This is a genomic window from Hydrogenophaga palleronii NBRC 102513 (assembly GCF_001571225.1).
Taxonomy (GTDB): Bacteria; Pseudomonadota; Gammaproteobacteria; order Burkholderiales; family Burkholderiaceae_C; genus Hydrogenophaga; species Hydrogenophaga palleronii.
In genome coordinates, this window is record NZ_BCTJ01000007.1 from 1 (window position 1) to 110,623 (window position 110,623).

Genomic DNA, 110,623 nt, shown 5'->3' on the forward strand with positions numbered 1-110,623 from the left:
CAGGGGGGTGTTCCATCAATACCTGTGGCCGGTCACGAACAAGGTGGCGCGCATGATGCCGAACGCGATGCGGTCCAGCAGGCGCTGCCGCCACGGGCGCTGGCTCAGGGTCTGGGCGTTGAGCACCTGGCCAGCGTGCTGCAGCAAGCCGTCGAGGTAGGTGTGCAACAGTCCGGAGAAACGCCGGTCGTTGGTCATCACATTGGCCTCGCGCGCCAGCAGCATGGACAGCGGGTCGAGGTTGGTCGAGCCCACGGTGCTCCAGCGCCGGTCGATCACCGCCACCTTGGCGTGCAACGCGCTCGGTGCGTACTCGTGGATCTCGATGCCGGCGTCCACCAGCTGCTGGTACACCGGCCGCGCCGCGCGGTACTGCATGAAGCGTTCGTACTTGCCCTGCAACAGCAGGCGCACGCGCACGCCACGTGCGGCGGCCACGGTGAGCGCGCGCCGCAGCTTGCGCCCGGGAATGAAGTAGGCGTTGCAGATCACGATCTCGTGCCGCGCCGCGCCAATGGCCTTCAGGTAAGCGCGCTCGATGTCGTGCCGGTGGCTCACGTTGTCGCGCAGCAGCAGCGTGGCGCGCGCACTGTCCACACCCAGCGGAAAGGGCGAGGTCTCGGGGAACGGTCCCTCCAGCAGGGCCGGCTCGCTCAGCGCCACGTCGGTTTCGATCTTCTGCAGCAGGCGCGTGAAATCGCCCACCGGGCGCGAGGCGCGCAAGGCGTCCCAGGCGGCCTTGAACTCGCGCTGGCGCACCCGGCGTGCCGCCAGCATGCGCCACCAGAGCTGCTCCATGGCCTCGACCATGTCGTCCACCAGCGGGCCCGCCACGCGCAGGGCGAAGTCCAGCCGCGGTGCATTGAGCCGCCCGAGCACGACGTCGTCCTGGTCGTCGATGATGTTGATGCCGCCGCAGAAGCCCACCACCCCATCCACCACGCAGAGCTTGCGGTGCAGGCGGCGCCAGCGGCTCGGCAGCAACAGGCCCAGGCGGCCCAGCGGCGCATAGGTGCGCAGGGTCACGCCGGCGGCGGCAAAACGCTGCACCCACTCGGCGGGCACCTGCGGCGTGCCCACGCCATCGACCAGCAGGCGCACCACCACGCCGCGTTGCGCCGCGCGCTCCAGCGCTTCGGCCACGCTCAGCGCGCTGCCGGCGAATTCGAAGATGTAGGTTTCCAGGTGCACCACGGTGCGCGCCGCGTCCATGGCCTGAACCAGCGAGGGGAAAAACGCCTCCCCACCCTGCAGCAGCAGCAACTGGTGACCACCGCGCATGGGCGCGTGCCGGGCGGCACGCGCCACAGGGGCGGGTGGAGTGGCGCTCACAACAACTCGAGCTCGGCGATCAGGGGCAGGTGGTCCGACATGCGCGACCACACGCGGCCGTGCGGCACATGGGCCGAGACCGGCCGCAGGCCGCGCACGAAGACGCGGTCCAGGTGCAGCAGCGGCAGGCGCGATGGGTAGGTGGCGAGGCGGATGCCTTCGAAGGTGTGCAGGTCGAGCGCCGCCATCGGCCGCAGCAGCTGGGCACCCCAGTCGTTGAAGTCCCCCGCGACGATCAGCGGCGCATCGGGCGCCACGGTGGTCCTGATGTGTTCGCCCAGGCGCTGCACCTGGCGTTCACGGCCGGCGTGCATCAGGCCGAAGTGCACCACGATCACATGCACCTGCACCTGCTCCACCAGCAGCTGCACGTGCAGCAGGCCACGTTGTTCGAAGCGGTGGTCGGACACGTCGGAGTGTTGGGTGTCCAGCACCGGCCAGCGCGACAGCAACGCGTTGCCGTGTTCGCCGTGGCGCGTGATGGCGTTGGTGCGGTAGATCGATTCGTAACCCTCGGGCGAGAGGTACCCGGCCTGGTCCAGGTCGGGCCAGCGGCTGAAGCTCTTCTCGAACTTGCGGTGGTGTCGGCGCACCTCCTGCAGGCAGACGATGTCGGCATCGAACTGCTCGACCGCATGTGCGAGGTTGTGGATCTCCAGCCGGCGGCCCGGGCCCAGGCCCTGCACTCCCTTGTGGATGTTGTAAGTGGCGACGCGCACGATGCTCATGTGCAAATCATGCCATCAAGGCTCAGGCGTGGGAGTGGAGCCCGCCCAGCAGCGGCAACCAGGTCAGGGCTTCTGCATTGGAGGGCGAAAAACAGCGCTCGGCCGCTTCGGGCCAGGGCAACCAGAGCTGGTCGCGGTGTTCGCGCGCGCTCAGCCGCACCGGCAGCGGCGCCGGAATGCACAGGCCGAACAGGTGCTCGGTGTTGTGCGTGATGCCGTCGGCATAACGGTGGCGCCATTGGGGATAAATCTCGTAGACGTTTTCCAGCCCCCAGTCGCGCAGGCTGTGGCCGGCGGCCAGCGCATCGAGCCCGGTTTCTTCCCGGACCTCACGCGCGGCGGTGGCCGCGAAGCTTTCGTCGACATGGTCCTTGGAGCCGGTGACGGATTGCCAGAAGCCGGGCGCATCGGCACGCTCTATCAGCAACACCTGCAGTGCAGGCGTGTGGATCACCACCAGCACCGACTGCGGAATCTTCACGGCGAACCGTTCAAGGTGTGGCGCTCAGCGCACGCGGCGCCGTGGGTTGCTGCTGGTGGTGGCGGCGCGCACGCGCTTGAAGGTCTGCCACATGGACCAGGCGCGCATGCCCAGCCCCAGCCAGCGTTGCGGGCGCGACACCGCCAGGCCCAGGCCACCGGCCAAGGCCACCAACGGGTTGTTGCGCAACCACATCACGCCATCGTGCACGCGGTCCATCCAGACCAGTGCCGGCTGCAATGCCATGGCGTCGTGCCGCATGCGCCGGCGCAGCAGGGTCGAGCGCCGCAGCAGCGCTTCGCGCCGACGGGCCAGGACGATGCCACGAGGGTTCACAGCTCGTCCTTGCTGGCGCGCAGGGCGGCGCTGTCCTGCCGCAGCTCTTCGACGCTGGCCGAGAACAGGCGGGTGCCCGAGCGAACGCGTTCGCGCGCGAGCCAGAGCGAACCACCACCGATCAACAAAAACAGGCCGGTGAAAATGCCCAGCGCCAGCAGGCGGTGTTGGTCCCACAGGGCCACCGTGATGAGCAGCGCGAGCAGCACGACGCCGAGACTGAGGAAGGCCACCGCCACCGCACCGTAGACCAGCAAGGCGCCGACACGCAGCACCTCTTCCTGGGCTTCGATGCTGAACAGCTCCAGCCGCAGCTGGACCAGTTCGATCGCGGTGGCAGCCAGGCCCTTGACGGACGAGGACAGGCGCTGCGGGCTGGCCATGTGGCGTTACCGGATCAGCGGCGGCCGACCAGCAGGCCGATCACCAGACCGACACCGGCTGCGGCGCCAATGGCGGGCCACGGGTTCTCGTGCACGTATTCGTCGGTGACACGTGCCACTTCACGCGTGCGTTCCTTGATGGCGGCCTCGGCATCGAGCAGACGGCTGCGTGCTTCGCGCAGGTTGTCGCCGATGCGTTCGCGCAGCTCAACCACCTTGCCTTCGGTCTGGTGGGCGGTGACCTGCATCAGCTCTTCGGCGTCGGCGATGACGCGTTGCAGTTCGGCAACCAGTTCGTCTTTGGCGGCGAGGGCGTCTTGTTTCTTGGCCATGTTGGACTCCTTGAGGTGTTGGTGAGATTGAAAAGTCATGGTACCAAACACCTTCGTAGGACAACGCTGATTCTGGTCAAGCCTTGGCTTCGCGCAGCACCCTCGCATGACACACAACAAAAAAGGGCGCCCCTCGGGCGCCCTTTTGCATGGCCATCGCGGAACGTTCAGCCGGCCTTGGCCAGGTCCACGTTGCGCAGTCGGATGTGCAGTTCGCGCAGCTGCTTCTCGTCCACCGGGCTGGGGGCCTGGGTCAGCAGGTCTTGCGCGCGCTGGGTCTTGGGGAAAGCGATCACGTCGCGGATCGACTCGGCGCCAGTCATCAGCGTGATCAGGCGATCCAGGCCGAAGGCCAGGCCACCGTGCGGGGGCGCGCCATACTGCAGCGCGTCGAGCAGGTAACCGAACTTCAGCTGCGCCGCCTCGGGCGTGATCTTCAGCGCGTCAAAGGCCTTCTGCTGCACGTCGGCGCGGTGGATACGCACCGAACCGCCGCCCAGCTCCCAGCCGTTGAGCACCATGTCGTAGGCCTTGGCCAGGCAGGCGCCCGGGTTGGTGTCCATCAGGTCTTCGTGGCCGTCCTTGGGGGCGGTGAAGGGATGGTGCACGGCGTTCCAGCGCTGCTCGTCCTCGTCGAATTCGAACATCGGGAAGTCCACCACCCACAGCGGCGCCCAGCGGTTTTCGAACAGGCCGATCTTCTTGCCAAACTCGCTGTGGCCCACCTTCAGGCGCAGCGCGCCGATGGCGTCGTTGACGATCTTGAGCTTGTCGGCACCGAAGAACAGCAGATCGCCGTCCTGCGCGCCGGTGCGCTTGAGAATTTCGGTCAGGGCTTCGTCGTGCAGGTTCTTCACGATCGGCGACTGCAGGCCATCGCGGCCCTTGGCCACGTCGTTGACCTTGATCCAGGCCAGGCCCTTGGCGCCGTAGATCTTGACGAATTCGGTATAGCCGTCGATCTCGCCACGGCTCATCTCGCTGCCACCGGGCACGCGCAGGGCCACCACGCGGCCGCCTTCGGCATTGGCCGGGCCCGAGAAGACCTTGAAGTCCACAGTCTTCATGACTTCGGTCAGCTCGGTGAATTCGAGCTTCACGCGCAGGTCCGGCTTGTCGGAGCCGAAGCGGAAGGCGGCTTCCTGGTAGCTCATGATCGGGAACTCGCCCAGATCCACGTTCAGCTGGGTCTTGAAGACCTCGATGACCATGCGCTGGAACAGCGCACGGATGTCCTCTTCACCCAGGAAGGAGGTCTCGCAGTCGATCTGCGTGAACTCGGGCTGGCGGTCGGCGCGCAGGTCTTCGTCGCGGAAGCACTTGGTTATCTGGTAGTAGCGGTCGTAGCCGGCCACCATCAGCATCTGCTTGTACAGCTGGGGCGACTGCGGCAGCGCGAAGAAGTGGCCGTCGTGCACGCGGCTGGGCACGAGGTAGTCGCGCGCGCCTTCGGGCGTGCTCTTGCCCAGCATGGGCGTCTCGATGTCCACGAAGCCTTCGGCATCGAGGAAGTTGCGCACCTGCATCGCCACCTTGTAGCGCAACATCAGGTTCTTCTGCATGTAGGGGCGGCGCAGGTCGAGCACACGGTGCGTGAGGCGCGTGGTCTCCGACAGGTTCTCGTCGTCGATCTGGAACGGCGGCGTGACGGACGCGTTGAGCACCTTGAGTTCGTGGCACAGCACCTCGATCTGGCCGCTCTTGAGCTTGTCGTTGGTGGTGCCGGCGGGACGCGCGCGCACCAGGCCGGTGACCTGCACGCAGAACTCGTTGCGCACGTCTTCGGCGGTGTTGAACATCTCGGCGCGGTCGGGGTCGCACACCACCTGCACGTAGCCTTCGCGGTCGCGCAGGTCGATGAAGATCACACCACCGTGGTCGCGGCGGCGGTTCACCCAGCCGCAGAGCTGCACGGTTTGGCCCAACTGGGCTTCGGTCACCAGACCGCAATAGTGGGTACGCATCGCCATTTCGCTTCTTCTTTCAACAGGTTCGCAGGCCAGGCCCGCGGGGACACATCAGGACAGGGGAGTGATGGCGCCGTCGGCCGCCACCTTGATCTGGGGATTCTTCGGTCCACCGGGCACGATCACACCCATGGAGACGATGTAGGTCAGCGCTTCGTCCACGCTCATCTGCAGCTCGATGCAGGCGCTCTTGCGCAGCATCACGAAATAACCGCCGGTGGGGTTGGGCGTGGTCGGCACGTAGACGCTCAAGAACTCGTCGTGCTCGGCGCCACCGGGCATGGACTGCAGGTGGCCCAGCACGTCGCCCGCCGGGGAACCGGTGAGAAAGGCGATGGTCCACATGCCCTCGTGCGGCCATTGCACCAGCAAGGCCTTGCGAAAGGCATTGCCCTTCTCGGAGAACAGCGTGTCCGACACCTGCTTGACGCCGGAGTAGATGGAGCGCACCACCGGAATGCGGTGCAGCAATGCATGCCACCAGCCCACCAGCTTGTTGCCGATGATGTTGGAGGCCAGGGCGCCGATGGTGAGCACCACCACCAGCGCGAACAACACGCCCAGCCCCGGAATGTGCATGCCGAAGAGCTGGTCGGGCTGCCAGCTGGTGGGCAGGATGCGCAGGGTCAGGTCGAGCGTGCTCACCACCCAGTCCAGCACCCACAGGGTGATGATCAGGGGCACCAGGACCAGCAGGCCGGCAAACAGCCATTTGCGCACGGAGGGCATGTAAAGGCTCAGTTGCTGCTGCTCGAGGATGGGGTGGTGCTGGCCGGTGCCGGCGCGGGCGACGCAGCAGGGGCGGCGGCCGGGGCCGGCGCAGCGGCGGCAGCGCCATCACCCGCCGGTTTGGCGGCCGGTGCGGACGCGCCGCCATCGGTGGCCGGGGCGGTGGTGGCTGGCTTGTTGCCTTCGCGGAAATCGGTCACGTACCAGCCGGACCCCTTGAGCTGGAAGCCGGCGGCGGTCAGTTGTTTCTTGAAGCTGGCCTGCCCGCAGGCCGGACACACGCTGAGCGGGTCATCCGACATTTTTTGCAGCACGTCCTTGGCATGGCCGCAGGACTCGCACTTGTAGGCATAAATAGGCATGGCGTGGACTTGGGTGGTGGGCAGTGGCGCCCCGGTGGAGCCGGACACCGCACGGTGCCGGATGCTCCCCGTGCGGGACGTGGAACAAAACCGGCCATTATAAATTGAGGGTGTGTCAACCGCCCGCGCCCGGTAAGCGCCCCTGCCAGCCGGCAGCGGGGGCTCTACCAGAGGCTCACGCGCATCAGCACCTGGACCACCACCAGGCCGATCAGAAAGCCGAAACCGCAGTAGATGATGGCCTGCAGCAGGCGGTTGGTGCGGCGCTGCTCGGCCACCAGAGTGTCGAGTTCGCGCCGCAGTTCGTGCGGCTTGTGCTGCAGGTAATCGTGCAGCAGGCGTGGCAGGGCGGGCAGCAGCTTGGCGTATTGCGGCGCCTCGGCCTTGAGCTGCTGCAGCAGCTTCTGCGGGCCGACCTGCTCCACCATCCACTTTTCCAGGAAGGGCTTGGCGGTGCTCCAGAGATCGAGTTCGGGGTCGAGATCGCGCCCCAGGCCTTCGATGTTGAGCAGGGTTTTCTGCAGCAGCACCAGCTGCGGCTGGATCTCGACGTGGAAGCGGCGCGAGGTCTGGAACAGCCGCATCAGCACCATCCCGAGCGAAATTTCCTTCAGCGGCCGGTCAAAGTACGGTTCGCAGACCGCGCGGATCGAAGACTCCAGCTCGTCGATCCGGGTGTCGGCCGGCACCCAGCCGGACTCGACGTGCAACTCGGCCACCCGTTTGTAGTCGCGCCGGAGGAAGGCGGTGAAGTTCTGCGCCAGGTATTCCTTGTCGAACTCGGTCAGCGTGCCGACGATGCCGAAGTCGAGCGAGATGTAGCGCCCGAAGGTGCCGGGCGCGGTGCTGACCTGGATGTTGCCCGGGTGCATGTCGGCATGGAAGAAGCCGTCGCGGAACACCTGGGTGAAGAAGATGGTGACGCCGTCGCGCGCCAGCTTCGGGATGTCCACGCCGGCAGCGCGCAAGGCGTCGACGCGGTTGATCTGGATGCCGTGCATGCGCTCCATCACCATCACTTCGGTGTGGCAGTAGTCCCAGAGCATCTCCGGGATCAGCACCAGATCGAGGCCCTGCATGTTGCGGCGCAGCTGGGCCGCGTTGGAGGCTTCGCGCAGCAAGTCGAGCTCGTCGTGCAGGTACTTGTCGAACTCGGCCACCACCTCGCGCGGCTTCAGGCGCTTGCCGTCGGCAGACAGGCGCTCGACCCAGCCGGCCATCATGCGCATCAGGCTCAGGTCTTTGTCGATCACCGGCCGCATGTTGGGCCGCAGCACCTTCACCGCCACCTCGCGCCCGCCGTGGCGGCCGTCGAGCAAGGTGGCGAAGTGCACCTGGGCGACGGACGCACTGGCCACCGGCACCTGCTCGAAGTGCGAGAACACGGCCGACAGCGGTTTTCCGAAGGCGCGCTCGATGGTGGCCACCGCGACCTCGCTGGGGAACGGCGGCACCCGGTCTTGCAGGTGCGCGAGCTCGTCGGCGATGTCGGGCGGCAGCAGGTCGCGTCGGGTCGAGAGCACCTGGCCGAACTTGACGAAGATCGGGCCCAGCCGCTCCAGCGCCTCACGCAGGCGCGCGCCGCGCGGGGCGTCGAGTTTGCGTCCGGTGGAGACGATGCGCGTCAGCAGGCGGATCCACGGCCGCTCGAAGCTGGAGAGCACCAGCTCGTCAAGGCCGTAACGCAGCACCACCCAGACGATGAAGGCGCCCCGGAACAAACGACTCATGCCGCGGGTCCGTCCGCGCGCGGTGGCACTGGTGTCTCGGTGGCAGCGGCCGCACTGGCGGCGGGCGCACGCGCCGCGAAACCCTCAGGCAGGCGCTGCACGAAGGCCTTCACCGCTTCGGCGGCCGAACGTGCAAAACGCGACAAGGTGTGGGCGGTGGCGTCGCCGACGATGCGCGACAGGTCTTCCTCGACGTCCCAGCGCACGTTGTCGACCAGCCAGGCAACTTCGGCGGCCAGCTGCACGTCACCCTGGATGTCGACCCCGGGCTTCTGCCCGGCCAGCACGCTCTGCGCCAGCGACAGCGGCGAGGTCTGGGTCAGCGTGACGCTGAGTTCGGGCTTGGCATCGGGTGCGCAACGCTCCAGCAGGCCGGCCGCGGTGGGCGCGAGCGTGAGGTGGAAATCACCCCACTGCACCCGCACCGGCTTGCCCTTCTGGCGGCGCAGGCGCTCCTGCGCGATCTTCTCCTGCATCAGCACGTGGTTGAGGAACAGCACGACGCGGTTCTGCAGCTCGTCGACCACCCATTCAGGCGGCCGGATCGCGCCCAGCAGGGATTGCAGGAAGTTCAGCGGTGCCGCGGCGGCCTGGGCGGCGGCGGACGAAAAAACGGGTGGTTCATTTTTCATGACCACCCGATTTTGACGGATAAAGCGCCGCTGCCGGCGCGATCAGCCCGCGAGGCTTATTGCAGGGCCTGCACACCGGCCACCAGCCAGCCGCCGGAGCCGGCTTTGGGGCGGGTGATGTTCCAGACTTCGCGGAACGGATTCGGGCCAGCCGAGGCTTCTTCGCGGATCAGGCCGGAGAACTCCACGCTGGCCATGTACTCACCGTGCAGTTCCTCGATGCCCAGCAACTGGGCTTCGAGCATCACCACCTCGGTCTTGTTCACGCGGCCACCGGCCGATTCCTCGCGCTCGGCAAGCTGGCTGCGGATCTGCTCCAGCATGTCGTCGGTCATCATGGCGCGCAGGGCCGGGATGTCGGAACGGTCCCAGGCGTCCTGCAGGCTCACGAAGTTAGCCTTGGAGGCCTTGAGGAAACCTTCGGCGTCGAAACCGGCGGGCACACCCCAGTTCTGGCTGCCCTGCAGCGCGGAACCGATCTGCGAACCCCCGTTGGCCGCGGTCAGGCCGGCCGGGCCGCTGCGCTCCCAGGGACGCGCCGACGCATCGTTGCCGACGTTCTGCGGCTGGTAGCTGCGTGGCGTGACGGGCTCGAACTGCGAGCGACCAGCGCCCTGGTAAGCCATGGAAGGCGAAGAGGCTTGTGTGCCGGTGGCACCCGCGCGGCGGCGCATCACCATGCCGATGACCGCCATGACCACCATGGCCAGCAGGCCGAACAGCAGGATCTGGCCGAAGGCTTCACCCAGGCCCAGGCTGGAGGCCAGCCAGGCCAGGCCGAGGCCGGCGGCCAGGCCACCCAGCATGGCGCCCCAGGGGCGCTTGGGCGCGGCAGCGGCGGCACCCGCGGGGGTGGCCGGGCGCGCGGCGGCGTTCTGCGACGGGGCTTGCTGTGGCGCCGCCTGTTGCGACGGGGGCGCGCTGTTGCGCTGCGTCACGTTGCCGGACTGCTTGCCGAACGACATCCCGCCGCCCATGCGCTTGGCCCACACATCGTGCGAGCCCAGCGCCATCACGCAGACCAACAACACCGACCACAACTTGTTCATACGCTTGTCTCCATCAAAAAACCAAGGGAAAAACCAACTCTATCCAACTGTCTAACTGCCGACAGGATCAGCACTTGATGCCCACGTGCAGCGCCACCACTCCGGCGCTCAGGTTGTGCACGTCGACATGGCCAAAACCCGCGCCGCGCATCATCTGCCGCAGCTCTTCCTGCCCGGGGTGCATGCGGATGGACTCGGCGAGGTAGCGGTAGCTGTCCTCGTCGTTGGCCACCAGCTTGCCCAGTTTGGGCAGCACGTTGAACGAATACCAGTCGTAGGCTTTCTCGAGCGGTTTGGCCACCCGGGAAAATTCCAGCACCAGCAATTTGCCGCCCGGCTTGAGGGTCCGATGCATTTCGGCCAGTGCAAGTTCCTTGTGCGTCATGTTGCGCAGGCCGAAGGCCACCGACACGAAGTCGAACGAGGCATCGGCAAACGGCAGCTTTTCGGCGTCGCACACCATCGTGGGCAGCACCACACCAAGGTCGAGCAGGCGCGTGCGGCCCTCGCGCAGCATGGCTTCGTTGATGTCGGTGTGCACCACGCGGCCACTGGCGCCAACCTTGCGCGCGAAGGCCAGCGACAGGTCGCCGGTACCACCCGCGATGTCCAGCACCTGGTCGCCCGGCTGCGGGTTGGCCACCGTCATGGTGTAGCGCTTCCAGAGGCGGTGCAGCCCGGCCGACATGAGGTCGTTCATCACGTCGTACTTGGGCGCGACGGAGTCGAACACGCTGCGCACCTTCTGCGCCTTGTCCTGCTCGTCGACGGTCTTGAATCCGAAATGGGTGGAAGCCATGGGCTGGATTGTCCTCGTCTTCAGTGGCTGCCGCAGGCGTGGCCGCCTTTTTCGGGCATGGGATCGTCGCGCTGTACGCCGGCGGCCAGCAGGCGCGCTTCGTACTCGGCCCACAGCTGGTCTTGCTGGGACCCCAGGAAATGCAGGTAGTCCCAGGAAAAGATGCCGGACTGGTGGCCGTCGGAGAAGGTGGGCTGCACGGCGTAGTTGCCGACCGCCGCCAGGTCCACGATGGCCACTTCGCGCTTGCCGTGCTGCAGCACTTCCTGGCCCTTGCCGTGGCCCTGCACCTCGGCCGAGGGCGAGTAGACCCGCATCAGCTCGAACGGAATGCGGTACTCGCTGCCGTCGGAAAAACCGACTTCCAGCACGCGCGACTGCTGGTGCAGGGTGATGGACTGCGGTGTCGGGGTGTTCTTGCTCAATCCGGCCATGGCGTTCTCCGTCAATATCAGGTCAGACCAGCACGCGTTCGATGCCGCCTTCGTTGGCCTTGGCCACGTACTCGGGCAGCCATTCTTCGCCGAGGATCTGGCGCGCCATCTCCACCACGATGTAATCGGCTTCGAGCAGGCCCGACTTGAGGTCGTCGCCATAGCGGCTCAGACCCTGCAGGCAGCTCGGGCACGAGGTGAGGATCTTCACGTTGTCCTTCTCGCCCACGGTACCGGCGGCGCGCAGGGCGGCTTCGCCCTTCTGGATTTCCTCTTCCTTGCGGAAGCGGATCTGGGTCGAGATGTCGGGCCGGGTCACGCCCAGCGTGCCCGATTCACCGCAGCAACGCTTGCTCTCCAGCACGTTGTCACCAACCAGCGCCTTCACGGTCTTCATCGGGTCCTGCAGCTTCATCGGCGTGTGGCAGGGGTCGTGGTACAGGTAACCGCCCTGTCCGGCCGGCAGCGTGATGCCCTTTTCCAGCAGGTACTCGTGGATGTCGATGATGCGGCAGCCAGGGAAGATCTTGTCGAACTCATACCCCTGGAGCTGGTCGTAGCAGGTGCCGCAGCTCACCACCACGGTCTTGATGTCCAGGTAGTTGAGCGTGTTGGCCACGCGGTGGAAGAGCACCCGGTTGTCGGTGATCATCTTCTCGGCCTTGTCGAACTGGCCACTGCCGCGCTGCGGATAACCGCAGCACAGGTAACCCGGCGGCAGCACGGTCTGCACGCCGGCGTGCCACAGCATCGCCTGGGTGGCCAGGCCGACCTGCGAGAACAGGCGCTCCGAACCGCAACCCGGGAAATAGAACACCGCCTCCGTTTCCGCGGTGGTGGCCACCGGGTTGCGGATGATGGGCACGTAGTCCTTGTCTTCGATGTCCAGCAAGGCGCGCGCGGTTTTCTTGGGCAGGCCACCGGGCATCTTCTTGTTGATGAAGTGGATCACCTGCTCTTTTATCGGTGCCGTGCCCAGCGTGGCTGGCGGCGCGCTGGTCTGCTTGCGCGCCACGCGCTGCAGCACCTCGTTGGCCAGGCGCTGGGCCTTGAAGCCCACGCCCACCATGGCGCCACGCACGAACTTGATGGTCTCGGGGTTGGTCGCGTTGAGGAAGAACATGGCCGCGGCATTGCCGGGCCGGAAGCTCTTCTGTCCCATCTTGCGCAACAGGTTGCGCATGTTCATGGTGACATCGCCGAAGTCGATCTTCACAGGGCAGGGGCTCAGGCACTTGTGGCAGACCGTGCAGTGGTCGGCCACGTCCTCGAACTCTTCCCAGTGCTTGATGCTGATGCCGCGCCGGGTCTGCTCTTCGTACAGGAAGGCTTCCACCAGCAGCGAGGTGGCCAGAATCTTGTTGCGCGGCGAGTACAGCAGGTTGGCGCGCGGCACGTGCGTGGCGCAGACCGGCTTGCACTTGCCGCAGCGCAGGCAGTCCTTGACGCTGTCGGCGATGGCGCCGATCTCGCTGCGCTGCATGATGATCGACTCGTGCCCCATCAGCCCGAAGCTGGGGGTGTAAGCGTTGGACAGGTCGGCGCTGCGCAGGCTGGCATCGCCCACCGGCCCCTGGCGCAGCAGCTTGCCCTTGTTGAAGCGGCCTTCGGGGTCGACGCGCTGCTTGTAGTCGGCAAAGGGCTGCAGCTCCTCGTCGGTGAGGAACTCCAGCTTGGTGATGCCGATGCCGTGTTCGCCCGAGATCACGCCGTCCAGCCGGCGCGCCAGCACCATGATGCGCGCCACCGCTTCGTGTGCGGTCTGCAGCATCTCGTAGTCGTCGCTGTTGACCGGGATGTTGGTGTGCACGTTGCCGTCGCCGGCGTGCATGTGCAGCGCCACCCAGACCCGGCCCTTGAGCACGCGCTTGTGGATCGCATTGCATTCGGCCAGCAGCGGGCCGAAGGCGGCGCCGGTGAAGATGCCTTGCAGCGGCGCGCGGATCTGGGTTTTCCAGCTCGCGCGCAGGCGGTGGTCTTGCAATTGCGGGAACAGCTCGTCGATGTCGCGCAGCCAGCCGCTCCAGAGCGCACGCACCTCGCGCACCAGGGCCAGGGCCTGCTGCACGCGGTCTTCCAGCAGCTCGGCGCTGGGGATGTCGCTGGCGTCGTCGGTCTTGCCCAGCGGCAGGTTGCCCTTGGAGAAGAGGGCTTCCAGCGCGTCGGCCAGCTTGATCTTGTTGCGCAGCGACAGCTCGATGTTGATGCGCTCGATGCCTTCGGTGTACTCGCCCATGCGCGGCAGCGGGATCACCACGTCTTCGTTGATCTTGAAGGCGTTGGTGTGCTTGCTGATGGCCGCGGTGCGCTTGCGGTCGAGCCAGAATTTCTTGCGCGCTTCGGCGCTGATGGCGACGAAGCCTTCACCGCTGCGCGAGTTGGCCAGGCGGATCACCTCGCTGGAGGCGCGCGCCACGGCGTCGGCGTCGTCACCGACGATGTCGCCGATCAGCACCATCTTGGGCAGGGTGCCGCGCTTGCTCTTGGTCGCGTAGCCCACGGCCTTCAGGTAACGGTCGTCGAGGTGCTCCAGGCCGGCCAGGATGGCGCCACCGGGGCGCTTCATCTCGCCGAACATGAAGTCCTTGATGTCCACGATGGACGGCACGCAGTCCTTGGGGTTGCCGAAGAATTCCAGACAGACCGTGCGCACGTGCTCGGGCATGCGATGCACCAGCCAGCGCGCGCTGGTGATCAGGCCATCGCAGCCCTCCTTCTGGATGCCCGGCAGGCCGCTGAGGAATTTGTCGGTGACGTCCTTGCCCAGGCCTTCCTTGCGGAAGGTGCGGCCAGGAATCACCAGTTTCTCGGTGCGCACCGGCGTCTTGCCGTCGGCCTCGAAGTACTGCAACTCGAAGGTGGCGACCTCGGCGTCGTGGATCTTGCCCAGGTTGTGGTCCAGGCGGGTCACTTCGAGCCATTGCGCCTGCGGCGTGACCATGCGCCACGACACCAGGTTGTCCAGCGCCGTGCCCCAGAGCACGGCCTTTTTGCCACCCGCGTTCATGGCGACGTTGCCGCCCACGCAGGAAGCCTCGGCCGAGGTCGGGTCCACCGCGAACACATGGCCGGCGCGCTCGGCCGCATCGGCCACGCGCTGGGTGACCACACCGGCCTCGGTCCAGACCGTGGGCAAGGGTTTGTCGTGGCCGGGCACCTTCACCCATTCCACCTCGGTCATGGCCTCAAGCTTCTCGGTGTTGATCACCACGCTCTTCCAGGTCAGCGGGATCGCGCCGCCGGTGTAGCCGGTGCCGCCGCCGCGCGGGATGATGGTCAGGCCGAGCTCGATGCAACCCTTGACCAGGCGCGCCATCTCGGCCTCGGTGTCGGGGCACAGCACCACGAAGGGGTACTCCACGCGCCAGTCGGTCGCGTCGGTCACGTGCGACACGCGCGACAGGCCGTCGAACTTGATGTTGTCCTTGGCGGTCAGCTTGCGCAGCGCCTTGGTGGCGCGCTGGCGCAGCGCGGCCATGTCTTCGAAGGAGCGGGCAAAACGGTCCACCGCCGCGCGCGCGTCGGTCAGCATCTCGACCACCAGGGCGTCACGCCCGGCGTCGTCGGCCGGGGTGCGGCGCTTCTGCACCTCGCCCAGGCGGTGGTGCAAGGCGTCGACCAGTTGCTGGCGGCGCTTCGGCGTGTCGAGCAGGTCGTCCTGAAGGTAGGGGTTGCGCTGCACCACCCAGATGTCGCCCAGCACTTCATAGAGCATGCGGGCCGAACGCCCGGTGCGGCGCTCGCCGCGCAGGCTGTCCAACAGGGACCATGCGCGCTCACCGAGCAGGCGCAGGACGATCTCTCGATCCGAGAAAGAGGTGTAGTTGTAGGGGATCTCGCGCAGGCGCGGCGCATCGTCGGTGGCGGTCGCGAGCAGCGAGAGCGGTGTGGGAGCGTTCATGTGTGTGGCTTTAGTCGCCAGCATGACAGTAGTGGGTCCAAGATGGTACCGCAGCGCAACATACACCCTGGGCCCCTGTGGAAACCCCTGTTGTCACCTTCGGGAAACGCATGTGCAATGGTTTTGATATAAAACAGCCTTAGGCTACGCCTTCCCGTTCATCTCCCGAGGAGCATTCCATGCAAAAGCGTTTCTTCCCACTGGCCGGCGCCCTCGCGCTTGCCGCCACCCTCAGCGGCCCTGCGCACGCGCAGCAGGTCACCGAAATCCAGTGGTGGCACTCCATGAGCGCGGCGCTCGGTGAATGGGTGAACGATCTGGCCAAGCAGTACAACGCCAGCCAGTCCACCTACAAGGTCGTGCCGACCTACAAGGGCACCTACGACGAGTCCATGGCTGGCGCCATCGCCGCCTTCCGTGCCGGCAACGCGCCGCACATCCTCCAGGTGTTCGAAGTCGGCACCGCCACCATGATGGCCAGCAAGGGCGCCGTCGTGCCCGTGACGAAGGTGCTCAACGACGCTGGGTTCAAATTTGACCCGACGCAGTACGTCTCCGCCGTGTCCGGCTACTACACCGCACCCAACGGCCAGATGCTGAGCTACCCGCTCAACAGCTCCACCACCATCTTCTATTACAACAAGGACGCCTTCAAGAAGGCCGGTCTGGACCCCGAAAAGGCGCCCAAGACCTGGCCCGAGGTGTTCGACGCCGCCAGCAAGCTCAAGGCCAGCGGCCACGCCTGCCCGTTCACCACCAGCTGGATCAGCTGGACCCAACTGGAGAGCTTCTCGCTCTGGCACAACACGCTGTTCGCGTCCAAGAACAACGGTTTCGACGGCAACGACGCGCGTCTGCAGATCAACACGCCGCTGCATCTGCGCCACTTCGAGAACCTCGCGAAGGCGTCCAAGGAAGGCAGCTTTGTTTACAAGGGCCGCGGCAACGCGCCCGACGCTTCCTTCCCCTCGGGCGAGTGCGCCATGATCACCGGCACCTCCGGCCTGTACGCCCGCGTGAGCAAGGACGCCAAGTTCGCCTATGGCATCTCCACCCTGCCCTACTACCCGGATGTGAAGGGCGCGCCCCAGAACACCGCCATCGGCGGCGCCAGCCTGTGGGTGATGTCGGGCAAGAAGGCCGCCGAATACAAGGGCGTGGCCGACTTCCTGAACTTCCTCAACGACACCAAGGTGCAGGCCGCGAGCCACCAGCGCACCGGTTACCTGCCGGTGACCACCGCTGCCTACAAGCTGACCGAGGCTTCCGGCTTCTATGAAAAGCACCCCGGCACCGACGTGGCCGTGACGCAGATGATCCGCAAGGCCACCGAGAAATCCCGTGGCATCCGCCTGGGCAACTTCCTTCAGGTCCGTGCCATCATCGACGAGGAAACCGAACAGATCTGGGCCGGCAAAAAGACGCCCAAGGAAGCACTGGATGCGGCCGTGGCCCGTGGCAACGAGCAACTGGTCCGTTTCGAGCGCGCCAACAAGTAAGTTCTTGCCGAACGCCCGATGATGCCCGCCAGACCCCTGGTGAGGCATCGATAGCCCGCCACGCTGCAAACCCAACCGGTTTGCGTCGGGGCGGGTTGTCTTCTTGAAAGACCGAATAATGGAAAAGCGCGTTCTCTTTCGCTCCGCATGGCTGCCCTGGGTGCTGCTGGCGCCCCAGCTGGCGGTGATCAGCATCTTCTTTTTCTGGCCGGCGGGCCAGGCCTTGGTGCAGTCGTTCCAGGTGCAGGATTCCTTCGGTTTCTCGAAGGAATGGGTGGGTTTCGAGAATTTCCGGACTCTGTTCCAGGACCCCAGTTACCTGGCCTCGTTCAAGACCACGGCGTTCTTCTCCATCGTGGTCGCGGTGAGCGGCATTGCCCTCTCGCTGGTACTGGCGATCTTTGCCGACCGCATCATCAAAGGCGCGCTGGTCTACAAGACCGCGCTGCTGCTGCCCTATGCCGTCGCCCCTGCGGTGGCCGGCGTGTTGTGGATGTTCATGTTCTCGCCCTCGCTCGGCGTGGTGGCCTACCTGCTGCGCCAGTCGGGGTTTGACTGGAACCACATGCTCAACTCCAACCACGCGATGACGCTGATCGTGATCGCAGCGGTGTGGAAGCAGATCTCCTACAACTTCCTGTTTTTCCTCGCCGGCCTGCAGTCCATCCCCAAGTCGCTGATCGAGGCCGCCGCCATCGACGGCGCGGGCCCGTGGCGCCGGTTCTGGAGCATCCAGTTCCCGCTGCTCTCGCCGACCACCTTCTTCCTGCTGGTGATCAACGTGGTGTACGCCTTCTTCGACACCTTCGCCATCGTCGACTCCACCACCCAGGGCGGGCCGGGCCGCGACACCGCGATCCTGGTCTACAAGGTCTACCACGACGGTTTCAAGGCCATGGACATGGGCGGCTCGGCCGCGCAGTCGGTGGTGCTGATGGTGATCGTGGTGACGCTGACCGTCATCCAGTTCCGCTACGTCGAAAAGAAGGTTCAATACTGACATGGTCGAACGCAGTCCCACTCTCACGCTGCTCTCGCACCTGATCATGGTGCTGGGCGTGCTCATCGTCGGCTTCCCGCTGTACCTCGCGTTCGTGGCGTCCACCCACACCGCGCAGGACATCGTGCAGGCGCCGATGCCTTTGCTGCCCGGCAGCAACTTCTGGCAGACCTACCGCGACACGCTGTTTGGCGGCGGCAGCGGCCCGGGTTCCAGCGCACCGGTGGCGCGCATGATGTGGGTGAGCTTCGTCACCGCCATCGTCATCACCGTGGGCAAGATCGCGATCTCGCTGCTGTCGGCCTTCGCCATCGTCTACTTCCGCTTTCCCTTCAAGGGCATCTGCTTCTGGCTGATCTTCGTCACGCTGATGCTGCCGGTGGAAGTGCGCATCGGCCCGACCTACCAGGTGGTGTCCGACCTCGGCATGCTCAACACCTATGCCGGCCTCACCATCCCGCTGATCGCTTCGGCCACCGCCACCTTCCTGTTCCGGCAGTTTTTCCTCACGGTGCCCGACGAGCTGGTGGAGGCCGCGCGCGTGGACGGCGCCGGCCCGATGCGCTTCTTCAAGGACATCCTGGTGCCGCTCTCGCGCACCTCGATCGCCGCACTGTTCGTGATCCAGTTCATCTACGGCTGGAACCAGTACCTCTGGCCGCTGCTGGTGACCACCTCGGAAGAGATGTACCCGGTGGTGATCGGCATCAAGCGCATGATCGCTGGCGGCGACTCCGGCAACGAATGGAACATCGTGATGGCCACTGCCCTGCTCGCCATGCTGCCGCCCGCGCTGGTGGTGGTGCTGATGCAGCGCTGGTTCGTCAAAGGCCTGGTGGACACCGAAAAGTAGGCCTCTTCTTCCATACGCGATCCAACACGTGGCGGGCCACCCCCGCCGCCCCGACCCCATACAGACATCAAGAAGCGGCCATGGCATCACTCTCCCTTCGCAACATCGTCAAGCGCTACGGCATCGGCTCCAAGGCCGTCCAAGTGATCCACGGCGTCAACGCCGAAGTCAAGGACGGCGAATTCGTCGTCATCGTCGGCCCCTCGGGCTGCGGCAAGTCCACCCTGCTGCGCATGGTGGCGGGGCTGGAAGAAATCTCCGGTGGTGAACTGCGCATCGGCGACCGCGTGGTCAACGACCTGGAACCGGCCCAGCGCGACATCGCCATGGTGTTCCAGAACTACGCGCTGTACCCGCACATGACGAACTTCGAGAACATGGCCTACGGCCTGAAGATCGCCAAGGTGCCCAAGGAAGAGATCCAGGCGCGCGTGGACAAGGCCGCCAAGATCCTGGAGCTTGGCCATCTGCTGCAGCGCAAGCCTCGTGAGCTCTCGGGCGGCCAGCGCCAGCGCGTGGCCATGGGCCGCGCCATCGTGCGCCAGCCGCAGGTGTTCCTGTTCGACGAACCGCTCTCCAACCTGGACGCCAAGCTGCGCGCGCAGACCCGGCTGGAAATCCAGAAGCTGCACCGCGAACTGGGCATCACCTCGTTGTTCGTCACGCACGACCAGGTTGAGGCCATGACGCTGGCCGAACGCATGATCGTGATGAACGCCGGCAACATGGAGCAGTTCGGCACGCCCGAAGAGGTGTACTCGCGCCCGGCCACCACCTTCGTCGCCAGCTTCATCGGCTCGCCGCCCATGAACCTGCTGAAGAACGCACCGGGCGGCCGGCCCGGCAGCATCCTCGGCATCCGGCCCGAACACCTCGACGTGGGCGACAGCGGCTGGGCGCTGCAGGTCGAGACGGTGGAGCTGCTTGGTGCCGAACGCCTGGTGCACGCGCGCCTGGGCGACGAGATGCTGATCATCCGCACCCACGAAGACCAGGGCGCGCCCGCCATCGGCAGCACCATCCACGCCCAGCCACGCGAAGACCGGCTGCACTGGTTCGACGCGCAGACCGGCCAGCGGCAATGACCGGGAGCGTGGGGGCTCGCATGCCGTGGCCGTATCCGCGCTGGATCGCCCACCGCGGCGCCGGCAAGCTGGCGCCCGAGAACACCCTGGCCGCGTTCCGCCTCGGCGCAGCGCACGGCTACCGCATGTACGAGTGCGACGCCAAGCTCAGCGCCGACGGCGTGGTCTTCCTGCTGCACGACAGCGAGCTGGAACGCACCAGCAACGGCCACGGCACCGCGGGCGAACAGCCCTGGCACGCACTGAGCCAGCTCGACGCCGGTGGCTGGCACTCGCGCGCCTTCGCCGGTGAACCGCTGGCCACGCTGGAGGCGGTGGCCCGCCATTGCCAGGCCCACCGCCACTGGCTGAACATCGAGATCAAGCCCACGCCGGGCAGCGAGCTGCGCACCGGCCGGGCCGTTGCCGAGGCCACGGCCCGGCTCTGGGCACAGGATGCGGCGCACACGCCCTTGTTGACCTCGTTCCAGACCGAAGCCCTGCAAGGCGCACAGCAAACCGCCCCGCTGCTACCGCGCGGGCTCTTGCTCGACACCTTGTGGGAGGGCTGGCGCGACGCGGCGGTGTCGCTGGGTTGTGTGGCCGTCATCTGCAACCACAAGCTCTGGGACGCGGCCACCGTCGCCCAGGCGCGTGAGGCCGGCCTGCGTTGCCTGTCCTACACCGTGAACGACGCTGCCACCGCGCAGCGCCTGCTGGATCTGGGCCTGGACGGCATCATCACCGACCGCATCGACCTGTTCCCGCCCGAAGGCTGAACCACGCGTTCAGCGCTCAGCGCTTGCGGTGCAGCCACCAGGCCAGCGTGCCCTGCACCAGCACCAGGGCCGCGTAGGTGGCCATCTTGCCGTCGCGGTCGAACAGCACCAGGCCGCCCAGCAACACCACCACCCCGGCCACCACCAGCATGAAGGCCTCCAGGCCGGCACCCGGTGCGGCCCGCCCGGCGCGGCGCAGGCGCGGCACGGTCCAGAGCAGCAAGGCGATGAAAACGGCCGGTGCAACGAAGCCCGCGAGGTGCCCGAAGAAGGCCAAAAACGTCATTGAAAACGGGTGTCGGCGACCATAAGGGTTCAATTTTATAATCACGCCATGTCTGTCTGGACCCTCGGCATCAACCACAACACGGCTCCGCTCGATCTGCGGGGCCGTTTTGCGTTCGCGATCGACCAGATCCAGCCCACTTTGAACGGCTATCGGCAAAGCCTGGCGCGCCAGCCCGAGGCCACTTTGTTGTCCACCTGCAACCGCACCGAGCTGTACGGCGCGGGCGATCAGGCCGCGGTGGACCCCACGCTCGAATGGCTGGCCCAGACCGGTGGCGTGAGCAGCGCGGTGCTGCGCGACCACGCCTACGTGCTGCGCGACGACGAGGCCGCGCGCCACGCCTTCCGCGTCGCCAGCGGCCTGGACAGCATGGTGCTGGGCGAGGCGCAGATCCTGGGCCAGATGAAGGACGCGGTGCGCGCCGCCAGCGACGCCGGCGCCCTGGGCACCACCTTGCACCAGTTGTTCCAGCGCTCCTTTGCCGTCGCCAAGGAAGTGCGCAGCTCGACCGAGATCGGCGCCCACTCCATCAGCATGACCGCCGCCGCCGTGCGCCTGGCCTCGCAGCTGTTCGAAGACCTGCGCGACATCAAGGTGCTGTTCGTGGGCGCGGGCGAGATGATCGAACTCGCCGCTACCCACTTCGCGGCCAAGACGCCCAAGGCCATGGCCATCGCCAACCGCACGCTGGAGCGCGGCGAAAAACTCGCCAGCCGCTTCGGCGCACAGGTGATGCGGCTGGCCGACGTGCCGGACCGCCTGCACGAATTCGACGCCATCGTCAGCTGCACCGCCAGCACCCTGCCCATCATCGGCCTGGGTGCCGTGGAGCGTGCGCTGAAGAAACGCCGCCACCGCCCCTTCTTCATGGTCGACCTGGCGGTGCCGCGCGACATCGAGGCCGAGGTCAAGGCCCTGCCCGACGTCTACCTCTACACCGTGGACGACCTGGCCACCGTGGTGCAGACCGGCAAGGACCACCGCCAGGCCGCCGTGGCCCAGGCCGAGGCCATCATCGACGCCGGCGTGCTGAGCTTCATGCACTGGATGGAGCAACGCGACCCATCCCACGGCGTGGTGCCGCTGATCCAGCAGATCAACGCCCAGGCCGCCGAATGGCGCGCCATCGAGATGGCGCGCGCGCGCCGCCTGCTGGCCAAGGGCGAGCCGGTGGAAGCCGTGCTCGAAGCCCTCTCGCGCGGCCTCACGCAGAAGATGCTGCACGGCACCCTGGCCGAGCTGCACACCGGTGACAGCGCATCGCGCGCCGCCACGGCGCAGACCGTCTCGCGCCTCTTCCTGCGCGACGAACCCCTGAAAAACCGGCGCGGCAACGCACCCAACTAGCGGCCCTGGCCACACCCCGGCGCCGGCGTTGGCACGCCCGCGCCGGCGTGGCCGGCCCCGCAACACCCGCACATGAAAACCTTCGTCCGCGACACCCTGATGCGTCAGCGCGCCCGGCTGCACGAGCTCGACGCCCTGCTCTCAGCGCCCGACGTGGTGGACCAGATGGAGCGCTTTCGCGCCCTCAGCCGCGAGCACGCCGAGGTCTCCAGCGTGGTCGAGGTGTTCAACCGTTTCCTGCAGCGCGAGGCCGATCTGGCCGCCGCGCATGAGCTGCTGCCCGATGCCGACATGGCCGAGATGGCGCAGGAAGAAATCACCAGCGCCAGCGCCGACCTGGAACAGCTCGACGTCGAACTGCAGCACCTGCTGCTGCCCAAAGACCCGGACGACGAGCGCAACGCCTTCGTGGAAATCCGCGCCGGCACCGGCGGTGACGAATCGGCCCTGTTCGCCGGCGACCTGGCGCGGCTGTACACCCGCTACGCCGAACGGCAGCGCTGGCAGGTCGAAACCGTGAGCGAGTCGCCCAGCGAACTCGGCGGCTACAAGGAAGTGGTGCTGCGCATCGCCGGCCCGGGCGCCTACGGGCGGCTGCGCTTCGAGTCTGGCGGCCACCGGGTGCAGCGTGTGCCCGTCACCGAAACCCAGGGCCGCATCCACACCAGCGCCGCCACCGTGGCCGTGATGCCCGAGCCCGATGAAACCGAGGCCATCAAGCTCAACCCGAGCGAGCTGCGCATCGACACCTACCGCGCCAGCGGAGCCGGTGGCCAGCACATCAACAAGACCGACTCCGCCGTGCGCGTGACCCACCTGCCCACCGGCATCACCGCCGAATGCCAGGACGGCCGCAGCCAGCACAGCAACAAGGCCAAGGCGCTGCAGGTGCTGACCGCGCGCCTGCAGGAAAAAGACCGCAGCGAACGCGCCGCCGCCGAAGCCGCCACGCGCAAAGGCCTGATCGGCAGCGGCGACCGCAGCGACCGCATCCGCACCTACAACTTCCCGCAGGGCCGGCTGACCGACCACCGCATCAACCTCACGCTCTACAAGGTGCTGCAGGTGATGGAGGGCGATCTGGACGAGGTCATCCACGCGTTGCAGGTGGCGCGCGGCACCGAGCTGCTGGCCGAACTGGAAAGAAACGCATGATCCCCCCAGCGCTTCCTCCCGGCGGGGAGTCGCGCCCCGTGACGCTGCAGGACGCGCTTCAACAGGCCGCGGCGGCGGGCATCGACCGCACCGACGCACGCATGCTGCTGCTGCTCGCCCTGCAGCGAGACCCGCACGACCGCGCCTGGCTGCTGGCACATGAAAGCGACCCTTTGCCGGCCGACGCAGCCACGCGGCTGGACACCCTGGTGCAACGCCGCCAGCGCGGTGAGCCCATGGCCTACCTGCGCGGTGACCAGGAGTTCTTCGGCCTCACGCTGCGGGTGGACCCGCGCGTGCTGGTGCCCCGCCCCGACACCGAAACCCTGGTGCACTGGGCGCTTGACTTGCTGGACACCCTGCCCGGCGCGGCCACGGTGCTCGACCTGGGCACCGGCAGCGGTGCCATCGCACTCGCACTCAAGGCGCAGCGCCCGGGCCACCCGGTCTGCGCCACCGACGCCAGCGCCGCGGCGCTGGCCGTGGCCCAGGCCAACGCTGCGCGCCTGGGCCTGGCGGTGGAGTTCCAGGCCGGCCACTGGCTGGCGGCGGTGCCGGGCCGGCGCTTTGACCTCATCGTCAGCAACCCGCCCTACATTGCCGAGGGCGACCACCACCTGCCCGCGCTGGCCCACGAACCGACGTCGGCCCTCACCGCCGGTACCGACGGGCTGGACGACATCCGCGCCCTCGTGGCCGGCGCACCGGCCGCCCTGCAGCCGGGCGGCTGGCTGCTGCTGGAACACGGCCACGACCAGGCCCCTGCCGTGCGCCGCCTGCTGAGCACGGCCGGCTTCGCCCACATCGGCAGCCGCGCCGACCTCGCGGGCATTGAACGCTGCAGCGGAGGCCAATGGCCGCAACAGCGATAATGTGGGCCGTTCCCGGGTCAGCCGGATCCCCACGCCGAAGGAGCTTTTCGTCATGAGCGACGCACAAAACCGCATTGACCAACTCGTCAAATCCCACGACATCGTGCTGTTCATGAAGGGCAGCGCGAGCTTTCCCATGTGCGGCTTTTCCGGTCGCGCCATCCAGATCCTCAAGGCCTGCGGCGTCGAAACCCGAACGCTGGCCACCGTCAACGTGCTCGAAGACGATGGCATCCGCCAGGGCATCAAGGAATACAGCAACTGGCCGACCATTCCGCAGCTCTACGTCAAGGGCGAGTTCGTCGGCGGCTCGGACATCATGATGGAGATGTACCAGTCGGGCGAACTGCAGCAGGTCATCAACGGCCAGGCCTGAGCCGGCCGTTCTCCTGCCCGCCAACAGCCACCTTCGGGTGGCTGTTTTGTTGTCGGCCTGCGCCTTTTCACACACCCGGGGCCGGTGCCTTCATTTGCGGTCGCTTTGCGGCCTTGTTCGGCTTGGTCATCCGGCACGTCCTGTGCTTGAATGAAAGCGTCGCCGCAACCAAGGAGAACCGCATGAGCTCACGCAGCCTGGTCGCTTCACCCGCCCTCGGCCTGCCCATCGCCCAGATGCGCAGCGTGTTCAGCGCCGACGATGTCGAACGCAAGCTGGCCCTTCTGCAAGCCAGCGGCAACGAGCGCGAACACGAAAGCCTGCGCAACACCTGGCAGCGCATGCTGGAACGCGGCCCACAACGCTTCGCCGTCAAACCCTCCAGCGTGCCCGACATGGCACCGCTCTACGACCTGCTGCCCAACTTCGGCGAGGTGCTCGACGACGTGAAGCGCCACGTCGCCCTGAGCCAGGACAGCCGGGACAGCCTGGAAGTCACACCCATCCTGCTGCTGGGCCCGCCGGGCGTGGGCAAGACCCACTTCGCGCGCCAGCTCGCCGACCTGCTGGGCACCGGCATGAGCCTGGTGCCGATGAGCTCCATGACGGCGGGCTGGCTGCTGTCGGGTTCGTCCTCGCAATGGAAGGGCGCCAAACCCGGCAAGGTGTTCGAGGCCCTGGTCGATGGCCAGTACGCCAACCCGGTGATCGTGGTCGACGAAATCGACAAGGCCGCGGCCGACGCGCAGTACGACCCGCTGGGCGCGCTCTACAGCCTGCTGGAACACGACACGGCGCAGAGCTTCATTGACGAGTTCGCCGAGGTGCCGATCGACGCCAGCCAGGTGATCTGGGTCACCACCGCCAACGACGAGCGCGCGATCCCCGAGCCCATCATGAACCGCATGAACGTCTACGAGATCGCACCACCTTCGCCGGAGGCCGCGCGCAAGATCGCCGCGCACCTGTACCGCGGCATCCTGGGCGAACACGACTGGGGCCAACGCTTCGAGCCCGAACCACCGGCCGATGTGCTGGACCTGCTGGCCACGCTGGCGCCGCGCGAAATGCGGCGCGCGTTGTTGACGGCGTTTGGCAATGCCCGGCTGGACCAGCGTTACCGCGTCGAACCCGACGACCTGCCGCGCCACGGCGCGGGCAAGGGCCGCATCGGCTTCCTGCAGTGAGGGGCCGGTTTCAGGCGTCGGGGTGCGCCCAGGCCTTGGCCGCCGCGTAGACCGCGTTCGGGTACTCGGCGCGCCCGCGGCTGCCGTTGTAGCGGCCGAGCGCGAGAAAGGTGTCGCCGCGTTCGCGGTCCAGGTAGTGGCGCAGGATCACGCAGCCAAAGCGCAGGTTGGTCTGCATGTTGAACAGGCGACTGGCATCGCCGTCGCCGATCAGGCGCGACCAGAACGGCATGATCTGCATGTAGCCGCGCGCACCCACGCGCGAAATAGCGAACTTGCGGAACGCGCTCTCCACCTGCACCAGGCCCAGCACCATCGTGGTGTCCAGGCCGGCGCGCCGCGTTTCGTACCAGAGGGTCTGGAGAAACTCGATGCGGGTCTGGAAGTCGGGTTTGCGGCGCTGCAGCTTGTCGCTGCTGGCACCCAGCCAGCGCAGGTAGGCCAGGCGGCGCTCCAGTTGGGCGAACTCGGGCACCGGCGGCGCGCTGTTGGCGATTGCGGCACTCAAGGCACCACGCACCGAATCGGCGAGCGGTTCTTCCAGTTGCCCGCCCGCGTGCGCCAGTCCGGGCAGCGCGCCAAGGCCCAGCGAGCCAGCGGCCAGCAGGCAGTCGCGGCGCGACCAGGCCTGCAAACTCATGCCGCCAGCTTGCCCTTCAGCAGCGCCACCACCTCGCCCACGGCCACCTGCGTGGCGGCCGCATCGCGGCGGTGCTGGTACTCCAGCTGGCCGGCCTTCAAGCCACGGTCGCCAATCGTCACACGGTGCGGCACGCCGATCAGTTCCCAGTCGGCAAACATGGCGCCCGGGCGTTCGCCACGGTCGTCCAGAATCACGTCCACACCCGCCGCCAGCAGTTCGGCATAGAGCTGCTCGGCCGCAGCCTTCACTTCCGGGCTGCGGTCCATGCCGATCGGGCAGACCACCACCGTGAACGGGGCAATCGCGTCGGGCCAGATGATGCCGCGCTCGTCGTGGTTCTGCTCGATGGCCGCGGCCGGCAGGCGCGTGATGCCGATGCCGTAACAACCCATCTGGAAAAACGCCGGTTTACCGTCTTCACCCAGGAAAGTGGCATTCATCGCCTCGCTGTACTTGGTGCCGAGGTAGAACACATGGCCGACCTCGATACCGCGCTCGATCGCCAGCAGGCCCTGGCCGTCGGGCGACGCGTCGCCTTCGACCACGTTGCGCAGGTCGGCCACCAGCTCGGGCTCGGGCAGGTCGCGGCCCCAGTTCACGCCGGTCATGTGGAAGTCGGCCTCGTTGGCGCCGCAGATCCAGTCGGCCAGCACCGCCACTTCGCGGTCCACCACCAGCTTGAGCGGCTTCTTCAGGCCGATCGGGCCCAGGTAACCCGGCTTGCAGCCGAAGTGTTCGTCGATCTCGGCCGCGGTGGCGAAGCGGAAGCCCACGTCCAGACCCGGCACCTTGGAGACCTTGACTTCGTTCATGTCGTGGTCGCCACGCAGCAGCAGCAGCCAGACCTGGCTCTGGACCACTTCACCGGCCTCGTTGAGTTCGTCGGTGGCCAGCACCAGCGACTTCACCGTGGTGGCCAGCGGCACGCCCAGCAGGGTGGCGACATCGGCGCAGGTGCTCTTGCCCGGTGTCGGCGTCTTTGCCATGGCATTGGCCGCACCCGGGCGCGGGCCGGCCGGCGCCAGGGCCTCGGCCTTTTCCATGTTGGCTGCGTATTCGCTGGCCGGGCTGTAGACGATGGCGTCTTCACCGGTGGCAGCAATCACCTGGAACTCTTCGCTCAGGTCGCCACCGATGGCGCCGCTGTCGGCCGCCACCGCGCGGTAACGCAGGCCGAAACGGTCGAAGATGCGGCGGTAGGCTGCCGCCATGCCCTGGTAACTCACCTTGGCCGCCGCCTCGTCGCGGTCGAAGCTGTAGGCGTCCTTCATGATGAACTCACGCCCACGCATCAGGCCGAAACGTGGCCGGCGTTCGTCGCGGAACTTGGTCTGGATCTGGTACAGGTTCTTGGGCAACTGCTTGTAGCTGCGGAAGTCCTGGCGCGCGATGTCGGTCACCACCTCTTCGCTGGTGGGCTGCACCACGAAATTGCGTTCGTGCCGATCCTGGATGCGCAGCAACTCGGGGCCCATCTTCTCGAAGCGCCCGGTTTCCTGCCAGAGCTCGGCCGGCTGGATCACCGGCATCGTCAGCTCCACCGAGCCGGCGCGGTTCATCTCTTCGCGCACGATGGCCTCCACCTTGCGAATCACGCGCAGCCCCATGGGCATGCAGCTGTAGATGCCGGCGCCAAGCTTCTTGATCATGCCGGCGCGGGTCATCAGCTGGTGGCTGACCACTTCCGCGTCCGCGGGTGCTTCCTTGAGGGTGGAAATCAGGAACTGAGATGCTTTCATGGGCGCGCGGGAGTTCTGCCAGGTGGTGGCGTGACAAACGGAGGTTGGGGACCGGTGCCGCGGCCACACCCGCAAACGGATCGGCCTTCTGCACCCGGAATTGCTACAGGTGTGTGATCACTTCGCAACTCGCGCTGCGCGATGCATAATGAACACAGTTTAAAAAATTGAGGTTGATTATGCTTGACAGAGAAGGCTTCAGGCCCAATGTCGGCATCATTCTGCTCAACCAGCGAAACCAGGTGTTCTGGGGCAAACGCATACGCTCACACTCCTGGCAATTTCCGCAAGGTGGCATCGACCGGGGCGAGACACCTGAGCAGGCGATGTACCGCGAGTTGCATGAGGAAGTGGGTCTCATGCCCGAGCACGTGAGCATCGTGGCCCGCACGCGCGACTGGTTGCGTTACGAAGTGCCGGACCGCTTCATCCGCCGTGATGCCCGTGGCCACTACAAAGGCCAGAAACAGATCTGGTACCTGCTGCGCCTGGTCGCACAGGACTGGAACTTGAACCTGCGCGCCACCAGCCACCCCGAGTTCGACGCCTGGCGCTGGCACGACTACTGGGTGCCACTGGACGTGGTGGTCGAGTTCAAGCGCGGCGTCTATGAAATGGCGCTGACCGAACTCGCCCGCTACCTGCCTCGGCACGACAGCCGCAACCGCCACCTGCGCGGCGGCGTTCGCCACCAACCCGCCGAAGGCATGAGCAAGCCCCCTGCGCTGGCGTGCGGCATGCCGCCCGGACTGGAGTTGCCACCCGGCGCCAGTTTTGATCCCGACCCGCAGAGCGCCACGCGCACTGCGCACAACGAGCCCAAATGACCTCTGTTGCCCTTCGGGGGCTGCGACACCTGCCGGTCGCTGCCTTCCTGTTTTCATCCCTGCTGGTGGGCGCTGCGGCCCATGCCCAGTACCGCGACGCTGAAGAAAAAACCTGGACCGAAGCCGAGGCGCCTCTCCCGGCAAGCTTCAACACGGACAACCTGCAGCCCTTCGACGTGTCGGTCAACTCAGCCCTGCGTTACGGCATTGATCCCGCGACCCTGTCTGTCGGCACCGATGGCGTGGTGCGTTACGTGCTGGTCGCGCGCAGCAGCAGCGGTGCGCTCAACGCGCTGTACCAGGGCGTGCGCTGTGAGACCGCCGAGTACAAGACCTATGGCCGCTGGGACAACCAGTCCAGCTGGAACACCAGCGACAAGGACGGATGGCGACCTCTTTCGTTCAGCGGTCCCAGCCGCCCGGCCATGATGCTGGCACAAGGTGGCATCTGCGACGGCCGCACCATCAATGGCAGCGCGCAGAAGATTCTCACCGCCCTGAAGAAGGGCCCCTCCAGCCAGCAGCACTGAGAGCCGTGCGCGCGCGTGCTCAGGTGCGCGCCAGCACCAGGTTGTCGCGGTGGATCATTTCGTGTTCGGCGACGTAACCGAGCAGGCGCTCGAAGTCGCTCGAAGACTTGCGGCACAGCAGGCGCGCCTCGCTGCTTGCGTAGTTGGCCAGGCCACGCGCCACCTCCAGGCCACGCGCATCACGCACGGCGATCACATCACCGCGTGAGAAATCGCCCTCGACACCGGTCATGCCGATCGGCAGCAGGCTCTTGCCTTCGCGCACGATCTTGCCCACCGCGCCGTCGTCCACCACCACCGCACCACGCAGCTGCAGGTGGTCGGATATCCAGCGCTTGCGCGCCTGGTTCTTGGGCGTCCGGGCCACCAGACACGTGCCGATGGCCTCGCCCTGCACCAGCCGCAACAACACCTGCGGCTCACGGCCCCAGGCGATGACGGTGGAGGCGCCCGAACCGGCGGCCCGCTTGGCGGCCAGGATCTTGGTGATCATGCCGCCCTTGCCAATGCCACTGCCGGCGCCGCCAGCCATGGCTTCCAGGCGTGGATCACCAGCACGCGCCACGTGCACGAACTCGGCCGCCGGGTCGCGCCGCGGGTCGGCGGTGAACAAGCCCTTCTGGTCGGTCAGGATCACCAGCACATCGGCTTCGACCAGGTTGGCGACCAGGGCACCCAGGGTGTCGTTGTCACCGAACTTGATCTCGTCGTTGACCACGGTGTCGTTTTCGTTGATCACCGGCACCACGCCCAAACCGAGCAGGGTCAGCAGGGTCGAGCGTGCGTTGAGGTAACGCTCGCGATCGGCCAGGTCGGCGTGCGTCAGCAGCACCTGGGCACTGCCCACGCCGCAGCCGCGCAGCTTGCTCTCATACATCTGCACCAGGCCCATCTGGCCCACGGCCGCGGCCGCCTGCAGCTCGTTGATCTCTTTCGGCCGCACGGCCCAGCCCAGGCGCTTCATGCCCTCAGCCACCGCGCCGCTGCTGACCATGATCACCTCGCGCCCCTGCTGCACCAGCGCAGCCAGCTGCTCGCTCCACTGGCCGATGGCCTCTTCGTCCAGGCCCCGCCCGTCGTTGGTCACCAGGCTGGAGCCCACCTTGACCACAATGCGCCGCGCGTTCTTGAACACGGCCTGAGGGTCCGTGCCACTCGAATTCTTCGCGATGTCAGTCGGTGCGAGGGAGGCGCTGTCCATGGGCAGTTGGGATAAAAGTCAAAGAGGGTCGGCGCCAGCGGCGAAGCGCGGATCCACTTCAACCGGCTCCTGCTGCGATTGGTGCACCTGCGCGACGTGCTGGTAGATCTTCTGCACCAACAACTCGCAGCCTTCGCGTGTGAGCGCGGAAATCTCGAACAACGGGCCCTTGTACCGGAGGCGTTTCACGATGTCCTTGACGCGCGCCTCACGCTCCTCGGCCGGCACCATGTCGAGCTTGTTCAGCACCAGCCAGCGGGGCTTGTCATACAGCTTCTGGTCGAACTTCTTCAGCTCGGCCACGATGGCCTTGGCCTGCGCGACGGGGTCAACGCCTTCGTCAAACGGCGCCACGTCCACGATGTGCAGCAACAGGCGCGTGCGCTGCAGATGGCGCAGGAACTGATGGCCCAGGCCCGCGCCTTCAGACGCACCTTCGATCAGGCCCGGCACATCGGCGACGACAAAACTTTTCTCCGGCGCCACGCGCACCACGCCCAGGTTGGGGTGCAAGGTGGTGAACGGGTAGTCGGCGATCTTCGGCCGCGCATTCGAGATGGCGGCAATCAGCGTCGATTTGCCCGCGTTGGGCATGCCCAGAAGGCCCACGTCGGCCAACACCTTGAGCTCGAGCTTGAGCGTGCGCTTTTCACCCGGCCAGCCCGGCGTCTTCTGACGCGGCGCGCGGTTGGTCGAGCTCTTGTAATGCATGTTGCCGAAGCCGCCGTCGCCACCCTTGGCAATCGTCACCTGCTCGCCCGGCTGCAGCAGCTCGTGCAAGACCTCGCCGGTTTCGGCGTCAGCAATGATGGTGCCCACCGGCATCTTGAGCACGATGTCGTCGCCCTTGACACCGAACATGTCGGAGCCCTTGCCGTGCTCGCCGCGGTGCGCCTCGAAACGGCGCGTGAAGCGGAAATCCACCAGGGTGTTCAGGCTGGCATCGGCCACGGCGAACACATGCCCGCCACGCCCGCCATCTCCGCCGTCGGGCCCGCCGAACTCCTTGTACTTCTCATGCCGGAACGATGCGCAGCCGTTGCCGCCATCGCCGGCGGCGACATCGATCGTGGCCTCGTCCACAAATTTCATGACATGCTTTCCAGGAAAAGAATCCAGCAAGGATTAAAAACCAAACAAAAAAGCCCGCACAAGCGGGCCTTTTGCATTCGACACAGCAACTGTGCCGTCTTGCGTGAGGCCAACACTCAAGCGGCCCCGACGCAGTGCCCGATTCAAACGGGCGTGATGCTCACGACCTGGCGGTTCAGTGCACCCTTGAACGAGAACGTCACGTGACCATCGGTCGTGGCGAAAATCGTGTGGTCCTTGCCCAGACCGACGTTGAGGCCGGGGTGGAACTTGGTGCCACGCTGACGCACGATGATCGAGCCTGCGCTCACCAGTTCGCCGCCAAACGCTTTCACGCCGAGCATCTTGGGCTTGGAATCGCGCCCGTTTCGCGTTGAGCCGCCGCCTTTTTTCTGTGCCATTTTGAGTTACTCCTCAGCCTGCGATCGACGCAATCTGCAGCTCGGTGAAATTCTGACGATGCCCTTGGCGCTTCTGGTAGTGCTTGCGACGGCGCATCTTGAAGATGCTGACCTTCTCGTGCCTGCCATGGGCCAACACCGTGACCGTGACCGTTGCGCCGGAAACCAAGGGAGTGCCAACCTTGATCTCGGTGCCGTTGCCGACAGCCAGAACCTGGTCAAACACGATCTCTTGGCCCACATCCGCAGCAATCTGTTCTACTTTAATTTTTTCGCCAGCAGCAACACGATACTGTTTGCCACCGGTTTTTATGACCGCGTACATATGAACCTCTTGTAAAAATTCCACGAATGGAAACCCGGCGGACCCAATTCCACCGAGCCCAAGAGTTTAGCATGTGCCTACAGATTCAGCAAACTCCGCTAAAACACCATCCTGGATGGCCTGCGCGGGCCTGCACATCTCCCCAGCGAAGCGACGTCTTTGGTCCGGTTTCTATAATCGCGGGCCAATCCCTCTTGTCACCTGCTCCAGCACCACCTACCTTGACCACACACGATGCACGACCCGTCAGCCCGCTGGAGCTGATACAGCCCGACATGCAGCAGGTGGACCAGGTCATCGGCGAGCGGCTCACCACCGAAGTGCCCCTGGTGCGGGAAGTGGCCCAATACATCATCTCGGCAGGCGGCAAACGCCTGCGACCCGCCCTGCTGCTGCTGGTCTGCGGTGCCATCAACAACCAGAGCCCGGCTCGCCACACACTGGCCGCCGTGGTGGAGTTCATCCACACCGCCACCTTGCTGCACGACGATGTGGTCGACGAGTCCACGCTACGGCGCGGCCGGGAAACGGCCAACGAGCGTTTCGGCAATGCCGCCAGCGTCCTGGTCGGCGATTTCCTGTATTCCCGCGCGTTTCAGATGATGGTCGACATCAACAACATGCGCGTGATGCAGGTGCTGTCGGATGCGACCAACGTCATTGCCGAAGGCGAGGTGCTTCAGCTGATGAACATGCACGACGCATCCATCGACGAGGCCACCTACCTGCGCGTGATCCGGTCCAAGACCGCCAAGCTGTTCGAGGCCAGCGCCCGTCTCGCCCCCATCCTGGGCGGGGCCGATGAGCGCACCGAAATGCTGTGCGCCGAATACGGACAAGCCCTGGGCACGGCATTTCAGGTGATCGACGATGTACTGGACTATGAAGGCGATGCCGAAGCGCTCGGCAAGAACCTCGGCGATGACTTGCGTGAAGGCAAGGTGACCCTGCCGATCATCTGCGCCCTGCGCGCCGGCTCAGAAGCGCAGAAGACACTGATCCGCCAAGCGATTGAAGATGGGGACTTGTCGCACCTCGAAGCCATTCGCGACATCATTGTGCAAACGGGTGCTCTGGACACGGCACGGGTGAGTGCACACGCCGAGGCTCAGCGTGCGATCGACGTGGCAAGGCAGTTGCCGGTCAATGCCTACAGCGCGGCTTTGATACAATTGGCGGCTGGTCTGCTGGAGCGACGCTCCTGAGCAGCCAGCGGCGGTCCACGACCGCCATGATGGACCCAAGGGTCTTTCGGGGTGTAGCTTAGCCAGGTAGAGCGCTACGTTCGGGACGTAGAGGCCGGAGGTTCGAATCCTCTCACCCCGACCAGATTACTTTTTCAGCAGCGACCGTTCAGGGCTGCAACGCGTCCGTTCATTTGGATTCGCGTCCTGGATACAACGTCGTGCGCGGAAGAATCGGGTATTTCAGCACGCATTGCCTCAATACTGTCGGGCAAGTCGTTGATTTACGATAGATTACATGCCTATGGCGTCTGTCGAAACCGCTCCACAAGAGACACGTTCCATGGCCTTGCCGGGCTTGGGCCGTGCGCTGGTGTCCGCTGGCAAGCTGGACCAGAAGGCCGCTGAAGATCTCTACCGCAAGGCGCAAAGCGGCCGCACGAGCTTCATTGCCGAACTGACGGGCTCCGGCGCCGTCTCCGCATCGGACCTCGCGCACACCATGTCGGTGGCGTTCGCCGCTCCGCTGCTGGATCTGGACGCGATCGACGTGCAGCGGTTGCCTGCTGGCTTGCTCGACCCCAAGATATGCGCCGACTACCGCATCGTTGTGCTGAGCAAGCGCAACAACCGACTCATGGTCGCCACGGCAGACCCAGCGGACCAGCAGGCGGCCGAAAAAATCAAGTTCGCGACGCAGATGGGCGTTGACTGGGTGATTGCGGAGTACGACAAGCTCAGCAAGCTGGTCGACACGCAGACCTCCAGTGTCAACGACACCATGGACAACATCATCGGTGGCGACTTCGAATTCGACGAGGTCGCCACCGACACCTCGATCAACGACACGGCAGACAAGGCGTCGGAAGTCGATGATGCGCCGGTGGTCAAGTTCCTGCACAAGATGTTGATCGACGCGTTCAACATGCGCGCATCGGACCTGCACTTCGAACCTTACGAACACAACTACCGCGTGCGCTTCCGGGTCGACGGTGAGCTGCGCGAGATTGCCTCGCCACCGATCGCTATCAAGGACAAGCTGGCCTCCCGCATCAAGGTGATCTCGCGCATGGACATCTCCGAGAAGCGTGTGCCCCAGGACGGGCGCATGAAGCTCAAGATCGGGCCGGAACGGGTGATCGACTTCCGGGTGAGCACCCTGCCCACACTGTTCGGCGAAAAGATCGTGATCCGTATCCTGGATCCGAGCAGCGCCAAGGTGGGCATCGACGCACTGGGCTACGAGCCGGAGGAAAAAGAACGCCTGATGAGTGCCATCAGCCGTCCCTATGGCATGGTGCTGGTCACCGGCCCCACCGGCTCTGGCAAAACAGTTTCGCTGTACACCTGCCTGAACATCCTCAACAAGCCCGGCATCAACATTTCCACCGCGGAAGATCCGTCGGAAATCAACCTGCCGGGTGTCAACCAGGTCAACGTCAACGAGAAGGCCGGCCTCACCTTTGCCGCCGCGCTCAAGGCGTTCCTGCGCCAGGATCCTGACGTGATCATGGTGGGCGAAATCCGCGACCTGGAGACGGCCGACATTTCCATCAAGGCCGCACAGACCGGCCACATGGTGCTGTCGACACTGCACACCAACGACGCGCCCACCACGTTGACGCGCATGATGAACATGGGCATTCCCACGTTCAACATCGCCTCCAGCGTGATCCTGATCACGGCCCAGCGGCTGGCCAGACGCCTGTGCGGAACCTGCAAGGCACCGCTGGACGTGCCCCGCAAGGCCCTGGTGGACGCCGGATTCAAGCCCGAAGACCTCGACGGCACCTGGACACCCTACAAACCCGTGGGCTGCTCGGCCTGCAACAACGGCTACAAGGGCCGCGTCGGCATCTATCAGGTGATGCCCATTTCGGAAGAGATCCAGCGCATCATCCTGCGCGGCGGCAGCGCGCTGGACATTGCGCAGCAAGCCGGCAAAGAGGGTGTTCGCACCTTGCGCGAATCCGGCCTGCTCAAGGTCAAGCTGGGCATGACTTCACTGGAAGAAGTGCTCAGCGTGACCAACGAGTGAGCGCGCCGTAGACACCAGCCTCAGGGGACACCATGGCCACCGCAGTATCGAAAAACGCCAAAGAACTTGTCTTCGAATGGGAGGGCAAGGACCGCAACGGCAAGACCGTGCGCGGTGAAACCCGCGCCGCCGGTGAGAACCAGGTGCTGGCGGCCCTGCGGCGTCAGGGCATCGTGCCGGGCAAGGTGAAGAAGCGCCGAATGAGTTCGGGCAAGCGCATCAAGCCCAAGGACATCGCCATCTTCACGCGTCAGCTGGCCACCATGATGAAGGCCGGTGTGCCGCTGCTGCAAGCTTTCGACATCGTGGGCAGGGGCAACCCCAACCCCAACGTGACCCGGCTGCTGAACGACATCCGCACCGATGTGGAAACCGGCACCTCGCTGAGTTCTGCGTTTCGCAAGCACCCGTTGTACTTCGACAGCCTGTACTGCAACCTGGTGGAGGCCGGTGAGGCGGCCGGTATTCTGGAAGAGTTGCTGGACCGCCTGGCGACTTACATGGAGAAGACCGAGGCGCTGAAGTCCAAGATCAAGTCAGCCTTGATGTACCCCATCGCCGTGATCATCGTGGCTTTCGTGGTGGTCGCAGTGATCATGATTTTCGTGATCCCGTCCTTCAAGCAGGTGTTCGAATCCTTCGGCGCCGACCTGCCGGCTCCCACGCTTTTCGTGATCGCCATGAGCGAGTTTTTCACCGAGTACTGGTGGCTGATCTTCGGTGGCCTTGGTGGAGGGTTTTATTTTTTCATGCAGGCTTGGAAGCGCAACGAAAAAGTGCAGCGCTTCATGGACCGCATTCTCCTGAAGCTGCCGATCTTCGGTGTGCTGATTGAAAAGTCCGTGGTGGCCCGCTGGACGCGCACCCTTTCCACCATGTTTGCGGCCGGCGTGCCGCTGGTGGAGGCGCTTGATTCAGTCGGCGGCGCCTCGGGTAACTCGGTCTACGCCATCGCAACCGAGAAGATCCAGCAGGAAGTGTCCACCGGCACCAGCCTGACCAACGCCATGACCAACGCCAACATCTTCCCCTCCATGGTGCTGCAGATGTGCGCCATCGGCGAGGAATCGGGCTCGATCGACCACATGCTGGGCAAGGCCGCCGACTTCTATGAAGCCGAGGTCGATGACATGGTGGCGGGCATCTCCAGCCTGATGGAGCCCATCATCATCGTGGTGCTCGGCACCGTGATCGGTGGCATCGTGGTCTCCATGTACCTGCCTATCTTCAAGCTGGGTCAGGTGGTTTGATGCTGGAAGCGAGTGTGCCGGCAGCGGCGCTGCTGGGCCTGCTCGGCCTGTTGGTGGGCAGCTTTCTGAATGTGGTGATCCACCGATTGCCCCGGATGATGGAGATGCGCTGGGCGGCCGAGTGTGCCGAACTGCAGCAGTCTGCGGCAACGCCCTCATCCCCCACCCCTGAGTCGGCTGATGCCGCGCCCGAAGCGGCCACTTTCAACCTCATGGTGCCGCGCTCCCGTTGCCCGCATTGCGGCCACCAGATCCGTTGGTTCGAGAACATTCCCGTGCTCAGCTACGCCGCCCTGCGGGGCCGTTGCAGCCAGTGCGCGGCATCGATCAGCCTGCGTTACCCGGCGGTGGAGCTGGTCACCGCGGCCCTGTTTGCCTGGTGCGGCGCGCACTGGGGCCTGAGCCTGGAGGCCCTGGCCTGGTGCGGCTTCTCGGCCGCGATCCTGGCCTTGGCGGGCATCGACTGGGACACCACCCTGCTGCCCGACGACATCACGCTGCCATTGCTGTGGGCCGGCCTGTGTGCGGCCGGCCTGGGATGGATCGACACGCGCCTGCCCGACGCGCTCTGGGGCGCCGTCGCCGGCTACCTCTCGCTCTGGCTGGTGTACTGGGCCTTCAAGCTGGTCACAGGCAAGGAGGGCATGGGCTATGGCGACTTCAAGCTGTTCGCCGCGCTCGGTGCCTGGTTCGGCTGGCAGGCGCTGATCCCGGTGATCCTGATGGCCTCCCTGATCGGCGCGGTGATCGGCCTGCTCATCAAGTTCAACGGCCGTTTGCGCGAAGGCGGCTATGTGCCGTTCGGGCCGTTTCTCGCCCTGGCCGGCCTGACCGCCATGGTCTTCGGCCCGTCGGCCATTCTGGCCGCCATCGGCCTGTGAGCGTGCCCCTGCCCCGGCGTTGGCGGCTCGGCCTCACGGGTGGTATCGGCAGCGGCAAGAGCACCCTGGCGCGGCTGTTGCAGGCACGCGGCGCAGACCTGATCGATGCCGACGCGATTTCGCGCGCCAGCACGGCCGCCGGTGGTACGGCCATGCCGGTGATCGCCAGCACCTTCGGCCCCGACTTCGTCACAAGCGACGGCGCGCTGAACCGTCAGCGCATGCGTGAGCATGTGTTTTCGCAGCCGCAGGCGCGCCACACGCTGGAGCACATCGTGCACCCGCTGGTGGCCGCGGAAATCCAGCGCCAGGCGCGCGCGTCGTCAGCCCCCTGCCTGGTGTTCGATGTACCCTTGCTGGTGGAGTCTCCGCGCTGGCGGCCGCAGCTCGACCGTGTGCTGGTGGTCGACTGCTCAACGGCCACCCAGGTGCGCCGCGTGCAGGCCCGCAACGGCTGGGATGCGGCGGCCATCGACGCCGTGATGCGCAGCCAGAGCCCACGCGGCCCGCGCCTGGCCGCGGCCGACCTGGTGGTCTTCAACGACGTCGACGAACTCGCCCCGCTGGAGCGCGCCGCAGAGGCGCTCGCCAGGCGCTTCGGGCTATGATGAAGGCCCGCCCGCTGCCCCGTCCTGCGAAGCCCCCGCCGCCGTGATCCTGTACGACTACCCATTCAACGAACGCATTCGCACCTACCTGCGGCTTGAACAACTGTTCCGCCGCATGGTGGAACTGGTGCCGCGCAGCCACCCGCTGGACCACCACTATGCGATCCAGACGATCTTCGAGATCATGGACGTGGCAGCCCGCGCCGACATGAAGTCCGACGTGCTGAAGGATCTGGACCGGCACAAGCAGCAGCTCATCGGCTACCGCGGCAACCCGATGATTTCCGAGCAAGCGCTGGACGAGGTCATCCAGAGGCTGGAGGACTGCTTCACGCAGCTCAACCAGATGACGGGCAAAACGGGGCAGACGCTGACCGAGAACGACTGGCTGATGAGCATCCGCAGCCGCATCGGCATTCCGGGCGGCACCTGCGAATTCGACCTGCCCGCCTACTACCACTGGCAACACAACAGCGCGGAAGAGCGCCGGGCCGATCTGCACAGCTGGTCCCTGCCGCTGGCCCCGCTGGCCGAATCCATCGTGCAGCTGCTCAAGATGTTGCGCGAGTCGGGATCGCCCCAGAAGGTGGTGGCGCCAGGCGGGCAGTTCCAGTTGACTCTGCCCCAGGGCCGCAGCTTCCAGTTGCTGCGCCTGCGCATCGACCCGGCCACCGGCCTGATCCCCGAGATCAGCGGCAACCGGTTGATGCTCTCGGTACGCCTGATGCGCCATGGCGAAGACGACCGCCTGCACCCGGCGCAGGAAGACGCCGCTTTCGAGCTCACGCTCTGCGCCTGAGATGGCTGTGAGCAATCAACAAGCCGACGCTTCCGCGCGCACGGTGCGCTGCCCGCAGTGTGGCGGGCCCAGCGTGTACGCCCTGAGCAACGTCTACCGTCCGTTCTGCGGCGAACGCTGCAAGCAGATCGATCTGGGCGCCTGGGCCAACGAAGAGTTCAGCCTACCGGAAAAAGAAGGCCAGAGCGACCCTGGCTTCGAGCAGAGCTGAGCACACTTGGCAACGCCAGTTGCGTTGCCAGGCAGCTCAGGAAGACGCGGTGGCTTGTTCCGCCGCCAGCCACTCCAGCACCGGCACTGCGCCCGCCAGCACTGGCGAGCAGGTCACCGGCAGGCGTTGCCAGGCGGCTTGCTGGCCTTCGCGCATCTGCAATTCGCCGCGCCATTCGCGCACCTTGCAGAAATGCAGTCGCACCAGGCCGTGCGGGTAATCCACCACCGACTCTCTCCAGGGTTCTGCGGCACCGATGATCACGCCGAGCTCTTCGTCCAGTTCGCGTCGCAGCGCCTGTTCGACGGTTTCACCGGCTTCCAGCTTGCCGCCCGGAAACTCCCAATAGCCGGCGTACACCTTGCCGGTCGGGCGCGAGGTCAGCAGGAACTGGCCGTCCGGCGCGATCAACACGCCCACGGCCACTTCCACCACCGCACGATCGACCGGGCGGGGCTTTGCCGGGTCGGCATCGACCACCAACACAGGCGGCTGCGTCATGACCTTGTGGTGGCGTGGGTGCCCGCGTAGTCGCGCGCGAACTGGTAGGCCACGCGCCCGCTGCGCGATCCGCGCTCCAGCGCCCAGACCAAAGCCAGCGGCCGCGCGGTTTCGATGTCAGCCGCCGGCACGCCCAGGGACGACAGCCACTGCGCCACGATGGTGAGGTACTCCTCCTGGCTGAACGGGTAGAAGCTGACCCAGAGGCCGAACCGTTCGGAGAGCGAGATCTTCTCCTCCACCACCTCGCCCGGATGCACCTCGCCGTCGGCGGTGTGCGTGTAGCTGAGGTTTTCCTTCATGTACTCGGGCAGCAGGTGCCGGCGGTTGCTGGTCGCGTAGATCAGCACGTTCGGGCTCGCGGCGGTCACCGAGCCATCGAGGATGGACTTCAGCGCCTTGTAGCCCGGCTCACCGTCCTCGAAGCTGAGGTCGTCGCAGAACACGATGAAACGCTCGGGCCGGCCGGTCACCACTTCCATGATGTCGGGCAGGTCGACCAGATCGGACTTGTCGACCTCGATCAGGCGCAAGCCCTGCGGCGAGTACTCGTTGAGGCAGGCGCGCACCAGCGACGATTTGCCGGTGCCACGTGCGCCAGTCAGCAGCACGTTGTTGGACGGCAGGCCCTGCACGAACTGCAGCGTGTTGCGCTGGATCTTCTCTTTCTGCCCGTCGATTTCCTGCAAGTCGCTGAGCCGCATCGCGCCCACCTGCCGCACCGGTTCCAGTGCGCCATGGCCGCTGCTGCGCTTGCGGTAACGCCAGGCCACCGCCGCCGACCAGTCCGGCGCCGTCATGGGTTGCGGCAGCACCGCTTCGATGCGGGCGATGAGCTGCTCGGCGCGTTGCAGCAGGCGTTCGAAATGCTCGTTCATGAGCGGTAGTCGGCGTTGATGGTCACGTACTCGTGGCTGAAGTCGCAGGTCCACACGGTTTCGCTGGCCTTACCCCGGCCGAGGCCGATGCGCACCAGGATCTCGGCCTGCTTCATCACACGCTGACCGTCTTCTTCCTTGTAGTCCGGGTGGCGTCCGCCGGCTCGGACCACATGCACGTCACCCAGGTGCAGGTCGATGGTGTTCACGTCGAGGTCGCCAATGCCGGCGTAACCCACGGCCGCCAGGATGCGGCCCAGATTCGGGTCACTGGCGAAAAAGGCGGTCTTGACCAGCGGCGAGTGCGCAACGGCATAAGCCGCCTGCAGGCACTCTGCCGCGTTGCGCCCGCCCTCGACCTGGATGGTGATGAACTTGGTTGCGCCTTCACCATCGCGCACGATGGCATGCGCCAGCTGGCGCGCCACCGGCGTCAGCGCGGCCAGCAGGGCCTGGCCGGCCGGGCTTTCCAGATCGGTGACCGGGGTGTTGCCGGCGCGGCCGGTGGCGATGACCACAAACGAATCGTTGGTGCTGGTGTCACCGTCCACCGTGACGCGGTTGAACGAGGCGTCGGCCAGGCGGCGGGCGAGTTCGCCCAGCAGGGTCGGTGCGACGTTGGCGTCGGTGGCCAGGAAGCCCAGCATGGTGGCCATGTTGGGCCGGATCATGCCGGCGCCCTTGGCGATGCCGGTGGCACTGACCGGGCGGCCATCGAGCTCGAAGCGCTGGCTGCAGGCCTTGGGCAGCGTGTCGGTGGTCATGATGCCCTGGGCCGCGGACAGCCACTGCTCGCCGCTGTCGTGCTGCGCCTGGGCCGCGTCGGCCAGCGCCGCCGGCAGGCCGGCCAGCAGGCGGTCCAGCGGCAGCGGTTCCATGATCACGCCGGTGGAAAACGGCAGCACCTGTTCGTGGTCCAGGTCCAGCGAGCGGGCCAGTGCGTTGCAGGTCTGGCGCGCGTTGGCCAAGCCAGGCTCGCCGGTGCCGGCATTCGCGTTGCCGGTGTTGATCACCAGCGCACGCACCGCCTGCCCCGAGGCCAGGTGCTCGCGGCACACCTGCACCGGCGCGGCGGCATAACGGTTCTGCGTGAACACGGCGCCCACGGCGCTGCCTTCATCGAGCAGGAACACCGTGAGGTCCTTGCGATTGGCTTTGCGGATGCCCGCTTGCGCCACACCGATGCGCACGCCCGCGATGGGCAGCAGATCCTGGGCCAGGGGGGCGTTGAGTTGAACAGGCATGTGAACTCCGTGGAAGAACCGGGGGCGCCCAGACGGCTGCGAAGCGGCGGGCGCCTAAAGGCGCCGCACCACTGTCAGTCCAGCTTGCCGTGGCACTGTTTGTATTTTTTGCCGCTGCCGCAAGGGCAAGGGTCGTTGCGACCCACGCGCGGCACCTCGCCCGCAGGGCGCGCGGCGGCGGCGGCGATGGCCGCGTCCGTGGTGGTCTGCGTCTCGCCGGTTTCGGTCGGCGCGGTGTAGGTCACGTTGGCGATCTGTTCGGCGCGCTCTTCGATCTGCTCGGCCGCGGCGGCCATCTGTTCGGCCGACTGCACACGCACGTTCATCAGCACGCGGGAGACGTCGTTCTTCACGCTGTCGAGCAACTGGCCGAACAGCACGAAGGCCTCGCGTTTGTATTCCTGCTTGGGCTGCTTCTGCGCATAACCGCGCAGGTGGATGCCCTGGCGCAGGTAGTCCAGCGCGGAGAGGTGTTCGCGCCACTGGCCGTCGATGGTCTGCAGCAGCACCACACGTTCGAACTGGGTGAAGTTCTCTTCGCCGACAACTTCCACCTTGCCATCGAACACGCCCTTGGCGGCGGCCAGCACGCGCTCGACGATTTCCTCGACGTCGATCGCTTCGGCGTCCGACACCCACTTCGTCACCGGCGCATCCACCGCCCATTCCTCGCGTAGCACACGTTCCAGCGTGGGCAGATCCCACTGCTCTTCCACGCTGCCTTCGGGCACATACTGGTGCACCAGGTCGGTGAAACAGCCTTCGCGCAGCGCGTCGATCTGGCCGCGCAGCGAGCTGGCGTCCAGGATGTCGTTGCGCTGCTGGTAGATCACCTTGCGTTGGTCGTTGGAAACGTCGTCGTACTCCAGCAGCTGCTTGCGGATGTCGAAGTTGCGCGCCTCGACCTTGCGCTGCGCGCTTTCGATGCTGCGCGTGACGATGCCGGCCTCGATCGCCTCGCCCTCGGGCATCTTCAGGCGGTCCATGATGGCGCGCACGCGGTCGCCCGCGAAGATGCGCATCAGCGCGTCGTCCAGGCTCAGATAGAAACGCGACGAGCCCGGGTCACCCTGGCGGCCCGAGCGGCCACGCAGCTGGTTGTCGATGCGGCGCGACTCGTGGCGCTCGGTCGCGATGATGCGCAGACCCCCGAGTGCCTTGACCTTGTCGTGATCGGCCTGCCACTGCTGGCGGATGGTTTCGACGCGCGCAGCCCTGGCAGCCTCGTCGAGCGATTCGTCGCGCTGTGCCGCATCGATCATCTTCTCGAGGTTGCCGCCGAGCACGATGTCGGTGCCGCGGCCCGCCATATTGGTGGCAATGGTGATGGCGCCGGGACGGCCGGCCTGGATGATGATGTCGGCCTCGCGCGCATGCTGCTTGGCGTTCAGCACCTCGTGCGGCAGTTTTTCGGCCGTCAGCAGCTCGGCAATGATTTCCGAGTTCTCGATCGACGAAGTTCCCACCAGCACCGGCTGGCCACGCTCGTGGCACTCGCGGATGTCCTGGATGGCTGCGACGTACTTTTCCTTGGTGGTCTTGTAGACACGGTCAAGTTGGTCGGTGCGCTTGCTGATGCGGTTGGGCGGAATCACCACGGTTTCAAGGCCGTAGATTTCCTGGAACTCGTAGGCCTCGGTGTCGGCCGTGCCGGTCATGCCCGAGAGCTTGCTGTACAGGCGGAAGTAGTTCTGGAAGGTGATGGAGGCCAGGGTCTGGTTTTCCGGCTGGATCGCCACGCCCTCCTTCGCCTCCACCGCCTGGTGCAGGCCGTCGCTCCAGCGCCGGCCCGACATCAGGCGGCCGGTGAACTCGTCAACGATGACGATTTCGCCGTTCTGGTTCACGTAGTGCTGGTCACGGTGGTACAGGTGGTGCGCCTTGAGCGAGGTCACCAGGTTGTGCAGCAGCGCGATGTTGGCCGGGTCGTACAGCGAGGCACCTTCGGGCAGCAGGCCGGCCTGGGCCAGCAGGCGTTCGGCGTTTTCGTGGCCCTGCTCCGTCATGTGGATGGAGTGCGCCTTTTCGTCCACCGTGAAGTCGCCCGGCTTGATCACGCCTTCACCGGTGCGGACGTCGGCTTCGCCTTCCTGGCGCGTCAGGTGCGGCACCAGCTGCTTGATTGCCACATAGGTCTGCGTCTGGTCTTCGGCCTGGCCGCTGATGATCAGCGGTGTGCGCGCTTCGTCGATCAGGATCGAGTCCACCTCGTCGACGATGGCGTAGTTCAGGCGGCGCTGCACGCGGTCCGTCGCCTCGTACACCATGTTGTCGCGCAGGTAGTCAAAGCCGTATTCGTTGTTGGTGCCATAGGTGATGTCGGCGGCGTAGGCGGCCTGCTTCTCTTCGCGCGGCGCCTGCGGCAGGTTGATGCCCACCGTCAAACCCAGGAAGTTGTAGAGGCGGCCCATCCAGTGGGCATCGCGGCTGGCGAGGTAGTCGTTCACCGTCACCACATGCACGCCCTTGCCGGACAGCGCGTTCAGGTAGACCGGCAGCGTCGCGGTCAGGGTCTTGCCTTCGCCGGTGCGCATTTCGGCCACCTTGCCGTGGTGCAGCGCCAGGCCACCCACCATCTGCACGTCGAAGTGGCGCATCTTCATGACACGCTTGCTGGCCTCGCGCACCACCGCAAAGGCCTCCGGCAGCAAGGCGTCGAGCGTCTCGCCCTGCGCGACGCGCTGCTTGAAGGACTCGGTCTGCGCCTTCAGTTCCTCGTCGCTGAGTGCCTCGTACTTCGCCTCCAGGCCGTTGATGCGCTCGACCGTCCGGCGGTAGGTTTTCAGGAGGCGGTCGTTGCGGCTACCAAATAGTTTGGTGAGGAAGTTTGTGGCCATACGTGCGGGCCTGCCACAGGCACCCTGGGGATTCCGGGCAGGCAAATGAGGAAGGGAGGGCTCTTTCGAACCCGGGGAGAACAGACGCGGGAGCTACCCGGAATGTGCTGGCGAACGCTGGGCTTTCAAGAGCAAAGCGCGCATTTTACCCGCCGAACCCAGGCCCGCTCAGGGCTTGCGCGGGCCGGCCTGGGCCGCCTGGGCGGCGGCCACGTTTTCACCCGCCGCCAGGAAGCGCTGCGGGTCCTGCGGCACACCCGAAACCCAGACCTCGAAGTGGAGGTGCGGGCCGGTGGAGCGGCCAGTCGAGCCGACTTCGGCGATCTTCTGGCCACGTTTGACGATGTCGCCCTTCTTCACCAGCACCTTGGAGGCGTGGGCATAACGCGTGATCAGGTCGTTGCCGTGGTCGACCTCGACCATGTTGCCGTAGGCGGCGTGGTACTCCTGCACCACCACCACGCCACCGGCCGCGGCCAGGATGGGGGTGCCGGTGTCGGACGGGAAATCCAGCCCGGTGTGCAGCGCCGAGCGCCCGGTGATCGGGTCGATGCGGAAACCGAAGGCCGAGCCCACCGGCACACCCACCACCGGTTTTTCGGTCGGCACCATGGTGCGCTGGATCTTCTGGTCGAACAGGCGCGACTCCACCACCGTGAGCCAGTCCACGCGGGAACCGGTGCTCTGGTCGATGCGGTCGAGCGCACCCATCAGCTCGTCCATGCTGATGTCGCGGCTGGCCACCAGCGCACCGCCGGAACCCAGGGGGGTCGTCTTGAACTCGGTCGGGCTCAAGCCGGCCAGGCCGGCCACGCGTTCGCCCAGCGAGTCGATCTGCACCATGCGCGCCTGCATTTCGCCCAGCTTGCGCGCCATCGCATCCAGGTTGGCGCGCAGGTAGGCGTTCTGGGAGTTGGCGTCGTCCTGGTGCACCAGCCGCGCCACCGGGGCGAAGCCGGGCCAGCCCTGGCGCACGCCCTCGAGAAACACCCAGTGGTAGGTGGTGATGGCGCCCAGCATCAGCAACACCGACGCCAGCGCACCGGCGGCCACCAGCTTGAAACCGTTGAGATGCAGGGCGCGGCTTTTGGCCAGCCAAGCATCCGTGATAATGATGTGCACTCTTCTTACCTTCTTTCCTGTGCGCTCCGGCATCCACCGGAATGCCCCCAACGCATGTCAACCGGCCACCGTTCCCACATCATGCTCAGCCTCGAGCAGGCCGTGGGCGCAGCGCCCACGTTGGCCGCTCTGCAGGAACGCATCCGGGAATCCCGCTGGTGCCTGGACCAGATCCAGCACCTGATCCCGGCCACCCTGCGCCCGCACGTGCGGCCAGGGCCACTGCAAGACCAGGAATGGTGCCTGCTGGTGGCCAGCGCCGCGGCCTCAACCAAATTGCGCCAGCTGCTGCCATCGCTGCAGCAGGCATTGACCCAAAGGGGTGCGCAGGTTAACGCAATCCGCATCAAAGTCCAAACGCCGGGACGATGAATGCCCCTGCAACGGGGGCGGGCGGCGCCGGCACCCCACCAGCCAGCCCGGCGGGCGATCGGTCGAATCCGTCATGCCACGATCCCCCCGTCATCCGAAGTGAAAGAATTTGCGTGTAGCATGCCCGGCACGGACGTGGCCTTCCTGATCCAGATTCAGCTGCACCGCCCCTCAATCAGAGGCCTTTCTACTGCGTGAATCTCCTTTTTTTGATGCTTTTCTCCAATACCCACCCGACTCCCCATGTTTGAAAACGTTCGCGCCGACTACCAGGCGCATGGCAGAAAGTGGGGGGCGCAGGGTTTCTGGGTCATGCTCGTTTACCGCTTTGGCCGGTGGCGCTACGGCATCCGTCCGGCCATTCTGCGCAAGCCCTTCTCCTTCCTTTACAAGGTGATGTTCAAGCTCGTGCAGGTGGTGGCTGGCGTTGAACTCCCCTGTGAAGTCACGGTCGGGAAGAACTTTGTCATCGATCACTTCGGCGGCATCGTGATCAGCGGGTATGCCCGGTTTGGCGACAACTGCAGGATTCGCACCGGCGTGGTGGTGGGCCTGTCGCGTGTCGAAGACCCTTGCGCACCGGTGTTTGGCAACAACGTGGACATCGGAGCTGGCGCCAAGGTGCTGGGCCGTGTGACCGTGGGCGACAACGTGTTGATCGGCGCGAACTCGGTGGTCACCCGTGACGTGCCTTCCGATTCCATTGCAGTGGGCCTGCCCGCCGTGGTCAAGCCGCGCCGGCAGCCTGCGCCCTCCAGCCAGGCCAGCTGAGGCGCGCGCCTGGCAGTGATGGTGCCGCTTGTCTGACTCGAACAGACGACCTATCGCTTACAAGGCGATTGCTCTACCAACTGAGCTAAAGCGGCGGGACCCGAAAATTTTACTTGACGCGCTTGAGCTGCGGTCGGCCACCGGACCGCGCAGGGCTCGGGCTGGCAGGCGGCGGTTCGGGCGTCTCACCGTCTTCCGCCGCGGTTGCGGGCGTGTCACTCGGCACCGAGCGCAGCGCACCTCTGGCCGGGCTGTCGGGTGCACTGTCGCCCTCGAGCTCGGCACCCTCTTGCTCGTCCGGCACCACGGCGGCATCCACCGCCGATCCGGCCACGGCAGCGGGTGGCGGCGCCGGGAACGCCATGCCCTGCCCGTTTTCGCGCGCATAGATGGCGATGACATGGCTGACCGGCACCACGATCTCGCGAGCGACGCCGCCGAAGCGGGCTTTGAACTCGATGAAGTCGTTGCCCAGCTTGAGCGAGCTGGTGGCGTCCATGCTCACGTTCAGCACGATCTCACCGTTCTTCACGAACTCCATCGGCACGCGCACCGAGGCGTCGACCTGCACCGCGATGTAGGGCGAGAACCCGTTGTCGGCACACCATTCGTGCAAGGCACGGATCAGGTAGGGCCGGGTGGAAGGGGTTTCGGTTTCGAAGGCACTCATGGCGTTGCGGGAACCCGGCTCCTGCGAGCCGGGGTGTCCATCACTTGCGCATGACCTTTTCGGACGGCGTCAGCGCTTCGATGTAGGCCGGGCGCGAGAAGATGCGTTCGGCGTACTTGAGCAGGGGTGCCGCGTTCTTGCTCAGCTCGATGCCGTAGAAGTCGAGGCGCCAGAGCAGCGGAGCGATCGCCACGTCGAGCATGGAGAAGTTGTCACCCAGCATGAACTTGTTCTTCAGGAACACCGGGGCAAGCTGGGTCAGGCGGTCGCGGATGTGCGCACGGGCCTTTTCCAGCGCCTTGTCGTTGCCCTTAGTGCTGCGCGATTCGAGCATGGAGACGTGCGTGAACAGCTCCTTCTCGAAGTTGAGCAGGAACAGGCGCACGCGCGCGCGGTCCACCGGGTCGCCGGGCATCAGCTGGGGATGCGGGAAGCGCTCGTCGATGTACTCGTTGATGATGTTCGACTCGTACAGGATCAGATCGCGTTCGACCAGAATCGGCACCTGGCCGTACGGGTTCATGACGCTGATGTCCTCGGGCTTGTTGTAGAGGTCAACATCCCGGATTTCGAAATCCATGCCCTTTTCGAACAACACGAAACGGCAGCGGTGGGAGTAGGGGCAGGTGGTGCCCGAATACAAGACCATCATGAGGAAGGCTCCTTAAAGCAAAAAACAGTGGTTTGCATATGCGCCGGGTCGGCACTGCAAACCACTGTGGAACGGTCGGGACGGGCTCGGGGCCCGGCCCAGCCGGATCGGATTATTTGACGTCTTTCCAGTACGAGGCGTTCAGGCGCCAGGCCACCAGGCTGAAGACGAACAGGAACAGCAGCACCCAGACACCGAGGCGCACGCGCGTGTTCTGGGCCGGCTCGGCCATCCACTGCAGGTAGGCCACCAGGTCGCCGACGTTGTCGTCGAACGCGGCTTCGCTCAGGGTGCCGGGCTTGACCGTGGACCAGCCCTTGACGCGATCCACCTCGTGGCCGTGGCTCATCACCTTTTCGTACACCGGCTGGCGCTCGCCCTGCAGTTCCCACAGGGGGTTGGGCATGCCGATGTTCGGGAAGGCGAGGTTGTTCCAGCCGGTGGGCTTGGTCTCGTCGCGGTAGTAGGAGCGCATCAGCGTGTAGACGTAGTCGGCACCGGTGCCGGCGTGGCTGGAGCGCGAGCGGGCAACCAGGGTCAGGTCGGGCGGGTTGGCGCCGAACCAGGCCTTGGCCTGCTTGGGATCGATCGAGGCCTTCATGGTGTCACCGATCTTGTCGGTGGCGAAGACCAGGTTGTCGGCGATCTGCTTGTCGTTCAGGCCGATGTCGCGCAGGCGGTTGTAGCGCATGAACGCCGCCGAGTGGCAGCTCAGGCAGTAGTTGACGAACAGCTTGGCACCGTTTTGCAGCGAGGCCATGTCATTGGTGCGCTGGGGCGCCTTGTCCAGGGGAATGCCACCACCGGCGGCCAGGGCCGCCCCCGACATGCCCAGGGCCAGCATGAAGCCCAAGAGGATTTTTTTCATTTGCTTGACTCTCCGCATTGGCTCTTTGGGGTTCAGTGGGGCTGGAAGGTGACGCGCTTGGGCACGGGCTTGAATTCGCCGATGCGGCTCCACCAGGGCATCAGGAGGAAGAAGCCGAAGTAGAACAGCGTGCCAACCTGGGAAACGCGCTCGCCGATAGGCGATGGCGGCAGCACCCCGAGGTAGCCCAGGATCAGGAAGTTGATCACGAACAGCGTGTAGAGCCACTTGTTCCAGCTCGGGCGGTAGCGGATCGACTTGACCGGGCTGTTGTCGAGCCAGGGCAGGAAGAACAGGATGACAACCGCGCCACCCATGGCGACCACGCCCCAGAACTTGGCGTCGATGGCCAGCATGAGCGCCACCAGCACCACGGCGCCACCGACGATCATGGCCTTGAAGATCGCACCGATCCTGGCTTTGAGCACGCCGAGCACGGCACCCAGCAGCACGCAGGCGATCAGGGCGTACATCATCTCGCTGGTGATGGCACGCAGCATCGAATAGAAGGGCGTGAAGTACCAGACCGGCGCGATGTGCAGCGGCGTCACCAGCGGGTCGGCCGGGATGAAGTTGTTGTACTCGAGGAAGTAACCGCCGAACTCGGGGGCGAAGAAGATGATTGCCGAGAAGGCCATCAGGAACACCGTCACGCCCAGCAGGTCGTGCACCGTGTAGTAGGGGTGGAACGGAATGCCGTCGAGCGGCTTGCCCGAGGCGTCCTTGGTGGCCTTGATCTCGACGCCGTCGGGGTTGTTCGAGCCCACTTCGTGCAGCGCAATGATGTGCGCCACCACCAGACCCAGCAGCACCAGCGGCACGGCGATCACGTGGAAGCTGAAGAAGCGGTTCAGCGTCGCGTCACCCACCACGAAGTCGCCACGGATGAGCAGCGCCAGGTCAGGGCCGACAAAAGGAATCGCGGCGAACAGGTTCACGATCACCTGCGCACCCCAGTAGGACATCTGGCCCCAGGGCAGCAGGTAGCCCATGAAGGCTTCGGCCATCAGGCACAGGAAGATCGCGCAGCCGAACACCCAGACCAGCTCGCGCGGCTTGCGGTAGCTGCCGTAGATCAGGCCGCGGAACATGTGCAGGTACACCACGACGAAGAACGCCGAGGCGCCGGTGGAGTGCATGTAGCGGATCAGCCAGCCCCAGGGCACGTCGCGCATGATGTACTCGACCGAAGCGAACGCCAGGTTGGCGTCGGGCTTGTAGTGCATCACCAGGAAGATCCCGGTCACGATCTGGATCACCAGCACCAGCAAGGCCAGCGAACCGAAGAAGTACCAGAAGTTGAAGTTCTTCGGTGCGTAGTACTCGGCCAGATGCTCGTTGTAGAGCTTGGACAGCGGAAACCGGTTGTCGATCCAGTTCAGGGCTTTCTGAGCGATCGGTGCGTCGGGGGAAATTTCTTTGAATTCAGCCATGGGGATGCCTCTGTGATCCGGGTGTCTGCCAGCGCCGCGCGGCTCAGGCCTGCTTCTCTTCGCCCACCAGCAGCGTGGTGTCGGAGAGGTAGTAGTGCGGCGGCACTTCCAGGTTGTCGGGTGCGGGCTTGTTCTTGAAGACACGGCCGGCGACGTCAAACGTCGAACCATGGCAGGCGCACAGGAAGCCACCCTTCCAGTCGTTCGGCAAAGATGGCTGCGGGCCAGGGGTGAGCTTGTCGCCAGGCGAGCATCCAAGGTGGGTGCAGATGCCGACGGTCACGAGGTACTCGGGCTTGATGGAGCGGTGCGTGTTCTTGGCGTAAGCCGGCGTGGGATAGGCCGTGCGGTCCGAATTCGGGTCGGCCAGTTCACCGTCGAGCGTTGGCAGGGCCGCCAGCTGCTCGGGCGTGCGACGCAGGATCCAGACCGGCTTGCCGCGCCATTCCACCACGATCTTCTCGCCCGGCTGGATGCCGGAGATGTCGACCTCCACCGGCGCACCGGCGGCACGGGCACGCTCGGACGGCTGGAAGGTGCTCACGAAGGGCACTGCGACAGCGGCTGCACCGGCGCCACCCATGGCGCAGGATGTGATCAGCCAGGTTCTGCGGCCGCGATCTACAGTCGCACCGGCGGTTGCTTCACTCATGGGGATCTTTCAATGAGGGTCGAGACGGGACACTTGGGACAACCCGGCATTGTACTGGAGCAGTCAAGGGGCTTTCCCGCTTGTCGGGGCGTGCGACTGGGCTATTGGCCGCGGTGCGGGCCGCCCTTTTGCACGCCATGGTGGCTGACGGCCCGGGCACCACCGCTTGTGTGAGAATCCCGCTGGAATACAGTCAGAAGGCTTGCTTTGTGCAGGCCACCAACCAATCTACGTTCAGGAGAGTCCAGATGGGCATGATGCAGGAATTCAAGGAATTTGCCGTCAAGGGCAATGTGATCGATCTCGCCGTGGGTGTGATCATCGGCGGAGCCTTCGGCAAGATCGTCACTTCCATGGTGGAAGACATCATCATGCCCGTCGTGGGTGCCGTCTTCGGCAGCCTGGACTTCACCAACCTGTTCATCGCGCTCGGCAAGGTGCCCGAGGGCACGCCCCACACGCTGGCCGCGTTCAAGGCCGCCGGCGTGCCCACCCTGGCCTACGGCAGCTTCATCACCGTGGCGCTGAACTTCACCATCATGGCGTTCATCATCTTCATCATGGTGAAGCAGATCAACCGCCTCAAGCGCGAAGCCCCGCCAGCCGCTGCGCCGGCCACGCCCGAAGACATCCTGCTGCTGCGCGAAATCCGCGACAACCTCAAGAAGTAAACACGCCTGCGGCCGGCACCCCGTGCCGGCCAGCCGCGTCAGGCCTGCGCGGCGTCCATGGCCGCGTCGATCGCGGCCAGCAGGCTTTCGGCGCTTGCGCGGCCGCTGCCAGCCAGATCGAAAGCCGTGCCATGGTCCGGGCTGGTGCGCACGAAGGGCAGACCCAGCGTGGTGTTCACGCCCTGCTCCAGCCCGAGCAGCTTGACCGGAATCAGCCCCTGGTCGTGGTACATCGCCACCACCACATCGAACGCACCCTGGCGCGCGCGCATGAACACCGTGTCGGGCGCGTGCGGACCGCTCACCGCCAGGCCTTCGGCCTGCGCCTGCTGCACCGCCGGTGCGATCTGATCGATCTCCTCCCGCCCGAACAAACCGCCCTCGCCCGCATGCGGGTTCAGGCCGGCCACCGCGATGCGCGGTCGTGCGAAACCGGCGCGGCGGAAATGCGCCTCGGTAATGCGCACCGTCTGCAGCACCTGCTCACGCGTCACCGCCTGCAAGGCCTGCTGCAGCGCCACATGGATGCTCACCAGCACCGTGCTCAGGCCCGGGCAGCTCAGCATCATGCGCACCGGCAGTTCGGCCACCGGCACACCGGCGTGCTCAGCCGCGAGCGCCTGCAGCAGCTCGGTATGGCCCGGGTGGTCCACACCCGCCGCGGCCAGTGCTTCCTTGTGGATGGGCGCCGTCACCACGGCACGGGCCTGCCCCATCAGCGCGGCACGCGCCGCCCAGTGGATGCAGTCGGCCGCAGCCCGCCCGGCGGCGGCGCTCACCTGGCCCAGCACCACACCCTGCGGCGGCTCGCAGGCCTGCACCACCGCCATGCAGCCCGGTGGCACCGATGCCAGGGCCGGGAGTTCCGTGATCTCGGCCAGCACCAGGGCGTCGGCCGCCGAGTCGGGCGCGGCGGCGGTCAGGCGCAGCGCACGCTGCAGGGTGGCCACGTCACCGGCCACCACCACCTGCCGGCACAGGCCCGGGCGCTCGCGAAAGGCCTTGGCGATGATTTCCGGCCCGATGCCGGCCGGGTCGCCCATGCTCAGGACGATGGGGCGAAGAACAGCGCTGTGGACCATGCCGCGCCTCAGGCCGGGTTGGGAATGTCGATGAACACGTGCTCGAGCCCGAGCTCGGCCGCCACCTGCGCGCCCACCGCCGGTGCGCCGTAACGCTCGGACGCATGGTGGCCGCAAGCAATGTAGGCCACGCCGCATTCGCGCGCGTAATGCGCCTGGGGTTCGGAGATTTCACCGGTGATGAACACCTCGGCGCCGGCGGCGATGGCGGCTTCGAAGTAACCCTGCGCACCGCCGGTGCACAGCGCCACGCGCGTGAGCGGCCGGTCGGGCTCGGCCACCAGCGTGACGGCGCGGCCCAGGCGCTCGGCCACGTGCTCGGCCAGCGCCGCGGCGGAAGCGCAGGCGCGCTCGCCCATGAAGCCCAGCGACTGTTCGCCGAAGCGGCCGCGCGCATCGTCATACAGCTGCACACCCAGGCGCTGTGCCAGTTGGGCGTTGTTGCCCAGCGTGGGGTGGGCGTCCAGTGGCAGGTGGTAGGCGAACAGGTTGATGTCGTGCTGCAGCAGCAGCGCCAGGCGCTGCTTCATCCAGCCGGTCACGCGGCCGTCCTGGCCGCGCCAGAACAGGCCGTGGTGCACCAGCAGGGCATCGGCCTGCTCGGCGATCGCCGCCTCGATGAAGGCCCGGCTGGCGGTCACGCCGCTGACCAGCTTGCGCACCGTCGGCCGGCCCTCCACCTGCAGCCCGTTGGGGCCGTAGTCCTTGAACTGCCCGGGCTGCAGCAGCTGGTCGAGCGAGGCCCCGAGGGCGGCGCGGGACACGGATGGGCGGGATGAAGTGGGCTCGGACATGGGGTTCGGGAGTGGGGATGGCAAAGCCCGACGGGCAGGCCCTCCATTCTGACAGCCGGCACCGGGCCGCACGTGCCGCGCGCCCTGGTGGCGCGGCCATTTGCGGGACAATAGAGCCCCTGAATCGGCCCCGGTCGGGACCACGGCCCCTCAACCCGCTCGCATCTCCATGAAACGCATTTGGCTCCTGTTCGCCCAGACCGTCACCGTGCTGGTGGCCGCCCTGTTTGTGGTCGCCACCCTGCAGCCGCAATGGCTGGGAGGCCGCAACACCACCACGGTGGTGCCGGTGTTCGAAGCGCCCTCGGGCACCCCGGTGCCGGTGGTGGAAGGCTCGGGCAGCTTCCGCGCCGCCGCGCGCAGCGCCTCGGCCGCTGTGGTCAGCATCAACACCAGCAAGGCCCCGGCCAACAACCCGCAGAGCGCCGACCCCTGGTTCCGCTTCTTCTTCGGTGACCAGGCGCCCTCGCAACAGCAAAGCGGCCTGGGTTCGGGCGTGATCGTGAGCCCTGCCGGCTACGTGCTGACCAACAACCACGTGATCGAAGAAGCCGACGAGATCGAGGTGATCCTCAACGACGGCCGCAAGTCGGTGGCCGAGGTCATCGGCACCGACCCCGAGACCGACCTGGCGATCCTGAAGATCGCGCTCACCGACCTGCCGGTGATCACGCTGGGCAATTCCGACGCGCTGGAAATCGGCGACCAGGTACTGGCCATCGGCAACCCCTTCGGCGTCGGCCAGACCGTGACCAGCGGCATCGTCAGCGCGCTTGGCCGCACCCAGCTGGGCATCAACACCTTCGAGAACTTCATCCAGACCGACGCCGCCATCAACCCGGGCAACTCGGGTGGTGCGCTGGTGGATGTGAGCGGCCAGCTGATGGGCATCAACACCGCCATCTACTCTCGCTCGGGCGGCTCCATGGGCATCGGTTTTGCCATCCCCACCTCCACCGCGCGCAGCGTGATGGAGGCGATCGTGAAGGACGGTCAGGTCACGCGTGGCTGGATCGGCGTGGAGCCTCAAGACCTGAGCCCCGAGCTGGCCGAAAGCTTCGGCCTGCAGCCGGGTTCCGGCGTGATCATCAGCGGCGTGCTGCAGAACGGCCCGGCCGCGCAGGCCGGCATCCGCCCGGGTGACGTGATCACCGCGGTGGGTGACCGCGAGGTGAAGAGCGTGGTGCAGCTGCTGTCGGCGGTAGCCAACCTGGCGCCGGGCACGCCGGCTTCGCTGGAAGTGGTGCGGCGCGACGGCAAGACCCGCATCGACGTCACGCCGGGCCGGCGCAACCTGCCCCGCCAGGCCGCTGGGCCGCGCTAACAGCGCAGCAAAAGCACAGGGCCCGCAAGCCCCGCCGCGTCAGGACGACGCGGCTTCTTCTTCCTTGCTTTCTTCTTCGGTCTTGGCGGTCGACTTGATGAACCACTGCGCGCCCCAGATGCCCATCTCGTACAACAGGCACATGGGCACGGCCAGCGCGAGCTGGGAAATCACGTCGGGCGGCGTCACCACGGCGGCGATCACGAAGGCCACCACGATGAAATACCCGCGGAAGTCCTTCAGCTGCTTCACCGCCACCATGTTCATCTTGACCAGCAGGATCACCACGATGGGCACCTGGAAGGCCAGGCCGAAGGCCAGGTACAGCGACAGGATCGCCTCCACATAGGACGCGATGTCGGGCGTGGCCGCCACGCTCGCGGGTGTGAACTTCTGGATGAAGCCGAACATCTTGTCCAGCACGAAGAACTGCACGAACGCAATGCCGACGTAGGCCAGCACGCTGCCGAGCACGATCAGCGGAATGCCGAAGCGTTTTTCGTGGCTGTACAGACCGGGCGAAACAAAGGCCCAGACCTGGTACATCCACCACGGCAGGGACAGCAGCAGCGCCGCCATGGCCAGCACCTTGATCGGCACGAAGAAGGGCGAGAACACGCCGACCGCGATCAGCTTGGCGTCGGGCGGCATGTGGGCGCGGATCGGAACCGCGATCAGGTCGATCAGGCCGCTCGGGCCGGGCCAGATGGCCAGCAGGCCCATGCAGATGGCCAGGCCGATGATGCCGTACAGGAGCCGGTCGCGCAGCTCCATCAGGTGCTGCACAAACGGCTGTTCGGAACCGGCCAGTTCGTCGGTGGGATCTTTGGGGTCGGACATCAACGGGGAGCGGAGGAGGAGCGCGGCCGGAAGCGGGCCACGCGGGCCGCACCCGACTGGGTACGGGTGCGCACGCCGGTGCGGGCCTTGAACCACTGGGGCATGGCCTTCTGCTTGATGCGCCAGTTCTTCTTCGGGTGTTTGTAGACCGGGACGTCGAACGAACCCAGCGGGGCGTTCGATGTGTCGTAGCTGGACGAATTGCCGTCCAGCCCGGCCGTGGCTTCGGACCAGGATTTTTCGAAGTCGCTGGCGCCGCTGCTGATCGAACTCTCGACGTCGCGCGCGGCTTCGGTGACCGAGTCCTTCATCTTCTTGAGCTCTTCGAGCTCCATCGAGCGGCTGACTTCGGCCTTCACGTCCGACACATATCGCTGCGCCTTGCCCAGCAGGGCGCCCACGGTGCGCGCCACGCGCGGCAGTTTTTCGGGGCCGATGACGATCAACGCCACCGCCCCGATGAGGGCGAGCTTGGAAATGCCCAGATCAATCATGTGTCGGCCATCCTGCGGGCAAGGTCGGGCGGGGGACTACCCCGCAAAACGGGCGCCGGCGCCGTGGGGAGCGCCAGCCGCCAGGGCTTCAGCTTTTTTGCTTGGCTTCGACGTCGATGGCGTTCTTGTCGGCGCGGCTTTCCTGCGTCACCTGACCGGCCGGGGCAGAAGCCGCCGCGTCGGAGGGGTTTTGCCCGCCTTCCTTGATACCGTCCTTGAAGCCCTTGACCGCACCACCCAGGTCGGTGCCGATGTTCTTGAGCTTCTTGGTACCGAACACCATCACCACGATCAGCAGCACGATCAGCCAGTGCCAGATTGAGAACGAACCCATGAGTTTCTCCAGATAGGAATGAAGCGACAGTCGCTATGCGTGGGATTCTAAGCCCCGGTAGGAGTTCAGCCCCCGGTCGAATGCGCCCGGCAAGCCGGCCAAAGGGGTGTTGCCGGACTTTGCCTCAACCGCGCAGCCAGGGGCGCGGGCCACCCATCACGTGCACATGCAGGTGGTGCACTTCCTGGCCGCCTTCGGCGCCGTTGTTGCACACGATGCGGAATCCGCCTTCGGGATATGGATTGCAGCCCTGCTCCAGCGCCAGCCGCGGGGCCAGGGTCATCATGCGGCCCATGGTGCGCTCGTGCTCCGGGCCGAGCTGCGCCATGGACGGCACGTGGGCCTTGGGCACCATCAGGAAGTGCACCGGGGCCCAGGGGTTGATGTCGTGGAAGGCAAAGATGTCTTCGTCCTCATAGACTTTTTTGGACGGGATCTGGCCGGCGATGATCTTGCAGAAGATGCAGGTGGGGTCGTGTGCGCTCATGGGAAATCAACAAATTCAGTCGGGCATGGCCTGGCTGGCGTTCATGCGCACCATGCCCTTGACGATGCGGTAGAGGAACCAGATCGAGATCAGGCACCAGGCGATCATGCCCGGCAGCAGCAGCAGGAACCACAGCGGCAAGGTGACGAGGTAGAGCACGGCGGCCCAGATCACGGTGCGGATGCGCCAGGAAAAATGGCTGGCCTGCCAGGTGCCTGCGGCCTCGTTCTTCTTCACCAGGTCGATGATCAGCGCGATCAGCAGCAGCACCGGGCTGGCCTGCCCGCCCGGCACCACCGCGCCCACCGCCACCAAGAGGTGCAGCACGTAGCTGACCCAGCCCACTGTCTTGAGGGACTGGGCTTTTTCGTTGTCGACCGTTTCCACGTCAATGATGTCGCTCATCTGAGGCTCCTGGTTGTCAACCGGCTTCGGGACCCGCCGCGGCTTCGCGCTGCAACACCTTGCGCAGCGCCTTTTCCTCCAGCCCGCTCAGGCCTTCGCGGCGTGCCAGCTCGGCCACCACGTCGGCCGGGCCGAGGTTGTAGTGGGCGAGCGCGATCATGCAGTGGAACCAGAGGTCGGCGGTTTCGTTCACCAGGCTCTGGCGGTCACCACCATGCTCCAGGTCCTTGGCCGCCATCACCACTTCGGTGGCCTCTTCGCCGATTTTTTTCAGGAAGCTGTCGGGGCCCTTGTGCAGCAGGCGTGCCACATAGCTTTTCTCGGGGTCGCCGCCGTGGGCCGGCTTGCGGCTCTCGATCACGGCGGCCAGGCGCGCCAGGTCATCGGTGTTGGACATGGTCGGATTTATTTGTAGATGGATTCGGGATCTTTGAGCACGGGCTCGACGGCGTTCCATTGTCCGCCGTCCAGGCGCTGGAAGAAACAGCTGTGGCGCCCGGTGTGGCAGGCAATGCCGGGCTCGTGCCCGAGCTGCGTGACCTTGAGCAGCACCACGTCGTTGTCGCAGTCCATGCGGATGTCGTGCACCGTCTGCACGTGGCCCGACTCCTCGCCCTTGAACCACAGACGCTCGCGCGAGCGGCTGTAATACACCGCGCGGCCGAGCTCGGCGGTCTTCTGCAAGGCCTCGCGGTTCATCCACGCAAACATCAACACATCGCCGGTGGCGGCTTCCTGCGCGATCACCGGCACCAGGCCTTGCGCGTCCCACTTCACTTCATCGAGCCAGTTCATGCGGGTGAATCTACCATGGGGTGCGGGCACTCGCCCCGGCCAGCCGCGAATGCCGTTAGGATGGTCCGGGCGGCGCCGGCGTGCCGCAGCCTCTTCCAACAAGACAAAAGGGACCTCATGAAACTCCGCACCATCCTCCTCGTTCTTTTCATTCTGTTCATCGCCGGCTTCGTGGCGCTGAACTTCGAGCAGATCCTGCAGCCGACCGCGCTGAACTTCGGCTTCACGCAGGTCCAGGCACCCATGGGGCTGGTCCTTCTCGGCATGCTGGCGCTGGTGCTGGTGGTGTTCCTGGCCGCTCTGGTGTACTACCAGACCCTGCACCTGGTGGAGGTGCGCCGCGTGACCCGTGAAGCGGCCGACCAGCGTGTGCTGGCCGACAAGGCCGAGGCATCGCGCTTCACCGAGCTGCGCCAGTACCTGCAAGGCGAGCTGCAGGCCACCGCCGTGCGTGAGAAGGAGCTGGCCGACCAGGTGCAGCTCAAGCTGGACCAGGTGCAGGCGGCGCTGACGCAGGTGGTCGAGCAGACCGGCAACGGCCTGAGCGCCACCGTGGGCGAACTGGAAGACCGGCTGGAGCGCCACTACCCGCCACGCGGCGGCAGCGAACTCTGAAACAGGCGCCGGGGCGCGCTTACAGCCGGACCGGGATGCCGCGTTCGGCCATGCGCGCCTTGGCCTGGGCCACGGTGTACTCGCCGTAGTGGAAGATGCTGGCGGCCAGCACCGCGTCGGCGCCGCCCTGCTGCACGCCGTCGGCCAGGTGGTCGAGGTTGCCCACACCGCCCGAGGCGATCACCGGCACACTCACCGCATCGGCCACGGCGCGCGTGAGCGCGAGGTCAAAGCCGGACTTGGTGCCGTCGCGGTCCATGCTGGTGAGCAGGATCTCGCCCGCGCCGAAGTCGGCCATCTGGCTGGCCCAGGCCACCGCGTCCAGGCCGGTGTTCTTGCGTCCGCCGTGGCTGTACACGTCCCAGCCTTCGCCGCGCTGGGCCAGGTCGTCGCCCTGACGGCGCTTGGCGTCGATCGCCACCACGATGCACTGGGCGCCGTACTTGTCGGACGCGTCGCGGATCACCTGCGGATTGGCGATGGCGGCGGAGTTGAAGCTGGTCTTGTCGGCGCCGGCGTTGAGCAGGCGGCGCACATCTTCCACCGTGCGCACGCCACCCCCGACAGTGAGCGGGATGAAGACCTGCGAGGCCACGGCCTCGATGATGTGCAGGATCAGGTCGCGCCCATCGGACGTGGCCGTGATGTCGAGGAAGGTCAGTTCGTCGGCGCCCTGTTCGTTGTAGCGTGCCGCGATCTCGACCGGGTCGCCCGCGTCGCGCAGTTCCACGAAGTTGACGCCCTTGACGACGCGGCCACCGGTGACGTCCAGGCAGGGAATGATGCGTTTGGCGAGCATGGAGTGCTGTTATCCGTTCAACTCGTCGGCGAGTTGTTGTGCGGCCTCGAAGTCGAGGTCACCGCTGTAGATGGAACGGCCGCAGATCACGCCTTCGACGCCCTCGTCTTCCACCGCACACAGGGCGCGGATGTCTTCCAGGTTGGACAGGCCGCCGGAGGCGATGACCGGGATGGACAGGGCCTGGGCCAGCTTGACGGTGGCGTCGATGTTGATGCCCGAGAGCATGCCGTCGCGGCCGATGTCGGTGTAGATGATGCCTTCGACGCCGTAGTCTTCGAACTTCTTGCCCAGGTCCACCACTTCGTGGCCGGTGAGCTTGCTCCAGCCGTCGGTGGCAACCTTGCCGTCCTTGGCGTCCAGGCCGACGATGATGTGGCCACCGAACGCGGTGCAGGCGTCTTGCAGGAAGCCGGGGTTCTTCACCGCGGCGGTGCCGATGATGACGTAGCGCAGGCCGGCGTCGAGGTAACGCTCGATGGTGTCGAGGTCGCGGATGCCGCCCCCGAGCTGCACGTCGACCTCGGAGCCCACTTCCTTGAGGATGGCGCGGATCGCCTGCTCGTTCTTGGGCTTGCCGGCGAAGGCGCCATTGAGGTCGACCAGGTGCACGCGGCGCGCACCCTTGTCGACCCAACTGCGCGCGATCGCCGCCGGGTCGTCGCCGAACACCGTGGATTGGTCCATATCGCCTTGTTTCAGGCGAACGCACTGGCCGTCTTTCAGATCAATGGCAGGAATCAGCAACATGATGGTGTGGGTGCGATGCGGTTGAACTAGAACTGGAGGACCCGCCGCGCTTGGACGACGGGCTCTCTGGCTCTCAAGGATTCCAGGACAGGAAGTTACGGTAGAGCGCCAGACCCTGATCGGCGCTTTTTTCCGGGTGGAACTGGGTGGCAAAAATATTATCGCGGGCAATGGCCGCTGCAAAGCGCCCACCGTAGTCCGCTTCGCCCACGCTGTTCGCGGCCAGCGTCGGCCGGGCGTAGAAGCTGTGCACGAAATAGAAGTAGGCGCCGTCGGGGATGCCTGCCCACAAGGGGTGCGCCGGGCCGCGGCCCAGGTCGTGGAACACCGGGTTCCACCCCATCTGGGGCACCTTGAAGCGGCTGCCGTCGGCCTGCAGGCGGCCTTGCAGCTGGAAGCGCACGACCTCACCCGGGATCAGGCCCAGGCCCTCGGTCGGCCCTTCTTCGCTGCGGTCGAGCAGCATCTGCATGCCGACACAGACACCGAACAGGGGTTTGTTCGCGGCCGCGTGCAGCACGGCGTCGAGCAGGCCGGAGCCCGCGAGCTCGCGCATGCAGTCGCCCATGTGGCCCTGGCCGGGCAGCACCACGCGGTCGGCGTCGAGCACGTCCCGGGCGTTGGCCGTCACGCGCACCTCCACGTCGGCGGCCTGCGCCACGTGTTGCACCGCCTGCGATACCGAGCGCAGGTTCCCGCTGCCGTAGTCCACCACGGCGACTGTCTTGCGTTTCATCAAGGGACAGGTCTCAGAGCGAGCCTTTGGTCGAGGGAATCACGTCGCCCATGCGCTGGTCGCGCTCGAGGGCCATGCGCAGCGCGCGGGCGAATGCCTTGAACACGGTTTCGGCCTGGTGGTGGGCGTTTTCGCCGTGCAGGTTGTCGATGTGCAGGGTCACGCCAGCGTGGTTGACGAAACCCTGGAAGAACTCGAAGGCCAGTTGGGTGTCAAAACCGCCGACCATGCCGCTCTTGAACGGCACGCGCATGTGCAGGCCCGGGCGGCCGGAGAAGTCGACCACCACGCGCGACAGCGCTTCGTCGAGTGGCACGTAGGCGTGGCCGTAGCGGCGCAGGCCCTTCTTGTCGCCCACGGCCTGCGCAAAGGCCTGGCCCAGGGTGATGCCGACGTCTTCCACCGTGTGGTGGCCGTCGATGTGCAGGTCGCCCTTGGCTTGCACGTCAAGGTCGATCAGCCCGTGGCGGGCGATCTGGTCGAGCATGTGGTCGAAGAAGCCGATGCCGGTGGACAGGTTGGCCCGGCCGGTACCGTCCAGGTTGATGCGCACCGCAATCTGCGTCTCCGCGGTATTGCGTTGCACATGTGCCACGCGGTCGGACACGGAGAGGGCGGGAAGCGTCTGGGTCATAGGGTGCTCTGGAGAGATCGGATCAACTGGGCGTTTTCCGACGGCGTTCCCACCGTCAGGCGCAGACAGTGGGTCAGCAGTGGGTGCATTTTAGAAACATTCTTCACGAGGATGCCCTGGGCCTTGAGTGCGTCGAAGCAAACTTGCGCGTCGGGCACCCGCACCAGCACCATGTTGGCTTCGCTCGGGAAGGGGGTGAAGCCCGGCAGGCGGGCCAGTGCGTCGATCAGCAGCGTGCGCTGTTCGCGGATCTGGGCGGCCTGTTCGGCGAACACGGCGACGTGCTCCAGCGCGAACAGGGCGCACTCGGCGTTGAGCACGCTGACGTTGTACGGCGGGCGCAGCTTGTCGATCTCGTGCACCAGGGCCTGTGCGCCCACCAGGTAACCGATGCGCACGCCGGCCAGGCCGAACTTGGACAGGGTGCGCATCAGCAGCACGTGGGCATTGGCGGCCGGGTCGGCGCGCATCTCGTCCAGCCAGCTGCGGCTGGAGAAGGGCTGGTAGGCCTCGTCGATCACCACCAGGCCACCGAACGTGGCGGCCTCGGCGATCAGGCGGCGGATGGTGCCGGCGTCCCAGAGGTTGGCGGTCGGGTTGTTGGGATAGGCGATGAAGGTGAGCGCGGGACGGTGCTCGCGCAGCGCGGCCAGCATGGCGGCCTCGTCCAGTTCGAAGTCGGGCGTGAGCGGCACGCCGACGAACTTCAGGCCCTGCAGCTGCGCGCTCATGGCGTACATCACGAAGCCCGGCAGCGGCGCCACGATGCTCGCGCCCGGCAGGTCGCAACCCATGGCCAGCAGCGAGATGAGTTCGTCCGAGCCGTTGCCCAGCATCAGGCCGCAACCGGCCGGCAGGTCCACGTAAGCCGCCAGCGCCTGCTTGAGGTCGTCGATGCGGGCACCGGGATAGCGGTGGATGGCCACCGCACCCAGGCGCGCACCCAGCTCGGCCTGCAGCGCGGGCGAAAGGGCAAACGGGTTCTCCATCGCGTCGAGCTTGACCATGCCGGCCGAGTCCTGGATGGCGTAGGCGTGCATGGACTGCACATCCTGGCGGATCGTGTTCAACGGGTTGTTGTTGTTCATCGCGGGCACTGCGCTCATGCCGCACCCCGCATCGGTGGCACCTCGTCCAGCCGCAGCTCGGCGGCGCGGGCGTGCGCCTGCAGGCCTTCGCCATACGCCATTTCAGCGGCGATGGCACCCAGGCTTTGCGCGCCGGCCTGGCTGACCTCGATCAGGCTGCTGCGCTTCTGGAAGTCGTACACACCCAGCGGCGAAGAGAAACGCGCGGTGCCGCTGGTGGGCAGCACGTGGTTGGGGCCGGCGCAGTAGTCGCCCAGGCTTTCGCTGGTGTAGGCACCGAGGAAGATCGCGCCGGCGTGTTTGAGCAGCGGCTCCCAGCGGTGCGGTTCGCTGCTGGAGACTTCCAGGTGTTCGGGCGCGATGCGGTTGCTGATGGCGCAGGCCTCTTCCATGCTGCGGGTGTGGATCAGCGCGCCGCGGTCGTTCAGGCTCTTGGCGATGATGGCCGCGCGCGGCATGGTGGGCAGCAGGCGATCAATCTCGCGCTGCACCGCGGCGATGTAGTCCGCATCGGGACACAGCAGGATGCTCTGCGCCAGCTCGTCGTGTTCGGCCTGGCTGAACAGGTCCATCGCCACCCACTCGGCGGGCGTGCTGCCGTCGGCCAGCACCAGGATCTCGCTCGGGCCGGCGATCATGTCGATGCCCACGGTGCCGAAGACGCGCTTCTTGGCGCTGGCGACATAGGCATTGCCGGGGCCGGTGATCTTGTCCACCTTGGGCACGGTGGCCGTGCCGTAGGCCAGCGCGGCCACGGCCTGTGCGCCGCCGATGGTGAAGGCGCGTGTGACACCGGCCACGTAGGCGGCGGCCAGCACCAGGTCGTTGCGCTCGCCGCGCGCCGCGGTGGTGGCACCGCTGCCGCCGGTGGCCACGCTGCCGCGCACCGGCGTGGGCACCACCATGATGATGTCCTGCACACCGGCCACGTGCGCCGGCACGGCGTTCATGATCAGGCTCGACGGATACGCCGCCTTGCCGCCCGGCACGTAGATGCCCACGCGGTCCAGCGGCGTGACCTTCTGGCCCAGCAGCGTGCCATCTTCGTCGCGGTAGCTCCAGCTCTCGCCGCCGGCTTTCTTCTGCGCCTCGTGGTAGCTGCGCACGCGGCGCGTGGCGGCCTGCAAGGCCTCGCGCTGGGCGGCGGGCAGGCCGTCGAAGGCGGTCTTGAAGTCGGCCTGTGTCAGCTCCAGCTCGGCCATGCTGCCGGCGGCCAGGCCGTCGAAGCGCGCGGTGTACTCCAGCACCGCCGCGTCACCGCGGCTACGCACGTCGGCCAGGATGTCGGCCACGCGCTGCTCGATCGCACCATCGGTCTCGGCCGACCAATGCAGGCGGGCCGCGAACTGCGCCTCGAAATCTGCAGCGGTGGTGGACAGGCGAACGGGACGGGCAGAGAGGCTCATGGGGCTGGTCACTTGACGATGGCCTGGGCGAAGGCGTCGATGATGGGGCGGATGGCCGCCTGCTTGAGTTTGAGCGAGGCCTGGTTGACCACCAGGCGTGCACTGATGTCCATGATGCGTTCCACCTCGATCAGGTGGTTGGCCTTGAGCGTGTTGCCGGTGGAGACCAGGTCGACGATGGCGTCGGCCAGGCCGGTCAGCGGCGCCAGCTCCATGCTGCCGTAGAGCTTGATCAGGTCCACGTGCACGCCCTTGCCGGCGAAGAACTCGCGCGCGATGGCGGTGTACTTGGTGGCGACCTTCAGGCGCGAGCCCTGGCGCACGGCCGAGGCGTAGTCAAAGTCGGCACGCACCGCCACGCTGACGCGGCAGCGCGAGATGTTGAGGTCCAGCGGCTGGTACAGGCCCTGGCCGCCGTGTTCGATCAGCGTGTCCTTGCCGGTCACGCCGAGGTCGGCGCCGCCGTATTCCACGTAAGTCGGCACGTCGCTGGCGCGCACCAGCACCACGCGCACCTCGGGGTTGCTGGTCGCCAGGATCAGCTTGCGCGACTTCTCGGGGTCTTCCAGCACCTCGATGCCGGCGGCCTTCAGCAGCGGCAGGGTCTCGTCGAAGATGCGTCCTTTGGACAATGCGAGCGTGATCAAAACCAGGTTCCTTGCGAGGTGAGCAAATCCGGAAACACCGCGGATCTGGCCTGGCCAGACCGCGGGTGTTGCCCCTTGGAGGGTGTCGCGCAAAGCGCGGCGGGTGTGTTCATTTCACCCGTTCGATGTCGGCACCGATGGCGCGCAGTTTGGCTTCCATCTGGTCGTAACCACGGTCCAGGTGGTAGATGCGGTCGACGATGGTCTCGCCCTCGGCCACCAGGCCGGCGATGACGAGGCTGGCGGACGCGCGCAGGTCGGTTGCCATCACGGTGGCACCCGACAGGCGCGGGATGCCCTCGATGACCGCCACCTTGCCGTCGGTCTGGATGTGCGCGCCCAGGCGCACCAGCTCGTTGACGTGCATGAAGCGGTTTTCAAAGATGGTCTCGGTGACCTTGCTGGGGCCCTCGGCGATGCAGTTGAGCGCCATGAACTGGGCCTGCATGTCGGTCGGGAAACCCGGGTACTCGGTGGTGCGGAAGCTCTGCGCCTTCAGGCGGCCGCTGGCGCGCACGCGGATGAAGACGCCGTCGCCGTCCTTGCCGGCTTCGATCTCGGCACCGGCCTCGCGCAGCTTGTCGATCACCGCGTCGAGGTGGTCGGCGCGGCCATGGCGCAGCAGCACGTCGCCACCGGCCGCGGCCACGGCGCACAGGAAGGTGCCGGTTTCGATGCGGTCGGCCACCACCTGGTGGGTGCAGCCGTGCAGGCGGTCCACGCCCTGGATGCGGATGCGGCTGGTGCCATGGCCTTCGATCTTCGCGCCCATAGCGATCAGCATCTCGGCCAGGTCACCGATCTCGGGTTCCTGGGCCGCGTTCTCGAGCACGGTCTCGCCCTCGGCCAGCGCTGCGGCCATGAGGAAGTTTTCGGTGCCGGTCACGGTCACCATGTCGGTCGCGATGCGCGCGCCGTGCAGGCGCGTCCTGCCCGCCGGCAGGCTGGCCACCATGTAGCCGTGTTCGACCACGATCTCGGCGCCCATGGCCTGCAGGCCCTTGATGTGCTGGTCCACCGGGCGCGAGCCGATGGCGCAGCCACCCGGCAGCGACACGCGGGCGTGGCCGAAGCGCGCCAGCAGCGGGCCCAGCACCAGCACCGAGGCGCGCATGGTCTTGACCAGCTCGTAGGGCGCTTCGGCCTGGATCGGGTCGGCAGCCTGCAGCGTGACCGAGCCGTCCTGCAACTGGAGCTGCACGCCCATGTTGTCGAGCAGCTTGCGCATGGTCGCCACGTCCTGCAGGCGCGGCACGTTCTTCAGCGTCACCGGCTCGGCCGTCAGCAGCGCGGCACACAGCTCGGGCAGCGCGGCGTTCTTGGCGCCGGAGATGGTCACCTCACCCTGCAGGGTGCGGCCGCCGTTGATTCGCAGTTTGTCCATGGTGCGTGTCAGGCTGAGGGTTGGGCCGCCCACTCGGCGGGGGTGTAGGTCTTCATCGACAGGGCATGCACCTCGTCGTTCTGGATGCGGCCGCCCAGCGTGCCGTAGACGGCCTGGTGGCGCTTGATGAGGCGCTGGCCTTCAAAGGCGGGCGAGACGATCACGGCCGACCAGTGGCGACCGTCGCCCGTGACTTCGAGGTGCTCGCACGGCAGGCCGGCGGCGATGAGGGATTGCAGTTCTTCAGCGGTCATATTCGAGCGAGCCTATCTGATCTGTTCCAGGGTTTCCGCAGAACCGGCCTTGCCGCCCCGCAGGTACGACCCTTCGAGGGGTTGGGCCATCTCTAGTGCCGGATCTTGTAGCCGGTCTTGAGCAGGTGCAGCGCGATCGCGCTCACCACCGCCAGCGCGCCGGCCACCAGGGCCAGGCTGGTCCAGGGCGAGACGTCGCTGACACCAAAGAAGCCATAGCGGAAGCCGTCGATCATGTAGAAAAACGGGTTGAGGTGGCTCACGCGCTGCCAGAAGTCGGGCAGGGAATGGATGGAGTAGAACACGCCCGAGAGGAAGGTCATGGGCACGATGATGAAGTTCTGGAACGCTGCCATCTGGTCGAACTTCTCGGCCCACAGGCCCGCCAGCAAACCGAGCGTGCCGAGCAGGGCCGCGCCGAGGAAGGCAAAGGCCAGGATCCACAGCGGCGCCACCAGCGAAGGCTGGGCAAACCACCAGGTGACCACCATCACGCCCAGGCCGACGGCCAGGCCACGCACGACGGACGAACCCACGTAGGCGACGAACCAGGCGCGGTGCGACAGCGGCGTGAGCTGCAGGAACACCAGGTTGCCCATGATCTTGCTCTGGATCAGCGAGGACGAGCTGTTGGCAAAAGCGTTCTGCAACACGCTCATCATCACCAGGCCGGGCAGCAGGAAGGCGGTGTAGCCGACCGACTCGTACACCTGCACCCGGCCTTCGAGCACGTGGCCGAAGATCATCAGGTACAGGATGGCGGTGATCACCGGCGCGGCCACGGTCTGGAAGCCGACCTTCCAGAAACGCAGCACTTCCTTGTAGAAGAGGGTTTGCCAGCCGGTCATGCCAGCACCTCTGCAGATGCGGCGGACTTGACCGCCGTGCCGGTGAGATCGAGGAACACGTCCTCCAGATCGGCCTTGCGGATCTCGATGTCCTCCGGTGACACGCCCACCTCACGCAGGCGCGCCAGGATGCGCTCGACCGCCAGCGCGTCGTTCGCGGGCAGTTGCACCACGCGGCCGGTGATGCGGGCCTGCACCGCCAGATCGGTGGGCAGCGCGGCGTCGGTCTTGAAGCGCAGCACGTTGGAGGCGGCACGCGCCAGCAGCGCGGAGGTGGACTCCAGCGCCACCACCCTGCCCTGCTTGAGCATCGCGATGCGCCCGCAGAGCGCTTCGGCTTCTTCCAGGTAATGGGTGGTCAGCAGCACGGTGCTGCCCATGCGCTTGTTGAGGTCGGAGACGAACTGCCAGAGCGTCTGGCGCAGCTCCACGTCCACACCCGCGGTCGGTTCGTCGAGCACGATCACGGCCGGCTTGTGCACCAGCGCCTGGGCGATCAGCACTCGGCGCTTCATGCCGCCCGAGAGCTGGCGCATGTTGGCGGTCGCCTTGTCGGTCAGGCCCAGGCCTTCGAGCAGCTCGTCGATCCAGGCGTCGTTGCGCCGGATGCCGAAGTAACCGGACTGGAAGCGCAAGGCCTCGCGCACGTTGAAAAAGGGGTCGAACACCAGCTCTTGCGGCACCACGCCGAGGTGGCGGCGCGCGGTGGCGTAGTCGGCCTGCACGTCGGCGCCGTGCACCAGCACGCGGCCCGAGGTGGCTCGCGCCAGGCCCGCGAGCACGCTGATGAGGGTGGTTTTGCCTGCGCCGTTGGGCCCGAGCAGGCCGAAGAACTCACCCGGCTCGATGTCGAAGGACACCGATTGCAGCGCGTGCAGCTCGCCACGCGGGGTCGGGTAGGTTTTGGAGACGTTCTGGAAGGAGACAGCTGACATGCGCGGGCGGGACCCAAGGGAACACCGGCCGCGAACAGGACATCTGCCACCGCCAGTGAACCGGGTATTTTATCCGCCCCCCTCCCGCCGCGCTGGGCAGGGGGCACCCGACCAACGCCTCAGGCCGCGAGCAGCTCGCGCACGCCGTACAACGAGGCCAGGTCTTCAAGGCGCCGGGGCCAGCCTTGCACGCGCAAGGTCTTGCCCTGGGCCAGCAGGCGGCGGCGCAATTCCAGCAGCACCGACAGGGCCGAGGAGTCGAACACCTGCAGCGGTCCGGCGTTGACCACCACCTCGGCGTCGGCCTGTTGGGCCAGGCCGCTGCCGAGCCGATCCAGCGTCTGGCTGGCCTCGGCCAGGGTCAGGCGCTGCGGCAATTCCAGGGAGGACACGGTCATGGCCCGGTCAGCTCGCCTTGGGTGCGGCCGGTGCGGCGCTCTTGTTGCGCTGCGCCAGCGCGGCGATCAGGCCGTCGATGCCCTTGCTGCTGATCTCCTGGGCGAACTGGGTGCGGTAGGTCTGCACCAGCCAGACGCCCAGCACGTTCAGGTCATAGATCTTCCAGCCGGAGGGTGTCTTCTCCATGCGGTAGTCGAGCTGGATCGGGTCGCCCATGCCACGCACTTCGGAGCGCACCACCACGTCGGTGTCGGTCGGGGCCGAGCGCATCGGGCGGAAGCTCAAGGTCTGGTTCTTCACTTCGCTCAGGGCGCCGGCATAGGTGCGCACCAGCAGGGTCTTGAACTCTTCCTGCAGCTGTTTCTGCTGCTCGGGCGTGGCCTGGCGCCAGTTCGGGCCGACCACCGAGGCGGTCATGCGGCCGAAGTTCACGTTGGGCATGATCTTGCTGTCGACCAGGGCAACGATGCGGCTCACATCACCGGCCTGGATGGCGGCGTCGGTCTTGATGGTGTTCAGCACCTCGGCAGACAGGCGCTTGACCAGCGCATCGGGCGCTTCGTCCTGCGCCATGGCAGGCACGGCCAGCACGCTGGCAGCGGTCATCATCAGGGCGGCGAGCCATGAACGGCGTTTCATCATCGGGTTCCTTTCGAGGCCTCAGCGGCCTTGCTGCAGACACTGCAGCCTAGTTCATGGGAGCTTCCCTTGTGTAAAGGGGTTCCCTTTATTCGTTGCCATTCGTATCGGTGGCCGGCTCGAATCCGTCGCCCAGGCCGATGCCGCGCTCGATCATGTCGTCGATCTGGCTCTGGCGCCGGCTCAGGTAGAGGTCGCGCATGAAGCTGTATTTGTCCAGCGCCGCTTCGTCCAGCATGTCGGACGCGCGCAGCAGCCGTGAACGGCCGTCCACCACACGCAGCCCGATCAGCGAGTTGCGCGTGGCCACGTGGTCCAGGCCGACCACCGGGTCGGCCATGCCGTCCACCAGGGAGGCGGCGCCATCGCGCACGGTCGACGGGCCGAACAAGGGCAGCACCAGGTAAGCGCCCGGGGGCGCACCCCAGCGGCCCAGGGTCTGGCCAAAGTCGATGCGTGTGCGCGGGATGCCCATCTCGGTGGCAATGTCGAGCACACCGGCCAGGCCGAACACCGTGTTGACGCTGAAGCGCATCAGGTTTTCGGTGGCTTCGAGCGGGCGCAGCTGCAGGCCGGCGTTCACCGACGACCACAGGTCGCCCAGGTTGCCGAAGAAGTTGCCGACGCCGGTGCGGATCGGGCTGGGCGTGACATTCTGGTAGGCGGTGGCGACGGGCTTGAGCACCGCCGTGTCGATTGCGTCGTTGAACCGGTAGACACCGCGGTTGAACGGCTCCAGCGGATCGCTCGGGTTGGCATCGGGCCCGGTGGCGCAGGCTGACAGCAGCGACAAGGTCGCTGCCAGGCCGGCCAGCTGGACGGTCTTGCGCAAAGGTCGTTGGCGGTGTGTCATGGCGTGGACTCCCCCGGGTGGTGCCCGGCTGTTGTTGCGGCTTGCGCGAGCAAGCTTATTTTGATCGGCGCCGGCCAGGCATCGGGGGCTCCGTTGCAAAGCCCCCACAGGCCTTATCTGGGCTCCTGGGGCACTGCGCCGGCCGGCGCTCCGGGCGCTTCGGACGCCTTGCTGCCACTCTCGGCCGCGCTGCGGAACAGGAACTGGCTGATCAGGTTTTCCAGCACGATGGCCGACTGCGTCTGGGTGATGACGTCGCCGTCGGCGATATTGCGCTCGTCGCCACCGGGTTCGATACCGATGTACTGCTCGCCCAGCAGGCCGCTGGTGAGGATCTTGAGCGAGCTGTCCTTGGGGAAGGCGTAGCGCGATTCCAGCTCCAGGCGGATATTGGCCTGGAAGGTCTTGTCGTCGAATGTGATGGACTCGACGCGGCCGACCAGCACGCCCGCGCTGCGCACGGCGGCCTTGGGCTTGACGCCGCCCACGTTGTCGAAGCGGCCAGTCACGTGGTAGGTCTTCTGGAAGTTCAGGTTCAACAGGTTGGCGGACTGCAGCGCCAGAAACAGGATGGCAGCAGCGCCGATCAGCACGAACAGGCCCACCCAGACGTCGTTCTTGGAAGTTTGCATGTCGATCTCCACTTCAATCAGATGCTGAACATGGTGGCGGTGAGGACGAAGTCCAGCGCCAGCACGCTCAGCGAGGCCACCACGACGGTGCGGGTGGTGGCGCGAGATACGCCTTCGGGGGTCGGTTGCGCCAGGAAACCTTGCAGCAAGGCCACGAAGGTCACGGCGAAACCGAACACCACACTTTTAAGAAAACCGTTACCGACATCGGCCCAGACGTCCACTCCGCCCTGCATCTGGCTCCAGAACGCGCCGCTGTCCAGGCCGATGAGCGCCACACCCACCAGCCAGCCGCCCAGGATGCCAACCGCGCTGAACACCGCGGCCAGCAAAGGCATGGCGATCACGCCGGCCCAGAAGCGCGGCGCCAGCACCCGGCGCACCGGATCGACCGCCATCATCTCCATGGCACTGAGCTGTTCGCCGGCTTTCATGAGGCCGATCTCCGCCGTGAGCGAGGTGCCGGCACGACCGGCAAACAGCAGGGCCGTGACCACCGGGCCGAGTTCGCGCACCAGCGACAGGGCCACCAGCAGGCCCAGGGCCTCGGTGGCGCCGTAACGCTGCAGCGTGTAGTAACCCTGCAGGCTGAGCACGAAACCCACGAACAGGCCGGACACGCTGATGATGGCCAGCGAATGGTTGCCCAGGAAATGCACCTGGTCGCGCAGCAGCACCGGGCGGCGCAGCACCGCACCGAGCAGCCAGACCAGACGCACGAACAGGCGTGTGCCCTGCCCCAGCGACGCCAGCAGGCGGCGCACGGCAAAACCGACGCGGGCGGGGTGCAGCGGGCTCATGGGCGGCCTCCGCGGGGCACCGGGCCGAAGTCGGCCTCCAGCGCCGGGCCGGGGTGGTGGAAACGCACCGGGCCATCCGGCAGCGCGTTGACGAACTGTTTCACCAGCGGGTCGTCGCTGTGACGCACCTCGTCGGGCGTGCCCTGCGCGGCGATCCCGCCATTGGCCAGCACGATCACCTGGTCGGCAATGTGGAAGGTCTCGTCCAGGTCGTGCGAGACCACGATGCTGGTCAGGCCCATGGTGTCGTTGAGCTGGCGGATCAGGCGCGCGGCGGTGCCGAGCGAGATCGGGTCGAGGCCGGCAAAGGGTTCGTCGTACATCACGAGCTCGGGGTCGAGCGCGATCGCGCGCGCCAGCGCCACGCGCCGCGCCATGCCGCCGGAGAGTTCACTCGGCATCAGGTCGCGCGCGCCACGCAGGCCGACCGCGTTGAGCTTCATGAGCACGATGTCGCGCACCAGGGTTTCGGGCAGTTGCGTGTGCTCACGCAGCGGAAACGCCACGTTGTCAAACACGCTCATGTCGGTGAACAGGGCGCCGAACTGGAACAGCATGCCCATGCGGCGGCGCGCTTCGTACAGCGCGCCGGTGCCCATGGTGCCGACGTCCTGGCCGTCGAACAGGGTCTGGCCCGACTGGCCGCGGATCTGCCCGCCGATCAGGCGCAGCACGGTGGTCTTGCCACCGCCGGAGGCGCCCATGAGCGCCGTGACCTTGCCACGGGGCACACTGAGCGTGACCTTGTTCAGAATGGCGCGCTCGCCATAACCAAAGGTCAGGTCGCGCAGTTCAACGAGAGGGGTGGTGTTGTCGGTGAGCATCAAACGGAAACCGGGCAGTTCAATGCCCGGTTTTTGGATGATACGGGATTCGCGCGCACCCACATTCACAGGTGTATGTAAACGCCGACGGCCCGCGTAGCGGGCCGTCTCAAGGCGGTGCAGCGGGGCAGAACCTGCCCCGTCTGCGCCCGTGAAAGCGCCCGCAGCAGCCCGCAAAAGCCGCCGCTGGGCCGGTTTCAGCGCGGCAGGTCGGAGAAACCCATCAGGAATTCGTCGACCGAGCGCGCGGCCTGGCGGCCTTCGCGGATCGCCCAGACCACCAGGCTCTGGCCGCGGCGCATGTCGCCGGCCACGAACACCTTGGGCACGTTGGACGCATAACCGCCGATGAAGTCGGTGCTGGCCTTGGCGTTGCCGCGCGCATCCTTCTCGACGCCGAAGCCGTCCAGAATGCTGGCCACCGGGTTCACGAAGCCCATGGCGAGCAGCACCAGGTCGGCCTTGTAGGTCTTCTCGGTGCCGGCCACTTCCACCAGCTTGCCGTCCTTGAACTCCACCTGCACCGTGGTCAGGCCGGTGACCTTGCCCTTTTCGCCGGTGAAGGCCTTGGTGGAAATCGCGAACTCGCGCACGCAGCCTTCTTCGTGGCTGGAGCTGGTGCGCAGCTTGAGCGGCCAGTACGGCCACACCAGGGGCTTGTTTTCTTCTTCCGGCGGCTGCGGCATCACTTCGAACTGCGTGACGCTGGCGGCGCCGTGGCGGTTGCTGGTGCCCACGCAGTCGCTGCCGGTGTCGCCACCGCCGATCACGATCACGTGTTTGCCGTCGGCACGCAACTGGCCCTTGAGCTTGTCACCGGCGTTGATCTTGTTCTGCTGCGGCAGGAACTCCATGGCGAAGTGGATGCCGTCGAGGTCGCGGCCGGGCACCGGCAGGTCGCGGCTCTGTTCGGAGCCACCGGTCAGCAGCACGGCGTCGAAGTCTTTCTGCAGCTGTGCGGGCGAGATGCTTTCCTTGGCCCAGTTGGTGACCTTGCTGCCCTTGGGCAGTTCGCCCACCATGACGCCGGTGCGGAACACCACGCCTTCGGCCTCCATCTGCTTCACGCGCTGGTCGATGTGGCTCTTCTCCATCTTGAAGTCGGGAATGCCGTAGCGCAGCAGGCCACCGACACGGTCGTTCTTCTCGAACAGGGTCACGTCGTGGCCGGCGCGCGCCAGCTGCTGGGCCGCGGCCATGCCGGCCGGGCCGGAGCCGACCACGGCGACCTTCTTGCCGGTCTTGTGGCGCGGCGGCTGCGGTTGCACCCAGCCTTCGGCCCAGGCGCGGTCGATGATGGCGTGTTCGATCGACTTGATGCCGACCGCGTCGTCGTTCACGTTCAGGGTGCAGGCGGCCTCGCAGGGTGCGGGGCAGATGCGGCCGGTGAACTCGGGGAAGTTGTTGGTACTGTGCAGCACGGTGATCGCGTTCTTCCAGTCGCCCTGGTAGACCAGGTCGTTGAAGTCCGGAATGATGTTGTTGACCGGGCAGCCGCTGTTGCAGAACGGCGTGCCGCAGTCCATGCAGCGCGCCGACTGCACCTTCGCCTGCGACTCATCGAGGCCGACGACAAATTCCTTGTAGTGCTTCAGGCGCTCGGGCACGGGCTTGTAGCCCTCTTCCAGACGCTCGTATTCCATGAAGCCGGTGACTTTTCCCATGATGCGGTTCCTTCGTGTTCTTCGTGCGTGCGACGGGCTTACTTGGCGGGGGCCGTGGCCTTCTTGGCCGTGACCTGGGCCTTGGTCGTGACCTCGGCGGCGGCCTTGCGGGCGTGTATTTCACCCAGCGCGCGCTTGTATTCGTTCGGGAACACCTTCACGAACTTGCCGCGCGAGGTGGCCCAGTTGTCGAGCAGTTCGCGTGCGCGCTTGCTGCCGGTCCAGCGGTTGTGGTCTTCCAGCAGTTTCTTCAGTTGCGCTTCATCGCTCAGGCCTCGATGCCAGACCGCCTTGTCGAGCGCGGTTTCCTGCTCGGCCGCCGACAGCACCTTCTCCAGGCTGACCATGGCGGTGTTGCAGCGCTTGGCGAAATCACCGTCTTCGTCATAGACATAGGCCACGCCGCCGCTCATGCCGGCGGCGAAGTTGCGCCCGGTCTTGCCCAGCACCGCCACCGTGCCGCCGGTCATGTACTCGCAGCCGTGGTCGCCCGTGCCTTCCACCACCGCAGTGGCACCGGAGAGACGCACCGCAAAACGTTCACCGGCGACGCCGCTGAAGAAGGCTTCACCCGTGGTGGCGCCGTACATCACCGTGTTGCCCACGATGATGTTGCGCGCGGCCTCGCCGCGGAAGTCGATGCTGGGGCGCACCACCACGCGGCCGCCAGAGAGGCCCTTGCCGGTGTAGTCGTTGGCGTCACCGATCAGGTACATGGTGATGCCGCGCGTGAGGAAGGCGCCGAACGACTGCCCGCCCGTGCCTTCGAGCTGGATGCGGATGGTGTCGTCGGGCAGGCCTTCCGGGTGCACCTGGGTCACCGCGCCGGACAGCATGGCGCCAACCGAGCGGTTGACGTTGCGCGCCACCTCGATGAACTGCACCCGCTCGCCCTTGTCGATGGCGGCGCGAGACTTCTGGATCAGGATGTTGTCCAGCGCCTTCTCCAGACCGTGTTCCTGCGACTCGGTGTGCAGGCGCGGCACGTCGGCCGGCACGATGGGCTGGGCCAGCAAGCGGCTGAAGTCCAGGCCACGCGCCTTCCAGTGTTCGATGCCCTGTTTCATGTCGAGCAGGTCGGCGCGGCCGATCAACTCGTCGAACTTGCGAATGCCCAGCTGGGCCATGATCTGGCGCGCTTCTTCGGCGATGAAGAAGAAGTAGTTCACCACGTGCTCGGGTTTGCCGCTGAATTTCTTGCGCAGCACCGGGTCTTGCGTGGCCACGCCCACCGGGCAGGTGTTGAGGTGGCACTTGCGCATCATGATGCAGCCCTCGACCACCAGCGGTGCGGTGGCGAAGCCGAACTCGTCGGCGCCCAGCAGCGCACCGATGACGACGTCGCGGCCGGTCTTCATCTGGCCGTCGGCCTGCACGCGGATGCGGCTGCGCAGGCGGTTGAGCACCAGCGTCTGCTGCGTTTCGGCCAAGCCGATTTCCCACGGGCTGCCGGCATGCTTGATGGACGACCAGGGCGAAGCACCGGTGCCGCCGTCGTGGCCGGCGATCACCACGTGGTCGGCCTTGCACTTGGCCACACCCGCGGCGATGGTGCCGACACCGATTTCGGACACCAGCTTGACGCTGATGCTGGAGTGCGGCGCCACGTTCTTCAGATCGTGGATCAGCTGCGCCAGATCTTCAATCGAGTAGATGTCGTGGTGCGGCGGGGGCGAAATGAGGCCCACGCCCGGCACGCTGTGGCGCAGCTTGCCGATGTAGTCGCTGACCTTGCCGCCAGGCAACTGGCCGCCCTCGCCGGGCTTGGCGCCCTGGGCCATCTTGATCTGGATCTGGTCGGCGCTGTTGAGGTACTCGGCCGTGACTCCGAAGCGGCCGGATGCGACCTGCTTGATCTTCGAGCGCATCGAGTCGCCCGCCTGCAGTTCGTAGTCGACCTCGAAGGTGTCCTTGCCCAGCAGGTCGGACATGGTCTGGCCCTGCTTGATCGGGATGCCCTTGAGCTCGTTGCGGTAACGCATGGCGTCTTCACCGCCTTCGCCGGTGTTGCTCTTGCCGCCGATGCGGTTCATGGCCACGGCCAGCGTGGCGTGCGCTTCGGTCGAGATCGAACCCAGCGACATGGCACCGGTGGCAAACCGCTTGACGATCTCGGCGGCGGGCTCCACCTCGTCGATGGCGATCGCGGTGCTCGGGTCGATCTTGAACTCGAACAGGCCACGCAGCGTCATGTGGCGGCGGCTCTGGTCGTTGATGATCTGCGCGTATTCCTTGTAGGTGTTCCAGTTGTTCGCGCGCGTGCTGTGCTGCAGCTTGGCAATGGCGTCGGGCGTCCACATGTGTTCTTCACCGCGCGCGCGCCAGGCGTACTCGCCGCCGGCGTCGAGCATGGTGGCCAGCACCGGGTCGTCGCCGAAGGCGGCCTTGTGCATGCGGATGCCTTCTTCGGCGATCTCGAACACACCGATGCCGCCCACGCGGCTGGCGGTGCCGGTGAAGTACTTGTCCACCGTGGCGCTGTTCAGGCCGATGGCCTCGAACAGCTGCGCGCCGCAGTACGACATGTAGGTGGACACGCCCATCTTGGACATGATCTTGGACAGGCCCTTGCCGATTGCCTTCACGTACTGGTAGATCGCCTTCTCGGCGCTCAGCTCGCCCGGCAGGCCCTTGTGGATGGCTTCCAGCGTTTCCATCGCCAGGTAGGGGTGCACGGCTTCGGCGCCGTAACCCGCCAGCACGGCGAAGTGATGCACCTCGCGCGCGGTGCCGGTCTCCACCACCAGGCCGGCGGTGGTGCGCAGGCCTTCACGCACCAGGTGCTGGTGGATGGCCGACAGCGCCAGCAGCGCCGGAATGGCAATCTGCGTGGCGCTGATGGCGCGGTCGCTGATGATGAGGATGTTCTTGCCACCCTTGATGGCGTCCACCGCGCTGGCGCACAACGAGGCCAGCTTGGCTTCCACGCCTTCGCGGCCCCAGGCCGCCGGGTAGGTGATGTCCAGCGTGTGGCTGCGGAACTTGCCCTGCGTCACGCTGTCGATGTCGCGCAGCTTGACCATGTCGGCCGCGTCCAGCACCGGCTGGCTCACTTCCAGGCGCATCGGCGGGTTGACCTGGTTGATGTCCAGCAGGTTCGGCTTGGGGCCGATGAAGGACACCAGCGACATCACGATGGCCTCGCGGATCGGGTCGATCGGCGGGTTGGTCACCTGCGCGAACAGCTGCTTGAAGTAGCTGTAGAGCGGCTTGTTCTTGTCGGACAGCACGGCCAGCGGGCTGTCGTTGCCCATCGAGCCGATGCCTTCTTCGCCGTTGGCGGCCATCGGGCTCATCAGGAACTTGATGTCTTCCTGCGTGTAGCCAAAAGCCTGCTGGCGGTCCAGCAGCTCGGGCGCCACGTTTTCCACGCCGGCGGCCTGCGGCTCGGTGGCGGTGATGCCCTGCTCTTGCGCGGCTTCACCGGCCACCGGCGTCTCGACGTCGTCGAGGCGGATGCGCAGGTTGTCGATCCACTGCTTGTAGGGCTTGCTGTTGGCGAGGTTGGCCTTGAGTTCCTCGTCATCGATCATGCGGCCCTGCTCCAGGTCGATCAGGAACATCTTGCCGGGCTGCAGGCGCCATTTGCGCACGATTTTGTTTTCCGGCACCGGCAGCACGCCCGACTCGGAACCCATGATGACGAAATCGTCGTCGGTGATGCAGTAACGCGAAGGGCGCAGGCCGTTGCGGTCCAGCGTGGCGCCGATCTGGCGGCCGTCGGTGAACACGATGGAGGCCGGGCCGTCCCAGGGCTCCATCATCGCGGCGTGGTACTCATAGAAGGCCTTGCGGCGCGTGTCCATGGTGGTGTGCTGTTCCCAGGGCTCGGGAATCATCATCATCACGGCCTGGGCCAGCGGGTAACCCGCCATGGTGAGCAGTTCGAGGCAGTTGTCGAAGGTGGCCGTGTCGGACTGGCTGGCGAAGCTGATGGGGTACAGCTTCTGCAGGTCGGCACCGAGCACGGGCGAGGTCATCACGCCCTCGCGCGCCTTCATCCAGTTGTAGTTGCCCTTGACGGTGTTGATCTCGCCGTTGTGCGCCACATAACGGTACGGGTGGGCCAGCGGCCACTCGGGGAAGGTGTTGGTGGAAAAGCGCTGGTGCACCAGGCCCAGGGCCGACACGCAACGTTCGTCTTCCAGATCGCGGAAGTAGGTGCCCACCTGATCGGCCAGCAGCAGGCCCTTGTAGACCACGGTGCGGCTGCTCATGCTGACCACGTAATACTCTTTGCTGTGCGTCAGCTTGAGGTTCTGGATGTGGGCGCTGGCGGTCTTGCGGATCACGTACAGCTTGCGCTCCAGCGCATCCTGCACGATCACGTCGTTGCCACGGCCGATGAAGACCTGGCGGATGATCGGCTCCTTCTCGCGCACCGTGGGCGACATCGGCATGTCGAGGTTGACTGGCACGTCGCGCCAGCCCAGCAGCACCTGGCCTTCGGCGGCAATGGCGCGCTCCATCTCCTGCTCGCAGGCCAGGCGGCTGGCGTGCTCCTTGGGCATGAAGATCATGCCCACGCCGTACTCACCGGCCGGTGGCAGGGCCACACCCTGGGCCGCCATCTCTTCGCGGTACAGCGCATCGGGCAGCTGGATCAGCAGACCGGCGCCGTCACCCATCAGCTTGTCGGCGCCGACCGCACCCCGGTGGTCCAGGTTTTCCAGGATCTTCAGGCCCTGCTTCACGATGGCGTGGCTTCTTTCGCCCTTGATGTGCGCCACGAAGCCCACGCCGCAGGCGTCGTGCTCGTTGCTCGGGTCGTACAGACCGTGTTGCTGGAGATGCTGTTGCTCGGCTGCCGTGGACATGGCGCTTCCTTCTCGGTTCGTGGGGCGTGAATGCAAAAACGGATTGCGAGCTTATTGCATTGCAACAACAATGCCAAGCAGATTAATAGGGGTCAGATTCCTATTAAATCCCGACAAACTTCATCGGAGTTTTATTGGGGACAGATTGATTCCGGGCGTGCCACAGCCTTGACCAAGAGGCAAATCAGCCCTCTGTGCGGGGCGTCGACGGGGGACGGCCTGCCTTCGCGCGCTCCGTGCGGCGCGGCGTACGCCTTTGCAAATCCGCCACAAAACCCGCATCACCCATGGCCCAGCCGTGCAAGGTGGCATCGGTGATGCTGTCCTGCTGCGCCGCGGACAACCCTGCGCGCACCAATTCGGTGTACGCCGCCTCGCGGGCAAAGGGCGTATTGCCCAGGGCCCAGTACAGGGCGGGTGGCACGATGCGCCGGTTCGGGGTGTGGCCGATGTAGTGGTGGTGGCTCGACCAGGGGTAAGCGCCCGGCTCCATCACCATGCCGGCGCGCACCGGGTTGAGGTCCATGTAGACCATGCAGGCCAGCAGGTAACGCTCGGCCTGGACCAGGGTGGACTTGTAGCGCCCCTCCCACAGCGTGCCGCTGCGCTGGTACAGGTCGTTGAAGTAACGCACATAGCGCCGGCCCACCGCCTGCATCATGCGCGGCACACCGTCCACCGTCTCGGGCGTGAGCAGCAGATGGAAGTGGTTGTCCATCAACACGTAGGCGTTGAATGCCACCTGGTGCTTGCGCGCGTTGTCGGCCAGCAACTCCAGCAGAAACGCGCGGTCGGCGTCGCTGCGCACGATGGCCTGGCGGTCATTGCCGCGCTGGATGACGTGGTGCGGATAACCGGCGACGGTGAGGCGGGGCAAGCGGGCCATGGCGATGGATCGGGCGCGTGGCGCGCCCGGGAGGGGAATCTGGCCCCGATTATGGTCCGGCCCGGCGGGCGGCCGCCTGCAAGCGGCCGGCCAGCACCACGCCCAACAGCGAGGACGCGCCGGTGACCACCCAGGTCCAGTGCCATCCACCCACCCAGGTCGCTACCCAGGCCACCAGCGGCGGTCCGAGAAACTGCCCCAGCGCCGAGAACTGCTGCACCCAACCCACCGTGGTGGACACGGTTTCGCTGTCGGGCGCGAGCTTTACCGCCAGCCCGAACAGGGTGCCGGGAATCAGGCCACCAACGCCGGAAAACAGCAGCACGGCCAGGTACTGCAACACCGGGTGGCCGTCGGCGCCGAAGGCCACGCCCGCCCCCAGCCCCATCGCCACATAGCCCAGCGTGAGCACCACGCCCGGCCGCACGCCGCGCGCCAGCCACCAGCCGGCGCCGATGTTGCCCAGCATGTTGATGCCGGCCGCCAGGGCACTGAGCAGGGCCACTGCGGTGCCGCTGTAGCCGGCCTGGTGGTAGATGGTCGGCAGAAAACCCACCACCGCAATCCACTGCCCGGAGTACAGGAAAAACGCCAGCGCCGTGAGCCAGGGCCCGGGCGCGCTCAAGGTGCGCCGCAGGCGCGGGCCAAGCGCCGAGGGCTTGCTGGATGCGCCAGAAGAGGTGGCGGGCACTTGCGCATCGGGCGCGACCCAGCGCGTCAGCGCCACCGCGGCCAGCAGCGACAACAAGGCCAGCAGCAGCCAGGCACCGCGCCAGCCCACCAGAGACAACAAGGGCACACCCAGCAGCAGGGCGAGCGCCGTGCCCAGCGGCATGTAGGCGCCCCACCAGCCCAGGGCACGCGACAACGTGGGCGCATGCGAGACACGTTGCCGCAACAGCCCCGGCGCGGGCAGCACGCCCAGCAGAAAACCCATGCCCTCGAGCACGCGCGTGGCCAGCAACACCGACACGTTGGGCGCCAGCGCGCCGAGTGCGCTGCCCAGCGCCAGCAGCACCAGGCCGACCAGCATCACGCGCCGTGGGCCCAGGCGGTCGGCCATCAGGCCCATCACCAGGCCGAGCGTCATGCCGGCGAGCTGTACCAGCGACAACAGGAAACCGGCCTGCACCAGGCTCAGGCCCAGGCTCTCACGCAGCACGGGAATGGCCACCGGCAGCTTGCCCACGTGCAGCGCACAGGTGACGCCCACCGCCACCACCAGGGCCGACAGGCGCCGCGGGTCTGTGGTGACTGCTGCGCTCACGGGAACAATGCGGCGCCGAACAGGCGCTCGTGCTCGCGGATCGCAAAGCGGTCGGTCATGCCCGCGATGTAGTCGGCGACGGCGCGCGCAAGGTGCTGCCGGCGGCCGTGCGCTTCGGGCAGTTCGTCCGGCGACTGCATGTAGCGCTCGAACAGATCCGCCACCACACGGCGTGCCCGTTCGGTCGTCTCCATCACCTGCGGATGGCGGTACAGGTCGCGAAACAGGAAGGTCTTGAGCTCTTGCGAACGCGCGCGCATGCTGTCCGAGAAGGCCACCAGCGGCGGGCTCTGCCGCACCGCGTCGACACTGTCCAAGCCGGCGGCCAGCACGCGCGCACGGGTGGTGTCGATGACGTCGTAGACCTGGTCGCTGAGCATCAACCGGATCGATTCGAACAGCAGCCGACGGCCATTGAGTTGCGGGTGCGCCTTCAGTGCAAGCCGGCGGTAGTGCTCGAACAGCTCGACCTCCCCCAACTGCTCCAGCGTGAGCAGGCCCGAGCGCACGCCGTCGTCGATGTCGTGCGCGTTGTAGGCGATCTCGTCGGCCAGGTTGCACAGCTGCGCCTCCAGCGAGGGAGAGCCGCCCTGCAGGAAACGCGCGGCGACGCCGCCGGGCTCTTGTTGCTCCAGCCGCAAGGCGTTGTTGCGGGAGCAGTGTTTGAGGATGCCCTCGCGGGTCTCGAAGCACAGGTTGAGCCCGTCGAAGGCGGGGTATCGCTCTTCGAGTTCGTCCACCACACGCAGGCTCTGCAGGTTGTGCTCGAAGCCCCAGCCGTCCGCATCGTCGGACACCGGCAGGCCTTTCATGCAGGCGTGCAGTGCGTCCTGCCCGGCGTGGCCAAAAGGTGTGTGGCCCAGGTCGTGCGCCAGCGCGATGGCTTCCACCAGGTCTTCGTTGAGGCGCAGGGAACGCGCGATGCTGCGGCCGAGTTGCGCGACTTCCAGCGAATGGGTGAGGCGCGTGCGGAACAGATCACCCTCGTGGTTCAGGAACACCTGGGTCTTGTAGACCAGGCGCCGGAACGCGGTGGAGTGGATCACACGATCGCGGTCGCGCTGGAACGCGGTGCGCGTCGGCGCCTCGGGCTCGCTGTGCCGGCGACCGCGGCTGCGGGCCGGATCACTGGCACAGTGGGCGAGTGACGCCGGACCCGCCGGGGGATGTCCGTGGGCGAGGTGGTGGGCCATCAGGCCTGGCAGCTGGTTTCGATCACCCGCGCCACCAGCGCATCGGGTGCACCACGCATGCTCGCCTTGCCCCGCCCGTCGATCACCACGAACTTGATTTCACCGCCCTCGGACTTCTTGTCGACACGCATCAGCGCGAGGTAACGCCCGACGTTGTCCTGCGCATCGATCACCGGCGCCACCGTGGGCAGGCCGGCGCGCTGCACCAGCTGCGTCAGGCGTGCCACGAAGGCTTCGTCCACCAGGCCCAGTGCGGCGGACAGGCGCGCGGCCATCACCATGCCGCAGCCCACCGCCTCACCGTGCAACCAGGCGCCATAGCCCATGCCGGCCTCGATGGCGTGGCCAAAGGTGTGGCCGAAGTTCAGGATGGCGCGCACGCCGGATTCGCGTTCGTCCTGCCCCACCACCCAGGCCTTGATCTCGCAGCTGCGCCGCACCGCGTGCGCAAGGGCGGCCGGATCGCGCGCCATGAGTTCGTGCATGTGGGCCTCGATCCAGTCCAGAAACGCCATGTCGGCGATCGGTCCGTACTTGATGACTTCGGCCAACCCGGCGCTGAGTTCACGCTCGGGCAGGGTCTTGAGCACCTCCAGATCACACAACACACGTTGCGGCTGGTAAAACGCGCCGATCATGTTCTTGCCCAGCGGGTGGTTGATGGCCGTCTTGCCACCCACCGAAGAATCCACCTGCGCCAGCAGCGTGGTGGGCACCTGCACAAAGGGCACGCCACGCATGTAGCTGGCGGCAGCAAAACCGGTCATGTCACCGACCACGCCACCACCCAGGGCAAACATCACCGTCTTGCGGTCGCAGCCATGGGACAGCAGGGCATCGAAGATCAGGTTGAGCGACTCCCACGTCTTGTAGGCCTCGCCGTCGGGCAAGGTCACGACGTGGACCTGGGGATACTGTGCCTTCAGCACGCGGATCAAGCGCTCTGCGTACAGCGGCGCGACGGTCTCATTGGTGACCACCATGGCAGTGGTGGCGCGCGGCAGGCCGGCGTAGTGCGAAGCGTCGTCGAGCAGCCCGGCGCCGATCACGATGCCGTAACTGCGATCGCCAAGATCAATGTCCACCTGCTGGGTGCGCAAATCCGGAAGCTGTGAGGTCATGGGCACCGAGTTTATTCGGTGTGCGCCCTGCCCCGCGGTTCGCCTATTGCGGGCCGCCCGAGGCCGGAGCGGGGGGCGCAGCGCCGCCCACTTCCAGCTGCATCACGATCATGTTGACCAGCGTGGCCACGGAGGGGCGGCCAGTTTCCACAATGAAGTGCGCCACCTGACGATAGAGCGGGTCACGCACTTCGTACAGGTCGCGCAGCCGCTGCAAGGGGTCATCGACCTGAAGCAAAGGCCGGTTGCGGTCGTGCCGCAAACGGCGGAACAGCTCTTCGGGAGTCGACTTGAGGTAGAACGCCGTACCGCGCTCGTTCAGATGAGTGCGGTTCTCGGGCCGCAAAACCGCGCCGCCACCGGTGGAGACCACGGCAGCGGGCCCGTTGGTCAACTCGTCGATGACGGATGCCTCGATATCGCGAAAACGCGCCTCCCCTTCACGCTCGAAGAACTCACGGATCGAGCAACCCAGGCGTTGCTCGATGACCTGGTCCGAGTCGAAGAAGGGGAGTACCAGTCGGCGCGCCAGTTGCCGCCCGACGGTCGACTTGCCGGACCCCGGCAAGCCGATCAGAAAACTCGATCCAGCGATGCTCAATTGATGGCCGAGCGCCCCAAGACACGTGGCGTGATGAAGATCAGCAGTTCCGACTTGTTGGCGATGCGGTTGCGCGATTTGAACAGATTGCCAACCGCCGGGATATCGCCGAGCAAAGGCACCTTGTTGACTTCATCGCGTTCGGTCTGCTCGAAGATGCCACCGATCACCACCGTGCCGCCGTTCTCCACCAGCACCTGGGTCTGCACGTGTTTGGTGTTGATCGCGATACCGTCCGGCGTGGACTCGCCACGGCTGTCCTTGTTGATGTCCAGATCCAGAATGATGTTGCCTTCGGGGGTGATCTGCGGTGTCACTTCCAGCTTCAGGTTGGCCTTGCGGAATGCGATGGCCGTGGCACCGCTCGAGGTGGCCGTCTGGTACGGGAATTCGGTACCCTGCTCGATCAGGGCCTTGACCTGGTCCGCGGTGACCACCCGAGGGCTGGACACGATGCGCCCCTTGCCATCCGACTCCAGGGCCGAGATTTCCAAGCTGAGGAAACGCGACATGCTGGGGTTGAACAGCGCCAGTGCATACGAAGCAGCCTGTGCATTGCTGGGGTTGGCTGGCAAGTTGACAAACGGTGCCGAGGTGAGCGTGGGACTGGTCGTCACCGCGCCGTAGGTGGAGCCGAAATTGCCACGGATCGGGTTGCCGTTGGCCGAACCCACACTGAACCCCGTCGCACCACCACCCAGACGCACACCCAGCGATTTGCCAAAGGTGTCGTCGGCTTCGACGATGCGGGCCTCGATCATCACCTGGCGGATCGGGATGTCCAGCTTGCTGATCAGGTCCTGCACCTGTTCCAGGCGCGATGGGATGTCGGTCACGAACAGCTGGTTGGTGCGGGGCTCGGAAATCACGCTGCCGCGAGGAGACAGGATACGGGCGTTGGTGCCGCTACCACCCGAACCAGTGCCACCACTGCCAGCCGACGTCAGCTGCGCCGCAATGTCGGCCGCCTTGGCGTAGTTCATCTGGAAGCCCTGCGTGCGCAGCGTCTCCAGGCTTTCGGTCGACACCTTGGACTCCAACTCCTGCTTTTCGCGAGCCGCGATTTCGTCCTTGGGCGCGATCCACAACACGTTGCCGGACTTGCGCATGCCCAGACCCTTGGCCTGCAGGATGATGTCCAGCGCCTGGTCCCAGGGCACATCCTTGAGGCGCAGCGTCACTGCACCGGTCACGGAATCCGAGGTCACGATGTTGAAGTTGGTGAAATCGGCGATCACCTGCAGCAGCGAACGCACTTCGATGTTCTGGAAGTTCAACGACAGCTTTTCGCCGTTATAGCCTTGTCCTTGCGTGAGCTTGGAGGAATCGATCTTCTGCTCCCGCACCTCCAGCACGAACTGGTTGTCGCTCTGGTAGGCGGAGTGTTCCCAGTTGCCAGTGGGCGCGACCACCATGCGCACACGGTCCCCGGTTTGCGACGTGGTCACGCTCTGGATCGGCGTGCCGAAGTCGCTCACATCCAGACGGCGGCGCAGGCCTTCGGGCAAGGAGGTCTTGAGGAACTCCACCACCAGGTTCTGGCCTTGCTGTCGGATGTCCACGCCAACCTGGCTGTTGACCAGCTCAACCACGACACGGCCGGCATTGCCGGCGCCACGGCGGAAATCGATGTCGCGCAAGGCCGTCACATCGCGGTTGCGGTTCTCGGCGAAATGGGAGGGCGCCGTGGTCGGTGCGGACACCGGCTGCGCACGTTCCAGCACCACCAACAGGGTATTGCCCTCAATTTTGGCTTCGTAGGCAGCGGACTGCTTCAGGTTGATCACCACGCGGGTGCGGTCACCCGCCTGCACGACGTTGGCCGAGCGCAGATTGCCTTCGTTGATGTCCACCGCGTTGCGGCCAATGGCGTTCGCCACACCCGGAAAATCCAGCGCGATGCGCGCAGGCGACTGAATGGTGAATCCGGTCGGCACCGCGGTCAGCGGCTGCGCCGTGTTGATGCGAATGACTTCCACGCCACTTTGCACCCCTCCCGTGATCGACTGGATCGCGTTTTGCGCCTGGGCCCAGACCGATGTCACGGCCAGACACGTGAACACCACGCCCTTGAGCAAGCACCGCTCCATCGCTGCGAATCCCGTCGCCTTGTTTGGCTTGTTGTTCATTTAGAAGCATCCTCTTGTAGCTGCAACACCGCAACGCGCTCGATCCATTCCCCGGTGGAGTCCTGCACGATTTCGCGCAGGGTCACCTCGGTTTCGCTGATACGGGTGACACGCCCGTAGTTCTGCCCCAGGTAGCCCCCTGGCAATACCTGGTACAGCAGGTTGTCGACCTTCACCAGAGCCACCAGACGTCCCGCCTTGGTCAGACTGCCCACCATGGACATGGTGTCCAGTGGAAAGGCTTCCAGTGGTTGTTTCCGGCGGTTCAATTCGGGCTCGATCAGCGCGGTGCTAGCCACCGGTGCCGACTGCGAGCCACGCAGCACGCTGGCCAGCTTTTCCCTGCTGAAGGGCGGCGTCTGGTTCCCGGCGGTGTAGGCCTGCGGCACAAACTTGGTGGGTTCGGGAATCGGTTGCACCGAAGGCCTGATCGAATTGCGCTCGTTCTGCATCCAGGTCTGCAGCTCGTCGTGCGCCGACGATGTACAAGCCGTCAGAACCAACATCCATGTGGCAACAACGCCAAGGTGCATGCATCGGATAACGCTCACTTCTTCGCTCCCTGTGCGGCCTGTTGGGCGGCCACTTCGCCCTGGTCCAGGTAACGGAAGGTCTTGGCGACGCCATCCATGGTGAGCACACCCTCGCGCTCCCGGATGGGCGTCAGGGTCAGATTGTTCAAGGTCACGATGCGCGACAGGTTGGCGATGTCGGCGGCAAACATGCCGATGTCGTGGTAAGTACCCGTCACCCGCACGGCAATGGGCAGCTCGGCGTAATACTCCTTCACGCTGACCTGGCCGGGGCGAAACAGCTCAAACTGCAGGCTGCGGCCCAGGCCCGCCTGGTTGATGTCGGACAGCAGCGCATCCATCTCGGCCTTGCTGGGCAGCTGTTTCTCGAGCTGGGTCACGTACTGCTGCACCTGCTCCAGCTGTTTGCGCAGGGCATCCAGATTGACCGCCTGCACCAGCTTCTTGCGATAGTCCTCGCGCAGCTGCTCTTCGCGCGCTTTTTCGGCGATCAGTTCCTCGTCCGAATTCTTGAGCCAGGCGAACCACAGAGCGGCGATCACCGCCACACACACCGCGACGAACAGCAGGTTGCGTGGCAGGCCCGGCCATTGCGACGGATCGTTCGGATCCAGTCCGGTGAATTGGGACTTGAGCTTGTCCTGGATTCCCTTGAAATCCACGTTGATGTTGGGCGTTCTGGCCATGGTGCGCGATCCTAAATCACACTTTGCCCGGCGCAGCCGGCGCGGCACCCGGTGCGCCAGGAGCGGCAACCGAGGAAGGGCGCGTGAGCGAAACGCGAATGGTGAAGTTCGATACCCGGCGCTGCCCAAGGCCAGCGTTGGCGGGTGGCGCCGCGGTGACGATTTCCACCAGATCGGGGCGGGTCAGCCATTTGCTGTTGTTGGACAGGTTGCGCAACAGGTCAGACACGCGCTCCTGCGACTGCGCCACGCCCATCAGCAGCACGCTCTGGTTCTCCTGCTTCATGCTGTTGAGGTAGATGCCATCGGGCAACTGGGCCACCAGCTCGTCCAGCAGGTGCACGGGCAGGTTTCGATCACCCTGCAGGTTTTCCACCGCCGTTTGACGGGCGCGCAGGGACGCAATTTCGCGCTGCAGATTCGCGATGTCCTTGATCTCCGCCTCGAGCTTCGTGATCTCGCCTTGCAGGAAGGTATTGCGGTCCTGCTGGTTGGCGATCTGGCCCTGGTACCAGGTGAAGATGGCACCGCAGATCACGCCGCCCAGCAAGGCCGAGAGGCCCAGGTGGGTGAAGAACTGGTCTTTCTGCTTCTTGCGCGCCGCCTCACGGTGCGGCAGAAGGTTGATCAGAATCATTGGAAGAACCTCCGCAGGGCCAGGCCGGTGGAGGTCAGGTAGGACGGTGCCTCACGGGACATCTTGCGCGCCTGCACCGATGAACCCATTTCCATGGCGTCAAAAGGATTGATCACCATGCAGGCAAACGAGGTCTGGTGCGTCACGGCCTCGGTCAAACCCGGCAAGGCGGCACTGCCCCCGGCAACCAGGATGTGGTCGACCTTGTTGTAAGGCGTACTGGTGAAGAAGAACTGCAGGGCACGCCCCACTTCCTGGGCCATGCTCTCGATGAACGGGTCCAGCACGGCGGAGCGGTAGTCGTCGGGCAGATCACCGGAGCGCTTCTTGGCTTCGGCTTCGTCCGACGAAAAACCGTACTGGCGCACGATCAGCTGGGTCAACTGTGCACCGCCAAAAGCCTGGTCGCGTTCGTACAACACGTCGTCGTTGCGCATCACCTGCATGCTGGTGGTCAGGGCACCGACTTCAAACAGCGCCACCAGGGAGTCAACGCCCTGGTTGGGCAGGGTTTCGATCACGCGGCCAGCGGCCATGCGCGATGCATAGGATTCCACGTCCATCACCACGGCCTTGAGGCCGGCGGCTTCGGCCAGACCCTGGCGGTCCGACACCTTTTCCTTGCGGGAGGCGGCGATCAGCACCTCGACATCGCCCACCGAATTGGCGCTGGGGCCGATGACACAGAAGTCCAGGCTCACTTCGTCGAGCGAGAAGGGAATGTATTGATTGGCCTCAGATTCCACCTGGGCCTCGAGCTCCTTGTCGGAGAGGCCGCCCGGCAGGATGATCTTTTTGGTGATCACGGCGGAGGCCGGCAAGGCCAGCGCCACGTTTTTGGTCTTGCTGCCGCTCTTGCGCACGACGCGGCGCACCGCTTCGGCCACCTCGTCGAATTTCTCGATGTTGCCGTCGGTGATCCAGCCCCGCTCCAGCGGCTCCATGGCACAACGTTCAAGCACCAGATCGCCCGATCGGTTGCGGCCGAGCTCCACCAGCTTGACGCTGGACGAGCTGACATCGATGCCCAGCAAGGGCGCCGGTTCACGGCTGAATAACGACCCCAATGAGATCAAGGCGGTCCCCAAAAAATGTTAGCGAAATGTATCGCCAGACTTAAGAATTCACTTGAATGCTAGCAGTAAGCCCTTTGTCCAGCAAAGAATTTTTGCCTTTGAGACAAAGTGAAACGTTGTCAAAAGCATACGCATCCTGAGCCTGTCAACGATTGCTTCATCGGCCGTTTCGCCGGGAAATCCACAACAACTCACAATACGTGGACCGACTCTGGTCGACCCCTTCCGATTTTTATAATCAGCGGCTTTGGCTCTGAATCACTGCATGCCCAAGAAAGACACTTCTCCTGCCCACTCCTCCGATGCGCCAGTATCGACGGGCCGCACAGCACTGCTCTGGGTTGGTCGCTTGGTGGTGGGTCTGGCCGGACTGGCGGTGGCGGGTGTTGCGTGCGTCACGATGGCGGTTGCCATCGCACTGGCGGTCGCTTACCCCAACCTGCCCGAGGTCGCTGGGCTCGCGGATTACCGCCCCAAGCTGCCGCTGCGGGTGATTTCGTCCGACGGCGCGCTGATCGGCGAATTCGGCGAAGAACGGCGCAACCTGCTCACCATCAACGAGATCCCCGCGGTCATGAAGAACGCGGTGCTGGCAATCGAAGACGCGCGCTTCTTCGAGCACCACGGCGTCGACTACCGCGGCATGCTGCGCGCGGCGCTGGCCAACCTGCGGCAAGCCAAGAGCCAGGGCGCCTCCACCATCACCATGCAGGTGGCGCGCAACGTCTACCTGTCGGCCGAGAAAAGCTACACCCGCAAGATCTACGAGGTGCTGCTCACCTTCAAGCTCGAGCACATGCTGACCAAGGAGCAGATCCTCGAGATCTACATGAACCAGATCTTCCTGGGCCAGCGGGCCTACGGTTTTTCTGCCGCATCGCAGATCTATTTCGGCAAGTCGCTGAAGGACGTGACGATCGCCGAGGCGGCCATGCTGGCTGGCCTGCCACAGGCGCCGTCGGCCTACAACCCGATCAAGAACCCGCGCCGGGCGCGCAGCCGCCAGCTCCACATCATCGACCGCATGGTCGAGAACGGTTTCATCACCCCCGAAGAAGCCCAGGCCGCCAAGGACGAAGAGCTGCACCTGCGCCTGCCCGGCAACACCACGCGCACCCACGCCGAGTTCGTCGCCGAGATGGTGCGCCAGTCCATCGTGGCGCAGTACGGTGACGAGGCCTACACCCGTGGCCTGGTGGTGACCACCACCATCAAGGCGCCGGAACAGCGCGTCGCCTACCGCGCCGTGCGCCAGGGCGTGCTGGACTACGAGCGGCGCCAGTTCTACCGCGGCCCGGAGCTTTTCATCGACCTGCCGGACGACCCGGCCGCGCGCGACGACGCGATCGACGAAGCCCTGAACGACCGCCCGGACAACGACGACCTGCTCTCGGCTGTGGTGCTGGAGGCCAGTCCGCGTCGGGTGCTGGCGGTGCGGCAGGATGGCGAGCCGTTCGAAATCACCGGCGAAGGCCTCAAGCCAGTGCAGTCCGGCCTATCGGACAAGGCCGGGCCCAACATCAAGCTGCGACCGGGCGCGGTGATCCGCGTCGTGCAGACCGCACCCAAGGTCTGGCGCATCACCCAGTTGCCCGAGGTGGAGTCGGCCTTTGTGGCACTGGACCCGCGCACCGGGCAGGTGATCGCGCTGGTTGGCGGCTTCGACTTCCAGAAGAGCAAGTTCAATCACGTGACGCAGGCCTGGCGCCAGCCGGGTTCGAGCTTCAAGCCCTTCATCTACTCGGCAGCGCTGGAAAAAGGTCTCACGCCCATGACGGTGGTGAACGACGCGCCACTGTTCTATTCCGCCGGGGAAACCGGCGGCAAGCCCTGGGAACCGAAGAACTACGACGGCCAGTTCGAGGGCCCGATGTCGGTGCGCCGCGCGCTCGCCAAGTCGAAGAACATGGTCTCCATCCGTGTGCTGCAGCTCGTGGGCACGCAGAGCGCACAACAATGGGTCTCACGCTTCGGCTTCGATGCCGACAAGCACCCGCCTTACCTGACCATGGCGCTGGGCGCGGGTTCGGTCACGCCGATGCAGATGGCCACCGGGTACTCGGTGTTCGCCAATGGCGGCTACCGCATCGCCCCCACCCTGATCACGCGCGTGAGCGACCACCGCGGCAAGGTGCTGTACGAAGCGCCCGACCCCACACCCACCGAGGCGCAGCGTGCCATCGAACCACGCAACGCCTTCATCATGAACAGCCTGCTGCAGGAAATCACGCGTTCGGGCACCGCCGCGCGCGCGCAGGCAACGCTCAAACGCACCGACCTCTACGGCAAGACCGGTACCACCAACGACTCGGTGGACGCCTGGTTCGTCGGTTACCAGCCCACGCTGGTGGCCGCCGCCTGGGTCGGCTACGACTCGCCGCGCAACCTGGGCAGCCGTGAGACCGGCGGCGGGCTGAGCCTGCCGATCTGGATCTCCTTCATGTCCGAAGCACTCAAGAACGTGCCCGTGACGCCCTACACGCCGCCAGCAGGTGTGATCAACGTGGGTGGCGAGTGGTACTACGAGGAGTTCGGCCCCGGCCACGGCGTGCACGGCCTGGGCCTGCAGGACAACTGGCCCGGTGCGGCGGCCGTGCCGCCGCCCGACCTGGACGCCCATGGCGTGCCGGTGGCCAAGCCGCCTGCGGCACCCACCGAAGAGCGCCGCAGCATCCTGGATCTGTTCAGGAACTGAAGCTCAGCGCCTGCCCGGACTGTTCCGAGGCGTAGCGCGAGAGGTGGGCGAAGAACTCGCCCTGCCCCTTGGTGTCCATCCAGGCACGGCCATCGTGCTTGTAGTGGAAGCCGCCTGCGCGGGCGGCCATCCACACCTCGTGCAGCGGCTTCTGCAGGTTGATCACGATCTGGCTGCCATTGGCAAAACTCAGTGTGATCATGCCCCCCACGCGCTGGTTGTCGATGTCGGCGTCGGTGTCGTCGTTGATGCGGTCGCAGGCCAGCTCAATCGCTCTCAACAGCGCTTCGGCGCGGTCCTGGTACTCGGTGTCGGTCATTACAATGCGTCGATGTTTGGTTTGAAACGCATTCTAGGTTGCACCCCCGGCCCCACGCGGGTGATGGTCATGACGGCCTGCCTGCTGTGTGCCGCCTTGCTGGCCGCGTGCGGGCAAAAGGGCCCGCTGTACCTGCCAGACCCCAACGCGCCACCGAAAAAACCGCGCGCGACGCAGACCGCGCCCGCCGAGGCGCCGCCCGCGCCACCCCCGGCGCAGCCGCGCTGAACCGCCGCGTTCCCCCGCTCTCCCGCGCCCTTTCGCGCCCTCTTCGCTCCGTTCCGCATGACCACCACCGCCGGCCTGCCAGACTCCACGCTGCCCCCCTTCTTCAGCTACCAGGACCAGGCCCTGCACGCCGAAGGCGTGCCGCTGCAACGGCTGGCGGAGGAACACGGCACACCCTTGTTCGTCTACAGCCGCGCGGCCATCCTGGATGCGCTGGCGGCCTACCAGCGTGGCCTGGCCGGGCGCGAGCACCTCATCTGCTACGCGATGAAGGCCAACTCCTCGCTGGCCATCCTGCAGACCCTGGTCCAGGCCGGTTGCGGCCTGGACATCGTCTCCGGCGGTGAGCTGGAGCGCGCGCTGGCGGTCGGCGTGTCTCCGGACAAGATCATCTTCTCCGGCGTCGGCAAGACGCGCGCCGAGATGCGCCAGGCCTTGCAGGTCGGCATCGGCTGCTTCAACGTCGAAAGCCGCGCCGAGCTCGACGTGCTCGACGAGGTGGCGCGTGAGATGGGCTTGCGCGCACCGGTGAGCGTGCGCGTCAACCCCAACGTGGATGCCAAGACCCACCCCTACATTTCCACCGGCCTCAAGGGCAACAAGTTCGGCATCGCGCAGGAAGACGTGGTGGAAACCTACCGCCACGCCGCCGCCTGCGCGGGCCTGCGCGTGGTGGGTATCGACTGCCACATCGGCTCGCAGATCACGCAGACCGGGCCTTACCTGGACGCGATGGACCGCGTGCTCGACGCGGTCGAGAGCATCGAAGCCGCCGGCGTGAAGATCGAGCACATCGACTTCGGCGGCGGCCTGGGCATCGACTACCAGGGCAACGACAACCCGCCCGCGGCCGATGCGCTGTGGCAGGCCTTGCTGCAGCGCCTGGACGCGCGCGGTTTCGGCGACCGCAAGATCTGCATCGAACCCGGCCGCTCGCTGGTCGGCAACGCCGGTGCCTGCCTCACCGAGGTGCTGTTCCTCAAGCCCGGTGAACAGAAAAACTTCCTGATCGTCGACGCCGCCATGAACGACCTGCCGCGCCCCGCGATGTACCAGGCCTTTCACCGCATCGTGCCGGTGCAGCCGCGCGCAGCCGACGCCAGCAGCACGGTGTGGGACGTGGTGGGCCCGGTGTGCGAGAGCGGCGACTGGATCGGCCGCGACCGCGAGCTCGCGGTGCACAGCGGTGACCTGCTGGCGGTGCTGTCGGCCGGCGCCTACTGCATGAGCATGGCGAGCAACTACAACACGCGCGGCCGCGCCGCCGAGGTGCTGGTGGACGGTACGCAGGCGCACCTGATCCGCGCGCGCGAATCGGTGGCCGACCAGACCCGGCTCGAGCGCCTGCTTTGAGCTGACCCGGGCGCGGCCACGCGCCCCTGTTCGACACGGTTCTGCCACAAGCCGATGCGGCTTCGCGCATCAGGTTGCGCATGCATGCGCAAACGTGTGCACCTTGGCCGCGCGCCGTCACGGCGCATGATGCGCCATGGCGCCGAACACCCTCGGTGTTTGCACCTATAGGCCGGCCCGGAACGGTCCTCCAGAATGCCCTGCAGATTGTGCACAGCAACATGGCCCGCAGACCTTCTGGAAGCGTCTCAAATCATGCCCGACAAGACCAGTGACACCATCCTGGAAACGCGTCAGCTCACGAAATCCTTCAAGGGTTTCACCGCGGTCAACGATGTCAACCTGCGTGTGCGCCGCGGTGCGATCCACGCGCTGATCGGTCCCAACGGCGCGGGCAAGACCACCTGCTTCAACCTGCTCACCAAGTTCCTCGAACCGACCCAGGGCCAGATCCTGTTCAACGGCGAGGACATCACGCGCGAGCAGCCGGCGCAGATCGCGCGCCGCGGCATCATCCGCTCGTTCCAGATCTCGGCCGTGTTCCCGCACCTGAGCGTGCTGGAGAACGTGCGCGTGGGCCTGCAGCGCCAGCTCGGCACGGCCTACCATTTCTGGAAGAGCGAACGGTCGCTCAACCGCCTGAACGAGCGCGCACACCAGCTGCTGACCGAGGTCGGCCTGCAGGACTTCGCGCAGGAGACCACGGTGAACCTGCCCTACGGCCGCAAGCGCGCGCTGGAGATTGCCACCACCCTGGCCATGGAGCCCGAGTTGATGTTGCTGGACGAGCCCACGCAGGGCATGGGCCACGAAGACGTGGACCGCGTCACGCAGCTCATCAAGAAGGTCGCTGCCGGCCGCACCATCCTGATGGTGGAGCACAACATGGGCGTGGTCTCCGACATCGCCGACACCATCACCGTGCTGCAGCGTGGAGCGGTGCTGGCCGAGGGTTCGTACGCCGAGGTATCCGCCAACCCCGCGGTGATGGAGGCCTACATGGGCACCACCGACGGCCAGTTGCAGGGAGCGCACTGATGGCCGCACCCGCCCTCGAAATCAAGAACCTGCAGGCCTGGTACGGCGAATCGCATGTGCTGCATGGTGTGGACATGGTGGTGCAGCCCGGCGAGGTGGTCACCCTGCTCGGGCGTAACGGCGCCGGCCGCACCTCCACGCTGCGCGCCATCCTCGGCCTGACCGGCTCGCGCAAGGGCTCGATCAAGAGCCACGGGCAGGAGCTGATCCACCTGCCCACCCACCGCATCGCACGCCACGGCATCGGCTACTGCCCGGAAGAACGCGGCATCTTCGCCAGCCTGTCGTGCGAGGAAAACCTGCTGCTGCCGCCCACGCTCAAGGGCTCGGGCAACGGCATGTCGGTGGCCGAGATCTACGACATGTTTCCCAACCTGGCCGAGCGCCGCCACAGCCAGGGCACGCGCCTGTCGGGCGGTGAGCAGCAGATGCTGGCGGTGGCCCGCATCCTGCGCACCGGCGCCAACCTGCTGCTGCTCGACGAGATCTCCGAAGGCCTGGCGCCGGTGATCGTGCAGGCCCTGGCACGCATGATCAAGATGCTGCGCGGCAAGGGCTACACCATCGTGATGGTGGAACAGAACTTCCGCTTCGCCGCACCGCTGGCAGACCGTTTCTACGTCATGGAGCACGGCCGCATGGTCGAGCACTTCGAGGCGTCGCAGCTCGAAGCCAAGATGCCGGTGCTCAACGAACTGCTGGGTGTCTGAGCGCCCACGCCCGCCTTCCCCTCACCCCCGCAACGCCAACCCAACGGAGACCGACAGCATGAAACACACCGTCAAATTGCTCACCCTGGCACTCGGTGCCGCGGGTCTGTTCACCGCCGCCCACGCGCAGGACAAGGTGCGCATCGGCTTCACCACCGACATGTCCAGCCTGTACTCGGACATCGACGGCAAGAACGGCGCCCTGGCGATCCAGATGGCGATCGACGACTTCGGCGGCAAGGTGCTGGGCCAACCCATCGAGCTGCTGAGCGCCGACCACCAGAACAAGGCCGACATCGCCGCCTCCAAGGCCCGCGAATGGTTCGACACCCAGAACCTCAGCATGATGATCGGCGGTACCAACTCGGGCACCGCGCTGGCCACGGCCAAGGTGGCGGAAGAGAAAAAGAAGGTCTACATCGTCAACGGCGCCGGCTCCTCCGCGTTGACCAACGAAGCCTGCTCGCCCTACACCGTGCACTACGCCTACGACACCGTGGCACTGGCCAAGGGCACCGGCGGCGCGGTGGTGAAACAAGGTGGCAAGGACTGGTTCTTCCTCACCGCCGACTACGCCTTCGGCCACGCACTGGAAACCGACACCGGCAACGTGGTGAAGGCCGCTGGTGGCACCGTCAAGGGCGCGGTGCGTGCACCGTTGAACACCTCGGACTTCTCCTCCTTCCTGCTGCAGGCGCAAAGCTCGGGCGCCAAGATCATGGGCCTGGCCAACGCCGGTGGCGACACCATCGCCTCTATCAAGGCGGCGAGCGAGTTCGGCATCACCAAGACCATGAAGCTGGCCGGTCTGCTGATGTTCATCACCGACGTGCACAGCCTGGGCCTGAAAGACACGCAGGGCATGTACCTCACCGACAGCTGGTACTGGGACAAGGACGACGCCAGCCGCGCCTTCGCGCGCAAGTTCTTCGACAAGGCCAAGCGCATGCCCACCAGCATCCAGGCCGCCAACTACTCGGCCACCACGACCTACCTGAAGGCGGTTGCAGCGGTGAAGAGCACCGACAGCGACAAGGTGATGGAGCACCTCAAGAAGACGCCCATCAACGACTTCTTCGGCAAGGGCTCCATCCGTGCCGACGGCCGCTACGTGCACGACATGTACCTGATGGAAGTGAAGAAGCCGGCCGAATCCAAGGCCCCATGGGACTACTTCAAGATCGCCGCCACGCTGCCGGGCGACACCGTCTTCACGACCAAGGCCGAAACCAAATGCAAGCTCTGGAAGTGATGTGAGACAGGCGCCGCGGGCTCCGGCCCGTGGCGCCCGACCGGCACAGCCTGCCCAGCCCCACCCAACCCGACGCACCGCCGATGGACCTCTTCGGAATACCCATGTCCGCCCTGCTGGGCCAGTTGCTGCTGGGCCTGGTGAACGGCTCGTTCTACGCCATCCTGAGCCTGGGGCTGGCCGTCATCTTCGGGCTGCTCAACGTCATCAACTTCGCGCACGGCGCGCTGTTCATGCTCGGCGCGGTGTTCACGTGGATGGGCATGAACTACTTCGAGCTCAACTACTGGACCATGATCGTGCTCGCGCCGCTGGCGGTGGGCCTGGTCGGCGTGGTGATCGAGCGGCTGTTCCTGCGCTGGATCTACCGGCTCGACCACCTCTACGGCCTGCTGCTCACGCTGGGCCTGACGCTGATGCTCGAAGGCGTGCTGCGCTCGGCCTACGGCGTCTCCGGCCTGCCCTACAGCGCGCCGATCTCGGGCGCCACCAACCTCGGCTTCATGGTCATGCCCAACTACCGCGGCTTCGTGGTGCTGGCCTCGCTGGTGGTGTGTTTCCTGACCTGGTACGTGATCGAAAAAACCAAGCTCGGCGCCTACCTGCGCGCGGGCACCGAGAACCCTCGCCTGGTCGAGGCCTTCGGCATCAACGTGCCGCTGATGGTCACGCTCACCTACGGCTTCGGCGTTGCCTTGGCCGGCCTGGCCGGTGTGCTGGCCGCGCCCATCATGCAGATCTCGCCGCTGATGGGGCAGAACCTGATCATCATCGTGTTCGCCGTCGTGGTGATCGGCGGCATGGGCTCCATCCTGGGCACCATCCTCACCGGCCTGGGCCTGGGCGTCATCGAGGGCCTGACCAAGGTGTTCTACCCCGAGGCCTCTTCCACCGTGGTCTTCGTCATCATGGCCATCGTGCTGCTGATCCGCCCGGCCGGGCTGTTCGGCAAGGAAAAGTGAAGCCGGCATGAACACCACCTCCAAGAACATCCTCTACGGCCTGTTGCTGCTCGGCCTGCTGGCCGTGCCCTTCATCGGCCTGTACCCGGTGCTGGTGATGAAGCTGCTGTGCTTCGCGCTGTTCGCCTCGGCCTTCAACCTACTGCTGGGCTACACCGGCCTGCTGTCCTTCGGCCACGCGGCCTTCCTGGGCGGCTCGGCCTATATCGCCGGCCACGCCCTCAAGGTCTGGGGCGTGCCGCCCGAGATCGGCCTGGTGCTCGGCACCCTGTTCGGCGCGGTGCTGGGCTGGCTGGTTGGCTCGCTGGCGATCCGCCGCCAGGGCATCTACTTCACCATGATCACGCTGGCGCTGGCGCAGATGCTGTTCTTCTTCTGCCTGCAGATGAAGTTCACCGGCGGCGAGGACGGCCTGCAGGGCGTGCCGCGCGGGCACCTGCTGGGCGTGCTGGACCTCGGCAACGACCTGACCATGTACTACTTCACCCTGCTGGTGACGGCGGCAGCCTTCCTCCTCATCATGCGCATCGTGCATTCGCCGTTCGGCCAGATCCTCAAGGCGATCAAGGAAAACGAACCGCGCGCGATCTCGCTGGGTTACGACACGCAGCGTTTCAAGCTGCTGGTGTTCGTGCTGTCGGCCGCGCTGTCGGGCCTGGCCGGTTCGCTCAAGACCCTGGCCATGGGCTTCGCCACATTGACCGACGTGCACTGGACCATGTCCGGCTCGGTGGTGCTGATGACGCTGGTGGGCGGCCTGGGCACGCTGTCGGGGCCGCTGGTGGGTGCGGCGGTGGTGATCGCGCTGGAGAACAAGCTCGGTGAGATCGGCCACTTCCTGGCCCGGGTCTCGGGCATCGACTGGTTCAACAGCCTGGGCGAGTCCGTCACCATGGTGATCGGCTTCATCTTCGTGGTGTGTGTGCTGGCCTTCCGCCGCGGCATCATGGGCGAGGCGATTGCGCTGGTGGACCGCTGGCGCGGCGGCAAGCCGCGTAACTGACCGGCGCTTCCTTCAGGTGCGCCGTGCCGCGGCCACCATGGGTGCCTGGCGCCAGCGGCGCCACACCCGCCACAGCAGCAGGCTGGCCAGGATGGCGGCGTAGACGTACACCTCGGTGAAGTTGTTCTTGCCGGCGCGCATCCAGAAGAAGTGCAGCACCGCCAGGCCGGCCACCAGGTACACCGCGCGGTGCAGCCATTGCCAGCGCATCGCGCCGAGCGCACGGATGGCGCGGTTGAACGAGGTGGCGGCCAGCGCCAGCAACAGCAGCCAGGCCAGGAAACCCACCAGGATGAAAGGCCGCTTGGCAATGTCTGCCGCAATGCTCGCCGCATCGAACTCCATGTCGAACCAGGCGTAGGCCAGCAGGTGCATGCAGGCGTAGAAGAACACGAACAGGCCGACCATGCGGCGCAACCGCGCCAGCGCCGGCCAGCCGGCGGTGACCCGCAGCGGCGTGACCAGCAGCACCAGCACCAGGAAACGCAGCGTCCAGTCACCCAGGGAGCGGATCAGCGCCTCGGCCGGGTTGGCGCCGAGCTGGTTGGCGAAGGCCGCGTACACCAGCCAGATGAATGGCCCCAGCGCCAGCACGAAGAGAAAGGGCTTGGCGGCGGCGTGCCCGAGCCAGCGGTTCACCCGCGAGCCGGCCGGGCGCGGGCGCGTGGTGGCCATCAGAACTGCTTGCGCAGGTCCATGCCGGTATAGAGCTGCGCCACCTGCGGCGCATAGCCGTTGAACATCTGCGTCGGGCGGCGCTTGGCAAACAGGCCACCGCCTTCGCCGATGCGGCGCTCGCTGGCCTGGCTCCAGCGCGGGTGCGAGACCTCGGGGTTCACGTTGGAATAAAAGCCGTACTCCTGCGGCGCGGCCACGTTCCAGGCGGTGCGCGGCTCCTTGTCGGTGAAGCGGATCTTGACCAGCGACTTGCCACTCTTGAAGCCGTACTTCCAGGGCACCACCAGGCGCAGCGGCGCGCCGTTCTGGTTCGGCAGCACCTCACCGTACATGCCGAAGGCCAGCAGGGTCAGCGGGTGCATGGCTTCGTCCAGCCGCAAGCCTTCCACGTAGGGCCAGCCCAGCACGTTGGAGCGCAGGCCGGGCATCTGCTTGGGGTCGGCCAGCGTCACGAACTCCACGTACTTCGCGCTGCCCTGCGGCTGCACCTGCTTGATGAGTTCGCTCAGGGAATAACCGACCCAGGGGATCACCATCGACCAGCCTTCGACGCAGCGCAGCCGGTAGATGCGTTCTTCCATCGGGCTGAGCTTGAGCAGGGCATCGAGATCGAAGCTGCCGGGCTTGTTCACCAGGCCTTCCACCTCCACCGTCCAGGGGCGCGGCTTGAGCGTCTTGGCGTGGGCCACGGGGTCGGACTTGTCGGTGCCGAACTCGTAGAAGTTGTTGTACGAGCTGACGTCGTCGTAAGAGGTCAGCGCCTCCATGGTGACGGCGCCCTCCACCGTGGAGCGCCGCCCGGGCAGCGCCGCGAGCCGGCCCGGCTTGGGCGTGGCCGAGGCCGCCTGCGCCCAAGCCTGGCGGCCAGCCGGCCAGGCCGCCAGCCCACCCGCAGCCGCCGCGGCAAGCAACCACTGGCGCCGGTTGCGGTACACGTCTGGCGGGGTGATGTCGCTGCCCAGCGGGTGCTGGAAGCCATTGTCTTGTGTGCGGATGAGCATGATGGTGCCGTCCTTGCTGAAGTGCTTCCGGCGGCGGGAGATGCCGCGCCGGCGTTTCTGCCATCGTAAGACCGAAAGGCATGGCGCGAGTTCCGGGCGCCGCGCTGGCGCACCGGAACCCGGCTTTGTCAGAGCTCGCCGTAGCTGTGCAGACCCGAGAGGAACATGTTCACGCCGAGGAAGGCGAAGGTGGTGATGGCCAAGCCGACCAGCGCCCACCAGGCCGCCACCGTGCCGCGCAGGCCCTTCATGAGGCGCATGTGCAGCCAGGCCGCGTAGTTGAGCCAGACGATCAGCGCCCAGGTTTCCTTCGGGTCCCAGCTCCAGTAACCACCCCAGGCTTCGGCCGCCCACAGGGCGCCCAGCACGGTGGCGATGGTGAAGAAGGCGAAGCCGACGGCGATGGCCTTGTACATCACGTCGTCCAGCACCTCGAAGCTGGGCAGGCGCGCGGCGATGCGCCGGCGGCCGAACATGATGGTGGCCACGATCAGTGCCGAGATGCCGAAGTAAACGAACCAGTAGCTGCTGCCATTCTCGGCCGCCGACTGGCGGAACACGATGGGTTCAAAACACAGCACCACGCCCAGCAGCCACAGCGGCGCGAGCTTGTACCAGCGGCTCTCGGTGGCACTCTGCTTGATCAGGTAGGCAAAGGCCAGCATGGCGGCGATGGCGAAGGTGCCGTAGCCGATGAAGTTGGCCGGCACGTGCAGCTTCATCCACCAGCTCTTGAGCGCCGGCACCAGCGGCTGGATGGCGTGGGCCTCGCGGATCACGGTGTACCAGAGCAGGAAGCCGACCGCTGCGCTGACCACCAGCATCACGAAGGCGCCCATGCCACGCGTCTTGTACTGGTCTTCGTAGTACAGGTAGAAGGCGGCGGTCATCCAGCAGAACAGCACGAACACCTCGTACAGGTTGCTGACCGGGATGTGGCCGATGTCCGGGCCGATCTGGTGGCTTTCGTACCAGCGCACCATGGTGCCGACCAGCGCCAGCGTGATCGCCACCCAGACCATGCGCGAGCCGAGCAGCTCGAAAGTCTCGCCCGCGCGCTTGAACATGCCGACCCAGTAGAACGCGGTGCTCATGAAGAACAGCACGCTCATCCACAAAATGGCCGACTGGCTGGAGATGAAGTACTTGAGCAGGAAGACCTGGTCGGCGCGCGCCAGGTCGGCCGTGCCATCCGGCGCCTGGTAAAGCCAGAGCGCCAGCAGCGAGATCGCCGTCACCACCACCGTGAGCGCGCGTAACGGCCGCCAGAACCAGCCCAGCCAGATCATGGCCGGCACGGTGCCCCAGAGGATGGCTTTCTCGTAGCCGTCCATGGCCGCGTTGTAGCGCACGAAGGCCAGCGTGGCGCCGGCGATGACGAACACGGCGAACAGCCAGTCCCAGACATTGCGGCGGGAGAAGTAACCCGGCTGCAGACCGTGGCTGTTCTGCGCTTTCTTCAGCTCGATGGTCTGCGTGGCGGCGGTGGTATTCATGCTTGCACCTTCAGCAATTGGGTCTTCAACAGATCGAACTCGCGGTCGGCTTCCATCGTCTTGCGGTTCGACGACAGGGCCATGGTGGCCTGCGAGGCTTGCGCGCCGGCGGGCGAAAGCCAGACCCAGAGGCGGCGCTCGCGCACATAGAGCATGGCAAAAACGCCGATGATGAGCAACAGGCAGCCCAGGTAGACGATGTTCTGCCCGGGCGCGCGCGCCACCTGGAACACGCTGGCCTGCACGTGCGTGAAGTCGGTCAGCTGGAAGGTCATGGGCGCGGGGTAGAAGAAGCTGTCGCTCAGGCTGATCACCGCCTGCGACATGAAGCGCTGCATGCCCTCGCTCGGCTCCAGCGGCGCCAGGCCGGCGCGCTCGCGGCTGATCTGCAGCAGCTCGAACAGCGTGCCGTTCAGGATGCGCACCAGCACGTCGCTGGCGCGTTCACGCTCGGCCGCGGGCACGTTGTTTTCCAGGAAGGCCGACACCGCCTGCAGGCCACCACGCACCGCATTCGGTGCGGCGCCGTTGGCGGCCGCGGGCTGCACACCGGGGGCGTTGACCGACTCGGCGCCGGCGAACAGGCCCAGGGCACGCGCGGCCGAGACCGACAGCGCCTCGACCAGATCGGACCGACCGTCCTCGACCGCCGACGCGGCATAGCGCCGCACCGCTTCTTCGCGCATGCGCGGGTCTTCGAGCGCGGCACGCAGGCGCACAAAACCGTCCAGGCCATCCTTTTCGTCGACCGGCACACGCAGGTAACGGAACGGCTCGGAAGGCGTCTCGCGCAGCCCCAGCAGGTACACGCGCGCGCCGTCGATCTCCACCGGCAGCATGTAGTTGTGGTACTCCACCGCCTGCCCGGCGGCGTCGCGCAGCTTGTAGGTCACGCTGGGGCCCACGTTGCGCAGGGTCTTTTCGGTCACGGTCTTGTGGCCCGAACCCAGGCGGCTTTCGATCGAGCCGCGCAGGTCCACCTTGCGCACGTCCACACCCGCCGCGGCGTTGCTGCCCGCGAAGTTCTCCACGTTGATCACGCGCAGGCCTGTGTACTCCAGCGTCAGCTTGTCGTCACCATTGCTCAGCGCGGTGCTGCTGCCGATGGTGCCTTCGATCTCGAACGGCCGCGTCGGGCCGTTGATGGGCACGGCCTGCAGCTTCACGCGCGAACCGCCGTCGTCGAAACTGGACTGGTAGATGTTGATGCCGTGGGAACTGGCCGGGTGGTTCACCTCCACACGCGCGTCGCGGGCTTCGCCGGTTTCCTTGTCGTGGATCACGATCTCGCTGGCGAACAGCTTGGGCATGCCGGTGTCGTAGTACTCGACGATGAACTTCTTCAGCTCGACCGAGAACGGCAGGTCCTGCAGCAGCACGCCTTGCGGCTGCGCGATGATGGCCGTGCTGGCCGAGGTGCCTTCGGTGACGAGCAGGTTGCCGCGGAAGGTCGGGTTGCGGCTCGAGAGCCGGTGCTGCGCCGGCACGTCGGCGATCAGGCCACCGCCCATGAAGGCGGACTTGCCGTTGAACCAGGTCTGCGCGCGCACGATCAGGTCGCCATCGAGCAGACCACCGATACACACCAGCACGATGGCGCTGTGCGCCGCCAGGTAACCGATCTTGTTGGCCGCGCCGGCCTTGGCCGCCACCATCCAGCCGGTGCCCTCGGGCGTGTCGCGCGACTGCAGCTTCACCTTCCAGCCCGAACCCAGCAGGGTCTGGCCGATGCGGTTGGCCGCCACTTCCGGCGTTTCACCCAGCGCGCCCTCGGCGCGGTGCGGGAAGGCCTTGAGGCTTTGCGCGCGGATGTTTTCCTTGTAGGCCTTGAAGTCGGCCAGGATCTTGGGCGTGTTGCGCACGATGCACAGGCTGGTGCTCACCACCAGGAACGCCAGGATCAGCAGGAACCACCAGGCGCTGTAGACCGAATACAGGTAGGCACTGCCGAACACGTCGGCCCAGAACGGACCGAACTGGTTGACGTAGTTGATGAAGGGCTCGTGCTGCTTGATCACGGTGCCGATCACCGACGCGATGCAGATCACGGTGAGCAGCGAGATCGCAAAACGCATCGACGACAGCAACTCGACCAGCTCGCTGACGATGCGCGAGCCGGTGCGGATGTGCAGGCCTTGGGTGGAAACGGTCATGGGGATGTCGGGGGCGGAACGGTGCAGCAAAAAGGGCGGCCCCGGTGTTCCCGGAACGCGCCCTGATGTGATGTGTTTATTGGCTGGCGGTTCAACGCCCGGCGGTTTTATTGCATTGTGCCGGCAAATATCAATGCAGGCTTATATCCCAAGCCACCGCGAAGGGCTTGTGCGTGCAACGCGTTTCAGCGCAGGCCGGCGATGTAGTCGGCCACGGCCGCGATTTCGCGGTCGTTCATCTTGGCCGCCACGTCCTTCATCTGCGCGTTGTTCTTGCGCGTGCCGTCACGGAAATGCTTGAGCTGGGTGGCGGTGTACTCGGCCTGCTGGCCCGACAGACGCGGGTACTGCGAAGGGATGCCGGCGCCGTTCGGGCTGTGGCAACCGGCGCAGGCGGCGATCTGGCGATCGGCAATGCCGCCGCGGTAAATGCGTTCGCCCAGCGTCACGAGCTCCTTGTCGGTGGCCGCGCCGGTCTTGTTGTCCTTCTGCGAAGCCAGCCAGTAGGCGATGTTGCGCATGTCGGCGTCGGACAGGGCGGAGGCAAAGCCCTTCATGATGGCGTTGTCGCGCTTGCCCGATTTGTAGTCCTGCAGCTGCTTGACCAGGTACTCGGGGTGCTGGTGCGCCAGCTTGGGGTTGGCCGGCGTGGTCGAATTGCCATCCGCCGCGTGGCAGGCCACGCACACCTGACCATACATGGCGCTGCCCTTGGCCAGATCGGGCTTGACCGATTGAGCCTGGACGCTGAACGACAGGGCTGCGGCTGCAGCGGCGCAAAGAAAGGAAACAGGCAATTTCATGACGGGGCGGGCGTCGGTCGCGACGGGTTCGTTGTGGGAATTCTCGGTTTGTCTGGACAAAGCCAATCGATTTTACAATGCCCCACCGGGAAAGCCCCCAAATGACCCACCGACCCACTCCAGCCCCTTCGCCCGTCTCACCCTCCGACGACGCCCCGGGCCCCAAAGCCCCGCCCCACCGAGCTGGAAAAACCATCAACACCCTCACCCCCGACCCCAAGATTGCGCACGGCTGGCTGCACACCGCCCGGTTCCTCACCACCGCGCCGCAACTCGAACACCTGCCCCCGCTGGACGTGCCCGAAGTGGCCTTCGTCGGCCGCTCCAATGCCGGCAAGTCCACCTGCATCAATACCCTGACGCAGCAAAAGCGCCTGGCCTTCGCCTCCAAGACGCCCGGGCGCACGCAGAGCATCAACCTGTTCTCGCTCGGCAAACAGGGCGTCACCGACGCCGTGCTGGCCGACCTGCCGGGTTACGGCTACGCGGCCGTGCCGCGCGAGGCCAAGCTGCGCTGGCAACGGGTGATGGGCAACTACCTGCTCACGCGCGAGAACCTCAGGGGCGTGGTGCTGCTGATCGACCCGCGCCTGGGCCTGACCGAGCTCGACGAGATCCTGCTGGAAGTGATCCGCCCGCGCGTCGAAGAAGGCCTGAAGTTCCTGGTGCTGCTCACCAAGTCCGACAAGCTCAACCACGCCGAGGCGCAAAAGGCGCTGTCGATTGCGCGACTGCAGTCCGGCGGCGGCGAGGCGAGACTGTTCTCGGCCCTGAAGAAAAAGGGGCTGGACGAGGTGGCGCAGCTGCTCTGGACATGGACGCACGAAGCCGGCGCGATCAAGCCCCAGCCTGCGCCCGCCATCGAAGACGACGAACCGCCCGCGCTGGACTGAAGCCCCGCGGGCGCCCACCGAGCCCGCCGCATGATCCAGACCTTTGAACAAGCCCTGCCGCAGGGCATCACGCTGAGTTGCCGCGCCACCGGCGAGCCGGGCCGCCCGGTGCTGCTGTTCCTGCACGGCTTCCCCGAAGCCGCCTTCGTCTGGGACACGCTGCTTGAGCACTTTGCGCGCCCCGAGCACGGCGGCTACCGTTGCGTAGCGCCCAACCTGCGCGGTTACGAACGCTCCAGCGCCCCCGTTGAGACTGCCGCCTACCGCGCCAAACCGTTGATGCAGGACCTGCGCGAGCTGGTGCACGTGATCACCGCCGACAGCCCGACCCCGGGGCAAGTTGCCGGCCTGGTCGCGCACGACTGGGGCGGCGCGCTGGCCTGGGGCTTCGCCGCCCAACACCCGGCCATGCTGCAGCGGCTGGTGATCGTCAACGCGCCGCACCCCGCCACCTTCCAGCGTGAACTCGCCTCCTCGCCCGCTCAACAGGCGTCCAGTGCATACATGAATTTCCTCGCGCGGCCCGACGCCGCTGCGCTGCTGGCCGAGAACGACTTCGCCCGCCTGTGGCCCTTCTTCACCAACATGGCGGCCCACAGCGGCCCCAACGCCTGGCTCGACGAGGCGATGCGCGAGCGTTACCGCGCGGTCTGGCGCCAGGGCCTGGCGGGCCCGTGTGCGTATTACGCCGCCTCGCCTTTGCGCCCGCCCAGCCCGGACGATGCGGGTGCCGCTGCGGTGCAGGTGCCACGCGACAAGGCGGCGGTGAGCCAGCCCACCCTCGTCATCTGGGGCCTGGGCGACACGGCCTTGCCCGAGGCCTTGCTCGACGGGCTGGACGATTTTGTGCCCGACCTGCGCATCGAACGGGTGCCCGGCGCCACCCACTGGATCGTGCACGAGCAGCCGGCGCGGCTGGCGGCCCTGATCGGCGGATTCCTCGGCACCTGAGCGGCGTCAGATGTCGGCGTAGAACGAGGCCTCACCCTCCGGCCGGGTCTTGAAGCGCTTGTGCACCCAGTAGTACTGCTGGGGCGCCTGGCGGATGTAGTCCTCCAGGTAGCGGTTCATGGTGGCCGTGTCGGCCTCCGGGTTGTCGGTGGGATAGTCGGGCCAGGGCGGCACCACCCGCACCTCGTACCCGTCGCGCGTCAGCCGGCTCAACACCGGCACCACGCGCGCGCGGCCCAGGCGCGCCAGGCGCGGCAGCGACATCAGCGTGGCGGTCTGCACGCCGAAGAAGGGCACGAAGGCGGCGTCGCGCATGCCGTGGTCCATGTCGGGCAGCAGGTACAGCGGCAGGCCCTGGCGCATGGCGGCCACCAGCGGTTTGATGCCCTGGCGCTTGCCCACCACATGCGGGTTGCCAAAACGCTGGCGCCCCTGGGCCATCCAGCGGTCCACGTCGGCATTGAGCTGCTCGGCGTAGAGGCCGCAGAAGCGCCGCTCCAGGTGCGCCGTGAGCGCGATCCAGCCCGCGTCCATGCCGACGAAGTGCGGCGCGAAGATCACCGTGGGTTCGTTGCCCGCGAGCGCATCCAGATCACCCGTGAGCGTCAGCCGCTGCTGCACGGTCTTGAGTGGCGCTTCCCACAACCAGCTGCGGTCCAGCCAGGCCTGGGCGAAGTGCACGAAATGCTGGCGCACCGCGCGGTCGCGCTCGGCGGTGCTGTGCTCGGGGAAACACAGGCCCCAGTTGATGCGCGCGATGCGCCGGCGCCGGCCCGCCACCAGATGCAGCACCTGCCCCAGCAGCCAGCCCAGGCCACGCACCCAGGACAGGGGCAGCGCCGCCAGCACGCGCATGAAGGCCACACCCAGCCGGTTGGCCAGGTTGCCACGCGGCAGGGCAGCGTCGTCGGGGTTGGGTGTGGAGGAAGACATCAGGGCGGGGGCGCGGCCGCTCGGCGTGGCGCCTTGTAACGGTCGTAGGACCACAGGTACTGGGGGGGGCATTCTCGCACCAGCGCTTCCATGGCCTTGTTGATCTGCAGCGCTGCCTGCGCCGGGTCGTCCGCCAGCGGCCCGCCGTTGAGTGGCTCGAACGGCCGCACATGCACCCGGTAACCCCGGCCCCAGCGCAGCCGTTCGCCCCAACTGAGCAGGATCTGCACACGCCCGGCCTGGGCCAGGCGTGCCGACAGGGTCATGGTGTAGGCCTCGCGGCCGAAGAAGGGCGACCACACGCCCAGGCCTTCGGGTGGCACCTGGTCTGGCAACAGGCCCACCGCCTGGCCGGCCTTGAGCGCCTTGATGAGCTGCTTCACGCCGGCCAGCGTGGTGGGCGCGGCGAACAGGCCCGGGCGCTGGCGCGCGCCGGCCACCAGATCACGCAGCCAGGGCTGGCGCGCCGGCCGGAACAACACGGTCATGGGGTTGGTGGCACCGAAACGCTGCGCATAAGCCTGGGCAGTGATCTCGAAGCAGCCGAGGTGCGGCGTCAGGAACAACACGCCCGCGCCCTGCCCCTGGCTGGCTTCGATGTGTTCGGCCCCGACCCACTGCACCGGCACCGGCCGGCCCAGCCACAGGCGCGGCAGCTCGGCCACGAGCTTGCCGGATTCACCCACCGAGGCCAGCGCCACGCGGCGCGGGTAACCGGCCTGCGCCGCGTGGGCAAACAGGCGCCGCCGGTAACGGCCGGACAGCGCAAAGCTCAACCAGCCCAGACACCAGCCCAGCGCATGCAGCACGGGCAAGGGCAACCAGCTCAGGACACGAAAGAGACAAAGGATCAGCAGGGCCACAGGCAGTAGGAATACAAGCGGTCACGCGGGCTTGATCTAGAATCCGCCCATCGCCGAGTTATGGAACTAATTGCGGGGCGATTCACAAATTCTGCTAAAGCGTTCGCCGAACTTGGACAGCCCGGCAACGCCGATCAACCTGTCTGGAGTTTATACATGGCGAACGATTTCCTTTTCACCTCCGAATCCGTCTCTGAAGGCCACCCCGACAAGGTCGCCGACCAGATCTCCGATGCCATCCTCGACGCGATCTTCGCGCAGGACCCGCTCTCGCGCGTCGCGGCCGAAACCCTGACCAACACCGGTCTGGTGGTGCTGGCCGGTGAAATCACCACCAACGCGCACGTCGACTACATCCAGGTCGCGCGCGACACCATCAAGCGAATCGGCTACGACAACACCGAGTACGGCATCGACTACAAGGGCTGCGCGGTCATGGTCTGCTACGACAAGCAGTCCAACGACATCGCCCAGGGCGTGGACCACGCCAGCGACGACCACCTGAACACCGGCGCCGGCGACCAGGGCCTGATGTTCGGCTACGCCTGCGACGAAACGCCCGAGCTGATGCCCGCGCCGATCTACTACGCGCACCGCCTCGTGGAGCGCCAGGCCCAGCTGCGCAAGGACGGCCGCCTGCCGTTCCTGCGCCCTGACGCCAAGAGCCAGGTCACCATGCGTTACGTGGACGGCAAGCCGCACAGCATCGACACCGTGGTGCTGTCCACCCAGCACCACCCCGACCAGAGCGAGTCGGCCACCAAGATGAAGGCCAGCTTCAACGAAGCCATCATCGAAGAGATCATCAAGCCGGTGCTGCCCAAGGAGTGGTTGAAGGACACCAAGTACCTGATCAACCCGACCGGCCGCTTCGTCATCGGCGGCCCGCAAGGCGATTGCGGCCTGACCGGGCGCAAGATCATCGTCGACACCTACGGCGGCGCCTGCCCGCACGGCGGTGGCGCCTTCTCGGGCAAGGACCCGTCCAAGGTCGACCGCTCGGCCGCCTACGCGGCGCGTTACGTGGCCAAGAACATCGTGGCCGCGGGCCTGGCGCGCCAATGCCAGATCCAGGTGGCGTACGCCATCGGCGTGGCACGCCCGATGAACATCACGGTCTACACCGAAGGCACGGGCGTCGTCAGCGACGAGAAGCTGTCTGCCCTGGTGGCCGAACACTTCGACCTGCGCCCCAAGGGCATCATCCAGATGCTGGACCTGCTGCGCCCGATCTACCAGAAGACCGCCGCCTACGGCCACTTCGGCCGCGAAGAACCCGAGTTCAGCTGGGAGCGGACAGATAAGGCTGCGGCACTGCGTGCCGCGGCCGGGCTGTAAGCCCGCTGCGCGTCAGCGCAGCACAGACACAACGGCGGGCTTGACCCGCCGTTGTGATTTTTGGCCGGTCGCATGTCCGGACCGACCAAGAGACCGTCGTGATCGGACCCTCATCAGGGCGGGGAAAGCACCAAAAATGTGCGGCACCCAAATGCAGGCTCGGCGCTTTTGAATGCGGCCGCTACACCACCGGTAGGTTTGACAGGGGCGGCGGTCTGAATTTTTCGTTCTGGCGTCCGATATGGGAGTACAAGCCATTTTTTGGCGTGCACGCAACGATCTGGAGCCTTGACCGATGGACACCCCTATCTGCCCCCCCGGGATGGAAACCTCTGCGCTGGATGTCGAGCATTTGCTCGCCCTGCGAACGCAGGAACTCCAGGCCGCGCTGGACAGCGCTCGGGCGCTATGCGATCAGGCGCCCTGCGGCCTGCTGACTTTTGACGCCCAGCTACGCTGCCTGCACATCAACCAGACCTTGCTGGGCTGGCTGGGCCGCAGCGAGGCGCCCACGCACCTGCACGAGCTGG

The 110,623-nt window shown here is 66.1% G+C and carries 114 protein-coding genes and 2 tRNA genes (1 of these 116 cut by a window edge); 37 read left to right on the top strand and 79 right to left on the bottom strand.

Features of this window, described 5'->3' with window-relative positions; genetic code table 11:
- Positions 1–15 precede the first annotated feature (15 nt).
- The 15 genes from clsB to HPA01S_RS07120 form a co-directional block, all read right to left on the bottom strand.
- Positions 16–1,281, bottom strand: coding sequence for a cardiolipin synthase ClsB (gene clsB / locus HPA01S_RS07050; RefSeq protein WP_066268256.1), 1,266 nt, complete (start codon positions 1,279–1,281; stop codon positions 16–18).
- A gap of 47 nt (positions 1,282–1,328) precedes the next feature.
- Positions 1,329–2,060, bottom strand: a complete 732-nt coding sequence (locus HPA01S_RS07055) for an endonuclease/exonuclease/phosphatase family protein (protein WP_066268258.1) — start codon at positions 2,058–2,060, stop codon at positions 1,329–1,331.
- Positions 2,061–2,082: 22 nt separating this feature from the next.
- Positions 2,083–2,541, bottom strand: a complete 459-nt coding sequence (gene nudB / locus HPA01S_RS07060; protein WP_066268260.1) for a dihydroneopterin triphosphate diphosphatase — start codon at positions 2,539–2,541, stop codon at positions 2,083–2,085.
- Positions 2,542–2,565: 24 nt separating this feature from the next.
- Complete coding sequence (locus HPA01S_RS07065; RefSeq protein ID WP_066268262.1) at positions 2,566–2,877, bottom strand: YqjK family protein; 312 nt, start codon at positions 2,875–2,877, stop codon at positions 2,566–2,568.
- Positions 2,874–3,260, bottom strand: coding sequence for a phage holin family protein (locus tag HPA01S_RS07070; protein WP_066268266.1), 387 nt, complete (start codon positions 3,258–3,260; stop codon positions 2,874–2,876). The genes HPA01S_RS07065 and HPA01S_RS07070 overlap by 4 nt, the downstream gene beginning before the upstream one ends.
- A gap of 14 nt (positions 3,261–3,274) precedes the next feature.
- The gene (locus HPA01S_RS07075) at positions 3,275–3,592 is read right to left on the bottom strand and encodes an ElaB/YgaM/YqjD family protein (RefSeq protein ID WP_066268267.1); all 318 of its coding nucleotides are present in this window, start codon (positions 3,590–3,592) and stop codon (positions 3,275–3,277) included.
- A 167-nt stretch (positions 3,593–3,759) separates the two neighbouring features.
- Positions 3,760–5,562, bottom strand: a complete 1,803-nt coding sequence (aspS, locus tag HPA01S_RS07080; protein ID WP_066268269.1) for an aspartate--tRNA ligase — start codon at positions 5,560–5,562, stop codon at positions 3,760–3,762.
- A 48-nt stretch (positions 5,563–5,610) separates the two neighbouring features.
- Positions 5,611–6,288, bottom strand: coding sequence for a DUF502 domain-containing protein (locus tag HPA01S_RS07085; RefSeq protein WP_066268271.1), 678 nt, complete (start codon positions 6,286–6,288; stop codon positions 5,611–5,613).
- 8 nt (positions 6,289–6,296) lie between these two features.
- Entirely contained in the window at positions 6,297–6,650 is a 354-nt protein-coding gene (locus HPA01S_RS07090) for an FmdB family zinc ribbon protein (RefSeq protein ID WP_066268518.1), read from the bottom strand.
- A gap of 164 nt (positions 6,651–6,814) precedes the next feature.
- A complete protein-coding gene (gene ubiB, locus HPA01S_RS07095) occupies positions 6,815–8,380 on the bottom strand; it encodes a ubiquinone biosynthesis regulatory protein kinase UbiB (protein ID WP_066268273.1) in 1,566 nt (521 codons plus the stop codon).
- Complete coding sequence (locus HPA01S_RS07100) at positions 8,377–9,012, bottom strand: ubiquinone biosynthesis accessory factor UbiJ (protein ID WP_066268275.1); 636 nt, start codon at positions 9,010–9,012, stop codon at positions 8,377–8,379. The genes ubiB and HPA01S_RS07100 overlap by 4 nt, the downstream gene beginning before the upstream one ends.
- Before the next feature lie 56 nt (positions 9,013–9,068).
- Complete coding sequence (locus HPA01S_RS07105; RefSeq protein WP_066268279.1) at positions 9,069–10,061, bottom strand: Tim44 domain-containing protein; 993 nt, start codon at positions 10,059–10,061, stop codon at positions 9,069–9,071.
- A 67-nt stretch (positions 10,062–10,128) separates the two neighbouring features.
- A complete protein-coding gene (gene ubiE, locus HPA01S_RS07110) occupies positions 10,129–10,860 on the bottom strand; it encodes a bifunctional demethylmenaquinone methyltransferase/2-methoxy-6-polyprenyl-1,4-benzoquinol methylase UbiE (RefSeq protein ID WP_066268281.1) in 732 nt (243 codons plus the stop codon).
- Positions 10,861–10,880: 20 nt separating this feature from the next.
- Positions 10,881–11,294: a gamma-butyrobetaine hydroxylase family protein gene (locus HPA01S_RS07115; protein WP_066268282.1), complete on the bottom strand. Its 414-nt coding sequence runs from the start codon at positions 11,292–11,294 to the stop codon at positions 10,881–10,883.
- A 22-nt stretch (positions 11,295–11,316) separates the two neighbouring features.
- The gene (locus HPA01S_RS07120; protein ID WP_066268284.1) at positions 11,317–15,195 is read right to left on the bottom strand and encodes a DUF3683 domain-containing protein; all 3,879 of its coding nucleotides are present in this window, start codon (positions 15,193–15,195) and stop codon (positions 11,317–11,319) included.
- Between the two features lie 179 nt (positions 15,196–15,374).
- On the opposite strand from HPA01S_RS07120, the gene ugpB reads away from it, so the two are divergent.
- The 5 genes from ugpB to ugpQ all read left to right on the top strand — a co-directional run bounded on the left by ugpB (position 15,375) and on the right by ugpQ (position 20,390).
- On the top strand, positions 15,375–16,694 hold the full coding sequence (gene ugpB, locus HPA01S_RS07125; RefSeq protein ID WP_066268289.1) for a sn-glycerol-3-phosphate ABC transporter substrate-binding protein UgpB: 1,320 nt from the start codon (positions 15,375–15,377) through the stop codon (positions 16,692–16,694).
- A gap of 118 nt (positions 16,695–16,812) precedes the next feature.
- Positions 16,813–17,694 carry a sn-glycerol-3-phosphate ABC transporter permease UgpA gene (gene ugpA / locus HPA01S_RS07130; protein ID WP_066268292.1) on the top strand — a complete coding sequence of 294 codons (882 nt, stop codon included), beginning with the start codon at positions 16,813–16,815 and terminating at the stop codon, positions 17,692–17,694.
- Position 17,695: 1 nt separating this feature from the next.
- On the top strand, positions 17,696–18,547 hold the full coding sequence (ugpE, locus tag HPA01S_RS07135; RefSeq protein WP_066268293.1) for a sn-glycerol-3-phosphate ABC transporter permease UgpE: 852 nt from the start codon (positions 17,696–17,698) through the stop codon (positions 18,545–18,547).
- A gap of 80 nt (positions 18,548–18,627) precedes the next feature.
- Positions 18,628–19,632, top strand: coding sequence for a sn-glycerol-3-phosphate import ATP-binding protein UgpC (locus tag HPA01S_RS07140; protein WP_066268295.1), 1,005 nt, complete (start codon positions 18,628–18,630; stop codon positions 19,630–19,632).
- Between the two features lie 20 nt (positions 19,633–19,652).
- Positions 19,653–20,390, top strand: a complete 738-nt coding sequence (gene ugpQ / locus HPA01S_RS07145) for a glycerophosphodiester phosphodiesterase (protein WP_245638590.1) — start codon at positions 19,653–19,655, stop codon at positions 20,388–20,390.
- 16 nt (positions 20,391–20,406) lie between these two features.
- On the opposite strand, the gene HPA01S_RS07150 is transcribed toward ugpQ, so the two are convergent.
- Positions 20,407–20,676 carry a hypothetical protein gene (locus HPA01S_RS07150; RefSeq protein WP_066268297.1) on the bottom strand — a complete coding sequence of 90 codons (270 nt, stop codon included), beginning with the start codon at positions 20,674–20,676 and terminating at the stop codon, positions 20,407–20,409.
- A gap of 48 nt (positions 20,677–20,724) precedes the next feature.
- Between HPA01S_RS07150 and hemA the strand changes: the two genes are divergently transcribed.
- The 5 genes from hemA to HPA01S_RS07175 all read left to right on the top strand — a co-directional run bounded on the left by hemA (position 20,725) and on the right by HPA01S_RS07175 (position 25,616).
- On the top strand, positions 20,725–22,026 hold the full coding sequence (hemA, locus tag HPA01S_RS07155; RefSeq protein WP_066268299.1) for a glutamyl-tRNA reductase: 1,302 nt from the start codon (positions 20,725–20,727) through the stop codon (positions 22,024–22,026).
- A 72-nt stretch (positions 22,027–22,098) separates the two neighbouring features.
- Positions 22,099–23,181 carry a peptide chain release factor 1 gene (gene prfA, locus HPA01S_RS07160; RefSeq protein WP_066268301.1) on the top strand — a complete coding sequence of 361 codons (1,083 nt, stop codon included), beginning with the start codon at positions 22,099–22,101 and terminating at the stop codon, positions 23,179–23,181.
- Positions 23,178–24,053, top strand: coding sequence for a peptide chain release factor N(5)-glutamine methyltransferase (gene prmC / locus HPA01S_RS07165; protein WP_066268303.1), 876 nt, complete (start codon positions 23,178–23,180; stop codon positions 24,051–24,053). The genes prfA and prmC overlap by 4 nt, the downstream gene beginning before the upstream one ends.
- Positions 24,054–24,105: 52 nt before the next feature.
- On the top strand, positions 24,106–24,429 hold the full coding sequence (gene grxD / locus HPA01S_RS07170; RefSeq protein WP_066268305.1) for a Grx4 family monothiol glutaredoxin: 324 nt from the start codon (positions 24,106–24,108) through the stop codon (positions 24,427–24,429).
- A gap of 182 nt (positions 24,430–24,611) precedes the next feature.
- Complete coding sequence (locus tag HPA01S_RS07175; protein ID WP_066268307.1) at positions 24,612–25,616, top strand: AAA family ATPase; 1,005 nt, start codon at positions 24,612–24,614, stop codon at positions 25,614–25,616.
- A 10-nt stretch (positions 25,617–25,626) separates the two neighbouring features.
- Here the strand turns inward: HPA01S_RS07175 and HPA01S_RS07180 are convergent, their stop codons facing one another.
- Positions 25,627–26,256, bottom strand: a complete 630-nt coding sequence (locus tag HPA01S_RS07180; RefSeq protein WP_066268309.1) for a lytic transglycosylase domain-containing protein — start codon at positions 26,254–26,256, stop codon at positions 25,627–25,629.
- A complete protein-coding gene (locus HPA01S_RS07185) occupies positions 26,253–27,998 on the bottom strand; it encodes a proline--tRNA ligase (RefSeq protein ID WP_066268311.1) in 1,746 nt (581 codons plus the stop codon). Before HPA01S_RS07185 ends, HPA01S_RS07180 begins: the two co-directional genes overlap by 4 nt.
- Before the next feature lie 179 nt (positions 27,999–28,177).
- Here HPA01S_RS07185 and HPA01S_RS07190 point away from each other — a divergent pair, with 179 nt between their 5' ends.
- Together HPA01S_RS07190 and HPA01S_RS07195 are read left to right on the top strand one after the other, a co-directional pair.
- A complete protein-coding gene (locus tag HPA01S_RS07190) occupies positions 28,178–28,825 on the top strand; it encodes an RNA pyrophosphohydrolase (protein WP_066268313.1) in 648 nt (215 codons plus the stop codon).
- On the top strand, positions 28,822–29,355 hold the full coding sequence (locus tag HPA01S_RS07195) for a CNP1-like family protein (protein ID WP_066268316.1): 534 nt from the start codon (positions 28,822–28,824) through the stop codon (positions 29,353–29,355). The genes HPA01S_RS07190 and HPA01S_RS07195 overlap by 4 nt, the downstream gene beginning before the upstream one ends.
- Before the next feature lie 19 nt (positions 29,356–29,374).
- On the opposite strand, the gene proB is transcribed toward HPA01S_RS07195, so the two are convergent.
- From proB to rplU, 4 genes are all read right to left on the bottom strand, one after another.
- Positions 29,375–30,556, bottom strand: coding sequence for a glutamate 5-kinase (gene proB, locus HPA01S_RS07200; protein WP_084360519.1), 1,182 nt, complete (start codon positions 30,554–30,556; stop codon positions 29,375–29,377).
- An 18-nt stretch (positions 30,557–30,574) separates the two neighbouring features.
- The gene (cgtA, locus tag HPA01S_RS07205; RefSeq protein ID WP_066268318.1) at positions 30,575–31,648 is read right to left on the bottom strand and encodes an Obg family GTPase CgtA; all 1,074 of its coding nucleotides are present in this window, start codon (positions 31,646–31,648) and stop codon (positions 30,575–30,577) included.
- A 143-nt stretch (positions 31,649–31,791) separates the two neighbouring features.
- Positions 31,792–32,049, bottom strand: coding sequence for a 50S ribosomal protein L27 (gene rpmA, locus HPA01S_RS07210; protein WP_066268319.1), 258 nt, complete (start codon positions 32,047–32,049; stop codon positions 31,792–31,794).
- A 13-nt stretch (positions 32,050–32,062) separates the two neighbouring features.
- Positions 32,063–32,374: a 50S ribosomal protein L21 gene (rplU, locus tag HPA01S_RS07215; protein WP_066268323.1), complete on the bottom strand. Its 312-nt coding sequence runs from the start codon at positions 32,372–32,374 to the stop codon at positions 32,063–32,065.
- A gap of 275 nt (positions 32,375–32,649) precedes the next feature.
- Between rplU and HPA01S_RS07220 the strand changes: the two genes are divergently transcribed.
- The 8 genes from HPA01S_RS07220 (at position 32,650) to HPA01S_RS07255 (ending at position 39,345) form a co-directional block, all read left to right on the top strand.
- On the top strand, positions 32,650–33,579 hold the full coding sequence (locus tag HPA01S_RS07220; protein WP_066268325.1) for a polyprenyl synthetase family protein: 930 nt from the start codon (positions 32,650–32,652) through the stop codon (positions 33,577–33,579).
- 47 nt (positions 33,580–33,626) lie between these two features.
- A tRNA-Pro gene (locus tag HPA01S_RS07225) sits at positions 33,627–33,703 on the top strand.
- A gap of 159 nt (positions 33,704–33,862) precedes the next feature.
- Positions 33,863–35,596, top strand: coding sequence for a type IV-A pilus assembly ATPase PilB (gene pilB / locus HPA01S_RS07230; RefSeq protein ID WP_066268327.1), 1,734 nt, complete (start codon positions 33,863–33,865; stop codon positions 35,594–35,596).
- 32 nt (positions 35,597–35,628) lie between these two features.
- On the top strand, positions 35,629–36,846 hold the full coding sequence (locus tag HPA01S_RS07235; RefSeq protein ID WP_066268330.1) for a type II secretion system F family protein: 1,218 nt from the start codon (positions 35,629–35,631) through the stop codon (positions 36,844–36,846).
- Complete coding sequence (locus tag HPA01S_RS07240) at positions 36,846–37,727, top strand: prepilin peptidase (RefSeq protein ID WP_084360521.1); 882 nt, start codon at positions 36,846–36,848, stop codon at positions 37,725–37,727. Before HPA01S_RS07235 ends, HPA01S_RS07240 begins: the two co-directional genes overlap by 1 nt.
- Complete coding sequence (coaE, locus tag HPA01S_RS23020) at positions 37,724–38,335, top strand: dephospho-CoA kinase (protein WP_245638591.1); 612 nt, start codon at positions 37,724–37,726, stop codon at positions 38,333–38,335. Before HPA01S_RS07240 ends, coaE begins: the two co-directional genes overlap by 4 nt.
- Before the next feature lie 43 nt (positions 38,336–38,378).
- Positions 38,379–39,134, top strand: a complete 756-nt coding sequence (gene zapD / locus HPA01S_RS07250; protein ID WP_066268333.1) for a cell division protein ZapD — start codon at positions 38,379–38,381, stop codon at positions 39,132–39,134.
- Position 39,135: 1 nt separating this feature from the next.
- Positions 39,136–39,345, top strand: coding sequence for a DNA gyrase inhibitor YacG (locus tag HPA01S_RS07255; protein WP_066268335.1), 210 nt, complete (start codon positions 39,136–39,138; stop codon positions 39,343–39,345).
- A 36-nt stretch (positions 39,346–39,381) separates the two neighbouring features.
- Here the strand turns inward: HPA01S_RS07255 and HPA01S_RS07260 are convergent, their stop codons facing one another.
- From HPA01S_RS07260 to HPA01S_RS07280, 5 genes are all read right to left on the bottom strand, one after another.
- Positions 39,382–39,846 carry an NUDIX domain-containing protein gene (locus tag HPA01S_RS07260; RefSeq protein ID WP_066268337.1) on the bottom strand — a complete coding sequence of 155 codons (465 nt, stop codon included), beginning with the start codon at positions 39,844–39,846 and terminating at the stop codon, positions 39,382–39,384.
- A complete protein-coding gene (locus HPA01S_RS07265; RefSeq protein WP_066268339.1) occupies positions 39,843–40,724 on the bottom strand; it encodes an ATP-binding protein in 882 nt (293 codons plus the stop codon). The genes HPA01S_RS07260 and HPA01S_RS07265 overlap by 4 nt, the downstream gene beginning before the upstream one ends.
- Positions 40,721–41,968 carry a bifunctional glutamate N-acetyltransferase/amino-acid acetyltransferase ArgJ gene (gene argJ, locus HPA01S_RS07270; RefSeq protein ID WP_066268341.1) on the bottom strand — a complete coding sequence of 416 codons (1,248 nt, stop codon included), beginning with the start codon at positions 41,966–41,968 and terminating at the stop codon, positions 40,721–40,723. The genes HPA01S_RS07265 and argJ overlap by 4 nt, the downstream gene beginning before the upstream one ends.
- Positions 41,969–42,042: 74 nt before the next feature.
- Positions 42,043–44,805, bottom strand: a complete 2,763-nt coding sequence (gene secA / locus HPA01S_RS07275) for a preprotein translocase subunit SecA (RefSeq protein ID WP_066268344.1) — start codon at positions 44,803–44,805, stop codon at positions 42,043–42,045.
- A gap of 168 nt (positions 44,806–44,973) precedes the next feature.
- Positions 44,974–45,927, bottom strand: a complete 954-nt coding sequence (locus HPA01S_RS07280; protein ID WP_174525285.1) for a M23 family metallopeptidase — start codon at positions 45,925–45,927, stop codon at positions 44,974–44,976.
- A 54-nt stretch (positions 45,928–45,981) separates the two neighbouring features.
- Between HPA01S_RS07280 and HPA01S_RS07285 the strand changes: the two genes are divergently transcribed.
- Together HPA01S_RS07285 and HPA01S_RS23705 are read left to right on the top strand one after the other, a co-directional pair.
- Positions 45,982–46,299 carry a DciA family protein gene (locus tag HPA01S_RS07285; protein ID WP_066268347.1) on the top strand — a complete coding sequence of 106 codons (318 nt, stop codon included), beginning with the start codon at positions 45,982–45,984 and terminating at the stop codon, positions 46,297–46,299.
- Between the two features lie 243 nt (positions 46,300–46,542).
- Entirely contained in the window at positions 46,543–47,070 is a 528-nt protein-coding gene (locus tag HPA01S_RS23705) for a serine O-acetyltransferase (protein WP_066268349.1), read from the top strand.
- 19 nt (positions 47,071–47,089) lie between these two features.
- On the opposite strand, the gene HPA01S_RS07295 is transcribed toward HPA01S_RS23705, so the two are convergent.
- The 6 genes from HPA01S_RS07295 to petA form a co-directional block, all read right to left on the bottom strand.
- A tRNA-Thr gene (locus tag HPA01S_RS07295) sits at positions 47,090–47,165 on the bottom strand.
- A 14-nt stretch (positions 47,166–47,179) separates the two neighbouring features.
- Positions 47,180–47,740, bottom strand: coding sequence for a ClpXP protease specificity-enhancing factor (locus tag HPA01S_RS07300; protein ID WP_066268351.1), 561 nt, complete (start codon positions 47,738–47,740; stop codon positions 47,180–47,182).
- A gap of 40 nt (positions 47,741–47,780) precedes the next feature.
- On the bottom strand, positions 47,781–48,392 hold the full coding sequence (locus HPA01S_RS07305; protein ID WP_066268354.1) for a glutathione S-transferase N-terminal domain-containing protein: 612 nt from the start codon (positions 48,390–48,392) through the stop codon (positions 47,781–47,783).
- A 112-nt stretch (positions 48,393–48,504) separates the two neighbouring features.
- Positions 48,505–49,260 carry a cytochrome c1 gene (locus HPA01S_RS07310; protein ID WP_066268355.1) on the bottom strand — a complete coding sequence of 252 codons (756 nt, stop codon included), beginning with the start codon at positions 49,258–49,260 and terminating at the stop codon, positions 48,505–48,507.
- Between the two features lie 32 nt (positions 49,261–49,292).
- Positions 49,293–50,693, bottom strand: coding sequence for a cytochrome b (locus tag HPA01S_RS07315; RefSeq protein ID WP_066268356.1), 1,401 nt, complete (start codon positions 50,691–50,693; stop codon positions 49,293–49,295).
- A 43-nt stretch (positions 50,694–50,736) separates the two neighbouring features.
- On the bottom strand, positions 50,737–51,345 hold the full coding sequence (gene petA / locus HPA01S_RS07320; protein ID WP_066268359.1) for a ubiquinol-cytochrome c reductase iron-sulfur subunit: 609 nt from the start codon (positions 51,343–51,345) through the stop codon (positions 50,737–50,739).
- A gap of 248 nt (positions 51,346–51,593) precedes the next feature.
- Here petA and mscL point away from each other — a divergent pair, with 248 nt between their 5' ends.
- Positions 51,594–52,016: a large conductance mechanosensitive channel protein MscL gene (gene mscL, locus HPA01S_RS07325; RefSeq protein ID WP_066268360.1), complete on the top strand. Its 423-nt coding sequence runs from the start codon at positions 51,594–51,596 to the stop codon at positions 52,014–52,016.
- Positions 52,017–52,054: 38 nt separating this feature from the next.
- Here mscL and pdxA read toward each other — a convergent pair whose 3' ends face one another.
- A complete protein-coding gene (gene pdxA / locus HPA01S_RS07330; RefSeq protein ID WP_066268361.1) occupies positions 52,055–53,098 on the bottom strand; it encodes a 4-hydroxythreonine-4-phosphate dehydrogenase PdxA in 1,044 nt (347 codons plus the stop codon).
- Positions 53,099–53,106: 8 nt separating this feature from the next.
- Positions 53,107–53,892 (bottom strand): Nif3-like dinuclear metal center hexameric protein, encoded by a 786-nt coding sequence (locus HPA01S_RS07335; RefSeq protein WP_066268362.1) that lies wholly within the window; start codon positions 53,890–53,892, stop codon positions 53,107–53,109.
- A 169-nt stretch (positions 53,893–54,061) separates the two neighbouring features.
- Here HPA01S_RS07335 and HPA01S_RS07340 point away from each other — a divergent pair, with 169 nt between their 5' ends.
- Positions 54,062–55,216 carry a S1C family serine protease gene (locus tag HPA01S_RS07340; RefSeq protein WP_066268364.1) on the top strand — a complete coding sequence of 385 codons (1,155 nt, stop codon included), beginning with the start codon at positions 54,062–54,064 and terminating at the stop codon, positions 55,214–55,216.
- 39 nt (positions 55,217–55,255) lie between these two features.
- Here the strand turns inward: HPA01S_RS07340 and tatC are convergent, their stop codons facing one another.
- The 7 genes from tatC to hisI form a co-directional block, all read right to left on the bottom strand.
- Positions 55,256–56,056, bottom strand: coding sequence for a twin-arginine translocase subunit TatC (tatC, locus tag HPA01S_RS07345; RefSeq protein ID WP_066268366.1), 801 nt, complete (start codon positions 56,054–56,056; stop codon positions 55,256–55,258).
- Complete coding sequence (gene tatB, locus HPA01S_RS07350; RefSeq protein ID WP_066268368.1) at positions 56,056–56,550, bottom strand: Sec-independent protein translocase protein TatB; 495 nt, start codon at positions 56,548–56,550, stop codon at positions 56,056–56,058. Before tatB ends, tatC begins: the two co-directional genes overlap by 1 nt.
- An 88-nt stretch (positions 56,551–56,638) precedes the next feature.
- Positions 56,639–56,884, bottom strand: coding sequence for a Sec-independent protein translocase subunit TatA (tatA, locus tag HPA01S_RS07355; RefSeq protein ID WP_066268370.1), 246 nt, complete (start codon positions 56,882–56,884; stop codon positions 56,639–56,641).
- A gap of 124 nt (positions 56,885–57,008) precedes the next feature.
- Complete coding sequence (locus HPA01S_RS07360; protein WP_066268372.1) at positions 57,009–57,371, bottom strand: histidine triad nucleotide-binding protein; 363 nt, start codon at positions 57,369–57,371, stop codon at positions 57,009–57,011.
- A 15-nt stretch (positions 57,372–57,386) separates the two neighbouring features.
- Entirely contained in the window at positions 57,387–57,776 is a 390-nt protein-coding gene (locus HPA01S_RS07365; protein WP_066268375.1) for a DUF4870 family protein, read from the bottom strand.
- A 16-nt stretch (positions 57,777–57,792) separates the two neighbouring features.
- Positions 57,793–58,173: a phosphoribosyl-ATP diphosphatase gene (locus HPA01S_RS07370; protein WP_066268377.1), complete on the bottom strand. Its 381-nt coding sequence runs from the start codon at positions 58,171–58,173 to the stop codon at positions 57,793–57,795.
- 8 nt (positions 58,174–58,181) lie between these two features.
- Entirely contained in the window at positions 58,182–58,571 is a 390-nt protein-coding gene (gene hisI, locus HPA01S_RS07375; protein WP_066268380.1) for a phosphoribosyl-AMP cyclohydrolase, read from the bottom strand.
- Positions 58,572–58,688: 117 nt separating this feature from the next.
- Here hisI and HPA01S_RS07380 point away from each other — a divergent pair, with 117 nt between their 5' ends.
- Entirely contained in the window at positions 58,689–59,186 is a 498-nt protein-coding gene (locus tag HPA01S_RS07380) for a LapA family protein (protein WP_066268382.1), read from the top strand.
- Positions 59,187–59,205: 19 nt separating this feature from the next.
- Here HPA01S_RS07380 and hisF read toward each other — a convergent pair whose 3' ends face one another.
- From hisF to HPA01S_RS07525, 29 genes are all read right to left on the bottom strand, one after another.
- On the bottom strand, positions 59,206–59,985 hold the full coding sequence (hisF, locus tag HPA01S_RS07385) for an imidazole glycerol phosphate synthase subunit HisF (RefSeq protein ID WP_066268383.1): 780 nt from the start codon (positions 59,983–59,985) through the stop codon (positions 59,206–59,208).
- Between the two features lie 9 nt (positions 59,986–59,994).
- On the bottom strand, positions 59,995–60,735 hold the full coding sequence (gene hisA / locus HPA01S_RS07390) for a 1-(5-phosphoribosyl)-5-[(5-phosphoribosylamino)methylideneamino]imidazole-4-carboxamide isomerase (protein ID WP_066268384.1): 741 nt from the start codon (positions 60,733–60,735) through the stop codon (positions 59,995–59,997).
- A gap of 73 nt (positions 60,736–60,808) precedes the next feature.
- A complete protein-coding gene (gene hisH, locus HPA01S_RS07395) occupies positions 60,809–61,471 on the bottom strand; it encodes an imidazole glycerol phosphate synthase subunit HisH (RefSeq protein WP_066268386.1) in 663 nt (220 codons plus the stop codon).
- A gap of 13 nt (positions 61,472–61,484) precedes the next feature.
- Complete coding sequence (gene hisB, locus HPA01S_RS07400) at positions 61,485–62,105, bottom strand: imidazoleglycerol-phosphate dehydratase HisB (protein ID WP_066268389.1); 621 nt, start codon at positions 62,103–62,105, stop codon at positions 61,485–61,487.
- Complete coding sequence (gene hisC / locus HPA01S_RS07405) at positions 62,102–63,211, bottom strand: histidinol-phosphate transaminase (protein ID WP_066268390.1); 1,110 nt, start codon at positions 63,209–63,211, stop codon at positions 62,102–62,104. The genes hisB and hisC overlap by 4 nt, the downstream gene beginning before the upstream one ends.
- Positions 63,208–64,599, bottom strand: a complete 1,392-nt coding sequence (gene hisD, locus HPA01S_RS07410; protein WP_066268524.1) for a histidinol dehydrogenase — start codon at positions 64,597–64,599, stop codon at positions 63,208–63,210. The genes hisC and hisD overlap by 4 nt, the downstream gene beginning before the upstream one ends.
- 8 nt (positions 64,600–64,607) lie before the next feature.
- Positions 64,608–65,246: an ATP phosphoribosyltransferase gene (hisG, locus tag HPA01S_RS07415; protein WP_066268391.1), complete on the bottom strand. Its 639-nt coding sequence runs from the start codon at positions 65,244–65,246 to the stop codon at positions 64,608–64,610.
- A 109-nt stretch (positions 65,247–65,355) separates the two neighbouring features.
- The gene (gene murA, locus HPA01S_RS07420) at positions 65,356–66,630 is read right to left on the bottom strand and encodes a UDP-N-acetylglucosamine 1-carboxyvinyltransferase (protein WP_066268393.1); all 1,275 of its coding nucleotides are present in this window, start codon (positions 66,628–66,630) and stop codon (positions 65,356–65,358) included.
- A gap of 8 nt (positions 66,631–66,638) precedes the next feature.
- Complete coding sequence (locus tag HPA01S_RS07425) at positions 66,639–66,884, bottom strand: BolA family protein (RefSeq protein ID WP_066268395.1); 246 nt, start codon at positions 66,882–66,884, stop codon at positions 66,639–66,641.
- Between the two features lie 92 nt (positions 66,885–66,976).
- On the bottom strand, positions 66,977–67,732 hold the full coding sequence (locus HPA01S_RS07430) for an ABC transporter permease (RefSeq protein ID WP_066268397.1): 756 nt from the start codon (positions 67,730–67,732) through the stop codon (positions 66,977–66,979).
- Positions 67,729–68,667, bottom strand: a complete 939-nt coding sequence (locus tag HPA01S_RS07435) for an ABC transporter ATP-binding protein (RefSeq protein ID WP_066268399.1) — start codon at positions 68,665–68,667, stop codon at positions 67,729–67,731. Before HPA01S_RS07435 ends, HPA01S_RS07430 begins: the two co-directional genes overlap by 4 nt.
- Before the next feature lie 119 nt (positions 68,668–68,786).
- Positions 68,787–69,065 (bottom strand): STAS domain-containing protein, encoded by a 279-nt coding sequence (locus HPA01S_RS07440; protein WP_066268401.1) that lies wholly within the window; start codon positions 69,063–69,065, stop codon positions 68,787–68,789.
- Positions 69,066–69,072: 7 nt separating this feature from the next.
- Positions 69,073–69,705, bottom strand: coding sequence for an MlaC/ttg2D family ABC transporter substrate-binding protein (locus tag HPA01S_RS07445; protein ID WP_066268403.1), 633 nt, complete (start codon positions 69,703–69,705; stop codon positions 69,073–69,075).
- Between the two features lie 88 nt (positions 69,706–69,793).
- Positions 69,794–70,558 (bottom strand): MlaA family lipoprotein, encoded by a 765-nt coding sequence (locus HPA01S_RS07450; protein ID WP_066268405.1) that lies wholly within the window; start codon positions 70,556–70,558, stop codon positions 69,794–69,796.
- A 113-nt stretch (positions 70,559–70,671) separates the two neighbouring features.
- Entirely contained in the window at positions 70,672–71,190 is a 519-nt protein-coding gene (gene mlaD, locus HPA01S_RS07455; RefSeq protein WP_066268407.1) for an outer membrane lipid asymmetry maintenance protein MlaD, read from the bottom strand.
- A gap of 17 nt (positions 71,191–71,207) precedes the next feature.
- The gene (mlaE, locus tag HPA01S_RS07460; RefSeq protein ID WP_066268409.1) at positions 71,208–71,990 is read right to left on the bottom strand and encodes a lipid asymmetry maintenance ABC transporter permease subunit MlaE; all 783 of its coding nucleotides are present in this window, start codon (positions 71,988–71,990) and stop codon (positions 71,208–71,210) included.
- Positions 71,987–72,814, bottom strand: coding sequence for an ABC transporter ATP-binding protein (locus tag HPA01S_RS07465; protein ID WP_066268411.1), 828 nt, complete (start codon positions 72,812–72,814; stop codon positions 71,987–71,989). Before HPA01S_RS07465 ends, mlaE begins: the two co-directional genes overlap by 4 nt.
- A 197-nt stretch (positions 72,815–73,011) precedes the next feature.
- Entirely contained in the window at positions 73,012–74,478 is a 1,467-nt protein-coding gene (locus HPA01S_RS07470; protein ID WP_066268413.1) for a glutamate synthase subunit beta, read from the bottom strand.
- A 38-nt stretch (positions 74,479–74,516) separates the two neighbouring features.
- A complete protein-coding gene (locus tag HPA01S_RS07475; protein WP_066268415.1) occupies positions 74,517–79,295 on the bottom strand; it encodes a glutamate synthase-related protein in 4,779 nt (1,592 codons plus the stop codon).
- 184 nt (positions 79,296–79,479) lie between these two features.
- A complete protein-coding gene (locus HPA01S_RS07480) occupies positions 79,480–80,181 on the bottom strand; it encodes a transposase (protein ID WP_066268417.1) in 702 nt (233 codons plus the stop codon).
- Positions 80,182–80,230: 49 nt separating this feature from the next.
- Positions 80,231–81,448: an MFS transporter gene (locus HPA01S_RS07485; protein WP_084360522.1), complete on the bottom strand. Its 1,218-nt coding sequence runs from the start codon at positions 81,446–81,448 to the stop codon at positions 80,231–80,233.
- A complete protein-coding gene (locus tag HPA01S_RS07490) occupies positions 81,445–82,641 on the bottom strand; it encodes a deoxyguanosinetriphosphate triphosphohydrolase (RefSeq protein WP_066268419.1) in 1,197 nt (398 codons plus the stop codon). Before HPA01S_RS07490 ends, HPA01S_RS07485 begins: the two co-directional genes overlap by 4 nt.
- On the bottom strand, positions 82,641–83,762 hold the full coding sequence (gene aroB, locus HPA01S_RS07495) for a 3-dehydroquinate synthase (protein WP_066268420.1): 1,122 nt from the start codon (positions 83,760–83,762) through the stop codon (positions 82,641–82,643). Before aroB ends, HPA01S_RS07490 begins: the two co-directional genes overlap by 1 nt.
- 43 nt (positions 83,763–83,805) lie before the next feature.
- Positions 83,806–84,363: a shikimate kinase gene (locus tag HPA01S_RS07500; RefSeq protein WP_245638592.1), complete on the bottom strand. Its 558-nt coding sequence runs from the start codon at positions 84,361–84,363 to the stop codon at positions 83,806–83,808.
- Positions 84,360–86,453, bottom strand: coding sequence for a type IV pilus secretin PilQ (locus tag HPA01S_RS07505; protein WP_157084921.1), 2,094 nt, complete (start codon positions 86,451–86,453; stop codon positions 84,360–84,362). Before HPA01S_RS07505 ends, HPA01S_RS07500 begins: the two co-directional genes overlap by 4 nt.
- Before the next feature lie 35 nt (positions 86,454–86,488).
- On the bottom strand, positions 86,489–86,998 hold the full coding sequence (locus tag HPA01S_RS07510; protein ID WP_245638593.1) for a pilus assembly protein PilP: 510 nt from the start codon (positions 86,996–86,998) through the stop codon (positions 86,489–86,491).
- A gap of 41 nt (positions 86,999–87,039) precedes the next feature.
- The gene (locus HPA01S_RS07515; RefSeq protein ID WP_066268426.1) at positions 87,040–87,711 is read right to left on the bottom strand and encodes a type IV pilus inner membrane component PilO; all 672 of its coding nucleotides are present in this window, start codon (positions 87,709–87,711) and stop codon (positions 87,040–87,042) included.
- A 16-nt stretch (positions 87,712–87,727) separates the two neighbouring features.
- The gene (locus HPA01S_RS07520; protein ID WP_066268428.1) at positions 87,728–88,348 is read right to left on the bottom strand and encodes a PilN domain-containing protein; all 621 of its coding nucleotides are present in this window, start codon (positions 88,346–88,348) and stop codon (positions 87,728–87,730) included.
- A complete protein-coding gene (locus tag HPA01S_RS07525) occupies positions 88,345–89,424 on the bottom strand; it encodes a pilus assembly protein PilM (protein ID WP_066268430.1) in 1,080 nt (359 codons plus the stop codon). Before HPA01S_RS07525 ends, HPA01S_RS07520 begins: the two co-directional genes overlap by 4 nt.
- A 265-nt stretch (positions 89,425–89,689) precedes the next feature.
- On the opposite strand from HPA01S_RS07525, the gene HPA01S_RS07530 reads away from it, so the two are divergent.
- Positions 89,690–92,119, top strand: a complete 2,430-nt coding sequence (locus HPA01S_RS07530; RefSeq protein WP_084360523.1) for a penicillin-binding protein 1A — start codon at positions 89,690–89,692, stop codon at positions 92,117–92,119.
- On the opposite strand, the gene cyaY is transcribed toward HPA01S_RS07530, so the two are convergent.
- A complete protein-coding gene (gene cyaY / locus HPA01S_RS07535; protein ID WP_066268432.1) occupies positions 92,109–92,438 on the bottom strand; it encodes an iron donor protein CyaY in 330 nt (109 codons plus the stop codon). The two genes, HPA01S_RS07530 and cyaY, sit on opposite strands and share 11 nt — an antisense overlap.
- Positions 92,439–92,450: 12 nt before the next feature.
- On the opposite strand from cyaY, the gene lptM reads away from it, so the two are divergent.
- The 7 genes from lptM (at position 92,451) to HPA01S_RS07565 (ending at position 98,984) form a co-directional block, all read left to right on the top strand.
- Positions 92,451–92,666 carry an LPS translocon maturation chaperone LptM gene (gene lptM, locus HPA01S_RS22650; protein ID WP_084360524.1) on the top strand — a complete coding sequence of 72 codons (216 nt, stop codon included), beginning with the start codon at positions 92,451–92,453 and terminating at the stop codon, positions 92,664–92,666.
- A 57-nt stretch (positions 92,667–92,723) separates the two neighbouring features.
- Positions 92,724–94,019: a diaminopimelate decarboxylase gene (gene lysA / locus HPA01S_RS07540; protein ID WP_066268434.1), complete on the top strand. Its 1,296-nt coding sequence runs from the start codon at positions 92,724–92,726 to the stop codon at positions 94,017–94,019.
- Positions 94,020–94,274: 255 nt separating this feature from the next.
- A complete protein-coding gene (locus HPA01S_RS07545) occupies positions 94,275–95,057 on the top strand; it encodes an ABC transporter ATP-binding protein (protein ID WP_066268435.1) in 783 nt (260 codons plus the stop codon).
- Complete coding sequence (locus HPA01S_RS07550) at positions 95,057–95,767, top strand: ABC transporter ATP-binding protein (protein ID WP_066268436.1); 711 nt, start codon at positions 95,057–95,059, stop codon at positions 95,765–95,767. Before HPA01S_RS07545 ends, HPA01S_RS07550 begins: the two co-directional genes overlap by 1 nt.
- A 58-nt stretch (positions 95,768–95,825) precedes the next feature.
- Entirely contained in the window at positions 95,826–97,019 is a 1,194-nt protein-coding gene (locus tag HPA01S_RS07555; protein ID WP_066268437.1) for an ABC transporter substrate-binding protein, read from the top strand.
- An 83-nt stretch (positions 97,020–97,102) separates the two neighbouring features.
- Positions 97,103–97,981, top strand: a complete 879-nt coding sequence (locus HPA01S_RS07560; RefSeq protein WP_066268534.1) for a branched-chain amino acid ABC transporter permease — start codon at positions 97,103–97,105, stop codon at positions 97,979–97,981.
- A 7-nt stretch (positions 97,982–97,988) separates the two neighbouring features.
- Positions 97,989–98,984 carry a branched-chain amino acid ABC transporter permease gene (locus HPA01S_RS07565; protein ID WP_066268439.1) on the top strand — a complete coding sequence of 332 codons (996 nt, stop codon included), beginning with the start codon at positions 97,989–97,991 and terminating at the stop codon, positions 98,982–98,984.
- Between the two features lie 12 nt (positions 98,985–98,996).
- Here HPA01S_RS07565 and msrQ read toward each other — a convergent pair whose 3' ends face one another.
- The 5 genes from msrQ to HPA01S_RS07590 all read right to left on the bottom strand — a co-directional run bounded on the left by msrQ (position 98,997) and on the right by HPA01S_RS07590 (position 105,115).
- The gene (gene msrQ, locus HPA01S_RS07570) at positions 98,997–99,659 is read right to left on the bottom strand and encodes a protein-methionine-sulfoxide reductase heme-binding subunit MsrQ (protein ID WP_066268441.1); all 663 of its coding nucleotides are present in this window, start codon (positions 99,657–99,659) and stop codon (positions 98,997–98,999) included.
- Positions 99,659–100,663, bottom strand: coding sequence for a protein-methionine-sulfoxide reductase catalytic subunit MsrP (gene msrP / locus HPA01S_RS07575; protein ID WP_066268443.1), 1,005 nt, complete (start codon positions 100,661–100,663; stop codon positions 99,659–99,661). The genes msrQ and msrP overlap by 1 nt, the downstream gene beginning before the upstream one ends.
- A gap of 128 nt (positions 100,664–100,791) precedes the next feature.
- Positions 100,792–102,159: a c-type cytochrome biogenesis protein CcsB gene (gene ccsB / locus HPA01S_RS07580; protein WP_066268445.1), complete on the bottom strand. Its 1,368-nt coding sequence runs from the start codon at positions 102,157–102,159 to the stop codon at positions 100,792–100,794.
- Positions 102,156–104,312 carry a cytochrome c biogenesis protein ResB gene (locus HPA01S_RS07585; protein WP_066268447.1) on the bottom strand — a complete coding sequence of 719 codons (2,157 nt, stop codon included), beginning with the start codon at positions 104,310–104,312 and terminating at the stop codon, positions 102,156–102,158. The genes ccsB and HPA01S_RS07585 overlap by 4 nt, the downstream gene beginning before the upstream one ends.
- Before the next feature lie 185 nt (positions 104,313–104,497).
- The gene (locus HPA01S_RS07590; protein ID WP_066268449.1) at positions 104,498–105,115 is read right to left on the bottom strand and encodes a c-type cytochrome; all 618 of its coding nucleotides are present in this window, start codon (positions 105,113–105,115) and stop codon (positions 104,498–104,500) included.
- A 101-nt stretch (positions 105,116–105,216) separates the two neighbouring features.
- On the opposite strand from HPA01S_RS07590, the gene yihA reads away from it, so the two are divergent.
- The gene (gene yihA / locus HPA01S_RS07595) at positions 105,217–106,008 is read left to right on the top strand and encodes a ribosome biogenesis GTP-binding protein YihA/YsxC (protein WP_084360525.1); all 792 of its coding nucleotides are present in this window, start codon (positions 105,217–105,219) and stop codon (positions 106,006–106,008) included.
- 30 nt (positions 106,009–106,038) lie between these two features.
- Positions 106,039–106,959, top strand: coding sequence for an alpha/beta fold hydrolase (locus tag HPA01S_RS07600; RefSeq protein ID WP_066268451.1), 921 nt, complete (start codon positions 106,039–106,041; stop codon positions 106,957–106,959).
- 6 nt (positions 106,960–106,965) lie between these two features.
- Here HPA01S_RS07600 and HPA01S_RS07605 read toward each other — a convergent pair whose 3' ends face one another.
- A complete protein-coding gene (locus HPA01S_RS07605) occupies positions 106,966–107,892 on the bottom strand; it encodes an LpxL/LpxP family acyltransferase (RefSeq protein WP_066268453.1) in 927 nt (308 codons plus the stop codon).
- Positions 107,892–108,743 carry a lysophospholipid acyltransferase family protein gene (locus HPA01S_RS07610; protein WP_066268538.1) on the bottom strand — a complete coding sequence of 284 codons (852 nt, stop codon included), beginning with the start codon at positions 108,741–108,743 and terminating at the stop codon, positions 107,892–107,894. The genes HPA01S_RS07605 and HPA01S_RS07610 overlap by 1 nt, the downstream gene beginning before the upstream one ends.
- A 168-nt stretch (positions 108,744–108,911) precedes the next feature.
- On the opposite strand from HPA01S_RS07610, the gene metK reads away from it, so the two are divergent.
- Together metK and HPA01S_RS07620 are read left to right on the top strand one after the other, a co-directional pair.
- Positions 108,912–110,093, top strand: a complete 1,182-nt coding sequence (metK, locus tag HPA01S_RS07615) for a methionine adenosyltransferase (protein WP_066268454.1) — start codon at positions 108,912–108,914, stop codon at positions 110,091–110,093.
- A 295-nt stretch (positions 110,094–110,388) separates the two neighbouring features.
- A protein-coding gene (locus tag HPA01S_RS07620) for a PAS domain-containing sensor histidine kinase (protein WP_084360526.1) crosses the window boundary here: on the top strand, positions 110,389–110,623 show its 5' portion. The gene runs 1,829 nt beyond the window's last position; only the first 235 of its 2,064 coding nucleotides appear in the window; it begins with the start codon at positions 110,389–110,391; the stop codon falls past the right edge of the window.

Bases quoted from the DNA above. Each gene is read 5' to 3' on its own strand.
- clsB (WP_066268256.1), bottom strand. From the start codon at position 1,281: ATGCGCGGTGGTCACCAGTTGCTGCTGCTGCAGGGTGGGGAGGCGTTT.
- HPA01S_RS07055 (WP_066268258.1), bottom strand. From the start codon at position 2,060: ATGAGCATCGTGCGCGTCGCCACTTACAACATCCACAAGGGAGTGCAG.
- HPA01S_RS07070 (WP_066268266.1), bottom strand. From the start codon at position 3,260: ATGGCCAGCCCGCAGCGCCTGTCCTCGTCCGTCAAGGGCCTGGCTGCC.
- HPA01S_RS07075 (WP_066268267.1), bottom strand. From the start codon at position 3,592: ATGGCCAAGAAACAAGACGCCCTCGCCGCCAAAGACGAACTGGTTGCC.
- aspS (WP_066268269.1), bottom strand. From the start codon at position 5,562: ATGGCGATGCGTACCCACTATTGCGGTCTGGTGACCGAAGCCCAGTTG.
- HPA01S_RS07085 (WP_066268271.1), bottom strand. From the start codon at position 6,288: ATGCCCTCCGTGCGCAAATGGCTGTTTGCCGGCCTGCTGGTCCTGGTG.
- HPA01S_RS07090 (WP_066268518.1), bottom strand. From the start codon at position 6,650: ATGCCTATTTATGCCTACAAGTGCGAGTCCTGCGGCCATGCCAAGGAC.
- ubiB (WP_066268273.1), bottom strand. From the start codon at position 8,380: ATGAGTCGTTTGTTCCGGGGCGCCTTCATCGTCTGGGTGGTGCTGCGT.
- HPA01S_RS07100 (WP_066268275.1), bottom strand. From the start codon at position 9,012: ATGAAAAATGAACCACCCGTTTTTTCGTCCGCCGCCGCCCAGGCCGCC.
- HPA01S_RS07105 (WP_066268279.1), bottom strand. From the start codon at position 10,061: ATGAACAAGTTGTGGTCGGTGTTGTTGGTCTGCGTGATGGCGCTGGGC.
- ubiE (WP_066268281.1), bottom strand. From the start codon at position 10,860: ATGGCTTCCACCCATTTCGGATTCAAGACCGTCGACGAGCAGGACAAG.
- HPA01S_RS07115 (WP_066268282.1), bottom strand. From the start codon at position 11,294: ATGGCCGGATTGAGCAAGAACACCCCGACACCGCAGTCCATCACCCTG.
- HPA01S_RS07120 (WP_066268284.1), bottom strand. From the start codon at position 15,195: ATGAACGCTCCCACACCGCTCTCGCTGCTCGCGACCGCCACCGACGAT.
- ugpB (WP_066268289.1), top strand. From the start codon at position 15,375: ATGCAAAAGCGTTTCTTCCCACTGGCCGGCGCCCTCGCGCTTGCCGCC.
- ugpA (WP_066268292.1), top strand. From the start codon at position 16,813: ATGGAAAAGCGCGTTCTCTTTCGCTCCGCATGGCTGCCCTGGGTGCTG.
- ugpE (WP_066268293.1), top strand. From the start codon at position 17,696: ATGGTCGAACGCAGTCCCACTCTCACGCTGCTCTCGCACCTGATCATG.
- HPA01S_RS07140 (WP_066268295.1), top strand. From the start codon at position 18,628: ATGGCATCACTCTCCCTTCGCAACATCGTCAAGCGCTACGGCATCGGC.
- ugpQ (WP_245638590.1), top strand. From the start codon at position 19,653: ATGCCGTGGCCGTATCCGCGCTGGATCGCCCACCGCGGCGCCGGCAAG.
- HPA01S_RS07150 (WP_066268297.1), bottom strand. From the start codon at position 20,676: ATGACGTTTTTGGCCTTCTTCGGGCACCTCGCGGGCTTCGTTGCACCG.
- hemA (WP_066268299.1), top strand. From the start codon at position 20,725: ATGTCTGTCTGGACCCTCGGCATCAACCACAACACGGCTCCGCTCGAT.
- prfA (WP_066268301.1), top strand. From the start codon at position 22,099: ATGAAAACCTTCGTCCGCGACACCCTGATGCGTCAGCGCGCCCGGCTG.
- prmC (WP_066268303.1), top strand. From the start codon at position 23,178: ATGATCCCCCCAGCGCTTCCTCCCGGCGGGGAGTCGCGCCCCGTGACG.
- grxD (WP_066268305.1), top strand. From the start codon at position 24,106: ATGAGCGACGCACAAAACCGCATTGACCAACTCGTCAAATCCCACGAC.
- HPA01S_RS07175 (WP_066268307.1), top strand. From the start codon at position 24,612: ATGAGCTCACGCAGCCTGGTCGCTTCACCCGCCCTCGGCCTGCCCATC.
- HPA01S_RS07180 (WP_066268309.1), bottom strand. From the start codon at position 26,256: ATGAGTTTGCAGGCCTGGTCGCGCCGCGACTGCCTGCTGGCCGCTGGC.
- HPA01S_RS07185 (WP_066268311.1), bottom strand. From the start codon at position 27,998: ATGAAAGCATCTCAGTTCCTGATTTCCACCCTCAAGGAAGCACCCGCG.
- HPA01S_RS07190 (WP_066268313.1), top strand. From the start codon at position 28,178: ATGCTTGACAGAGAAGGCTTCAGGCCCAATGTCGGCATCATTCTGCTC.
- HPA01S_RS07195 (WP_066268316.1), top strand. From the start codon at position 28,822: ATGACCTCTGTTGCCCTTCGGGGGCTGCGACACCTGCCGGTCGCTGCC.
- proB (WP_084360519.1), bottom strand. From the start codon at position 30,556: ATGGACAGCGCCTCCCTCGCACCGACTGACATCGCGAAGAATTCGAGT.
- cgtA (WP_066268318.1), bottom strand. From the start codon at position 31,648: ATGAAATTTGTGGACGAGGCCACGATCGATGTCGCCGCCGGCGATGGC.
- rpmA (WP_066268319.1), bottom strand. From the start codon at position 32,049: ATGGCACAGAAAAAAGGCGGCGGCTCAACGCGAAACGGGCGCGATTCC.
- rplU (WP_066268323.1), bottom strand. From the start codon at position 32,374: ATGTACGCGGTCATAAAAACCGGTGGCAAACAGTATCGTGTTGCTGCT.
- HPA01S_RS07220 (WP_066268325.1), top strand. From the start codon at position 32,650: ATGCAGCAGGTGGACCAGGTCATCGGCGAGCGGCTCACCACCGAAGTG.
- pilB (WP_066268327.1), top strand. From the start codon at position 33,863: ATGGCGTCTGTCGAAACCGCTCCACAAGAGACACGTTCCATGGCCTTG.
- HPA01S_RS07235 (WP_066268330.1), top strand. From the start codon at position 35,629: ATGGCCACCGCAGTATCGAAAAACGCCAAAGAACTTGTCTTCGAATGG.
- HPA01S_RS07240 (WP_084360521.1), top strand. From the start codon at position 36,846: ATGCTGGAAGCGAGTGTGCCGGCAGCGGCGCTGCTGGGCCTGCTCGGC.
- HPA01S_RS07255 (WP_066268335.1), top strand. From the start codon at position 39,136: ATGGCTGTGAGCAATCAACAAGCCGACGCTTCCGCGCGCACGGTGCGC.
- HPA01S_RS07260 (WP_066268337.1), bottom strand. From the start codon at position 39,846: ATGACGCAGCCGCCTGTGTTGGTGGTCGATGCCGACCCGGCAAAGCCC.
- HPA01S_RS07265 (WP_066268339.1), bottom strand. From the start codon at position 40,724: ATGAACGAGCATTTCGAACGCCTGCTGCAACGCGCCGAGCAGCTCATC.
- argJ (WP_066268341.1), bottom strand. From the start codon at position 41,968: ATGCCTGTTCAACTCAACGCCCCCCTGGCCCAGGATCTGCTGCCCATC.
- secA (WP_066268344.1), bottom strand. From the start codon at position 44,805: ATGGCCACAAACTTCCTCACCAAACTATTTGGTAGCCGCAACGACCGC.
- HPA01S_RS07285 (WP_066268347.1), top strand. From the start codon at position 45,982: ATGTCAACCGGCCACCGTTCCCACATCATGCTCAGCCTCGAGCAGGCC.
- HPA01S_RS23705 (WP_066268349.1), top strand. From the start codon at position 46,543: ATGTTTGAAAACGTTCGCGCCGACTACCAGGCGCATGGCAGAAAGTGG.
- HPA01S_RS07300 (WP_066268351.1), bottom strand. From the start codon at position 47,740: ATGAGTGCCTTCGAAACCGAAACCCCTTCCACCCGGCCCTACCTGATC.
- HPA01S_RS07305 (WP_066268354.1), bottom strand. From the start codon at position 48,392: ATGATGGTCTTGTATTCGGGCACCACCTGCCCCTACTCCCACCGCTGC.
- HPA01S_RS07310 (WP_066268355.1), bottom strand. From the start codon at position 49,260: ATGAAAAAAATCCTCTTGGGCTTCATGCTGGCCCTGGGCATGTCGGGG.
- HPA01S_RS07315 (WP_066268356.1), bottom strand. From the start codon at position 50,693: ATGGCTGAATTCAAAGAAATTTCCCCCGACGCACCGATCGCTCAGAAA.
- petA (WP_066268359.1), bottom strand. From the start codon at position 51,345: ATGAGTGAAGCAACCGCCGGTGCGACTGTAGATCGCGGCCGCAGAACC.
- mscL (WP_066268360.1), top strand. From the start codon at position 51,594: ATGGGCATGATGCAGGAATTCAAGGAATTTGCCGTCAAGGGCAATGTG.
- pdxA (WP_066268361.1), bottom strand. From the start codon at position 53,098: ATGGTCCACAGCGCTGTTCTTCGCCCCATCGTCCTGAGCATGGGCGAC.
- HPA01S_RS07335 (WP_066268362.1), bottom strand. From the start codon at position 53,892: ATGTCCGAGCCCACTTCATCCCGCCCATCCGTGTCCCGCGCCGCCCTC.
- HPA01S_RS07340 (WP_066268364.1), top strand. From the start codon at position 54,062: ATGAAACGCATTTGGCTCCTGTTCGCCCAGACCGTCACCGTGCTGGTG.
- tatC (WP_066268366.1), bottom strand. From the start codon at position 56,056: ATGTCCGACCCCAAAGATCCCACCGACGAACTGGCCGGTTCCGAACAG.
- tatB (WP_066268368.1), bottom strand. From the start codon at position 56,550: ATGATTGATCTGGGCATTTCCAAGCTCGCCCTCATCGGGGCGGTGGCG.
- tatA (WP_066268370.1), bottom strand. From the start codon at position 56,884: ATGGGTTCGTTCTCAATCTGGCACTGGCTGATCGTGCTGCTGATCGTG.
- HPA01S_RS07360 (WP_066268372.1), bottom strand. From the start codon at position 57,371: ATGAGCGCACACGACCCCACCTGCATCTTCTGCAAGATCATCGCCGGC.
- HPA01S_RS07365 (WP_066268375.1), bottom strand. From the start codon at position 57,776: ATGAGCGACATCATTGACGTGGAAACGGTCGACAACGAAAAAGCCCAG.
- HPA01S_RS07370 (WP_066268377.1), bottom strand. From the start codon at position 58,173: ATGTCCAACACCGATGACCTGGCGCGCCTGGCCGCCGTGATCGAGAGC.
- hisI (WP_066268380.1), bottom strand. From the start codon at position 58,571: ATGAACTGGCTCGATGAAGTGAAGTGGGACGCGCAAGGCCTGGTGCCG.
- HPA01S_RS07380 (WP_066268382.1), top strand. From the start codon at position 58,689: ATGAAACTCCGCACCATCCTCCTCGTTCTTTTCATTCTGTTCATCGCC.
- hisF (WP_066268383.1), bottom strand. From the start codon at position 59,985: ATGCTCGCCAAACGCATCATTCCCTGCCTGGACGTCACCGGTGGCCGC.
- hisA (WP_066268384.1), bottom strand. From the start codon at position 60,735: ATGTTGCTGATTCCTGCCATTGATCTGAAAGACGGCCAGTGCGTTCGC.
- hisH (WP_066268386.1), bottom strand. From the start codon at position 61,471: ATGAAACGCAAGACAGTCGCCGTGGTGGACTACGGCAGCGGGAACCTG.
- hisB (WP_066268389.1), bottom strand. From the start codon at position 62,105: ATGACCCAGACGCTTCCCGCCCTCTCCGTGTCCGACCGCGTGGCACAT.
- hisC (WP_066268390.1), bottom strand. From the start codon at position 63,211: ATGAGCGCAGTGCCCGCGATGAACAACAACAACCCGTTGAACACGATC.
- hisD (WP_066268524.1), bottom strand. From the start codon at position 64,599: ATGAGCCTCTCTGCCCGTCCCGTTCGCCTGTCCACCACCGCTGCAGAT.
- murA (WP_066268393.1), bottom strand. From the start codon at position 66,630: ATGGACAAACTGCGAATCAACGGCGGCCGCACCCTGCAGGGTGAGGTG.
- HPA01S_RS07425 (WP_066268395.1), bottom strand. From the start codon at position 66,884: ATGACCGCTGAAGAACTGCAATCCCTCATCGCCGCCGGCCTGCCGTGC.
- HPA01S_RS07430 (WP_066268397.1), bottom strand. From the start codon at position 67,732: ATGACCGGCTGGCAAACCCTCTTCTACAAGGAAGTGCTGCGTTTCTGG.
- HPA01S_RS07435 (WP_066268399.1), bottom strand. From the start codon at position 68,667: ATGTCAGCTGTCTCCTTCCAGAACGTCTCCAAAACCTACCCGACCCCG.
- HPA01S_RS07440 (WP_066268401.1), bottom strand. From the start codon at position 69,065: ATGACCGTGTCCTCCCTGGAATTGCCGCAGCGCCTGACCCTGGCCGAG.
- HPA01S_RS07445 (WP_066268403.1), bottom strand. From the start codon at position 69,705: ATGAAACGCCGTTCATGGCTCGCCGCCCTGATGATGACCGCTGCCAGC.
- HPA01S_RS07450 (WP_066268405.1), bottom strand. From the start codon at position 70,558: ATGACACACCGCCAACGACCTTTGCGCAAGACCGTCCAGCTGGCCGGC.
- mlaD (WP_066268407.1), bottom strand. From the start codon at position 71,190: ATGCAAACTTCCAAGAACGACGTCTGGGTGGGCCTGTTCGTGCTGATC.
- mlaE (WP_066268409.1), bottom strand. From the start codon at position 71,990: ATGAGCCCGCTGCACCCCGCCCGCGTCGGTTTTGCCGTGCGCCGCCTG.
- HPA01S_RS07465 (WP_066268411.1), bottom strand. From the start codon at position 72,814: ATGCTCACCGACAACACCACCCCTCTCGTTGAACTGCGCGACCTGACC.
- HPA01S_RS07470 (WP_066268413.1), bottom strand. From the start codon at position 74,478: ATGGGAAAAGTCACCGGCTTCATGGAATACGAGCGTCTGGAAGAGGGC.
- HPA01S_RS07475 (WP_066268415.1), bottom strand. From the start codon at position 79,295: ATGTCCACGGCAGCCGAGCAACAGCATCTCCAGCAACACGGTCTGTAC.
- HPA01S_RS07480 (WP_066268417.1), bottom strand. From the start codon at position 80,181: ATGGCCCGCTTGCCCCGCCTCACCGTCGCCGGTTATCCGCACCACGTC.
- HPA01S_RS07490 (WP_066268419.1), bottom strand. From the start codon at position 82,641: ATGGCCCACCACCTCGCCCACGGACATCCCCCGGCGGGTCCGGCGTCA.
- aroB (WP_066268420.1), bottom strand. From the start codon at position 83,762: ATGACCTCACAGCTTCCGGATTTGCGCACCCAGCAGGTGGACATTGAT.
- HPA01S_RS07505 (WP_157084921.1), bottom strand. From the start codon at position 86,453: ATGGAGCGGTGCTTGCTCAAGGGCGTGGTGTTCACGTGTCTGGCCGTG.
- HPA01S_RS07510 (WP_245638593.1), bottom strand. From the start codon at position 86,998: ATGTTGGTTCTGACGGCTTGTACATCGTCGGCGCACGACGAGCTGCAG.
- HPA01S_RS07515 (WP_066268426.1), bottom strand. From the start codon at position 87,711: ATGGCCAGAACGCCCAACATCAACGTGGATTTCAAGGGAATCCAGGAC.
- HPA01S_RS07520 (WP_066268428.1), bottom strand. From the start codon at position 88,348: ATGATTCTGATCAACCTTCTGCCGCACCGTGAGGCGGCGCGCAAGAAG.
- HPA01S_RS07530 (WP_084360523.1), top strand. From the start codon at position 89,690: ATGCCCAAGAAAGACACTTCTCCTGCCCACTCCTCCGATGCGCCAGTA.
- cyaY (WP_066268432.1), bottom strand. From the start codon at position 92,438: ATGACCGACACCGAGTACCAGGACCGCGCCGAAGCGCTGTTGAGAGCG.
- lptM (WP_084360524.1), top strand. From the start codon at position 92,451: ATGTTTGGTTTGAAACGCATTCTAGGTTGCACCCCCGGCCCCACGCGG.
- lysA (WP_066268434.1), top strand. From the start codon at position 92,724: ATGACCACCACCGCCGGCCTGCCAGACTCCACGCTGCCCCCCTTCTTC.
- HPA01S_RS07545 (WP_066268435.1), top strand. From the start codon at position 94,275: ATGCCCGACAAGACCAGTGACACCATCCTGGAAACGCGTCAGCTCACG.
- HPA01S_RS07550 (WP_066268436.1), top strand. From the start codon at position 95,057: ATGGCCGCACCCGCCCTCGAAATCAAGAACCTGCAGGCCTGGTACGGC.
- HPA01S_RS07555 (WP_066268437.1), top strand. From the start codon at position 95,826: ATGAAACACACCGTCAAATTGCTCACCCTGGCACTCGGTGCCGCGGGT.
- HPA01S_RS07560 (WP_066268534.1), top strand. From the start codon at position 97,103: ATGGACCTCTTCGGAATACCCATGTCCGCCCTGCTGGGCCAGTTGCTG.
- HPA01S_RS07565 (WP_066268439.1), top strand. From the start codon at position 97,989: ATGAACACCACCTCCAAGAACATCCTCTACGGCCTGTTGCTGCTCGGC.
- msrQ (WP_066268441.1), bottom strand. From the start codon at position 99,659: ATGGCCACCACGCGCCCGCGCCCGGCCGGCTCGCGGGTGAACCGCTGG.
- msrP (WP_066268443.1), bottom strand. From the start codon at position 100,663: ATGCTCATCCGCACACAAGACAATGGCTTCCAGCACCCGCTGGGCAGC.
- ccsB (WP_066268445.1), bottom strand. From the start codon at position 102,159: ATGAATACCACCGCCGCCACGCAGACCATCGAGCTGAAGAAAGCGCAG.
- HPA01S_RS07585 (WP_066268447.1), bottom strand. From the start codon at position 104,312: ATGACCGTTTCCACCCAAGGCCTGCACATCCGCACCGGCTCGCGCATC.
- HPA01S_RS07590 (WP_066268449.1), bottom strand. From the start codon at position 105,115: ATGAAATTGCCTGTTTCCTTTCTTTGCGCCGCTGCAGCCGCAGCCCTG.
- yihA (WP_084360525.1), top strand. From the start codon at position 105,217: ATGACCCACCGACCCACTCCAGCCCCTTCGCCCGTCTCACCCTCCGAC.
- HPA01S_RS07600 (WP_066268451.1), top strand. From the start codon at position 106,039: ATGATCCAGACCTTTGAACAAGCCCTGCCGCAGGGCATCACGCTGAGT.
- HPA01S_RS07605 (WP_066268453.1), bottom strand. From the start codon at position 107,892: ATGTCTTCCTCCACACCCAACCCCGACGACGCTGCCCTGCCGCGTGGC.
- metK (WP_066268454.1), top strand. From the start codon at position 108,912: ATGGCGAACGATTTCCTTTTCACCTCCGAATCCGTCTCTGAAGGCCAC.